The following is a 115,343-nucleotide window of genomic DNA, read 5'->3' on the forward strand; positions in this document are numbered from 1 at the left end:
TTACAATCGAAACCACAACAGTTCCGGATGGATGGCCCGACCAAACTCAAGGTCATTGCATCACTGACGGATCGCCGGGAACGCATCAAGTATGTTGACGGCTTCCTAACACAATTAGCTGAAAACACCCTATAATTGGCTGCATACCAGTGCGGAGTATTACCTTGAAAAATCTGATTTATTTGCTGCTGCTTGTCATCAGTCTGCCAAGTTTCGCAGCACGACAATTTGACATTGAAGTCATCATCTTCAAGCGCAACGTCAACCCGGACCAAACCGGCGAATCGTGGCCGGATCAACCGGCTCCGCTGGATTACGCCAGAACGGTTCAACTTGTGGGTTCGTCACAGTTAGCGAATCGCGGAATCACCATGATGCCTGCGAGCCGTTTCGCGCTGAACAGCCAGTACCAGCGCCTGAAAGCTCACGCCGGATTTACGCCACTGGCGCATTTTGGCTGGCGTCAGGGCGATCTGAGCAAAGCGCAGGCCCCGACTTTCCGTCTGACGGCTGGCCGTAATTTTTCCGGCCAGTATCTGCCTGATGGGACCTCCATAGAGGAAGCGGCCCGTCGTGAACGTGACGGCCAGCCCATGACGACACCGCCCAGCTTTGAACTGGCTGCAGAAACGCAAGAAACAATGCCTGCACAGCCGGATCAGCCGCTGTACGAGCTGGAAGGTAAGATTCAGGTCTATGTGAATCATTATCTGTTTACCAATACACAGCTGGACTTGCGTGAGCCGGGCCGCCGGGAAGTCGTCGTCGGCACTGAACTGCCGGAAGGTGGCACCACCGCTTTGAGTGACACGGTTCAATTTGGCCAGCTTCAGGAAGTGAAGAAAAAAATTGAAGTGGAAGAGTTCCTGAAAACATTCCGCTTTGATCAGCAACGCAAAATGCGCAGCGGCGAGACCCATTATCTCGATCACCCGCTGATGGGCATGGTCGTACAAATCCGACGTCTGGATTCATAATTGCAACCACGGGGTCAGCACTGGCCCCGTTTTTGATTCAGTGAATGCCGCAGGAACTCAGATGAAACTGGATATCGAACTCACCTCGCCTCGCCTCTACCTGCGCCCCTATAAACTGGCCGATCTGGAAGCCCATCTGTCTGCCGTGCTGGAGTCCTACAAAGATTTATCTCCCTGGGTCGAATGGTGTCATGCCAATTACAATCAGCAAGATGCTCATGCCTGGATTTCTGCCTCCCAGATGAACTGGAAACTGGATAATGGCTATGAGCTGGCCATTTTCACGCGTCATCATGACCACTTTATCGGCACAGTTTGCCTCAATAATCTCTCTCAGCTGACCAACGCGGCAGAGCTGGGTTACTGGATCCGCAGCAGCAGCCACCAGCAGGGATTTGCTCAGGAAGCGATTCATTCCCTGGCCCGTTTTGCGTTTGATACCCTTGCCCTGACCCGGCTTGAGATTGTGATGCATCCGGGGAATCTGGCGAGCCAGCGGACCGCAGCACGATGTGGTGCCCACTATGAATCATTGAGCCGTAATCGGATTTACAGCCGCGGACAAGCCAGAGACGGCCTTGTTTATGCGCTGATCCCAGAGGATTTATCCAAGCCCAGACCTTAAAAACACGCTCGAAAAACACTTCAAAAACAATCATGAGAGATCAACAAAGCCGTGTATTTCAGCTAGAATTGGCCTCAGTCAATCCGTCATCAGGTAGGAAATTCTGTGTCAAAAATCATTATTGCGATCATCATTATCGGCTTGGGTATTTTTTTCTTCCAGCGCAGCCAGAATAATAAACAAGCCGCGCAGCAAAATATTGAAGAAGGGAAAGCCTTCCTGGACGCCAACAAACAGCAGGAAAGCGTCCAGACCACAGCATCCGGCCTGCAGTATCTGGTCCTTCAGGAAGGCACCGGGACGGTACATCCGAAAGCATCAGATAAAGTGACGGTTCACTACCATGGCACGCTGATCGACGGGACCGTATTCGACAGTTCGGTTGAGCGGGGTGAGCCCATCGCCTTTGGTCTGAATCAGGTCATCAAGGGCTGGACAGAAGGGTTGCAGCTGATGGTTGAGGGCGAAAAAGTCCGCCTGTTTATTCCGGCAGAACTGGCTTATGGCAACCGCGGTGTGGGTAAAATCGGACCGGGTTCGGTGCTGATCTTTGATGTGGAACTGCTGAAAATCAACTAAGCTTTCTGTCTGCAAGACAATCAGTTTCAAACTGAAAGCCATAAAAAAACCGCCGAGCCCGGCGGTTTTTTTTGTTTCTGACACTGAAGGCAATCAGTGCAGTTTCAGATTCGGCCTCAGCACCCGGTTAATCCGTCCAACCAGCATCATCAGGCTGGTTTTGAAGAATCCGTGCAGCGCGATATGGTGCATCCGGTACAGGGAGATATACATCACCCGGGCAATCCGGCCTTCAATCATCATTGAGCCTTTGGTCAGGTTCCCCATCAGGCTGCCGACGGTCGAAAAACGGCTCAGAGAAACCAGAGAACCATGATCCACAAACACATAAGGCTTTTGCTGTCTGTCGGTCAGTTTGGCCACGATGTTCGAGAAGCAGCGGCTCGCCATCTGGTGCGCGGATTGCGCACGCGGTGGAACCAGTGTGCCGTCTTTCTGGGTACAGGCTGCCAGATCACCAATGACATAAATGTCTTCATCACGTGTGGTTTGCAGCGTGTCCTTCACAACCAACTGGTTAATCCGGTTCGTTTCTAGTCCCGCAATCTCTTTCATGAAATCCGGCGCTTTGATCCCCGCAGCCCAGACCATCAGCTGTGCCGGAATATGCTCGCCGTCTTTGGTGGTCAGGCCGTTTTCATCCGCTTTGGTGACCATGGTTGCTGTGTGAACCGTGACACCCAGTTTGGTCAGCTCGCTGTGCGCAGCAGAAGAAATACGCGGAGGTAAAGCAGGCAGAATCCGCTCACCCGCTTCAATCAGATTGACATTCAGACGGGAGCTGTCCAGATCGCCAAACCCATACAGACGCAGCTCCTTCACAGCATTGTGCAGTTCAGCAGACAGTTCCACACCGGTCGCACCTGCCCCCACAATGGCAATATCTACTGTTTTCTGCGCTTTATTGGCATGAAGTTTCAGGAACTGGTTGTTCATTTCAGTTCTGAATCTGTGCGCCTGCTCAGGGCTGTCGAGGAAAATACAGTGTTCGCGGACACCCGGGGTATTGAAGTCATTACATTTCGAGCCAATCGCCAGCACCAGAATATCGTATGCCAGTTCACGCTCCGGGATCAGCAATTCCCCATCTTCGTCATACAAAGGATGCAGCGTAATCACTTTGCGTTCGCGGTCGATGTCTTTCAACATGCCCAGCTGAAAATCAAAATGATGGTTTTTCGCGTGGGCACGGTAGCTCAACGCATCAACGCCCTCATCCAGGGATCCCGTCGCCACTTCGTGCAACAATGGCTTCCAGAGATGGCTGCTGTTTTTATCGACCAGTGTGACGTTCGCTTTGCCCTTTCGACCCAGCGTTCGCCCCAATTTAGTGACCAACTCCAGGCCACCTGCACCGCCTCCAACTACGATGATTCTCGTCACAGTCTTTTCCTCTAGTTTTTATAAATTTTGTACAAACCAGCAGAGCAGCGCTCTGCCAGCTATGAATCTGACTGACGTAGAGTGGTTCAGGTGATAACTGTCATTCACCTGCAGAGGGAGAGGCATATACGCAATTCGTTGCTTTAAACTGCTTTATTCTTTGTAAGTGCTGGGAGATTTTTTTGAATTTATGCGTTTGAGTCTCGTCCCAGATCACCTGGTAATATGCGTCCAATGTTCTGTTTGTTGATAGATTATCTAACACTTCATCTTCGGTTGAAAGTATACAGAGACACTTCCCTGCATTTTTTTCCCGAAAATCAGCGACACATTTGGTTGCAATATCCGCGTACTCTTCCGGACGATCAATTTTACCCTGCATCATTGCTTCAGGATGTAAATTCGGGTTAAAGATCACTTGCTTAATCCCACAGAGAAAACCGATTCGTTCTGCCCAGTAGCCCCCTAACCCGACACCACAGATGAGCGGAGACGGATCCTCGCTGGCAGAAATCAGCTTATCCACTTCCTTTAATAGATGTTGCATATCGTGCTTGGGATGGAATGTACTGTAAGTGACTGCCCGAACATCCGGATCGATGAACTGAAGTTGCAGTACTTTTTCATGGTTGCCCGGGCTGGTCGAATCGAATCCATGCAAATAGATAATCACAGTGATCTCCTCAGATAACTGAAAAAACTTGGAACCATGACTATACGAAAACGCCCCCATTAACCACAACAAAAATATGGTTATAGACATTCATTACTGCTGGATCAGCACAGCAATGTCTTTTCGGATTTCAGTGAGCTTATCGATGAAATGCTGACGCTGCCTGGCAGACAGACTTTGGTTCAGGCGGGTCAGTAATTCAAATCTGCGCTGAAGGTAGCGATCAAACTGAAACTGAACCGGCGCATACCGGAATGCAACCATATCCTGCAGTAGTTTTTCCAGTTTCCCCTGAAACTCCGGTCGGTGACGCTCTGTCATCAACTGCTGCCATTGCTGATACAGGCCCTGACGAACCGAGAAAAATACAGGTTCGATCTCCAACTGATACTGCGCCAGTTCCGCAATCATGGCCGACTGTTCGTCGGTCAGTGAACCAATCCATTCCCGGCTGATTTTCTCAAACCGGGTCCGGTAACGCTTGAGTTTCTCTTCCTGAGTCAGTTTTTCACGCTTCGTCCGTAACTCATCCAGATCCTGGTTCACCTTGGTATTGATTTGCTCGACCTGAATGTTGCTGAGATACCGCAGCAGGTTGCTCACAGGCGGCGTAAACACCGTAATGCTGTCCTCTCCCAGCCCCGTGAAACTGTGATGATAGCCTTCAATCTGAGCCGTCGTCATTGGCTGCGCTAAGTCACGCTGTAACGCTGTGATCTCTTGGTGGACTCTGGGCAGTTCTTGCCGGCGGTGGATCGCTTGTGCTTGCCGGAACTCTTGAATAAACCTGGACTCCTGAGCGGATGTCAGGCTGACATAATCGTCCAGATACCACGGAATCCAATAATCCATGGTGTTATAGGCAAGCCGGGCGACGCAGGCAGATATCAGGAAAACAGACAAGGAAAGGATCAGCAGTCTTTGCCATACAGAACGGAACTCAGGCACGCAAACCTCCTTCAGCAGGCAGATGAAACTGAAAAGGCGGGCTGACAAGTCAGGCGATAAGCTTGGCCAGATACGTGTGAGCTTCAAGACGATAAGACTCATCTTGCCAGAGATGTGCGCCAGCATAATACCAAAGCATAGCCAAGAAATCGCACCAGGGAAGCCATTGCTGCACGGCATTTGAGACAGTCACTTCATCGTATCCGGCAAGCTGCGCATAGATAATGGCAGCAGCTTTTGCATCCAGCTCGTTGGCCTGAATCGTCAGCGCCAGATCCAGCATAGGATCCCCGGCTGCAGCATACTCCCAGTCGATCACAGCGAGCTGACTGTCCGGACGCCGGATCAGATTATAAAATCCCAGATCATGATGGCAGCAGGTTTGCGGAAATAAACGATCCGGAATCTGCTGAAAAAATCGCTGGCAAACTGAGTTGAGCGGGGCGCTTTTATCCGACGGCTGAATCGAAGCCAGATAATGTCCGGCCTTTTGTCTGACATCCAGTGCCCACTGAGGGGCCGAAAGACAATGAACCCGATACAGCAATTGCATGAGTTCTTCAGTCGCTGGTGGTTGCGTGAGTACCTGCCCTTCGATCCATTCCACCAGAATGCCGTGCCGGTTTTCAGCCAGTGCAGCCGGTGCAATGCCGCTGGAGTGAATAGCTGCCAGTAGCTGAAATTCATGATGCCGGTGAACCCCAAAAGCACGACTGATCGGACTGTCTGGACGCCAGACGGCTTCCACTAGCGTCGTTTCAGGCGCATCCAAATGGGGGGAAGTGTTTAATGTGAGGTGCCAGCATCGGTTACTGAGCCCGCCACTCAATGGGCGGGCGCAGCGTACTTCATAGCCAGCAAGACGGGAGAATGGAAACGCTCCCGCAGAAGAATGGCCGGAAGACACTTACCAGCCCAGCAGGCGCTTGGCTTCCTGCTTCCGGATTTCTGTTTCGTCAGCCCACTCAATCAGACCGCTTTCCAGATCCATCAGACGCATGGTCATTTTGTAGTACACATCTTTGTCACTACCCGCCTGTTTCACAATGCTCGACAGATTGCCGTACAGCATGTACTGCGCGCCGACCATCTTACCAAACTGAATCGCCGTGCTCTGGTTCACCAGCTCATCGTTATTCTGGAAGTTCAGTTGCTTGCGCACTGACTCAACCCGCGTCATATCCACAAAACGGAATTTGCCCGAGTTCAGGAGCTTGGTACTGATCGAATCGGTCACCGATTCCGTATCAATGTGCTCGCTGGTTTTATTTTTAATGCTTTCGACAAAAATAATCGGACGCTTGCCCGCGGTAATCGCACCCACCGAGCCGGAAGACAGCATGCTGTCGGTCATATCTTCGGCAATTTTCTGCAGATCACTGGAGCCGAATTCAACCGTAGTCGTCTCGATGGACTGAGCATCACCGTAAGTGACCTGTTTTGCACAGCCACCCATGAGAGCAGCTACACCCATTAAAGCAATGACGCGTTTATTCATTTCTGACCCTTAATCGGTTTTCTTTTCATTTTGGATGTTGAGGATGGACCAAACCTATCAGCCCAGCCTGATTCTGTTACCAGGTCGTGGTGGCTTCACGAATATAGATCCGGTAGTTTTCCGCATCAGGCGTCTTTGCCATGGCTTTGATTGTCATGGTGTCTTTGCCATGCAGCACAAACTGACGCCACGGACTGTCGCTGCCATTCACTTCCAAACCTTTGCCATCATACCAGTAAAAGCGGTATTGCAGCTTAATGTCTCCGTCAACCTTACTGACCACAGGAACACCCGCCATCAGCAGACCATTTTCACGGGAGACCGCAGCCTGCTCGATCCCAATCTGGCTGGCCAGATGCGGGTTGGCAATCACAACATGCTGATTGCTGCTATCGATACTGATTCCCGACGTTGTCGTACGTGCACAAGCTGTCATCAGCAGCGCAACACAAATTGCTATCACATATTTCATCAGTTTCCTCCTAGTAGCACTGACCAGCCATTCATGGTTTGCCCCTGACGAGACACCCAAACGAAAGTCGTTCGACCTTGTTTGATCTCCGCTTCCACGGATTGCCCCTGCCATTGAATAAGATGGCTGCCAGGCATTAAATCTTCCTGATACAAAGCCACTTGTGCAGGCAAGCTCTGCCAGCTTCGTGTATCAGGCTGTTCTGTAAGCGTATTGAATATGTTCGCGAGCGCATTGCCAAGTTCATCACCGTTCTGTGCTGCGGCCTGACGGAATTGATCTTTTGCAATCACCCGCAAAGCTTGACGTAAGACTCTGGCCGGCATGGCTTCATTCAGACTTTGCCGGGCCATTTGCGTCACATTGGCCAGTGGCGTCGCCTTCAGCGGACGCCCATCCATCACCATCGGCCCCGGCAAAACCATGGGTCGCGGTGGGTAATGCGGCAATGCCATGTTATAGAGCACATTTTGGCCGTTACTCTGATAAACCCAGAGAGGTGCCCGCCAGCCTTCAGGCGCCTGCACGACACCCTGCTCATCTAAAATAATCAGGCGACCAGTTGTACTCGGGGGTGATTGCCAAGGGCCATATTTTCGGGTCAGCAGCTGTAAATCATCTTTCATATCGAGCCGGACAGCCAGTCGCTGAACGGCTTGCGCAACATAGTCGTTATCGGGCGCAACTGCCAGTGCACGCTTATAATCGATATAAGCATCACTCAGGCTGCCATCGGCTTCATAAAGCATGCCTGACAGATAAAACAGATACCCATTCTGAACAGCAGATAATGTCTTCCCTGCCCCCGGATAACGGGATAACACGGCGCCGATATTGTCGGAAAGCCCTTCGCTGTCCATGCGTTCTTCTGCGGCCGCAAGCTCTGATTCCCGCCGCTTTTTCGCCGCTTCCTGGACCCGATTCGCCCGGCGGACTTCGACCAGTGCAGCATTGAGATCATGTTTCTGAATGTAGTTCAGCGACAAGTATAAATGCAAAAAACCCAGTTCGTAATCAGAGGCTTGGTAGGTGATCATGTTGTCGTTGGTAAACAGAGAACCGGCCTGATTCAACCCTTCTGAGATTTGAATTTCAGCCGCATCTTCCTGCACTCTGACGGCAAGATCGGATTGCTGAAAAGCCGACAGGCTCTCGGGATAATCCCGCAACAAAAAATTCAGCCGGCCTTTTTCCATGCCATCCAGAATTGGCCCTGCAATATCATCCGGCAGCACATCCAGCGCCTGCTGATACTGGCCCTGACCCAGAGCTGCACGACTTTCCGAAGTACTGGCACTGTAATGACTGAACAGGCCGCGACCCGATAAATTGGCACAGCCCGAAAGCATATAAACGCAAAAGAAGACACATGTTGTCCGCAGGAAAAGTTTGTTCATTCGATCCTGTCTGTTGAATAGCAGCCGTCATACGCTTTGACAGACGACTGCCCAGTCCATTTTTTTAAACTTTAACCAACCAGCATTGGCCCCAGCGGACGTCCACCCAATAAATGCATATGGACGTGGTACACTTCCTGACCACCGTGAGGATTACAATTGACGATCAGGCGGTAGCCGTTCTCGGCAATGCCTTCTGCTTCTGCCAGTTTGCGTGCAACCGTAAATAAACGCCCCATCATTGCTTCGTCATCCGCTTCCACATGATTGACCGTTGGGATCAGCTTATTCGGAATGATCAGGATATGGCTGGGTGCACGCGGATTAATATCCCGAAACGCAGTCACCAGATCGTCCTGATAAACAACATCGGCCGGGATTTCTTTCCGTATAATTTTGCTGAAGATTGTTTCTTCTGCCATGGCGAGCTCCATATTCAACGATTTACCAGAGGTGAGTATGCTTGAGGAACGCCAACAGAGCAATATTGAACACCGTTTTAAACAGGATCACAGCCATTTATTTTTTACCGGGTTTTGACTTTTGTTATCTCTGGCAAAGTATGTACAGATTGTTTTTCTTTAGTCTCATTGCAAACCAATATGTGATTTTGATGACATCGTCACGGCTTTTACATCACTTATTTTACGTCGTGAAGTAAACGTTGTATCACTGATCATGACAATAACAAATGAAAGACAAAGCAAAACAGAGCCGCAAGGTATACAGACGGTTCATGCTGTACATGTTTTTAGGGACGAGAACGCAATGAGAAAACACACCTCTGTAATCAGGCGCATGTATGCAGGATTTGCAATCATGATTGGCCTGTTCGTCATGACCAGCACCCTGACCTTAATGGAAACAAAAAACATTTTCAGCCAGCTCGAAAATGTCAATACAGAGTCCCTGCCTCTGGTCACAGTTTCCAGTCAGGCCAATGTCGAGCTTCTGACCGCAGACAAAATCTTCAAGGATTTTCTGACCACCAATGACCCTGCGCAAATGGTGCGTTACGAAGCACAATTTACCGAAGCTTATGAGACCTTTCGGCAAACGCTGAAATTGCTGGTGGACACAGCAAAAGATTTTCCGGCACTCAGCAGCCAGTTAGACGCTTTACAGGCACTCGAAAGCCGCTATTTTTCTGAAGCTCAGGTCGCAATGACGAATTATCGCGATCAACTGGCCGCTAACGATGCCCGTCAGCAATCCATTCGCCGATTCCAGCAATTACACCGCGATCTGAATGTAAGAATGAAAGATGTGATAGCAGAGCGGAGTCGTGTTTCAGAGCTGATGATGGCAAAAAGCTATTTCGACAAACTCAGTCAGACCGAAGCCATTACCTCAGATGCGCTGGCTTCATCGGATGTTGAAACCATCAATGAAGCCATCAAGAACAACAAACGCCTGGTCAATCATCTGAAAAATGCTTATCGCGCTTTAACGTCGATGAATTCGGATCTCAAGCGCACCTTTGATACGCCAATCGAGCAGTATAATCAGGATATCGGGCAACCCGGCGGTGTACTGGATGTTCATTTCACTTACATTCAGGCTCAGGAGCGGCTCTATGCCAGCATCACGCAGCTCACGCTTGAAATCAATCAGGCCAATACGCTGCTGGAAAGTTTTCGCAGTCAGGCCAGAACCGATATGGACAGCGCCATCGCGCAAGCCGGTGAGTTTTATCAGTCCAGCGTGACGCACACAGTTTTGTTAGGGTGCCTGGCGTCTGCTCTGGCGCTGGTGATTGGCTGGTTTCTGGCAAGAAATGTCCGTCAGCCGCTCGCAGCAACCTTACGGATACTGGAAGCACTGACCGACGGCGACATGACCAAACGGATTACCGAGAACAAATTTGTCGAGTTCGAGCAGCTCAGCCACCATATCAATACATTAGCCAACCACTTGCAGCAGCTGTTGGGCCAGCTCAGTGATGCCTCCACCGAACTCACCCAGGTCGCGACACAGAACCAGTCCACAACCACGGAAACAACCAGCCGTCTCAATGAACAACGGCAACAGACAGCATCCGTGGCAACCGCGATGACAGAAATGGAGCACTCTGTTTCTCAGGTGACCCAAAGTGCGCAGCACACTCTGGATAAGGTCAAGCATGTCGCCTCGGCTGCCTCAACCGGTCGTGACGTCATGGGGCGCAATATTTCAACCACGCATCAGTTATCGTCCCAGTTGGATGACTCAGTTCAGGCCGTCAACCACCTGCAACAAATGAGCCGCAATATCGGCAGTATTCTTGATGTGATCCGGAACATCGCTGATCAAACCAACCTGCTTGCGTTGAACGCAGCGATTGAAGCTGCACGCGCTGGCGATCAGGGACGAGGTTTTGCCGTTGTTGCCGATGAAGTGCGCATTCTGGCGCAGCGGACGACGGATTCAACAGGAGAGATTGAATCCATGATTCAGGAACTTCAAACCTCATCCAGCCAGGCGGTCCGGGTCATCGAAAGGTGTGTTCAGGAAATGGAAAACAGCGTCAGTCAGACGTCTGAAGCAAGCAGTGCCATGGAGGAGATTGAGGCCATCATTATTGAGATCAATGAGATGAGCAGCCAAATCGTTCAGGCGACTGAAGAACAGCGAAGCACAACGGCGAGTATTGCCCGCAGTCTGGAGGACATCAGCGAGATTGCCGATGCTAACCTTGCGGCCATGGAAAGTGTCACCGGCGCAAGCCTGAAGCTCGATCATCAGGCGAAGGAACAAAATGCCTTAGTCCGGCGGTTTAAGCTGTAAGCCGAAAAACAATGCACTGACGGTTCCGGACACACCGATTGTTCTGTCCGGAACCACACGACATCGCACCTCTGCTTCGGTCACCCTGCTTTGTGCAGCCAACTCAGGATGTTGTCGTGCTGGATTCGCCATTGCGCGTCCTTGTGCTCCAGATGATACGTTTCTCTTGAGGTCGAAAACGGACCCGGGTTCTGCTGAATGATTTCAATCGTACCCGCCTCGACACTCACATCAGACACAATCGCAACATGCCCGTACGGGTTCAGCCAGCTTGCATCATACACCAAAATATCATTCACTTGCGGCCGTTGCCCCTGCCCGTTCCGGTACTGAATCAAGTTTCTCTGGGTATTCAGCGTGCCTGACGCCAGCGTTGGATTGAAGAAGTCTTTGGCATGTCCGTAGCTGTCGGGCATCCGGTGGTTCAAGTGTTCAAAGTAGTATCGTTTGATAAATTCTACACACTGATATTTCAGACCAATGTTGTACCCGTCTTCAGAGACATTTCTCTCGGAAACATGGTTCACCCCGCCATTGAAATAAACCGCCACTCCGTTGAGGGAATCAATCACCTCTCCGACCTGACGGTCAGTATTCAGGTTTAATTTTGTCAGGCCGAAGTACCCCCCGACGCTCACGGCGCCGACGAGACAAACCGTTGCCAGAACAAATTTGATTTTCATGAACCTATTCCTGTCTTAACAGCGATCACTGTATCGCGCGATATGTATTCAGGAAACGACCATCAAATTACGCAAGGTAAGTTTTATTTTGCTGCATGAGTCGTTTCAATCAGGACCGAATAGGGAATGCTGTACACCACTTTGTCTAAAAGAAAACCCGACATTGATACAATCACTTTCTCCGCAACCACCTGACCGCCCAAGCGCTCCGGAATCTTCCGGCTGGCAATGTTCACTTTGGAGACCGGGTAAATGGCCGCGTCAAAATCAACATGCTGAATGGCCCACGCGCACAGCACTTGAATCGCTTCAAAACCATACCGATGCCCATGCGCTGCTTCTTTCAGCCAGATCCCTAATTCAGGTGTGCGGTATTGACCACGACCATGAAATCCGCAGCAGCCTAAAAACGCGCCGGTTTCCTGATGACTGATCACCAGAACCAGTTCCTGTTTTGCCAGCATCGCGGCCACAGACTGCGAAATAAACTGTAATGTATCTTCAATGCACTCGGCAGGCTTTGGCATCATATAACGCGTCACGCTCGCATTAAAATGCTGAAAAATATCCTCGGCATTCGCTTCACAAATCGATGTCAGTACAATACGCGGCCCCTGAATGGTTAAATCGGTTAGGGGTAAATCTTTTCCGTCCTGAAATTGAAATCTTTCCATCGTGGTCATTCTCATTGTTGGCTGAACAGCATCTTCTCACCGGAAAAGTCAGAAACATGGCACAAGCCCGGTTGAAATACTTCACCTTGTCTGAATCAGAAAACCAGTGTTTCAAACATCACCAGCGCCTCACATCGCTGTGGGTCTGCCACCATAACAAATATGCCGGATGTGCGTACACTTCTGAAACAAATCAATCCGGAGCAGGTGCGCGAATCACACCTGCTCAGGATGCTCAAAAAACAAACGGATTAATGAGCCTGAATTTGCTGCGTTGCAGACTGCGCTGACCCCGGATGAAGCTTGGGAGACAAACCAATCACGGCCAATCCTGTCAACGCCACTGCGGCGCCGACCCAAAGCGTTGTGTTCAAGGGCAACCCCATATCCAGGGTCAGGCCTGCCACAAAGCTGCCGAACATAATCCCGCCGTTAATCACTGAGGCATGCAAGGTATTGATCAAGGCGCGTTGTCCCTGAGGTAATTGCATCAACCGGCTCACCAACGCCGGATTCAGGCTGACACCACAAAACCCCATCAGAAGCAGACACATGACAGCCACCCAGACGATCTTCGCAAACAGTGCAAACACCACAAAGACCAGCAGCATCAGCACCAGCCCGCCCACGAGGGTCGCTTTGGCATGCTTCCCGGCCAAAAGCGCGACCAGATGGTTGCCAGCCAGCATACACAGCCCGTAAACGAAGAGTAATGCTGTGACTGTGCCTTCAGGCAGCGCGGTCAGCTCAGTCAGAATCGGTACAATGTAACTGAAGGGGGCATAAACAGCCCCAATCACGCAGAAACTGGTCGCAAACACCCACCAGAGTTTGATATCCAGTGTCGCTTTCAGTTCTTGCTTCAGCGGCTGAGCGGCTTCCGCTGGCAGTTCCGGGATTGCTTTCAGGGTCACTGCCGCACTCAACACAGCCAGCACGACGACAACAAAAAAACTCTCACGCCAGCCCCAGTATGCTGCGATCAGTTTTGCCATCGGCAAGCCGATAATGGTGCCGAGCATAATGCCAGCGAGTACCAGCGCCACGGCACGCAAGGTGTCTTTTGGGCCGGTCATTCTGGAACACAGCCCTATCGCAACCCCAAAGAAAGCACCGGATACCATTCCGGTGACAGCACGGGCCAGCATCAATTGCGCATAACTTTGCGCAAAGGCGCCCAGTAACTCACCCAAAATGAAAATCACATACAAGCAGGCAAGAATCATCCGGGGCGGATAACGAGACAGCACAAGCATCAGAACAGGCCCACCAACGGCCATGCTGGCAGCAAAGGCTGAGACCAGATAGCCCACATCAGCAATGGCGATCCCGAGATCGGCCGCCAAAGCAGGCATAAAGCCCAGAACCTGAAGCTCACAGGAGATCATGACAAAGATACCGAGACTTAAAAGGTAAATTCCGGAAGGTAAAGGAGATCGCATCAATCGTTTCCTAATGACATTAAAGATGCATCGAGTATCATTTATGAATTAGAATCGATAAACACTTAGAATTCATTTCACTAATGATTTAAATCATGGATGCTGATCTCAATGCCATCCGGCAATTTGTGAAAGTTGCCGACAATCTCAGTTTCACGCTCGCTGCAGCTCAGCTGGGGCTGACGCAGTCAGGACTTTCCCGAGCCGTCAGCCGGCTGGAAGCCCAGTTAGGCGTCAAGCTCCTGCACCGCAACACACGCAGCCTGAGCCTGACTGCTGACGGTGAATTGTTTCTGTCCCGGATTCGTCCCTTAATCTCCGGCCTTTCCGACGCACAACATGAAATTCAGCATCATGGCCTGATCCCCAAAGGAACGCTGAAAGTCAGTGCCCCCTCCGCATTTGGTCGGGCGATTCTGATGCCTATTGTGAATGCGTTGCTGGAACAACATGAACAGTTGGATATCGAACTGGTGCTGACCGACAGAAACGTCGATATCATTGATGAAGGGTTTGATGCCGTGATTCGCAGCGGCCCGATTGCGGATGCCCGGGTCATCGCCAGACCATTAGCATCGGCCGATTGGGTGACCGTTGCCTCAGCCCGATATCTCGCCCGACGGGGCGTCCCCCAATCAATCGCAGATCTGGCGCAGCATAATTGCCTGCGAGTCCGCTTGTCATCAAACGGACTCATTAACCCGTGGCGTTTTACGGTACAGGGACAGGCCACCAGCCTTGATGTCACAGGCAATCTGATTCTTGATCATGGTGATCCCCTGGTTGAAGCGGCCGTGGCAGGTACAGGCATTGCGCAATTACTGACTTTTTTTGTCCGCCCGTATCTTGCCGACGGACGCTTACAGGAAGTCCTGAGCCAAAACGCACCACCTCCCCAGCATCTGACACTGCTTTACCCGCCCTCACGTCAGTCTTCTGCGAAGCTGACAGTGTTTCGCGAGGCATTGTTATCGCACTGGGGGGATCGGAATTTTGCCCCCTGAATGCAGTACATTTCACAGACTCAGGGAATATAAAACAGCTACCCGTGGAAAGAATCAGCGTGTCGTCATCCCCTCTCAATCTTCCTCAAATAATGCATCCAGCATCGGTTGGGGATGATTCAAAAAAGCTTTGGTGATGGTGTAATGTTCCGTGTCTTCGTATTTGATCGGGTGAATGCCATTCGAACCAATCTGATAAATCAGTGCGCCGGGATAAGCCATCAGCATGGGGGAATGTGTCGCGATAATAAATTGCGATTGGTCCTGCACCAGCTGATGCATCCGGCTCAGGACCGACATTTGGCGCATAGGAGATAAAGCCGCTTCCGGTTCGTCGAGAATATACAAACCTTTGCCGCCGAAGCGCTCCACCATTAAGCTCAGAAAAGATTCACCATGGGACTGATGATGCAGTGACACGCCGCCGTAGGAATCAATAATCGGCGGGCCAAAACTGGGCGCTTCATCCAGCTCATCAATATGGGTCGAGACGTTATAAAAACTTTCGGCCCGCAGGAAAAATCCGTCCTGATACCGCCGGAAGGATTTACTGAACCGCAGATATTTGTACAAGCTGGAATGCGTGCTTCGGGTCGAGAAATGGAAATTTTTCGAGCCGCCTTCGGCATTGAATCCCATCCCCACCGCAATCGCTTCCAGCAGCGTAGATTTACCACTGCCGTTTTCGCCGACAAAGATTGTCACTTCAGCGCTGAAGTCAATTTGATCCAGACCTTTCACGGCAGGAATCGAAAACGGATAAGTGCTGAATGAATCAATCTGATCGCGTTTCAGACTGACCTCTCGAAGATAAGGTAAAGGTTCCATTGCGCCGGAAAATCCAGAAAATAAACCGAATTGAGCCGGAGAAAAGTGAGAATTTCAAGCAAAATCACACCCGCGAATCAGAAGCACTCGATTGGTTGAAATCAACAGGGGTATAATCCGGTTTCCTGTCAAAAATGGGCCCTGTTTTGAATATTCTGATCATTGAAGATGAACCTGCCATTGCGGATACTTTAATCCATGTCCTCGAGATGGACGGTTATCAGGTCCGCTGGTTTCCGACCGCCGGTGAAGGACTGGCTGATCTGAAGGCTCATCCGCCCGGTTTAGTGGTGCTGGATATCGGACTGCCGGATGCGAACGGATTCGAGCTGTGCAAAACCATCCGGGAATTTTCTGATGTCCCGATCATCTTCCTGACAGCGAGAAACGATGAAATTGACCGTGTCGTCGGGTTGGAAATTGGCGCGGACGATTATGTCACCAAGCCGTTCAGTCCCCGGGAGATGCTGGCCCGGATTAAGCTTCGCATCAAGAAACAGGCGCCGGCAAAGTCCACGACAGAACAAGCATCGGCTCAGGCGCTGATGATCGATGCGGTGAGCCATGAACTGATTGCAGACAACTTTGATTACCATGCTCAGAATCAGCCACTGGGTCTGACCGCCGTCGAGTTCAAAATTCTGGATAAACTGATTCAGGTTTCTCCCCGAGTACTCAGCAGAGAGCAGTTGATGATCGCTGCGGACATGGCCCCGGAAGCCGTTTACGAACGAAATATTGACTCCCATATCAAAGCAATTCGCCACAAAATGAAAGCCGTTGGCCAGCCCGAGCGAATTCAGACCAAACGAGGCTTTGGCTACTATTTTTCAGACAAGGACACCGCATGAGTCGCTGGCCCCGGATCCCTCTTGGCATCCGTCTGTTTATCCTGTTTTTTATTCTGGTTGCTTTCACGGCTTATGTCGTCAGTCAAACCATGGTTCAGGAGCTCAAGCCCAGTATGCGTCAGGCGACTGAAGAAACCTTAGTCGACATGGCTCACCTTCTGGCGGTGCTTGCCGAAGCGGATCTAGCCAGCGGCAACATGACACAAAGTAAGCTGACCCAACTGATCACAACCTACGGCAAGCGAGAGCCCAATGCCCTGATTTGGGAGGTCGGTAAACATGCCATCAACCACAGAATTTACATCACGGATCGGCAGGGCATCGTTGTGGCAGATTCGTGGCAACAGGATATCGGCAAAGATTTCTCGCAATGGAACGATGTTTACCTGACCTTGCGGGGACAGTATGGTGCCCGCAGCACCCCGCTGGATCCGGCGGACCCGGCTTCTTCCATCATGCATATTGCGGCCCCTGTGTATCACAACGGGCAAATCATCGGCAGCGTCACCGTCGCGAAAGCCAACCGTTCCATTCAGCCTTTTATCGATCAGACCAAGCGCAATCTGGCGTTCTGGATGCTGCTGATGACCGGGCTGGTCCTGATTGTGGGTGGATTGCTGGCCTGGCGGATCAACTCGGCCTTGTCCAAACTGGCCGGGTATGCAGAAAAGATGGGCGCGGGCGAAAAAGTCGCCAAACCCAGATTCCGGATTTTTTATGAGTTTGCCGGTTTGAGTGATGCACTGGAAAAACTTCGCAGCCAGCTCGACGGCAAACAATATGTGGAAGACTATGTCCAGACCCTCACCCACGAGCTGAAAAGTCCGCTGTCGGCCATCAAAGGGGCCAGCGAAATTCTGCAGATGCCCTTGCCCGAGGCCAAGGTCACCCATTTTGCCGGGAATATCGAACGGGAAAGCAATCGCATGCAGCAACTGATTGAGCAATTGCTGGAATTGGCCAAGCTGGAAAAAATGCCGCAACTGGAACAGGTTTCCCGCATTTCCTTTGAAACCCTGATCAACCCTGTGATGCAGTCGGCAGATGCCAGACTCAGCGTGAACAAGAGTTCATGCCATCTGATTGTGGACAACCCTTGCACGATCCATGGTGATCAGTTCCTGCTGCAGCAAGCCTTGTTTAATCTGATGGAGAACGCTCTGGATTTCGTCCGCCCCGGTGGAAGGATTGAATGGCGCATCTCACAATCTGATGGTCTGATGGCGATCCGTCTTTTCAATGAAGGGCCTCACATTCCGGACTATGCCCTCCCCCGGCTGACCGAGCGATTCTATTCGCTGCCGCGTGAAAATGGCGCGAAGAGTACGGGGCTTGGGCTGAATTTCGTGGAACAGGTCACCAAATTACATCAGGGTGAATTAGCGATTCAAAACACAGCAGACGGTGTCAGCGTTACCCTGACCTTTCCGTCTCCATAGAATCTCCATCTTCTCTCCATCTGCACACCATGTTGGACAGCTAGAGTCTCTGCAAACCAAGGAGACTCATCATGAAAAAAATTTTCCAGAGCGAAATCGGCATGAAATTCGGCTTCGTGCTGTTTTTACTGCTGCTGTTACAAATTCCGACCGCCATGATTCAAAACCTCATCAGTGAGCGTTCCGACCTGCAAGACAGTGTCCGCCGGGACATCGCGCGCAGCAGCAGCGATCGGCAATCCATTTTAGGCCCGTTGCTGATTGCGAAATACCGTCAGACTGTGGCCGGAAAAGAAGGCCCTTACGAAGTGACCCTGGCCAAATATATTCTGCCTGAACAATTCCAGATGAATGCGCAGCTCAAGAGCTTTGAAAAGTATCGCGGCATTTATACCGCTCGGCTTTATCATGCCGATACCAACCTGAAAGGCAGCTATGCACTGACCGGACTCAAGGACATTCCGGCAGAACAGATTGAATCCGTCGAGCTGGTTGTAGCGGTTTCAGACAGCCGGGGGATCAATCACATCGGACAGGCTAAACTCAATGGACAGGATTTTCGTATTCAACCCGGGACGGGCCTGAAACAGTGGTCTCAGGGTTTTCATATCCCGCTCGATCCGAACGCGCTGGATCTGGCACAGCCCCTTCAGTTTGATCTGTCGATGGTTTTGCAGGGGATGGATTCGCTCAGCGTTTCACCTGTGGGAAAACAAACGGAAGTCGCGCTGAGCTCTGCCTGGCCGCACCCAAGCTTTACCGGAGACTATCTGCCGGTTGAATCGAATATTTCTGAACAAGGATTCAACGCGGTTTGGATGACCAATCATCTGTCGAGCAATATTGATGAATTACTGAACCAGTGTTTGTCCGGCAACAGATGTGACTCACTGAACAGCCGCCAGATGGGCGTGAGTTTAATTGAACCGGTTGATCACTATCTGAAATCCTATCGTGCCATCAACTACTCTCTGCTGGTAATCACCCTGGTTTTCGCTGCCTTTTTCCTGCTGGAAATCTTTCAGGCCAAACCCATTCACCCGGTTCAGTATGGCTTTGTCGGACTGGCGCTGGCGGTGTTTTACCTGCTGCTGATTTCTTTCAGTGAGCACATTGGGTTCAACGGGTCGTATCTGGTCTCAGCCTTCGCTTCCAGTGCGGTGTTAGGTGTTTATGTTGCCGGTATCCTGAGACACACCCGGCATGGGGCTGTCTTCGCAGGATGTATGCTGATGCTGTATGCGCTGCTGTTCGGACTGCTGCAGGCAGAAAGCTACGCTTTACTGATGGGAACCCTGCTCTGCTTTGTTATTTTGAGCTTTGTCATGGTTCTGACCCGTCATATCAACTGGTATGACCGTTCGGCTCAGATTCCGTCGCCTCAAAACAACCAACCCGACCACGAAAACCAATCAAAGTAAGTCAGTGACTTCATGCAACTGACACCATAACACTCAAGGCCGTGTTCGGCGGCTCTGAAGCGACTTCAACCTGAAACCAACACAGAATGCAGGCCCTTATGATTCGATTCTCATTGCACCGCTGTCTGGTCAGTCTGACTTTACTGGCGATCCTTGTTTTTATTGCGCTGTACGTCAAAGACAGTTTCATCCGACCCTTTATCGGCGATGTGCTGGTGGTGATCTGGATTTACACTTGTGTGACCACAGTGGTTCAATGCAAACCGCTGGTTACCAGCCTGGGCGTGCTGCTCTTCGCTTACAGTATTGAATGGGCACAATATGTGCAGGTGCTGACGTGGCTGGGCTTGGCGGATCACACCGCCCTGCGGATCATCTTTGGTGCGACCTTCGACTGGCTGGATCTGCTGGCTTATACCATCGGCTGCGGGATCTGTCTGCTGGATGAGCATCGTCCGCCGCTGTCCCCTTCACGCTGAAGCGACACCAGGCCCTGAATCAAAAAGCCTCAGACTGTGGCCTGAGGCTTTTTTTCAGCAAACTTCACCCAAATTACAGGCTGGCTTCGAGGTGATATTCACCCACCATTTCCCCCGTTCGTTCAGGAAACGATCATACAGGAAGGGGCTGATATCCACGCTGGTTGATTCGCCGCGGACCAGTTCATTCAGCAACTTACCTGTGATTGCAGAGGTCAGCATGCCCGTCCGGAAATGCCCGCACGCATTCATGTACCCTTCAACACCCGGCATCGGACCAAGAATCGGCAGCTCGTCCGGCGAACCGGGACGTAATCCGGCCCAGCAACGCTTGATATTCATATCCCGCAATTGAGGGATGGACTTCGTTGCGCCTTGTGCCAGTTGCTTGAGCAGGGTCAGATCGGTACTGGTGTCATAACCACGCTCTTCGGTTGTCGAGCCAATCAGAATCTCGCCGTTATCCTTCTGAGCAATGTAACAATCACTGGTGGTGATACAGCCATTGAGGATTTTCGGCAGCTTTTCTGAAACCAGCACCTGACCTTTCACCGGGAAAACCGGCATTTGCATGCCTGTTGCCCACAGGCTGATTTGTTCAGCCCAGGCGCCACCGGCATTGATGATCATGCCGCAGTTCAGTTTACCGCGAGAAGTCTGCACGGCGGTCACCCGGTTCCCCTGACGCTCAATCCCCGTGATTTTGGTATTGAGGTACAGGTCGACACCGTTCTGACGGGCCGCTTCCACGTATGCGTCATTCAGCCGGTACGGATTGATCTGATGGTCGGTATCAAACTCCATGGCACCAATGGCTTCCCGGGAAATATTCGGCTCCTCACTGAGCAGGGTATCCCGATCTAACCAGCGGATATGCTGCTGCCGGTCTGGCACAGCGGCGGCGATATGTTCGGCGTAAATCCGGTCGTACTGATCAAACAGCACAAACTTCAGTCCGGTTTTTTCAAATCTCATATCAACGCCGTGCTTTTCCAGCAATTCCTGATTGAGTGCCGGATACATGGCGTTCGACATCATTGCCAGATCAAAAAACGGTTTTGGCATGATGTGCGGCTTCATGCCCTCGGCCTGAGAGACATCGGCCCCTTCCTGAAGCTGTTTCGACAAGGTTTTAAACAAAATCACACCGCAGCCAAGACCGGTAGACTCGCCCATGGCCCATAAACCACCCGCAGACGCCCGCGAGGCATTCCCCGGATTTTTATAATCGACCAGTGCGATCTTCAGATCCTGATTTCTGCTGAGAGCGTAGGCAACCGAACCGCCAATCACACCGCCGCCGCAAATCACCACATCATATTGACTCATGCTTCGTCCTCCATGGCTGAAAAAGGAATCGGATCGAGCGGGAACCGGGTTCTGAAGTGCCCCTGCTCGTTGTGGAAGCCCTCCTGGGCCAGCCGGTCGTAACAGTAATGACCGCAGGTTTTCCCCTGACAGTCACCCATGGTGACGCGGGTGCGCATTTTCAGGCTCACGGTATCCCGGCATCCTTCATGAATCGCTTGATCAATCGCGGAACGTTTCACCTGCTCGCAACGGCAAATCACGGTGTCAGGCTCAGGCAATTGCAGCAATCCTTTCTTGCGCTGGTTGGCCCGGTCAAACGCTCCCCGGAAGCGATAATAGCGTCGCAGCGTTTTCTGCAGTTCTGTCAGTTGCGCCTGTATGTCTGTTGCTTTTTCCGGCTTCAATTCAGCCACCAGTGACAGAGCTGCGATCTGCCCTTCGACAATCGCGACATCGGCACCGGCAAAACGCGCGGAGTCACCGGCACAGAAAATATTCTCACGGCTGCTCCGTTGCTGGGCATCCGTGACCGGAATCAAACCACTGAACTCATCCACCCGAACATTGAGATCCATCAGCTGCGCCAATTGTGAGCGGGATGCAAAACCGTAGCCAACCCCCAGCAAATCAGCATCAATCCATTCAAGATGCTGTTTGTCCGCTTCCCAGTTTCGGTTATAGGGCGCGACGGCAACACGTTCAAGGGTGTCGCCACCTTCGGCTTTCACGATCCCCCAGCCATATTTCACCGGAATGCGATGACGCTTGAGATAGGCCATCAGCGACATCCCTTCCAGGGTCACTTGCGGACGGTTCAGCAAAGCCAGTACCTCTTTGCTGATCTCCATAAACGGCGTGGCATCAAAGACACCTTGAACGGCGACACCGGCACGATGAAGCTGACAGGCCACCAGAATCAGCAAGGGGCCGGTGCCCGTTAGAACGGCCTGATGGCCAGGACGCACCAGCCCGCTTTTCAGCTGTAACTGAATCCCCCCGGTCAGCATCACACCCGGTAACTGCCATCCGGGAAACGGAATGCTTCGCTCCTGACAACCTGTTGCTAAAAACAGATAGTCAAAATCCAACTGAGACAGTTTGTCATGGTGTGACAACAGCAACTGGTTATTCGCCAGCGGCCCCAGGACCCGGGTTTCTGTCTGCAATTGAATGTTGGCCTGATGCTTCACCACCAATTCTTGTTGTAACCGGATTTTTTTTTGCAGATTTTCATCCAGATGGGGCATGGTTTGCGTCGTCCGCCACGGTCCCCGGTAGATCACGCCACCAGCTTTTGGCGACTCATCCACCACCGTGGTGCGTATGCCGTGTTCAGACAATGTTGTCGCGATCGACATCCCGGCAGGGCCTGCGCCCACAACTACAATCGACTCAGACATTCTGATCAGCTCCTTCTACAACACGGTTACGACAAGTGCTAACTTCCATACCAGGCTGAACGATGGTCTGGCAGGCACGTTTTTTATGGCGTCCATTGATGCTGACCATGCAGCAATGACACACCCCCATGCCACAGAAGGCACCGGATGACTGCCCGTAATCATTTTTCATGATGCGTCTGAACTCGTTCGCCAGTAATGTACTCAGAACACTTTCTCCGGGTACAGCATCGACTTCAGTCTCATCCACCCGTATCCGAAAGGTTTCATCAAGGATTGGTGTAATATCCTGCTTTCTTGTTATATGTGTCATTTATTATCTATCTCATGTGCATAAGGTAAGAAAAAACCACTAACAAAACACACAGTAAGTGACACTGCATGCATATTGCGAACGCTATCACGTCATTCTGTTTATCAATTGTTTTCGATCAACTTTTCACGTGTCTGTTAAGATTTTTAACGAAATATTCACATTCGGCATGAGCCACCGATGCAAACGATTGCCCGTTTTGAGAGCTTGAGGAGGAATTCGGCTTTACTTCGCCAGACCATACTTTTAGAATCGGTCGAATTTTTTTGGAGGGAGCTACTATGACGTCGATCACTATTACTCGTCCGGATGACTGGCACGTTCACCTGCGCGATGGCGATGTGCTGAATGACACAGTCCGGGACATCAGCCGATATATGGGCAGAGCAATTGTGATGCCAAACCTGATTCCTCCCGTGACTGATACAGAAGCCGCCCTGGCCTACCGTGAACGCATTCTGGCTGCTCAGCCAAGTGAAAATTTCTCTCCTCTGATGGTGCTTTACCTCACCGATAACACAACCCCCGACGAAATCCGCAAAGCCAAAGCCACTGGCCATGTTTACGCCGCAAAACTCTATCCGGCCGGTGCAACCACCAACTCAGACTCTGGTGTGACCGATATCAACAAGCTGCTGCCAACCATGGAAGCCATGCAGGAAGTGGGAATGCCGCTGTTGATTCATGGCGAAGTGACCCAACACGATGTCGATATTTTCGACCGTGAAAAAGTTTTCCTGGAAACGGTTCTGGCCCCTATCGTGGCCAAGATGCCGGATCTGAAAATCGTTCTGGAACACATCACCACCAAGGACGCAGTGGCGTTTGTGAACAGTGCAGGTCCGAATGTCGGCGCAACGATTACGGCTCATCACCTGATGTATAACCGGAATCACATGCTGGCAGGGGGTATTCGTCCGCATTTTTACTGCCTGCCTATCCTGAAGCGCAACACCCATCAGGAAGCGTTGATCGCAGCAGCCACCAGCGGTAGCAAAAAATTCTTCCTGGGTACCGACTCTGCGCCGCATGCCAAAGGTAAAAAAGAAGCGGCCTGTGGTTGTGCGGGGTCTTATACCGCCCATGCAGCCATTGAGCTGTATGCTGAAGTCTTCGAACTGGCTGGAGCGCTCAACAAACTGGAAGCCTTTGCCAGCCACAACGGCCCGGATTTCTACGGCCTGCCACGCAACAGCGACACCATTACGCTGACCAAAGAAAGCTGGGAAGTACCTCAGTCGATGGCATTCGGTGCAGATATCGTGATACCGATCCGTGCCGGTGAGCAAATCAGCTGGAAAGTAAACGGCTGATTCAGATTCGACACTGACTCTTTATTCAGGCTCCCGGACAGGAGCCTGATTTTTTTGAACGGCAGACAAGATAAACTGCTTGCTTCACACTCTCACTGGCTTACAGTATAAAAAACAATCACTTTCTGGAGAGATTGCTGTGACTGGTTATGAGTCGATTCCCTCACTCGTCATCTTTGCTGTACTGGGCTGGATTGCGCTGAACGCGATATTTTTCTTCTCCCACCGCTGGCGGCTGTTTTCGGATATCACCTGGATTCTTTTCTTTGGATTGATCTACGGTGCACTGTCCGCCATGCCGGATTCGCAACTGCCAGATCTGGTGCTGGAGCCTCATATGGTGCTCTACGTGTTTGTGCCTTTGCTGGTGTTTGCATCGACACAATGTATGTGTCTGTTTCACTTCAAACAGGTGTTAGTACCGGCAACACTGGCAGGCACGCTGGGTATCGTCATTAGTATGCTGGTGATTGCGGCAGCTGTTCACTGGCTGCTGGGTGTGCCCGTCCTGCCTGCCCTACTGTTTGGTGTCATCATTTCGGCGACAGATCCGCTTGCGATCAGCGCCCTGTTCAAAGGCAATCAGCAAGTCACCGAAGATCAGAAGCTTTTAATTGAAGGCGAATCCATTTTGAATGATGGCTTTGTCGTCACGGTTGCGGGTATTTTGTCTCTGGTTGTGTTCACCGACGCAGAACTGAACCTGACCGACAGCATCCTCAGTTTTGTCAGTCACGTGATCGGTGCCCTGACGGTTGGGATTGTATTAGGCAGAGGCGCACGCTGGTTGCTGACCCTACTGCATGAAAGACATTACACCCTGACCACCAACATCACTTTGGCATTGGCTTATGGCAGTTTTGTATTGGCCGAAGAAATGCATTTTTCCGGTATTCTCGCCGTCTTTGCCGCTGCACTGGCTTATGGTTATAAACCCTACCAGGACGATGCAAACCATCAGGCCCATCAGGAGATCTGGGAATATCTGGACTATGTAGCCAATGCGCTGCTGTTCTTCCTGCTGGGCGCCAGTGTGTTTACCCTGCTTTCCGTCGAAAATCTGTCTCTGGTTGTCATCGGGATTTCAATTGTGCTCTTGTTCTCCGCCCGTTTTATCTCGCTCTGGCTAATGCGACCTGTGCTCCATATCAATCATCGCAAACTGACCCGGCTGGATTTCTGGCTGCTGAATTTCTCTGGGGCGCGAGGGGCGGTCTCGATCGCCTTGTTGCTGATGCTACCGGCAGATTTCGCCTATAAGCCACTCTTTCTGACCATGGCAATCAGTATGATTCTGTTCTCGCTGATTGTTTATCCGGTCATTACGAAAACTTTGCTGGCAAGAACCGCTGCATCGTCCCCGATGAACGGTTAACGGGCACACAAAAATAACCCGGCATAGCCGGGTTATTCATGTCACTCACTGAGGCTCTGAGGCGATTTGCCGGGAAGGCAAAGGGACGCTGTGGAACAATCGGTACAAGACCGGCACCACAATCAGCGTCAACACAGTCGCAAAGCCCAAACCAAACATAATGGTGACGGCCATCGGCTTAAAGAACACATCCGGCAACAATGGCAGCATCCCCAGAATCGTCGTAATTGCGGCCATACAAACCGGACGCACCCGGCTGACGGCTGCATCAACCACCGCCTGATACTTGTCTTTCCCGCTGCTGATTTCAATTTCAATCTGATCCAGCAGTACGATGCCGTTTTTAATCAGCATCCCCGACAGGCTCAGGAAACCCAGCAATGCCATGAAACCGAATGGGGTATTCAGCAGGAGCAGGCCAGACGCCACCCCAATCACGGCCAGCGGCACGGTCGCCCAGACAATCAATGCTTCCTTCACCTTATTAAACAGGAAGATGGTGATCAGGAACATCATCAGATAACCCATCGGCATGGAGCTGAACAGCGAGGCTTTCGCGTCTCCGGACGACTCATACTCCCCGCCCCACTCCAGCGCGTAGCCAGATGGCAGTTCAATCGCTTCAATGGTGGACTGAATCCGTTTCTGCACTGTCGCTGCCGTTTCCTCACCCAGTGGATCCGGATCGGCCATGACAGTCAGGACACGCTTCCGGTCTTTCCGGGCGATCAGCGGATCTTCCCAGCGGACATTGACGGCAGTCACCACCTGCTGCAATGGAACATATCCCTGCACAGCCGGACTCCAGATCTTCATCCCTTCAATCGTACTGACATCCACCCTTTCCTGATCCGGTAAGCGGGCGACAATCGGCATCAGCGTGGTGCCATCCCGATAAATCCCAACCGACAATCCCGAAAAAGCCATCTGCAGGAAATCATCCACATCTTTTTTCGTGATCCCGTAACGGCGGGCCTGACTTTCATGAAACACAGGCTCCAGAACTTTGGTTCGCTCCCGCCAGTCATGACGGATATTGGCTGTACCCGGATCGGCGCGCATGATATCGACCACATCTTTGGCCAGACCACGCAGCACCGTTGGATCCGGACCGATCAGCCGGGCTTCAATCTTCGCCCCGGAAGAGGGACCCAACATGATTTGCTTCAGCTTGTATTCCAGTTCAGGAAAGCCTTTGCGGATCGTTGACTGCACCTGAGACATCACAGGCAGCACATCCTCAAAGTTTTTCACCCGGATAATCAGCTCGCCATATGCGGCATAACTTTTCTCCGGAGAATACGTCAGCATAAACCGCTGTGAGCCCTTACCAGCGCTGGTACTGAGAAACTCAACCCGGTCGTCCTGTTCAATCTGCTGCTGCAGACGGTGCAGTGTGTCATTGGTGGCCCGGATATCCGTGCCTTCCGGCAACCAGATATCCACCATGAACATCGGGGACGTCGAGGCTGGGAAAAACGACTGTTTGATCTGAGTGAATCCATACAGACTGGCTGCCAGCATCACAACCAGCGAAATGATGGTCAGCCAGGCGCGGCGCATACAGAATTCCAGAAACTTTCGGTACAGCACGAAAACCAGCCCTTTATAGGGGTCACTGGCTTCTTCGCTGTTCTCAGTTTTCTGCGATTTAAAGAAGAGATCGGCAAAAAACGGCGTCAGCGAAATCGCGGTAAACCAACTCAGCATCAGGGAAATCAAGAGCACGGTAAACAGCGTGCGGGTGTACTCGCCCGTCGAGTCCTGCGACAAACCAATCGGTGCGAAGGCCATGACAGCAATCACCGTTGCGCCCAGCAATGGCCACTTGGTCTGTGTGACAATATCAGAGGCCGCCTGCAAACGCGTCCGGCCTTTCTGCATCCCGATCAGGATCCCTTCCACCACCACGATGGCATTATCTACCAGCATCCCGAGCGCGATGACCAGTGCCCCCAGCGAGATGCGCTGCAGATCAATGGCCATCCATTTCATGAAGACAAAGGTGGCAAGTACTGTGAGCAGCAGAATCAGGCCAATCAAAATGCCGGAGCGCAGTCCCATAAAAAACAGCAGCACAACAATCACGATGATGACCGCCTGGCCCAGACTCACCACGAAACCACTAACAGATTTATCAACCTCAGACGGCTGGCTGTACACCACGCCGATATCCATGCCAACCGGCTGCTGTTCTTTCAGCTCCGCCAGACGTGACATCACCCGCTTGCCGCCCTCAACCACATTGATGCCGGAGACAAAGGAGATCCCAAGGTTCAGTGCTTGCTGGCCATTGTAGCTCACCAGATTGTCGGGAATTTCTTTAAAACCACGCTTAATCGTCGCGACATCCCGAAGATAAATGAGCCCCTGAGAGCCGGCATCTTTGATGATCAGATCGCCCATCGCTTCGACGCTTTCAAACTCCCCGGTGGTCTGCACACGAATATATTCATCACCGACACGAATGCCGCCGGCACTGGTGACCAGATTCTGTTCCTGTAATGTGCCGTAAATCGTCTGCGGGGAAATACCCAGATTACTCAGACGCTGCATCGAAATTTCAATGAACACCTGCTCTTGCTGTGTCCCGGAGACCTGCACTTTACCAACACCGTTCACCAGCTCCAGTTCACGGCGCAGATAATCAACGTAATCATTCAGTTCACGATAGCTGTACCCTTCGCCTGTCACCGCCAGCAAGATGCCGTACACATCGCCGAAGTCATCCACCACTTTGGGTGTGCCCACACCCGGCGGCAAATTCGGCTTGAGATCGTTCACTTTCCGGCGAAGTTCATCCCAGATCTGCGGTAAATCATCCGGGCCATAGTTGTTTTTCATGGTCACTGTGATCTGAGATAAATTCCGGCTGGAGATGGAATTGACCTCATCCACGTAGGGCAGTTGCCCAATCGCTTTCTCGATGGGATAAGTGACTTCTTCTTCGACCTGTTGCGCTGTCGCGCCCGGATAGGATGTCACCACCATGGCGTCTTTGATCGTAAACTCAGGATCTTCCAGACGACCTAAATCGAGAAATGACACGGTGCCGCCAATCAGGAAGATCAGCGTCAACATCCAGCTGATCACTTTGTTTTTAATGAAATAAGTTGCGATATCCTGTTTCATGAACCGGATGCCTCCTGCTCGACAATTTTCACTGACTGCCCTTCACGGAGGCGGTTCACACCTGCAATCACAATCAATTCACCTTCTTTGACACCCGAGACCAGACGAACCCCGCTGGGCACGACCTTGTCCGTGACCACCTGACGCTTGGTTACCGTGTTGTCCGACTGAACCACCCAGACAAACTTACTGGCCGGATCGATTTCATCACCGTCTTCGTTAAACACGGCTTCGAGCGGAATCACAACTTCATCGGCGCGATAGACCTGAACTTTCTGAGCATCCACTTTCACTTCAACCGCTGTCCCGTCCAGAATGAACTCATCCTCCGGCATCGGCATTGTCAGAGTGACCTTGAATGATCCCAGTTCCGGGTCCGGCTCTGTGGTGTACTCTTTCAGATAAGCTGTATATTCCTGCCCATCATTCAGGATGATGCGAGTCCCCGGATGCTTATCCTGAACCTGTCTGGCGGTACTTCTGGAATAAATCATGTCCGGTGCCTGAATCAGAATATCAACGGCCTTGGCACTGTGAATATTCATCACCGTTTCCCCAACCTGAACATTCTCAAACTGCTCGACGGAAACCCGGGAAATCACACCACTAAAAGGGGCATGAAGCTGAGTAAAGGACAAACGTAACTTGGCCAGATTCAGCCTGGCCAGTGCGATCTGGCGTTGTGCGGCTAATTCATCGAACTGAGACTGCGCAAGAAATCCCTGTTCAACCAGCTTTGCAGAACGGCGGTACTGACTGTCTGCGACATTAAATTTGGCCTGAGCATCATTCACTTCCAGCTGATAATCCGTTGGATCCAGCTGTGCCAGTAATTGCCCTTCCTTCACAAACTCACCTGGTTTGACACGCACATTCACCACTTCACCGGCAAGGCGAAAAGAAAGTTCAGATTTATCTGCCGCTGCGGCAACTGCCGGAAAAGACAGAATGGGCGAACTTTCAGCCATCGCAACCTGAAAAACGGCAACCGGTAAGGGGGTTTTCGCTTCATGTTGCGCTTCCTGACTGCATCCCGCCAGAAGCACGGCCAATGCACAGGCAGAACAACGAAAAAGAGTCTTTTTCATCTTACAGTCCCCGCTCCTTCACCCATTCCCGAACAACCTGACCTTCTTTCAGTTCAGTCACACCAGAAGTGGCAATCATTGCGCCATCTTCCAGCCCGCGAATCACACGGAAACTGTCATTCAGTTCAACTTCAACCTTGCTAACAGCGCCATTTTCTGCAACTTGCCACACATAGGTTTTCCCGGCTTCACGCATCACAGCCCGTTCCGGCAGTGCTCCTGCGCCTGTGTGTGGCAGTGCGATTCTGACCTGAGCCGCCATACCCGGCAGCAAATTCTGGCCAATGGGTTTTTCCATGGTCAGCGTGACCTGAAAACTGGAAGTTTTGGTGTCCGCTTCGGTATCGATTTCTTTCAGACGCGCTTCGAACTCTTCATCCGGCAGTGTGTCAAAAATAACCCGCGCCATTCTGTCGTCCCCCGCACGCAGACGTGACAAGAGCTGTTGAGGCAACTGAAAAGTCACACTGAGCAAACCTTCACTTTGAATGTGCATCACAGGCTGCTTGGCCGAAACGTACTCGAAGTTGTTCACCATCGAAATAGACACTGTGCCATTGTAGGGCGCAAGCAACGTGGCATATCTCAGATTGGCTTCCTGCTTGTCCAGTTCTGCTTTGGCCTGATTGCGTGCAGCCTTGGACTGGTCGAAATCCAGCTCAGACACAACATTCGTTTTCAGCAGTTCACGATTGCGTTGATACTGGACATTCGCCAGCCGATAATTGGCTTTTGCCTGTTCAACCAGCAACTTGAATTCATCGGTTTTCAACTGCGCAAGATGCTGTCCTTTTTTGACTTCCTGACCATCCAGGACTGCCACACTTTCCAGCATGCCCGAAACCCGAAACGCCAGCACAGCTTTGTCGCCCGCTTGCACCTGTGCAGGAAATGTCCGATAACTCTGACTTTCCCCGACTTCAACGGCCATCAGCTTCACCGGCCTTGAGGCAGGTTCTGGCACGGTCTTCGTTTTCTCTCCGCAGCCCGTCAGCATGACAGCCGACAAACACAGAGCCAACACAGTGAACCTCATGGATTGTCTCTCCATCTGGTGATGACGTTTTTCTTCATTATGTACTTCACGACACGTTGTATAGCAAAAAAATGCCATTTTATTGGCTATAACCTTAATCAAAGATGAAATCAGCGTGAAAAAAAGGAGCCAGCCAGCTCCTTTGTATTTCAAAATGTTTCAAGTTGATAGAATGGTCACCAATCAGGCATCCATTTCAGCAATTTTGACTTTCCAGATATCCGGACCCGTCTGATGCGCATTCACGCCATCTGAATCTACGGCGACCGTCACAGGCATATCCTGAACTTCGAATTCGTAGATTGCTTCCATGCCCAGATCTTCAAATGCCACAACGCGTGATTTCTTGATCGCTTTCGCCACCAGATACGCCGCACCACCCACAGCCATCAGGTAAACTGCTTTATGGTTTTTGATCGATTCGATTGCAACCGGACCACGCTCAGCTTTACCAATCATGCCAATCAGGCCGGTGTCTGCCAGCATCATATCGGTGAATTTATCCATCCGCGTGGAGGTTGTCGGGCCAGCAGGTCCAACGACTTCCTCACCCACAGCATCCACCGGGCCGACGTAGTAAATAAAGCGATTGGTAAAGTCGACCCCTTCCGGCAGACCTTGACCGTTTTTCAGCATTTCCTGAATTCGTTTGTGCGCCGCATCACGGCCAGTCAGAATCTTACCGGACAGCAGTACTGTCTCACCGGATTTCCATTCCTGAATTTCTGCTTTGGTGATGTTATCCAGGTTCACGCGACGTGTATTCTGGCCCACTTCCCAGGTCACTTCCGGCCAGTCTTCCAGCTTCGGCGGCGTCAGCTCAGCCGGGCCGTTTCCATCCAGTGTGAAATGCACGTGGCGGGTTGCCGCACAGTTCGGGATCAGACACACAGGTTTTGAGGCTGCATGGGTCGGTGCCGTTTTAATTTTGACATCCAACACTGTGGTCAGGCCGCCCAGGCCCTGCGCCCCAATACCCAGCTTGTTGACACGATTAAAAATATCCAGACGCAGTTCTTCTTCCGCATTCTGCGGACCACGCGCCTGAAGCTCCTGAATATCAACCGGCTCCATCAGCGACTCTTTTGCCAGTACCGCAGCTTTTTCAGCCGTACCACCAATGCCGATACCCAGCATACCCGGCGGACACCAGCCAGCACCCATCAGCGGCACTGTCTTCTCTACCCATTCAGCAATATCGTCCGATGGATTGAGCATGACCATTTTGGTTTTGTTTTCAGAACCGCCACCCTTGGCCGCCAACTGAATTTCCACCTGATTGCCCGGCACCATATCAATATGAACCACAGCAGGTGCGTTATCTTTCGTGTTGATGCGTTTACCGGCAGGATCTGCCACCACAGAAGCACGCAGTGGGTTGACCGGGTTGTTATAGGCCTGACGCACGCCCTCATCGATCATTTCCTGAACAGTCAGGTCGCTGTCCCACTGGACATTCATCCCGATTTTCACGAAACAGGTCACGATGCCGGTGTCCTGACAAATCGGACGATGACCTTCCGCAGACATACGGGAGTTAATCAGAATCTGCGCCATAGCATCTTTCGCAGCCTGGCTCTGCTCTTTGTGGTAAGCCTTTTCCAGCGCCTGTACAAAATCCAGCGGGTGGTAGTAGGAAATGTATTGCAGCGCATCGGCCACACTGCTAATCACATCTTCTTTACGGATGACGGTCATAATTGCCTCGTTGCTTATTGTCGTTGTATACGCGCCTGATCGATGAAGAGCCTGACCCGGACAAAGTTCGGTAGGGTGTCAGAAGCAGACCAGTTTCTTGAGCAGAATCGTCAGTGATACGAATCAAAGTCGTTTGACAGGCGTCGTATTCATTTCTGGGTTTATGATACTCTTGCCCGCAATCTCGCGCTATGCGCCAATCGAACACCTGTCACAAAAAAGAAAATGAAATATTCTGCTGCCTCTCAACTTCAGGTTGAACAACTGGACTATCGCAAGGATGCTCTCCTGAGCTGGTTCGAACCCTTATCTGCTCAGCCATGGGCCATGCTGCTGCGTTCTGCTGCTGAAGGACATCCGGACAATCGCTACGACATTTTAGTCGCAGACCCGATTGCAACCTTGGAATCCCGGGGGCAGATGAACACGATCACTGACCGTGATGGCAATCAGGACACCCGGCAGCAAGACCCTTTTGCACTGCTGAACGAACTGCAGCATACCTTACTGCCTGAGACTGACACCGTTGCCGATTTACCTTTTGTGGGGGGCGCGCTGGGCTATTTTGCTTACGATCTGGGACGGCAGGTAGAGAAAATGCCTTCATTGGCGATGCAGGATATTCAGGCCCCTGAGATGGCCGTTGGCCTTTATAACTGGGCGCTGATTGCAGATCATCACCTGCAACGGCTGACACTGGTTGCCCCGGACACAGCAGAGCGACTGTGCTGGCTGAATCAGCAACGCGCCCCTGCTCAGGCTTCACCGGCGTTCGCGTTAACATCGGAATGGCAGGCGAACATGACGGTGGACAGCTACACCTCGAAATTTAATCAGGTGCAAGCCTATCTCAAAGCTGGGGACTGTTATCAGATCAATCTGGCCCAACGCTTTCAGGCCCGATACCAAGGGAATGAGTGGCAAGCCTATCAGAAACTCGAACAATCCAATGGTGCGCCTTTTTCTGCCTTTATCCGCTTGCGGGAAAACGCCGTTCTGTCCGTCTCGCCGGAGCGTTTTCTGAAACTGAACCAACGCCAGATTGAAACCAAACCGATCAAAGGCACCCGGCCACGATCAGCCGATCCGGTTCAGGATCAGGCGAATGCAGAAGCTTTGTCTCTGGCAGAAAAAGATCGGGCGGAAAACCTGATGATCGTCGACCTGCTGCGCAACGACATTGGTCGGGTGGCCATCCCAGGTTCAGTCCGTGTACCAAGCCTGTTTGCGATTGAAAGCTTTCCGGCCGTGCATCATCTGGTCAGCACAGTTACCGCTGAACTCGACCCGGCGAAACACAGTGCCGCGGATCTGCTGAAAGCCTGCTTCCCCGGTGGTTCCATCACAGGCGCACCGAAAGTAAGGGCGATGGAAATTATTGAAGCGCTGGAACCCCATCGTCGCAGCGTCTATTGCGGCAGTATTGGTTACATCAGCCGGTGTGGCCGGATGGACACCAGCATTACTATCCGCACCCTGATCACTGAGCAAAACCAGATCTTTGCCTGGGCAGGTGGCGGCGTGGTGGCAGACAGCGATGCAGCCAGTGAATATCAGGAAACACTGGACAAGCTGAGTAAGATTCTGCCAATCTTGTAACAACCCCTCAACAAAACGCCGGGAGGGGGGCGCATTCAGGTTACCGTCTATGCTTGCACAGCATCATCTGCTCAGTCGTTTTTTGCTGGCCCAACCGGGTCAGTATGATCGAAGCCACCACCGACGTATTAAACAACTGTTACCCGACAGCAGTCGTTTCAAACCCGCAGCAGTGATGATCCCGCTTGTGGCACGTCATGACGGCTATCATGTCATTCTGACCCAGCGCGCACGCCATCTGAAACACCATCCCGGACAGGTTGCTTTCCCGGGCGGCCGTTACGAAACACAAGATGGTGAGCTCATGTACACCGCCATTCGGGAAACTCAGGAAGAAACCGGTATTCTGTGCGAAAGAAAAGACGTCCTCGGTCAGTTACCGACCCTGCCGACCTTAAGTGGTTATCTGGTCACGCCTTTCTTAGCAACAGTCACACCGGCATACAGGCCTGTGATTGACCCCAACGAAGTCGACAGTCTCTTTGAAGTGCCGCTCGCTTTCCTGCTCGATCCCCGCAACATGCGGACACAACAGTTCATTTTCCGTGGTAAATCGCACACGATCTATGCTATCCCATATCGGGATTACTCCATCTGGGGGGCCACGGCACAGATCGTCAAAGCTTTGTCACATCAAATATGGATTGAAGGGTCTCAATAATTCTCATTCTTCCGCGAAACTGCTGTTTGTTTCACCACCCAGAAACAAACTGAAAAAAGTTTTGGTGATCAACATCTCATTTTCTTGCAACAAATGTTAAATAGTGCGCTTGTTTTTTCACAGATCATTTTTTCGTGCTCCAAATCAGGGGAAAATACGCCCGTTCCTGTTCCCTATTCAATTTGGATTATATTATGCAAACAAAAACTGCATCTGTTGCAGCGGCTCCCAAAAGCCGCTGGACGAAGCAGGATACCACCTGGGTGCTCTCGCTGTTTGGTACAGCGGTTGGTGCCGGTATCCTGTTCCTGCCCATTAACGCAGGTATGAGTGGTTTCTGGCCCCTGCTGGCCATGACTATTCTGGTTGGCCCAATGACCTATTTTGCACACCGTGGCCTGTCCCGCTTCGTCCTGTCTTCCAACAAGCCAGGCAGTGATATTACCGAAGTGGTTGAAGAACATTTTGGCCGCGGCGCCGGTACATTAATCACCCTGCTCTACTTTTTTGCAATTTACCCGATCGTGCTGATTTACGGCGTTGGCATTACCAACACGGTTGACTCTTTCATGGTGAACCAACTGGGTATGGCATCTATGCCACGCTGGCTGCTGTCTATCATCCTGATTCTGGGCATGATGTCTGTGATGATCGCAGGCGAAAAACTGATGCTGAAAGTCACTCAGTTCCTGGTTTACCCGCTGGTTGCGATTCTGCTGTTCATGTCGGTGTACCTGATCCCTGAATGGAACCTGGCTTCCGTCAGCCTGGAGACAGTCCCTTCACTGGGAGACTTTGCCATCACGCTGTGGATCACCATTCCGGTACTGGTGTTCTCGTTCAACCACAGCCCGATTATTTCTGCATTCTCTCAGGCACAAGCACGTGACCATGGTGAAAACGCAGAAGAAAAAGCGTCCCGTATTCTGGCACGCTCAGCGATGATGCTGCTGGGTTTCGTGATGTTCTTCGTCTTCTCTTGTGTGCTCAGCCTGACCCCACAGGATCTGGCTGAAGCGAAAGCACAAAATCTGGCAATTCTGTCTTATCTGGCGAACAAGCATGAAAGTCCGTTCATTTCTTATCTGGGCCCAATCGTTGCTTTTGTTGCCATCGTGTCTTCCTTCTTCGGTCATTACCTGGGCGCTCGTGAAGGTTTGAATGGCTTGGTTTCTAAACAATTAAAGTCGTTTGGTAAGCAAGTTAACGAAAAGAAGATTGACAAATTTACTGTTGTCTTCATGATTGCAACTATCTGGTTGGTCGCGGCGATTAATCCTAGCATCCTGGGAATGATTGAAACTTTAGGCGGCCCGATTATTGCGACCATCTTGTTCCTGATGCCAATGTATGCAGTCCATAAAGTGCCTGCAATGCAGAAGTACAAAGGCGCAGTAAGCAACGTATTTGTCACACTCATGGGTCTGATTGCGATTTCAGCCATTCTGTACGGCTTGTTCTTCTAAACATTCGCCTGTACAGCCTTACTGACAAAATACGTAAAAGAACCGATACTTAAGAGCAGGGGAGCTTTCAGCACCTGCTCTTTTGTTTTGACTATACTCGCCAAGGAAGGGGCGGGAGTTCATAAAAGATAACAGTCATGGGCCGAAGCAAGATCGCTTCCCCGACTGAGGTACTACGCATGATCAGTATTTTTGATATCTTCAAAATTGGTGTGGGTCCTTCCAGTTCACACACCGTAGGTCCGATGAAAGCAGGTAAAGAGTTTGTCGACGACCTGCGTGAGATGGGCAAAATCAACGACGTGACGAAAATCACGGTTGATGTGTATGGTTCATTGTCTCTGACTGGCAAAGGTCACCATACCGACATTGCAATCATCATGGGACTGGCAGGCAATAGCCCTGAGACTGTGGATATCGACAGCATTCCCGGCTTTATCGCCAGCGTTGGCGAAACCGAGCGTCTTCCTATTGCTGGCAACATTCACACTGTTGATTTCCCTCGCGACGGCGGGATGAATTTTCATAACACCAACCTGTCACTGCATGAAAATGGCATGAGCATTCACGCCTGGACAGGCGACGAGACAGTTTACAGCAAAACTTATTATTCTATCGGCGGTGGTTTCATCGTTGATGAAGAAAACTTCGGCAAAGATGAAGAATCTGAAGTCAAAGTTCCTTACTACTTCACCTCAGCACAAGAGCTGGTTCAGCACTGTAAAGAACAAGGCCGTTCGATCAGTTCTGTAGTGATGGCAAACCAGCGTGCAATGCACTCTGAAGAAGAGATTAAAGATTACTTCTCCCGTATCTGGAAAACCATGCAGGATTGTATGGACCGTGGGATGAACGAAGAAGGCATTCTGCCTGGCCCACTGCGCGTGCCACGCCGTGCGGCTGCACTGCGCCAGCAACTGATCACTTCAGAGCGGACGAACAACGATCCGATGACTGTGGTTGACTGGGTCAACATGTACGCTTTTGCAGTGAATGAAGAAAACGCAGCCGGTGGCCGTGTGGTAACCGCACCAACGAACGGTGCCTGCGGCATCATTCCTGCTGTTCTGGCTTACTATGACAAGTTCATCCAGCCCGTTGGCGAGAAAGAATATCTGCGCTACTTCGCAGCTTCCGGTGCTATCGGTGGCCTGTACAAGCGCAATGCTTCGATTTCTGGCGCTGAAGTGGGTTGTCAGGGTGAAGTCGGTGTTGCCTGTTCTATGGCAGCAGCTGGCCTGGCGGAGCTGATGGGCGCGAGCCCGGAGCAGGTCTGTATGGCAGCTGAAATCGCGATGGAGCACAACCTGGGTCTGACGTGTGACCCTGTTGCAGGTCAGGTACAGGTGCCTTGTATCGAGCGAAACGGTATTGCGGCAGTGAAATCGATCAACGCATCCCGAATGGCTCTACGTCGTGCTTCTGAGCCACGTGTGTCTCTGGACAAAGTGATTGAGACCATGCTGGAAACCGGTAAAGACATGAACGCCAAATACCGTGAAACGTCTCAGGGTGGTCTGGCGATTAAAGTGATCTGCTAAATCAGCATATCCAGACAGACAAAAGGAGGCCATGCCTCCTTTTTTCATGCTGAATGTTACGAACGATTAGGCTTTGGTCCAGATACGGGTATTCAGCGCCAAATCTTCGACGATCCCAGTCATAAAATCCAAGTCCTGATAAATATCTTTTACAGCATCAAAATTAACCGCTGACTGAAACATTTTGGGTTCAAAGTACGCTTTTCGCGCAGGAATCCCGATATGCAAGCTATCGCCCACAAAAGATAACGCTACACTTGTATTGGCTTGTTGCCGAAAAGCAACCAAACGCTGCATCAGAGATGTTGAGATCAGATAACGCGCTTCAACCTGATCATCGCTGTACACCTCAAAATGGCGCTCAAATTCAGGGTCCTCCATCGCAACACGGTCACCAAAAACACTTCCCCCCAACAGGTTAGTCAATGATTTTCCAACCGCAGACCAGAAGCCTTCATTGTCAGGGGTAATATAAGTTTTACCCTGAAAATGTTTATTGGCATCAGCAATAAAGAACACCCCTTTGAAGATGGTGTGCCAGGTCGTGCGCGTCCGGCCTTTAGAGTCTCTGCTCGTCGTTTTATACTGCGTATGAAGCTCCGAAAACTCAATTGCAGTTTTTCCTACCACGCCCCGAACATAATCTTCTCCATGATAGCGGTGATAATGATGTCGATATAAGCCACTGGCTTTGTACTTTTCTGGGGAGATACGCTCACTTGGAGAATATTCAAAGCTGTCGTTAAAGGTTTTCAGCAGTTTTCCGACCACCTGTGTTTTATAAGCGTCCCGGTAAGCTTTCCATTTCAGGGAAACATAGTAATACATCACGAGTGACACAAGCCCGGGAAAACAGAAGATCAACCACGCTTCACTTCTTCCGGTAAACGTCAAGAACAAGGCGACCAATAAGCTCATACAAACAGGTACAATTGAATGGTAGCAACGTTTCACTGCTTCTTTACGGATCTCGTCTAAGTCCTGAAGCTGATCTTTCAGTTTAGTGTCAAAGAGTATTTTGAGTTTATCCAGATTATCGCTGGATTCGATTGCAGCTTCCATGACGCTCCCGATTATTTGTGGAACAGTTGGCCAACATTGACGTTTTGTCTTTCCTGCGCCGGAATGTCGAACAACTCACGCTGTTTCAAGTTCATTCGGCTGGCAAATAGACTGGAAGGAAACATTTCAATCGCGTTATTCAAATCAGTGACCGAAGCATTGTAAGCGCGACGCGCGGCTGAAATTTGCTCTTCTGCTTCATTGATGGCGCGCTGTAACATCACAAAGTTTTCACTGGCTTTCAGTTCCGGATAATTTTCAACCGCAATATTGAAACGGGACATGGCCGTGTGCATTTGCTTATCCAGTGAAATTTTCTTTTCGCCGGCCAAACCGTCGTGTTGTACCTGAGTCCGGAGCGCTGTTAATTCCTGAAGTAATGAAGATTCATGCGCCATATAAGCTTTCACGCTCTCCACCATATTCGGGATGAGATCAAAACGCTTTTTCAGCATCACATCAATTGATGCTTCAGCATTTTCTACCTGATTTTTCTTACCAATAAGGCCGTTGTAAACAGCAATCGCTGCGATAACAGCGACAAGCACAAGGCCCAGTACGATCCAGATTCCCAATTGAAGTTCTCCTGTCAGTTCAGATTCTTCAGTATGCTGCCCAAACAGCATCCCTGTCTTTATTCTCAGACAGATCATCATAGCGACCATGGCAATGATTTCCTGAACACAACTCGATTATTCAAGATTTCATCGCTGATTTTCGTCACCAGAGCGGAAATCTGAGCACTTTGGGATAGGTGAAATTTCAGTCTGCGCTTGCAAATCAAACGGCCGAAAATGAGCATCAACGCACATATAACTTTCAGACATCTGATCACTTGTTCTTATGGCAATGAACACTAATAAGTGGCTCGCAAAACCATCTTTCCCCCAACCCCGTGCGCATTTCCGCCTGCCATAAACCAAGAATAGATATTCCATACCCATCGACAAACGAGAGGAAACAACAATGCCTATTCAAACAAGTTGGTTAAAGTCTGAAAAATTCATATTCGCGCTCGCTGGAATGCTATTGTTTTTCACTGCATGGCCTAGTGCGGCCAGTAACGAACCCGATGCGAGCTTCACCTGTTCTGGCACCGGAACACAAACATATGATCCCGGTCTCCTTTTACTTGCCCGTCCAACAGTGATTAACAATACGGCGACTTTTAACCAATGTATCGGCTCCCCCGTCAAGTCGGGTCAGTTCAGTTTTGGTCCATTTCAAACAATCGCAGACTGCTTACTCTCATCTCCATCTGGCAATGATGAAATTGACTACGTTTGGGACGATGGAAGCACCAGTCATTTTTCCGGGACTTTTGTCGTGACCCGCCCACTTGGTCAGTTAATTGTCTCCAGTGCAGGTACATTCACTTCAGGTCGATTTGAAGGACACGCAGTACAATCAGTGATAACTTACGTTGCCCCGAATCCACTGGCCTGCCTCGCAGATCCCGGTGTCACAGCTTTGAGCGGTCCAATTACTGTCACCGTCTTGCCAATTCTCTGATCGCAGATATAAAAAAGCCCCGCATCAAAGTGCGGGGCAATATCGCAGTGATTCAACGATATCAAGAATTATGCAGCCGCTTTTAACGGCTCTACGTCAGCGACTTTACGCTCGCCAATCGGCAGTACAGTACGGCCAAACTCATGATTCAGCACTTGAGCCATGGCGAAGTAAATTGCACTTGCACCACAGATGATGCCTTCAAAACCAGCAATCGTGCCAATCAGTTCACTCCCCGTAAAGTCACGTGCAGCCAGCAGGAAGAACAGCACTGTCAGTGAAGCAAAAACAAACTGTTTCGCGCGTGGGTAGTTCAGAGAGCCAATAAACAGGAAAGCTGTAAATACCCCCCACAGCAGCAGATACCAGGCCATAAATTTCGCCGGGGAAGCAGGCAGCCCCATTTCAGGCATCACAATCAGCCCCACCAGCGTCAGCCAGAACAGACCGTAAGACGTGAAAGACGTCGTACCAAATGTGTCGCCGCGCTTAAAGCACATCAAGCCCACCAGAACCTGTGCCAGACCCCCGTAAAAGATACCCATCGCCAGGATCATAGAATCCAGCGGAAAAAAGCCTGCGTTGTGAATATTCAGCAGGATTGTGGTCATCCCGAAGCCCATCAGTCCCAGCGGCGCCGGATTTGCAAAATTCGTAGACATTTTATTCCCTCACAGGAAAATTTAAATAAAAATAATATGAATTAAAAATTTTACGCAATGTAGTGCGGCGCGAATTCTAATCCATGTCTATGGTGAACACAACGCCAGAACTGTTCATAGAATGAGCTATCGAGCAAAAAAGAAGAAAAAACCAAGAAAATGTAAAGAATTAAAACATCTGAAATCCGCAATAAGTGTTTCCAAATGAAACAGCACCAGATTTCATGGTGAAAAAACACGAATACACTGAGACCAAAGACAGTAAATCATGCCGGATTTTCAGGCATTCCCAGCACCAAACGCCTCCTGGACGAATGACCCATATAAAAAAACCGCTGCCTTCCGGCAGCGGCTTTTATCCGCATCGATCAACAGCGATTACTGAATCAGAGAAGATGCCTCTGCAGATTCATTTCCGGAGGAATCATCAGTGGCCGACTTCAGCTCCGATGATGACACGTTCAATGACGGAACGGTCTGTTGGCGTTCCTCCAATTGCGATTGCATCTGGCTGATCTGACGCTGCTGTTTCATGACCAGCGCATTCAGCTCACGGATGTATTTTTCTTTATCTGCCAGCATTTCATCCCCTGATTTGTGATTCGTCAGGGCAGCTTTCGCAGATGCCACATGCTCGGTGATTAACCGGGCTTGCTCCGGTATCGGCTGATCCCGCCAGTCTTCATCTTTCAGTGCCTTTGAGATACGCAACAGTTTGTTCTCAAACGCCAGAATATAAGATTCATATTCATCTTTACTTAAGTCACGTAATCGCTGGACTTCTAAAGAAATATGCTGCGCATGGGCAAGATCAAAGCGAATCTCGCGCGTGGATTGCTGAATCGCGTCAAAATCCCGGGGCGTTCTGTCAATCAGTGCTTTACCAGCTTCAATCCGCTGCTCAATCTGCGCGTAACTCTTCGGCGCGTACTCCTTCACATCCAGGCGTCGCAGCTCAATCATCATCGCCTCCAGCGGCGCGATATAGATTTTCTTGATCGTTTTCACTTCAAGACTCAGGCTGCGAGACAGGAACTCATCCTGATCTTCACGTGCATCATTCATATCGCCATTTTCGACCTGCTTGAACAAGCTTTCGTAAAGGCGATACAACCGGGTATATTCACTCCGGTAATACTGCTTGGCTTCCAGAGAATCCAGATACTTCATTTGAGTGATTGCTGGCGACAACACGGTGTCGGCAACTTTCTGGATATCCTTCAACTCGGTGAACGATTGTTCAACCTGCGCCAGCTCCAGATGCAGCTGTTCCAGATAAGTTGTTGAAGAAAACAATGAATAGCTTTTATAAGCCATCACCGGTGCTGTGGTAATTTCCTGATAGATCCGGCTGGCATTGTCCCAGCTTGCGGTCAGGGTCTGATATTGATCTGGAGAGTAAATCGACAAAGCCTTCGCCTGTACGATCTCTTGTTGCCAGTGCCGGTAAGCAGATACTGCGCGCTGATAATCCCCCTGCTCTGAAATCACAGAGGCTTCTGCATCTTTCAATTCAGGTGTGCTCGAACAAGCACTCAGGAATACTGCGGAGAATAGCATCAGGGCTGAAAGGCCCGTTCTTTTCATAAATACTTCCGTAATGCCTGATTTGCCTGTTCATGAATCAGGCAAATAAATAGTTATTTCAATAAGGCGACACACATTGAATCCATATGAAATGGCAGACTCAAAATTTGCAACGGTGACAACATCTCTCCACTTCTCCTTCATGAGAAGCAGAAAGACGTCACTCATCCAATTTGAAGCCAAAAAATGAGCGAATGCTCAAATAGTTTAACTGATGCTTACTTCGTACTAAAGCCTTTACTTGCAAGGAATTCCTTCATGAAAGGTCTGGCTTCCTTCGATAAGGTTGCTGAAATTTGCTCAGACCAGCTCATTTCTTTTGTTCCACCAGTCCGGGTCTGATAATAATGGCGAACGGCTTCGTCATAATTTTGCAGTGTGTCTCGGTCCAGATCATGCTGGTAAACATCCTGATGTACAATCAGAGACTGCGGCAGGCGCGGCTTTTGTTCCGGGTTTTGATCCGGGTAACCCAGACATAAACCAAACAGCGGAATCACATAATTTGGCAGTGCCAGAACCGTAGAAACATCCGCAGGGTGATTGCGAATCCCGCCAATGTACACACCACCGAGCCCAAGCGACTCCGCTGCGGTCAGGCAATTTTGCGCCATCAACGCGGCATCAATCGCACCAATGAGCGTTTGCTCAGTAAAGCCCAGTTGTGCTTCCGGATGAATCTGTTGGTGGCGGTGAAAATCTGCACAAAAGACCAGAAATTCAGCAGCCGATGCCACGTAAGGCTGATCGCCGGCCAGATGCGCGAGCTGCGCCCGCTTCTCCGTGTCGGCAACCCGAATCACGCTGACACACTGAATAAAACTCGATGAAGAAGCAGCGATGCCACAATCCAGAATGGTCGATAGCATTTCAGCCGGGATCGGCGTTGCCGAAAATCGACGAATCGAACGGTGTGATAACAGAGTTTCAATGGTTTGGTTCATAAGATCCCCATTTCTAATGATTCTTTTGTTCATGAAGTATTCACAGAACGTTCAAATAGGTCATACATTCTACGTGACGATAGGACAAATACCCATTCAGCCTGAATCAAACAATAAACCTTTCCTATCAAGCCATCTATCCTCTTGATTTGCAAGAAGACACTGTCATCAAAGTGACTTTTGAAAAACATTTTTTTGTCATATTCCCCTTCTATCCTGCCCCCCATCAAAACAGCAATGATGCACTTTTTACCGACTAGGGGAATCACAATGAAAAAAACAGTTTTAGCATCGGCACTCATCACAGCCTTCGTTTCAGGCTCTGCCGCTGCCGCAAATGTCTATGATCAGGATGGCGCAAAGGTTGATCTGTACGGTCGTGCGGTAGGTATGTACTACAGCTCTGATGACAACAGTGAGAAAGGCGACCAGAGCTACTTCCGTTTTGGGGCCAAAGCAAAATCTGAAATCAACAACGACCTCTATGGCGTTGGCGTTTATGAAACTGAAGTCAATGCATCTTCTAAAGATGAAGGTCTGGAAACCCGTAAAGCTTATGCAGGTCTGGGCGGTAATTTCGGTGAAGCAACTTATGGCCGTCAGTATGGCGCTTACACCCTGATTTCGGATTACACCGATACCCTGGAAGAGTTTGGTGCCGATGCAAGTGGTACCGGGACAGACCGTTTCGGTACAGGTAAATCAAGCTCCGTGCTGAAATATGCAGGTGAATTCAGTGGTCTGACCGTTGAAGCAAGCTACCAGCTGGACAACAACGCAGTGTCTCAGGTTGATGGTGACACCTCTTCTTCCTTTGGTGTGGCTGCCTCTTACGCACTGCCGGTTGGCGTAAAATTCGGTGCAGGTTACAACTCAGGTGATGGTGTTGACGGTACCGATGATGCAGAAGTTACTGCTCTGTCTGTTGCTTACGACGCCAACAACATTTACGCAGCCCTGCTGTACAGCATGGGTGAAAACTGGCAAGACAAATCCGGTGCAGAAACTGGCACAGACTACGACGGTTACGAAGTGGTTCTGGGATACGACTTCGGCAATGGCTTCTCCGCACAGGCCGTCTATAACTATCTGGAAGCAGATATGTCCGGTACGACTGCAGACGCGGAAGACTATTTTGTTGCTGCTGCTTACTACAAGTTCAACAAAAATCTGCGCACCTATGCAGAGTACAAAGCGGATCAAATCGACGGGAATGAAGACATTCTGGCGATGGCTATCCGCTACGATTTCTGATTTCATTGCTCTACCACTGCCAACACAAGCCAGGCCGTCCAGCCTGGCTTTTTTCCTCTGTCTCAATTTCCCAGGATTCAACCACACTCCGCTACGCGCCTGAATCATCGAATTTTTCTATTGATGCAACAGATAATTCCGACTTTCACCCTCGACGTAGTCACGTTATAGTAGCTTCACAAGACAAAGGAGAGACACTATGTTCGTAGTTATTTTTGGTCGTCCAGGCTGCCCATTCTGTGTTCGTGCAAAAGATCTGGCCGACAAACTGAAAGAAGAACGTGACGACTTCAACTATCGTTATGTGGATATTCACGCAGAAGGCATTTCTAAAGCAGATCTGGAAAAGACCGTTGGCAAGCCAGTTGAGACTGTGCCACAAATCTTTATCGATCAAGAGCATATTGGTGGCTGCACCGATTTCGAAGCTTACGCAAAAGAAAATCTGGGCCTGTTCCAGTAATTTTGGACACTCAGTCAAATATCAAGCCCTGACCCCCAGGTTTGATGACAATTTGTGAAGTCCAGACAAAAAGGCTGTTTAATCAGCCTTTTTTTGTGTCCGCTCTCCCATAAATCTGTATCGCAGGGCAGTTCTTTGCGTTAAAATTTTCGCATACCTCTAGTCGAAAGCGCTGACTCCGGAAATAAATTGTTGTGAACATCGACGTCGCTGACCTGCTTCGCCAGAATGATATTCTGCTTCTCTTCGTTGTACTTGCTGTTGGCCTCACGGTTGGCAAACTCCGCATTGCTCAGTTACAAATCGGTAATTCCATTGGCGTGCTCATTACCGCGCTCATTTTTGGAAATGCTGGCTTCATTTTTGATGCAGAAGCCTTAAATATTGGCTTTATGCTCTTTATCTTTTGTGTCGGTATTCAGGCGGGTCCGAACTTTTTCGGCATATTCTTCCGCGATGGCAAGCACTATCTGCTGCTGGCTTTGATCGTCTTGCTGTCTGCAATCACGATCACCTTGACGATGTCACATTACCTGAATCTGGATTTAGGCCTGGCCACCGGGCTGATGGCCGGTTCGCTGACGGCAACCCCGGTGTTAGTCGGTGCTAAGGATGCCCTGAGCGGCGGATTATCCAGCCTGTCTGATCCGCTGGTTGTGCAGGAAATGATTGACAGCCTGAGCGTTGGCTACGCGATGTCCTATCTGATTGGTTTGATCAGCCTGATTTTACTGGCCAAGCTGATGCCAAAACTGCAAAAGCACGACCTTGCGGAATCCTCTCAGCAAATTGCCAAAGAACGTGGGATTGGCGAGGTCGCACAACGCAAAGTGTACTTGCCCATCATCCGTGCCTATCGTGTGGGACCCGAACTGATCGACTGGATTGATGGCCGTAATCTGCGTGAACTGGGCATTTACCGCCAGACAGGCTGCTATATCGAAAGAGTCCGTCGCCACGGCATTCTGGCTAATCCGGATGGTGATGCCATTTTGCAGGAAGGGGATGAAATCGCGCTGGTGGGTTATCCGGACAGCCATGCCCGGCTCGATCCCAGCTTCCGAAATGGCAAAGAAGTGTTTGACCGCGACCTGCTTGACTTACGGATTGCGGAAGAAGAAATCGTGGTCAAAAACGATAACATTGCAGGTAAACGCCTGTCTGAACTGAATCTGGCTGAGTACGGTTGTTTTCTGAACCGGGTCGTCCGTGCCCAGATCGAAATGCCAATGGATCACAGTACCCTGCTGAGCAAGGGTGACATTCTGCAAGTCAGCGGTGAAAAAAGCCGGGTCCTCGGACTTGCTGAGCGCATCGGTTTTATCTCCATTCACAGCCAGATTGCCGACCTGCTGGCCTTTTGCTGCTTCTTTATTATGGGGCTGCTATTTGGTTCGATTACCATGACCTTCGGTCAGATCACTTTTGGCCTGGGTAATGCCGCAGGCCTGTTGCTGGCCGGTATTTCCCTTGGCTTTCTCCGGGCCAACCACCCGACCTTCGGCTATGTGCCGCAAGGCGCCCTGAATATGGCGAAAGATCTGGGCTTAATGGTCTTTATGGTCGGCATTGGTCTGAGTGCCGGTGGGAACCTCTTTGAATCCATAACACAGATTGGCCCGAGTGTCTTTCTGGTCAGTATGATGGTCAGTGTCATTCCCGTCATGGTGGCTTATGCTTTCGGTGCTTATGTTCTGAATATGAACCGTGCCCTGCTCTTTGGCGCCATTATCGGAGCGCGCACCTGTGCACCCGCGATGGATATGATCAACGAACATGCCCGCAGTACCATTCCGGCATTGGGCTACGCGGGAACTTATGCCATTGCCAACGTCCTGCTGACCGTGGCCGGAACCTTGATCATCATCCTCAGCTAGCCCCGACAGCCAATTGATTTCGCTGGCTCTGTCCGCAGACAGAGTCAGCAAAGATTCAGTCGTTCAGTGATATGATTTCGCATAACTGACCCGTTCAATTTGTACCCCTCGGCACCCTTTGTTATAAACGGGCTTTTCCGGTACAAACTGCACTTTTATTTTGTCTCAGGTAACTGAATTATGATGCGCATCCTGATAGTCGAAGACGATCCGATTTTATGTCATCACCTGAAAACTCAGCTCAGCGAGCTGGGGAATCAGGTGCAATGTGCCAACACTGCCGAAGAAGGCCTCTTTTTCGCAGAGAACTACCCCAACGACGTTGCTATTGTTGATATTGGCCTGCCGGATCGCGATGGCATCTCACTGATTCGTGAAATCAGAGACCGAGGCCTGCGCTTACCGATCCTGATTCTAACGGCCCGTTCAAACTGGCAGGACAAAGTCACGGGTCTGGAAGCTGGTGCAGATGACTATCTGGTGAAGCCATTCCAGAAAGAAGAACTCGTGGCGCGTCTGAGCGCATTGGTTCGCCGAAGCGCAGGATTCATCAAACCCGAAATGATTGCAGGTGAAATCCGTGTGGATTTACTGGCAAAACAAGTGTTTGTGTCTGAAAACCTGCTTGAGCTGACCGCATTTGAATATGAACTGCTGGAGTACCTGATGCGTCACAGCCGCCAAGTGGTTTCCAAACAACGTCTGCTCGATGTGCTTTATGAAGATCAGGAAGGCGACCCGAACACGATTGAAGTCATGATTAGTCGCCTGCGTAAAAAAATCAGCCAGACCGGTCAGGACAATCCAATTTCGACCATTCGTGGTCAGGGATACATTTTTGAGCTTGCCGCACAATGAGGCTAGCCATCCTGCCCCGTCTGCGCCACCGGGTGATGATCACCTCCATCGCGATCATCGCCCTGATCACTTCTGCATTGGCCTGGGTGATTAACGAGTTATACAGTCAGAGCTATATGGCGGCCTATTCTACCGACCTGGTGGCTCAGATGCCGCTGGTCGTGGCACAGCTCAACCGGGCTGGCCTGATTAAAGATGTTGATAAATGGATCGACTCTTTAGACCCGTCTGCAACAGACTACATGTCTGTCCTTTGCGACCGCAACGACAACACCATGTGGTTGTCTGACGAAGCCAAATTAGCTGGCCTCAATGCAATCTGCAGCAGCCTGCCAGACGCAATGCAAACCCCGACGCTGGTCAAAGCCAATAACAATCAAAGTTATATTGCCTATGATATCAGCCGCGATCGCGAAAACGGCAATGCGTATCAGCTCATTGTGCTTCGCTCCGGAACGGCTTATGAACAATCTCTGACCCGGCTTCACAACCGGACAGCACTCTATCTGGGCCTTTTCGTCCTGATTGCCATTGCCTTCTTAATTGCAGCTTTCCACTGGAGCTTCCAGCCGCTCCGGAAGCTGGCAAAACAGCTGAATCAGGTCACCGATGCCAGACGGGATCAGCTCGATGATGATTACCCGACAGAACTGCATGACGTGACACAGTCACTCAACCGCCTGATCCGCATCAGTAACGATAAAACATCCCGTTACCGCCATGCCATGGATGATCTGGCACACAGCCTGAAAACCCGGCTGGCAGCAGCAAACGCATTGCTGGACGATCACAGCCTGCCCCGCTGCGATTTGAACTATCGCATGCTGGAGCAGATCAGCCAGATGGATGATCTGGTGCAATACCAGCTCAAACGTGCCCTGATGGGCCAGCAAGGTCTGCAAAAAGATAAAACCCTGCTCAACCCTGTCGTCGAAAGCTTCGAAGGCATGCTGAAGAAAATCTACAGCACCAAGCAGGTCACGCTGAAACGCCAGTTCAGCTCTGCCCTCTGCCTGCCGGTGAACCGAACTGACCTGATGGAACTGTTGGGGAACCTGCTGGAAAACGCCTTCCGTTTTTGTATCAGCGAAATTCGCTTCAGCGTCAGTCATCATCAGGGCAAGCTGATGATCCGGATTGAGGATGATGGCCCTGGCGTCAGTGACGATATGCGGGAAGCGATTTTTCAGCGCGGCATTCGTGCAGATCAGCGAAATCCCGGGCAAGGCATCGGTTTGTCTGTCTGCCACGACATTGTGACTTGTTATGGCGGCCGAATTTATGTCGAAAAAGCCAGTATTGAAGGGGCTGCTTTCGTGATTGAACTGCCGGAAGACAATCAAAGCTAGCTCTTTAACGCTTTCGTCACTCCGATTCAGGGATAAAAAAACCGCCTCTTGCAGGCGGTTTATGATCGCTATTGCCAGATTCGGAATTACACGTCCTGAACGTCGAACTCGACAACCGGGTTCACATCAGCATCGTAATCCACACCGTTCAGGCCAAAGCCGAACAGTTTCATAAACTCGTCTTTGTACAGCTGATAATCTGTCAATTCGAACAGATTGTCGTTGGTTACCTGTGGCCACAGCTGCGTACAATGAGCCTGAATATCTTCACGCAGTTCCCAGTCATCCAGACGCAGACGGTTTTCGCTGTCCAACTCGGTTGCAGAACCGTCCGCCTTGTACAGACGCTGAGAGAACATGCGGAAAATTTGTTCCATACAACCTTCATGGACACCTTCTTCACGCATTTTCTTGAAGACCATCGCAATGTACAAAGGCATCACAGGAATCGCAGCACTCGCCTGAGTCACAACACTCTTCAGCACGGCCACATTTGCAGAGCCGTTGAGTGAAGACAACTTGTTGCTCAGTTCGGTTGCTGCGCGATCCAGGTCCATTTTTGCTTTGCCCAGTGCGCCATGCCAGTAAATCGGCCAGGTGATTTCTGTACCGATGTAGCTGTAAGCCACTGTTTTGCAGCCTTCAGCCAGAACACCAGCATCGGCCAGAGCATTGATCCACAGCTCCCAGTCCTGACCGCCCATGACTTTCACTGTATCTTCCACTTCCTGCTCAGTCGCAGGTTCAATGCTGGCTTCAATCAGGACGTCTTTGTTGGTATCAACTGCGGTTGCCGTGTAGGTTTCACCCATCGGCTTCAGACTGGAGCGGATCAGTTCACCTGAATCCGGCATTTTACGCACTGGAGACGCCAGTGAGTAAACCACCATGTCAATCTGACCCAGATCCGCTTTGATCAGGTCAATCACTTTCTGCTTCATTTCATGAGAGAAAGCATCACCATTCAGGCTCTTGGAATACAGGCCTTCTTCTTTTGCGAACTTGTCGAATGCCGCTGAGTTATACCAGCCCGCAGAGCCAGGTTTTTTCTCGGTGCCCTGCTTTTCCAGGAACACACCAACGGTTGCAGCGCCGGAGCCGAAAGCAGCAGCGATGCGGGAAGCCAGACCGTAGCCAGTGGAAGAGCCGACCACCAGAACACGCTTAGGACCGTTTTCCAGTTTAGGCTGAGCCTTGGTGTAGTCGATTTGCTCTTTGACGTTTGCTTCACAACCCACAGGGTGAGTTGTTGTACAAATGAATCCACGAATTTTTGGTTTGATGATCATTTCGTTTTCTTCCTTTGTTCTGTTGCCCGTAGGATAAAAGGTTAGTCACTCATTCGCATCAGTTTTATGTTCGAAATCGCTAAAAATACTCAGTGGTTGGAGGTGTTAAGCCAGATTCTTTGATATTGAGCCATGCGTTGTCGAAGAAAGCAGCGCCCTGAGCGAGTATAACTAAACCAGTGAGCATTGCGGTCCGGTGACGAATATGTGCAGATCAGATCGCCGAGATGATAAGTCGGACTGCCATCTTCGGATAAAAAAATACCGCGCAAATGCGCGGTATATTCAACCACCAGGTTTATTCTTCAGTTAAGCAATCAGATTGCTTATCAGGCGGCTTTCCCTGGCTGTAAGACGCCCTTTTTAAATGCTTCTTGTGCGAAGTGATCCACTTGAATCGCTTGTGACCTTAACTGGTCAGCATGATGCACTTTTTCAACTTCCGCGTCTGTGATGACGCCCGCATCAAGGGCAATTTTCAGCTTCTCAGCTAAAGGCGCCTTGCGTGGTACGGTACCCGCCTTCACGGCTTTCGCCAGTTTGCGCTCGATATCACGTACACCATGCATCGCAGCAAAAGCACGCTCCATAATAGCAACCGGATCATTCTCCTTCTCACCGATGTAGCAGTTAGTCGTCAGACGATCACGAGCGACTCCCGGTGTCATCAGGACTTTAGAAATCGCCAGTTTGAGATCATCTTTTGGTGCCTGATAGTGAATTCCCAGCGGGAATGTCAGTGTACGCAACAGGCGACCAACACCTTTACGCGGGAAGTTATCAAACACTTCATCGAATGCCACACCGCATCGATTCAGGCAGTGCTGCAATGCATAGTGCACCATCGGTAAATCTTCCTGCTGGCGCCCTTCGGTTTCATAACGCTTAAGCACAGCAGAAGCCAGATACAGATGGCTCAGTACATCCCCCAGTCGCGCAGACACCATTTCACGGCGCTTCAGTTCACCGCCCAGGGTCAGCATGGAGAAATCAGCAGCGACTGCCAGTGCACGGCTCATTCGGGTCAGGTGGCGATAGTAATATTCCGTTTCACCCGATACCGGAGATTGATTCAGCTTCGAGCCGGTGAAGGCATTCACCAGAGATTTGGTGACGTTTCCGACCGCAAACCCGATATGCTTAAACAGCAACCGATCAAAATCTTTCGCAGCCTGATCAGCATCCGGATTCGCCGCCGCTTCCATTTCCTGCAACACATATGGATGACAACGTGTGGCCCCCTGACCAAAGATCATCAGATTTCGGGTCAGGATATTCGCGCCCTCAACCGTAATGGCCACCGGCATCCCGATATACTGGTTCGCCAGATAGTTCATTGGACCAGCCTGAATCCCACGGCCTGCATGTATATCCATCGCATCATTCAAAATGGTGCGGGCCATTTCAGTCATGTGATATTTCGCAATCGCGGTGACAATGCCAGGCTTCTCTTTCATGTCCAGAGAAGTGGTGGTCAGGGTACGGGCCGCTTCCAGCATGTAGGTCATGCCTCCAATGCGACCCAACGCTTCGGCCACGCCTTCAAAATGACCAATCGACATTCCGAACTGCTTCCGCACATAGGCATAAGCCCCCGTGGTGCGTGAAGTCAGATGCCCGACTGCTGTACCCAGTGCAGGCAGAGAGATACCGCGACCTGCCGACAGACATTCCACCAGCATCCGCCAGCCACGACCGACATAAGACTGGCCGCCGATGACCCAATCCATCGGAATGAAAACATCCTCACCCCAAGTCGGGCCATTCATGAATGCGCCACCCAACGGGTCGTGACGCGCACCGATTTCAACGCCCGGATGACTGGCCGGAATCAGCGCACAGGTAATTCCGATATCTTTGTTGTCACCAATCAAACCATCCGGATCTTGCAGCTTGAACGCCAGACCCAAGACCGTCGCCACCGGCGCCAGCGTAATATAACGCTTATTCCAGCTAACCCGGATGCCCAGCACTTCTTCGCCTTCATGTTCGCCATAGCAAACAACGCCCATGTCCGGAATGCCACCGGCATCAGAGCCTGCCTCTGGCCCGGTCAGGGCAAAACAAGGAATATCCGTACCATCCGCCAGCCGTGGCAGCCAGTAGTCTTTCTGTGCTTGCGTGCCATAATGCGTCAGCAACTCACCCGGGCCCAGAGAGTTCGGGACCATGACAGAAACCGCAGCGCTTTGACTGCGCGTTGCAATTCGGGTCACGATAGTGGAGTTTGCGTGTGCAGAAAATTCGCGGCCACCGTATGCTTTCCCGATAATGAGGGAGAAGAACTTTTCCTTCCGCAGGTAATCCCATACTTCTGGCGGTAAATCGCGGTCTTCCCGGACGATTTGGTGATCATCCAGCATCGCCAGCAGAGTTTTTAATTCATGATCAATAAAGTGTTGCTCTTCGTCACTCAGCTTTGGTGTTGGATAACTGAGTAAGGTATTCCAGTCTGGTTTACCGGCAAACAGCTGACCGTCCCACCAAACACTACCGGCTTCCATGGCTTCCCGCTCTGTATCTGACAGCGGCGGAAGTACTTTTTTAAATACTTTGAAAGCCGGATCACTGATGTAGCGTTGTCTCAAGCTTTTGTTACTCATGGTCACGTCCTTTTGTCTCTGCCTTTGTGTTGGCGGATGATTCACTATTCTTGTTTTTGCAGGGTTCAGTAAGTATTTTCGATGGCTGAATTCTCGGGTGAAGCCATTTCAATCGGCGCGGCCACACCCGCGGCCAGATAAGGCACCATGCGATCAATCAAGTCAGCCGTTGACACCACACACTGGAAATCATTCTCTGCAATTTCACGCAGGGCCGTACTGGAGGCCATCGTAAATACAGAGGCACCCAGTGTGAAATGAAGGCGCCAGAACAGGGTTTCCGGATCTAACGAAGGGTTGGCCCGGCACACCGCTTTTGTGAACAGATTCAGAACCTGACTGTAGCGGGTCACAATAAACCAGCGTAAATGGCCCTGAACATCGGTATAGCCTCGCCCGATAAGTGACATAAAGATGGTCGCGCCATTCGGACGATAATCACTCAGTTTCAGCAAAGGTTGTTTGGTACAACGGAATACATCGTCCATGCTAAAATCATCGCGGGTGAGCAACACTTCCAGTTCCTGTTTCAGTGCTGGCATGAACTCTTCCAGATAGCGGCTAATCACAGCACGGATAAGTGTTTTCTTATCCCCATAGTGATAGTTGACCGAAGCCAGGTTCACGCCTGCTTTACTCGTGATGGTCCGCAGGGACGTTTCTTTAAAGCCATGCTCAGCAAATAACAGCTCAGCGGCATCCAGAATCCGGTTTTTTGTATCAGCTTTGGCTGCCATGTTAGTCACCTGTATTAAACGTATGTTTAAACTCTACACCTTGCTAACAGATTTAACAAGCGATGAACAGAGTCGTTCTGTGGTCTGAAGAAAAAAATATAAAAAATGAGAGATGAGTTGGGAACCATGCTTCATGAGCGGAGTCTTAAATAGTGCCACTGCTTTTTCTTAGAAGATATTCTTCAAAGCCCGTTTCCATTTGGTCACGGGTTTTCTTTCGTCTGAGGTTTGAATCTCATGACAGCAATTTCAATTCCTGTAGTGAATACCGTTCAGGTGAATCACAAATAAAATGAGATTTTTAAACGCCAAAGATCAAATGCTTAGAAAAAAGTGCAGAAAAAAATCTGACCGCATGGAACTAAGGCTATCCCGTCAGGTCATAACTAGTGACATTAAGATTATCGGACTGACGGATTAACCGGCCGCCCATGAATGGTTTACTGAACAGCTTTAATCGACAATGCCACTGCTGCTAAACTCCTAATTGTGTTAAGGATTGATTCCTCCCGCTGACAACTCAGCGGGATTTTTTTATCTGTTGCAAAACAGTCCCTAACACTCCGGCGGCTCAGACAGTAAATCTGTATGCAACCAGCGCAACCCCAGCGCCTGAGCCGTCTGTTCGGCGTTGATCCATTTTCCTGTTTCTCCCCCGGCCTGAAATTCGGGCAGAGGTAATTCTGCCATCCTTGCCATCTCTCGGTAGTATTGCGCACGACTTGGATGTTGTGGGGCAGACAAATGCAACGTGGTCTTCGCAGGCCATTTCACCAGAATTTTCTGCACAGCCGCGATCACATCATCCAGATGGACCAGATTCACCGGCGCATCACCGTTTGAAATCGCTTCACGGCCCGCCAGAAACTTCACCGGATGTCTTCCCGGTCCAATCAACCCAGCTAACCGCAACACGACTAAAGCGTCTCCCCACACCTGCCGCAGCTGCTGCTCGATGTACAGATGGGCTTTACCGGATTCAGTGGTTGGTTCTGGTATTGTGGTTTCTAACACTTCACCTTCGATCTCACCGTAGACCGAGGTTGTGCTGATAAAAATCACACGTTGGCACCCCGAGCGTTTTGCTGCACGGGACAAACTCATGATGGCTTCAACAAAATCTGCTGCGTTCATCTGCCGTCGGCCCGGTGGCACATTGATCAGCAAAACTTCTGCCGCAAGAAAAGAAGAAAGCTCAGCGTCTGCCTGGGCTTGCAAAGGCAGCTGCAAAACCACGGCCGGAATTCCGATTTCTCTAAGCTGGCCCGCACCTTCGCGGCTTTGCTTGGATCCCATGACCGAAAATCCTGCCCGTTGCAACGATTTTGCCAGCGGTAATCCCAACCAGCCACACCCGCAAACACTGACTTGCACTGAAGATTTCATCGCATCTTTCCCTTTATTTCTGCCCTGTTTCTGGCGCGCTGTATTTTTGTTGTACATTTAATTCAATCTGTAAATTAATTCCGGAGCATGAAATTAAATAACAGAAAATCACGAGAACTTGGATCATTTTTCGATGTTTATACACGAATTCCTTTTCAAAACTGAAAGGGAAAGTAGATCATGATCAAACTATAATAAAAAGGAAAACTGATTTTCAGAGATTTACTAGGAGGCATGAAACGAAAAGTAGTATAGTTTCATCATATTCGATATCGAAACACAGATATCGACCATTTTGAAATTCAGTAACGAATCGCGGTTATCGCCATGAATACCCTAGAAAAAATACAGAACAACCTGGAAAATTTCAGTAAATCTGAACGCAAAGTTGCTGAAGTGATCATTGCTTCCCCGCAAACCGCCATTCATTCAAGCATTGCCACGCTGGCAAAGATGGCAGATGTCAGTGAACCAACGGTCAACCGTTTTTGCCGCCGTCTGGATACTAAAGGCTTTCCGGACTTCAAACTGCATTTAGCGCAAAGTCTGGCGAACGGCACGCCTTACGTAAACCGGAATGTTGAAGAAGACGACAGTGCTGAAGCCTACACAGCAAAGATCTTCGAATCAACCATGGCTTGTCTGGATGTCGCGAAAAGCAGTCTCGATCCGATGCAGGTGAATCGTGCAGTTGATCTGCTGACGCAAGCCAAGCGAATTTCGTTCTTTGGTCTGGGTGCATCCGCTTCTGTGGCGCATGATGCCATGAATAAATTCTTCCGTTTTAATATTCCGATTGTCTGCTTTGACGATGTCGTGATGCAACGGATGAGCGTCATCAACTGTACAGACAATGACGTTGTGGTGCTGATTTCTCATACCGGCCGAACCAAAAACCTGGTTGAGATTGCTACCATGGCTCGTGAGAACGGTGCGACAGTAATCGGGATTACTGCAAAAGATTCCCCGCTGGATCGAGAATGCTCGCTTTCCATTTGTCTGGATGTACCGGAAGACACAGACATCTATATGCCCATGGCCAGCCGCGTCGTTCAGATGACGGTGATTGATGTGCTGGCCACCGGTTTTACACTGCGCCGTGGGCCGGGTTTCCGGGAGAATCTGAAACGGGTGAAAGAAACCATCAAAGATTCCCGGATTGCCAAAGAAGGCCTGTTTTAAACGATGACTCGCGTATTCAAGATACGCAAGTGGGGTAACAAACCTGAAAAGCATGGCTTTATTGCCATGCTTTTCTTTTTTATACTCTGACGGCTTCAAACAAAAAAGACATAAACAGACGTGACATCAGGGATCAGATGTCGGACATTCATTGTGAAATTCATCAATTCATTGTCCTATGTCGCCTTTTTATCACATACATCTGTAATAATATTACGGAACGTGCAAACACATCGTACCCTTTCGACTATATGGAGAGCTTCATGTCTCAAAGGCTAAGACGTACCAAGATTGTAACCACCCTCGGCCCTGCGACCGATCGCGACAATAACCTCGAAGCTATCATTGCTGCCGGCGCCAACGTGGTCCGCATGAACTTTTCTCACGGCAGCCCGGAAGACCATATTCAGCGTACAAAAAAAGTACGTGAAATTGCCGCAAAGCTTGGACGCCACGTTGCAATTCTCGGTGACCTGCAAGGCCCGAAAATCCGAATTTCAACCTTCCGCGACGGAAAAATCCGTCTGGCGATTGGTGATGCCTTCACGCTCGACAGCGACTTACCCAAAGGTGAAGGCACGCAACAGGCTGTTGGTCTGGACTATAAAGAACTGCCAAAAGATGTCGGCCCTGGCGATCTGCTGCTCCTTGATGATGGCCGGGTTCAGCTTGAAGTCACTCAGGTAGAAGGCAATAAAGTACATACCAAAGTGACCGTTGGCGGTCCGTTATCAAACAACAAGGGCATCAATAAGAAAGGCGGCGGCCTATCGGCTGAAGCGCTGACCGAGAAAGACAAAGCAGACATCATTACAGCTGCGGCAATGAACGTAGACTACCTGGCGGTCTCTTTCCCGCGTAATGGCGAAGACATGCACTATGCGCGCCGCCTGGCAACCGACGCTGGCCTGAATGCCCGCCTTGTTGCCAAAGTTGAACGTGCTGAAGCCGTCGCAACGCTGGAAGCGATGGATGACATCATCATGGCTTCAGATGCAGTGATGGTTGCTCGTGGAGATCTGGGTGTTGAAATCGGTGACCCGGAGCTGATTGGTGTGCAGAAGAAGCTGATCCGCCGCGCCCGCAGCCTGAACCGGACCGTGATCACCGCAACGCAGATGATGGAATCGATGATCACCAACCCGATGCCAACCCGTGCAGAAGTGATGGACGTTGCGAACGCAGTTCTGGATGGAACGGATGCGGTCATGCTGTCGGCTGAAACGGCTGCCGGTGATTATCCGGTTGAGACCGTGAAAGCCATGGCCAGCGTATGTCTGGGTGCTGAAAAAGAGCACAGCATCAATGTGTCTTCGCACCGGATGGACCGGACATTTGAAACTCCGGAAGAAACCATTGCGATGTCGACCATGTATGCCGCAAACCACATGATTGGTGTGACCGCGATGATCACGCTGACGGAGTCTGGTCGGACGCCTCTGATGATGTCCCGGATTTCTTCCGGACTGCCTATCTTCGCGCTGTCGCGCAACGAGCAGACCCTGAACCGTGCAGCGCTGTATCGTGGTGTCACGCCCGTGTATTTCGACCGTGAAGGTGATGCGGGTCTGGATGTGGCCAAACACGCCATCAATGACCTGAAAGAACTGAATTTGCTGAAAACCGGCGATCTGGTGATCATCACCCAAGGCGATATCATGGATACAGTCGGCAGTACCAACAACATGCGTATCCTGACCGTGGACTAATCTCCGCAGTCATTCGCCGCTAAGCTCCCATCAGCACAGATGGTTGCCTAGCGCTCCAAACAAAAAAGCTTGCGATCACCGCAAGCTTTTCTTTTTTATATACTTGTTAAGAGGCGTCTGGCTGCATCCAGTTTGGGTTCACCCTGGCGGTCAGAATATGATCTTCCCATCGGCCATTAATCAGCAGATATTCCCGGGCAACCCCTTCCTGTTCAAAGCCTGCCGCTTTTAACACCGCCGCACTGCGCTGATTCCGGGGAATATAAGCAGCCATCACCCGATGAAAATGCTGCTCTTCAAACAACCACCGAATCGCTGCATTCAACGCCCGTCGCATCATACCTTTCCCCTGCTGTTTTTCATCCAGCGAATAACCAACATGGCAAGCATAGAAAGGATGACGCACCAGATTACTGAAGTTGATGACCCCGCAGATTTCATTCGACCCTTCACAAAAAATCACAAAATAGTAAGCCAGATTGTGTTTGTGTAATTCACTTAACTGCGCAAGTCGTCGTTCCCAGCCAGCCACGGTAAAAAAAGCAGGATCACGCAGCGGCTCCCAGGGTTGAAGAAAGGCCTTGTTGCGCTGATAGTAAGCCGCGATCTGGTAAGCATCCTTTTGAGTCACCAGCCGGATTGTCAGCTCATCGACTTTGAGGGACGAGGAGCGATGGATGATCGAATGAAACAAGCTGACCTCTGCGTTGTACATCTATACTTTCAAATTGACACAGCCGAATTCTTTCTCTGTTTCTGGCCATCAGGCCACTTGATTCGGCGTGCGATAATCAACAGTTCACCAGTTATGGCAACTATGTATTACGATCTGATTCAAACAGAACTTGGTGTTATCTACCTGCAAGCGGATCATCAGGGACTGAAACTGCTGTCCTTTGCCAGCGATGGTTATCAACCACCGCCTTGCTGGAACTACCATCCTGAGAAAATGCACGAATATAGCCTTCAGGTCAAAGAATACCTGTGCGGTCAACGTCAGCAATTCTCCCTGTCACTGGCACCGGAAGGAACGCCTTTCCAACAGAGTGTCTGGCAAGCGATACAACACATTCCCTACGGTAAAACAGCCACTTATCATAGCCTAGCCGTTCAGTTAGGTAACAAAAAAGCCCAGCAGGCGATTGCGCTGGCAAAAAATGTCAATCCGATTCCTTTAGTGATTCCCTGTCATCGGGTGATTTGTGATCACCCCAGATTAAGCTGCCGCTTCGGTCTGGACTTAATCAACCGATTACGCCATCTGGAATCAGGTCAGATTCAGCCGGAACTCTTACCGCTCTGAAGCCAATCAGCCTCAGAGCAGCAATACCCGTCAGGGTTTATTGATTCCGTACTCCCGCAGCTTATTTGCCACAGCGGTATGAGAGACCCCCAGACGCTTCGCAAGCTTACGCGTCGACGGATAACTCTTATACAGATTCGTTAAGATACCAGACTCATAGCGCTTCATGATATCGTCCAGTGACCCATCCAGCGTTTCCTCACTGATCACACTGGCAGATTCATTCTCCGGCAATTGAATGTCATCGACTGTCATTTCTGCCTTTTCAAGCTGAGTCATGGCCCGGAACAGGACATTTCTCAACTGGCGGATATTCCCCGGCCAGGCATACTGGCTTAAAGTCTGAGCCAGTTTCTCCGACATTGCCGGTTTCGGCTGCTGGAGCTCCTGCGCAAACTGAGACACAAACAGCTCTGCCAGCGGCACAATATCGGCTGACCGCTCTCGCAGAGGCGGCACCACCAGTGACAACACATTCAGGCGGTAATAGAGATCTTCGCGGAACTGACCCGCTGCAACTAAATCCGGCAAACGTTTCTGAGTCGAGCAAATCACCCGGACATCCACTCTCACCTCTTTCTCTTCCCCGACACGGCGGAAAGTGCCGTCCTGAAGGAAGCGCAGCAGTTTGACCTGCAAGTGAGACGACATTTCACCGATTTCATACAAAAACACAGTGCCGCCGTTCGCTTGTTCGAATATCCCTTTTTTGCCTGCTTCACCGCCAACGCCTGCCACACCGAACAATTCAGTCTCGGCGGCATTATCCGGCATGGAAACACAGTTCACGAGCAGGAAAGGCTGGTCCCGGCGTAATGAACGCTGATGACAGGCTCGCGCCAGCATTTCTTTCCCGGTGCCGGTTTCTCCCTGAATCAGCAACGGCGCATCCAGCAGGGACAGCTTTTTCGCCTGACCAATCAAGTGCCTGAACCGGGAAGAGTGACCGACCAGATGTTCAAAACCATTGTCCCCACTAATCTTACGCATGGCCAGTGGCATTTTGGCTTCAGACAAAGAGCGCAGCAAAATCACAGCACTTGCCAGTACTTCGTTATTGGCATCATCGGTGACATAAACAGGCAGCACTTCCATCAGGTAGTCCAGCCCGGACAGCACCACCATTTCGCTGTACTGCTTGGCACCGTCCTTTTCAAGCCAGCGATAGAAATTAAATCCCAGTACGCTGTGAATGGTTTCTCCCAGTACCGCTTCCCGGGATTTACCCAACACTTGCTCGGCTGGCTGATTCGCCAGATCGATTTTTCCCTGCAAGTTCACCGAGAAAAACGGATCCGGCAGCGCTTCAAGTAATGCTTTCAGTTCTTTATGTTCACGCTCACTGGGCATGAACTGGATTTTCCGGACGTCTGTCACGCCCTCCAACTGACGGATTTGCGACATCAGCTGGCGAAATTCTTCAAATTCGATTTCCGGACAATTCAGGTAGATGATCCCGCTACGGTCGATTTCGATTCCGCGCAGGTCCAGCTCACGACTGGCTAAAATATCCAGCAGTTCCCGGGTCATCCCCAGCCGGTCGACACAAAAGACTTGTAGCCTCATAGTGGTTGCCTTTTTACTCCAGACAAAACTGTCAACAATTCGTGACACGTGAGCAGTGTGCGCGGAAGTTACCTGATCGTCAAGACAGGAAATTCAGAAGGTGAGAACTGTATCGTGATGAAATGGTGGCAAAAACAACATTTTGCAGAGTCATGCCATCAGGTGAATAAAAATCGACCAGCCCCAATGGTGAAGCTGGTCGAAAAACATCAGGTACTCTGCCCCGCCGTCTCGGACTTGTCCGCCCCCAGTCGGCCAAGCAGATCACGCCGGATATCACTCAGGGCCGGCGCCTGATCCGGCTGCCAGGGCAGCGGTCGCATCAGATTGATTGCTTTCAGGCCGAGCCGGCCGGTCAGCAGACCCACGCCTAAGCCCTGCGCAGCCCGGGCTGATAAACGACCGGTCAGGTGGACTGACAATAAATCCATGCTGCTGTCGGTGATCAGTTCACTGGCACCGGCAATAGCCATATTTTTCAGCACCAGTTTGAACAGCTGAATCCGGGACCAGTAGCCCAGTTCAATGCCGTACACTGCGGCAATCTGATCAATCAGACGGAAGTTTCGCCAGGCGACCAGTAGGACATCAGCGATCGCCAGCGGGCTGACGGCAACCATCAGCGCGGCTTCACGCGCGTACTTCACCACCAGCTTTTTCGCGGCTTTATCCTGCTGGCTCACCACGAGTTGATCATACATGGCCAGCACTTCAGCATCGTTATGGGTCGCTGCCAAAGATTCCTGCCAGCGGCTGTAGCCTGCGTGTTCAGCGGAGATCCCGCCCTGTTTCGCCAGCCGGATACAGAAAGCTTTCCCTTGCCCGATACCATCTTCGGCAAGGAGCATTTCAGCCTGTTCCCGTTCAGTCTGCCGGTCTTTCAGTCGGCGCAGCCGGAGCCATTCACGGCCGAGGACGACAATCCCTGTGGCTGCCACGGAGGCCACCAGCACACTCCAGCCCAGGGACAGCCAGTCCCCGCTCTGATAGGCCGAATACACATAATCGACGCTTTGCCAGACGGTCAGACCCACCCCACCCAACAACAGGGTTTTCAGCCAGCGACCTTTGGACTTCCGCTTTCCCAGCGTTTGCGCTAACTGTGCTTCTGCTTGTGTTTCTGAGGCATCTTCGGGACCAGACGGCAAGAAACTCTCTTCCTGCGCAAATTCCAGTCTTGTTTTGAGATCTGGCGCAGACTGCGCCTGTTCGGTTTCGTCGAATACAATCTTGCTCTGAAACGATTTGGTCATCGCAATTTATCTCCCAGCAAAAACGACAGGGTTTTATCCATCCGGATATGCGGCAGCGGTTCATCACTTTGCTGCGGCAAGGGCCGGAAACTGACAAAATCAAAACCCTGAGATGCCCAGAATTGATCATCCGGCAGACGTCTCGGGACTTCTCCCGGAAAGATAGTCTGGGCCTGACCGGACAAAGTATGGCCGCGCAAGGCTGGCACCTGCTTGCCCTGGTGCTCCACAAATCCGGGCTCCGTCGCCTGTATAGCAGCCAGACTGGTGCAGCTCATATTGATGCCTTCAAACGATGCCGTCTGCCAGGCTTCATTGACCATCTGCTGCAGCAGGCTGACCAGATTCGGATGCTGCTCCGGGGTAATATGATCCGCTTTGGTGGCCGCAAACAGCACTTTATCGATTCTGGGCGAGAACAAACGGCGCAGTAATGAACTCCGGCCATAATGAAAGCTCTGCATCAGTTGATTCAGGGCATGCCGCATGTCATTGAAAGATTCACGCCCCGCATTCAGCGGTTGCAGGCAATCAACCAGAATAATCTGGCGGTCGAATTTCGAGAAATGGTCCCGGTAAAAGCCTTTCACCACATGTTGCTGATAATATTTATAACGGCTACGCAGCATCCCGAAGTTTGTATTTTCTTTCGCTTCATTCAACTGGCTTTCGCTGTATTTATCCAGCCACACTAACGGAAAAAACTGAAGGACAGGCGCACCCGACAACTCACCGGGCAATACGAATCGTCCCGGTTGCACCCAATGTAATCCCGCCTCAGCCTTACATTGATGTAAATAGGCGGTGAACTGTTCTGCCAGCCGGGCCAGCAGGTTTTCATCCGCTTCTGCGAATGGATCCAGTGCCTCACCTGCCGCCAGCCAGTCTTGCGCCAGGGCCTGACGACGCCCCGTCATCAGCCGGTGCTGCTGTTTCGACCAGGCCAGATAATCCATGTCGAGCAAAGGTAAATCGAGCAGCCATTCTCCGGGATAATCAATAATATCCAGATAGAGGGTGGCCGTATCCTGCAAGAGTTTCAGCGGGCCTTTCTGCGGCTGAAAACGCAGGGCCATGCGAATCTGGCTGACATCACGGGTCGGCTCGGGCCAGTGAGGCGGTGTGGCCAGCAGAGACTGCATCCCTTCTTCATATCCGAAAGCAGGCACATGCATTTCAACCTGAGGAACCCGCCGGGCGCCCATCAGGTGCCCGTCACTGACCGCCGGAAACAGCGGTAATCGTGGATTGGTACTGACATGCTGTAACTGGTTCACCAAGGAAGTGATAAAAGCGGTTTTCCCGGCACGGGATAAACCGGTCACTGCCAGCCTGACATGCCTGTCCAGCCCCCGGTTCACTAATTTGTTCAGCTCTTGCCCTAAATGAATCATATCCTGCCCTTCTCATTTTTCTTCGTACAGCAGAAAAGCAGGCGGTTGCCTGCTTTCCTTTTTAGGCCAGTGTTGCGTTTAAAGCTGTTTGAACGCTTTTTCCACATCGTAGGCAGAGGAGGTCACATAAGCTTCCATCTCTTGGAGCTTGGTTTCCATGCCATCCATTTCGCTCTCCAGGTTATGCAAAACCTGAGACGGTGACTGCCCGGACTGCCAGGGTTTCTGTTTCACCGTGTGCTCTTTATAAGCATGCTGCTGTGTCTGACGTTCTTCCGGCATCTTATCCAGAAACAGACAGGCTGCGATATAAGCCAGCGTGACGAAAAAACCGATACCCAGCAAAAACGCAGAAACCGTCAGGATACGAACTACCCAGGTTTCAACCCCGAAGTATTCGGCAATCCCGGCACAGACCCCTCCCAGTTTCCCGTTCTTCGGATCGCGGTATAAGGTTTTCGTCATGACTTCTGCCTCCATTGCGGCGCTTCAGCATCCAGTATCTTTTCCAGTGTGACAATACGTTGCTGCATCTGTTCTGCGCGGGTCAGCAACGCCTGCAGTTTATCCGCTTCATCACCGGAAAGTCCCTGTGCGGTGTGGCGCTTGCTTCGGTAATGCAAAATCAGCCACAACGGAGCGACAAATACCAGAAAGACAATCAGCGGCCCGACTATAAATCCCATCGACATGCAATCTCTCCTCTCAAGGCCTTCACTATTATTCTTTGTCTTTCATGCCTGCTTTCAGACGTGCCAGTTCCTGTTCGATTGCGTCTTGTGCCTGCAAATCCGCAAATTCCTGATCCAGACTCTTACCGCGACCTAAATTATAGCTGTCGGCTTCTGCCTCCATTTCGTCAATACGGCGCTCGTATTGCTCGAACTTGGATAATGCTTCGTCGACTTTGCCGGTATCCAGCTGACGACGAACTTCACGACGATTATCCGCAGCCTGATGACGCATCACCAGCGCTTGCTGACGCGCGCGGGTTTCCTGCAGCTTGCGCTCCAGTTCAGCAACTTCCTTGGCCAGCTTTTCAATGGTTTCTTCCACCAGCTTATACTCTTCCTGCAGCGTCAGAACCACATCACTGAGCTTTTGTTTTTCAATCAGCGCAGCACGGGCCAGGTCTTCACGGTTTTTCTGCAGTGCCAGCGTCGCTTTTTGCTGCCAGTCTTCAGATTGTGATTGCAGGCTGTTGATCCGACGCTGTAATTCCTTCTTGTCCGCCATGGCTTTGGCGGAAGAGGTCCGGACCTCAACCAGCGTGTCTTCCATCTCCTGAATAATCAGGCGGATCATTTTTTGCGGATCTTCTGCTTTATCCAGCAATGAATTCACGTTGGCGTTTACAATATCCGCAAAGCGAGAAAAAATACCCATAATTGTCTCTCCTTCATCGTCGTCATACCGACGCTCGGCTGACTGACGTTGTGATTCAGATGTCGCCGGAAAACCAGCGGACTCATGTGTGATAGCCCTATATTACAAAAGGCGTGCCAACTTTATTATTCATTCGATATCAGTAAGTTAGCTTTACATCTGCTTCTGCCTGCTGCTATCTTATAAATGTTTATGCCAAGAGTTGGCGAAATTGACCAACACTTTTTCTGTTGAATCACGCGGAGCTCTCCCTATGCAAAAAACGGACAACCTGATCGGTGAATCAGAAGCCTTTCTCGCCGCTTTAGATCATGCCTCGCGGCTGGCTCCGCTCGAACGCCCTATTCTGATTCTGGGTGAGCGCGGGACAGGTAAGGAACTGATTGCCCAGCGGATTCACTATTTGTCCAGACGCTGGGATCAGCCTTTGGTTTCCCTCAATTGTGCAGCCCTGAGTGAAGGGGTCATTGACTCTGAATTGTTCGGCCACGAGGCCGGTTCTTTTACCGGCGCGAAAGGCCGCCATATGGGCCGGTTCGAGAGAGCCGAAGGCGGTACGCTGTTTCTCGATGAGCTCGCAACATCACCGCTGGGCGTGCAGGAAAAGTTATTACGCGTGATCGAATATGGTGAATATGAACGGGTTGGCGGTACGAAAACCTGTCAGGCCAATGTCCGGCTGATCTGTGCCACCAATGCCGATCTCCCGGCGCTGGCAAATGAAGGCAGTTTCCGGGCAGATTTATTAGATCGGCTGGCCTTCGACATTATCCATTTACCACCGCTGCGAGAGCGTCAGGAAGATATCCTGCCGCTGGCAGAATACTATGCTGTCCGGATGTGCCGTGAGATGGGATTTGGCTATTTTTCAGGGTTCAGTCCCGCAGCAAGAAAAGCGCTCACCACCCATTATTGGCCCGGAAATGTCCGTGAACTGAAGAACACGGTGGAACGTTCTGTCTTTCGTCACAATCACGAGGATTTACCCATTGAATCAATTATCCTCGATCCATTCACTCCCCCTTGGGCCAGCCAACCCAACGGGACGGCCCAAGATGCGGATCCTGCGCTTGAATCCGCCCCGAAGCTTCCAATCGATCTGCGAAATTATCAGGCATCACAGGAAGTTAGTCTGATCAATCAGGCACTGGTGCAATCGAAGTATAATCAGCGAAAAGCCGCACAACTGCTTGGATTAAGCTACCATCAACTCAGAGGCTTACTGCGCAAGCATGATATGGTGGGCAGTCCTCAGGAAAATGACAGCCATGAATAACAAACTGCGTCATTTAATAGCATCGCGCTGGTTAATGAAGGAGATACCTTGGTGGTTCGCGCAGAAAGTGATAAATTTAGCCCCTTGTTTTTCCTCAACACCTGATAGATAAGAGCGTTGTTATGAACGCCTGTTTCCGATTGCTGCTTGCCTGTGCTGGATTGCTGGGTTTGACGGCCTGCTCTGATCCCCAGCAAGAAAATACCATTCGCCAGTGGGGGTTTATTTATTGTGGCCAGGACACCCCCTGGACCTTTAATCCTCAATTGACGGATGGTGGTCATACGGCCGACAGTCTGGCAGCCCAGATCTTTGATCGGCTGCTGCAACTGGATCCGATCAGCCATCTGCCGCAACCTGCGCTTGCCAGCAGCTGGACCGTCAGTGAAGATGGCCTGGAATATACGTTCACGCTGCGGCAGGATGTCCGGTTTCAGCGTACGCCAGACTTTTCTCCGACCCGACGGTTCAATGCTGAGGATGTGCTGTTCAGCTTTCAGCGGGTCATTGACCCCAAACATCCGTATCACGCCGTTTCCGGTGGTCATTACCCGTGGTTTGAAAGCCAGTCATTCCATCGTTTGATTGAACGCATTAAAATCATTGATGCGCATCACATCAAATTTATCCTGACCCGGCCAGACAACGCTTTCCTTTCGACCATTGCCAGCTCTTATGCTGCCATTCACTCGGCTGAATACGCAGATCAGCTGTTACGGCAAGGTCATCCGGATCAGATTGATACCCGGCCGGTCGGGACCGGTCCATTTTATATGGATGAATACCAGCCCCATGATCTGATTCGCCTGAAACGCCACTCCTATTACTGGCGTGGGGCCCCCTTTATGGGCCAGGTTGTGTTCGACATCTCATCCCGCGGGACAGGAACACTGGCCAAGTTGCTGAATCACGAATGTGATGTGCTTTCTTCTCCGGTTGCCAGCCAGCTTCCGGTGATCAAGAACGATCCTGAATTTGATCTGATCGCGCAAAATGCCATGAACGTAGCTTTTCTCGCCATCAATAACAGTATTCCGGCCTTGCAGGACGGACGCGTGCGTCAGGCAATCAATCTGGCGATCAACCGCGAGAATTTGCTGAATTCCGTTTACTACGGTACGGGCACCAAAGCCAAAACCTTGCTGCCCCCGATGTCTTGGGCACATGATAAAAACCTGCCCGATGTCAGATACGATCCGGTCAAAGCACAGCAGTTCCTGAAAGAAGCAGGTTATGACCGTAATCTGCACCTGATTCTGGCGGTGCCCATGGAGCCACGGCCTTACAATCCCAGTCCGCGTAAAACAGCAGAGCTGATACAGGCTGATCTGCGCGCGGTTGGTATTGAAGTCACTTTGCTGTTGCAAGACAGGCCCTTACGACCGGGCTCAAAAGCACAACAAAGCATTGATCTGACGCTGACTGGCTGGGTGGCCGACAATGGCGATCCGGATAATTTCCTGCGCCCGCTGCTCTCGTGCAGCGCCAAACAGGCCGGATTGAACGTTGCCAACTGGTGTAATCTGCAATTTGATAACCTGCTGGAACTGGCTTCTCGCACGACCCAACTGGAGCAGCGTCTGGATTATTATCAGTACGCGCAGGAAATTTTGCAGGATGAAGTCCCGGTGATCCCGCTGGCCCATGGGGTTCACTATCAGATTCACCATCAATCCTTACAGGGCCTCCACCTGAGTCCTTTTGGCACCCGCTCGTTCTCTAATGTGTATCGGAGCGAATAACTGATGTTCATCTACACCATTCGCCGTCTGAACCTGTTTCTGATCACCCTGTTCATCCTGACGATGATCGGTTACAGCATTTTGCGTATCGAGCCTTCCAGTTACTGGAACCTGCATGATTTCTGGTCGGGCTGGCTGCTCTATCTGGAAAACCTGATGGTTGGAAACCTGGGCCTCAATGAAGCTGGAAAACCCATCTTAGGGGAAATCCTGACCGTCTTCCCGGCCACATTGGAGCTGTGTTTCTTTGCTTTTATTCTCTCCCTGCTGCTGGGGATTCCGTTAGGCACCCTAGCCGGTGTGAAGCGCGGACGCTGGATAGATACCTGCATTTCTTCTCTGACCCTGGTCGGCTATTCCCTGCCCTTGTTCTGGCTGGCGATGTTGTTGATCATGCTGTTTTCTATCCAGTTAGGCTGGTTGCCGGTTTCCGGTCGCTACAACTTGCTGTATCAGATTGAACCCGTCACCGGCTTCGCGTTGTTTGATGTCTTCTTGTCTGAAAAATCCTACCGTTCCGCAGCCATGCTGGATGTGGTCCGCCACCTGATCCTGCCGACACTGGTACTGGCCATTGCGCCGACAACCGAAGTAATCCGGCTGACCCGGGCTTCAGTGGCCGATGTCATGCAACAGAACTTCATCAAAGTCGCGCAGACCAAGGGACTGTCAATGGGTGAAATCATCATGCGTCACGTCATGAAAAATGCGATTCCGCCCATTATTCCAAAACTGGGGATGCAATTTTCAACCATGATGACCTTTGCCATGCTCACCGAGTCAATTTTCAACTGGCCGGGTATCGGACGGTGGCTGCTCGATGCCATTGCCACCCAGAATTATGTCGCCATTCAGGCTGGCGTGATCACTGTGGGTGGATTTATTTTGCTGGCCAATATTCTGTCTGATCTGGCGGGTGCCTTGGTCAATCCACTGGCCCGGAAGGAATGGTATGCCATCAAATAACATCTACCAGGAACATAAAATTCCGACACAATGGGAACGGGCGTGGCAAAACTATCAGGCTAACTCGCTGGCAGTTTTCGGACTCTGGTGTCTGGGTTTTCTGCTGCTCATCACCCTTTTTGCGCCATTACTGGTCTCTTACGGGCCCAGTGAGCAGGTGGGCGAATTTCTGATGCCCCCCTCTTGGGATGCCAGCGGACACGTTGAATTTTTCTTCGGCACCGACGATCTGGGGCGGGACTTATTTACCCGTATTCTGCTGGGCAGCCAGCTGACCTTTGGGACGGCTTTACTGGTTGCGTTTGCGTCTGCCATCCTCGGGATTGTGATTGGCATTCTGGCGGGCATGACCCGTGGCCTGAAATCCAGCTTCCTGAATCATGTGCTGGACACAGTTTTGTCGATTCCTTCCCTGCTGCTGGCCATCATTATCATTGCTTATATGGGCACCGGGATGACCAGTATCCTGCTGGCCATCTGGCTTGCATTGATCCCAAGGTTTATTCGAGCGATCTACTCTGCCGTACATGATGAAATGGAAAAAGAGTATGTCACTGCGGCAAGACTTGATGGTGCCAACAGTTTCTACCTGCTGTACCACTCGATTTTACCCAATATCCAGCCTGTGGTGATCAGTGAGTTGACCCGGGCCATTTCCATCGCCATGATTGATATCGCAGCACTTGGTTTTCTCGGCTTGGGCGCTCAATCACCGTCCCCGGAATGGGGGGCAATGCTGGGTGATTCGATTGAACTGATTTATCTGGCTCCCTGGACAGTCACCCTACCCGGACTCGCCATCACCTTCAGTATCTTGGTGGTAAACTTAGTAGGAGAAGGACTCCGACAAGCAATCAATGCAGGAGTAGACTGATGCCATTGCTCGATATCCGAAATCTCACCATCGAAATCGAAACCCCGCAGGGCATGGTTAAAGCGGTAGAACGCATGAGCCTGACTCTGAACGAAGGTGAAATCCGCGGGCTGGTCGGAGAATCCGGCTCGGGTAAAAGTCTGGTGGCCAAAGCCATTGCCGGGGTGACCAAAGATAACTGGCGTGTCAGTGCCGACCGGCTGCGTCTGGGTGATATTGACTTACAGTCTCTGTCTCCCCGTGAACGTCGGAAAGTGGTGGGTCGCGAGATTGCGATGATCTTTCAGGAGCCCTCTTCTTGCCTGGATCCTTCAGAGCAGGTTGGGCAGCAGCTTGAGGAAGCCATTCCCCGCAGTTCATTCAGTGGCAGCTTCTGGCAACGTTTCCACTGGCGCCAGAAACAGGCGATTGCGCTGCTTCACAAAGTCGGGATTAAAGATCATCAGCGCGTGATGCACAGTTATCCCTATGAACTGACGGATGGTGAGTGTCAGAAGATTATGATCGCGATGGCTATCGCCAACCGGCCACGACTCTTGATTGCGGATGAACCCACCAACGATCTGGATCCGATCACACAGGCGCAAATTTTCCGTTTGCTGAGCCGGATGAATCAGCTGAATAACACCACGATCCTGCTGGTCAGCCATGATCTGACCACAGTCACGCAATGGGCAGACCGGATCACCGTGATGTATTGCGGACAAGCTGTTGAGTCGGGCAGCCGCAAACAGCTCCTGACCACGCCACATCATCCTTACACCGTGGCGTTATTGCAGGCGATGCCGGATTTCAGTCAGGATATTCCGCACAAAAGTAAACTGACAACCCTGCCCGGCTCCATTCCGCCCCTGCAGCATTTGCCGATTGGCTGTCGTCTCGGCCCGCGTTGCCCGCATGCGCAGCGGAAATGTGTCGAAGTCCCGAAACGCAAAAAAGTGAAAAACCATAAGTACAGCTGCCACTTTCCTTTAAATATGCCGGAGCCGAAATCATGAGCGCCCTTCTGGAAGTCGACAACCTGAGAAAGGAATACCATCATCGCTCCGGTTTGTTCCGACGCCGCAGCACCGAAGCGGTAAAGCCTGTGTCTTTCAAACTGGAAGTTGGGCAGACGCTGGCCCTGATTGGTGAAAATGGTTCCGGTAAATCCACACTGGCGAAAATGCTGGCGGGCGTTGTTGAGCCCTCCGGGGGCGTGATCCGGGTCAATGATGAACCGTTGGCCTATGAAGACTACCGGACACGTTGCAAACTGATCCGGATGATCTTTCAGGATCCCAATACTTCACTGAATCCGAGAATTCAGATTGGTCAGATCCTGGAAGGACCGCTGAAGCGAAACACCAATATGACCCCACAAGAGCGGGAAAATCGGATTAAAGCAACGCTGTTGCGTGTTGGTCTGCTGCCAGAACATGCGTATTTCTACCCGCAAATGCTGGCAACCGGCCAGAAACAGCGGGTTTCCCTGGCCAGAGCACTGATCCTGCAACCTTGTATTATTGTGGCCGATGAAGCCCTGAACGGATTGGACATGTCGGTTCGGTCGCAAATCATTAACCTGCTGCTCGATTTGCAGCAGGAGATGGGCCTGTCGTATATCTATGTGTCTCAGCACATGGGCGTGATTAAACATTTCAGCGATCAGCTCATGGTGATGCAACAAGGAGAAGTGGTTGAGCAAGGCGCAACGGTGGATATCTTTCAGTCACCTCGACATCCGCTGACGCAAAAGCTCATCGACAGCCATTTCACGGCACCGTCGCACGATCGCAGTACACGGATCAGCAGCCGCACGGCGAAAATCCACATCTAACGCCATTGCAGCCAGAACCATCCTCCCACTGCGCGCAGAGAAATGAAGCGCGTAAGAAAGGACCGGGGAGGATATCAGAAATATTGCCCCCGGCAGAGCGGGAGCAATATAAAAAAGAGAAGATTAAGCCTGAAGGGTGCGATTGATGTCAGCCAGAACTGCCGCCGGATCATCAGCTTGGGTGATCGGGCGACCGATGACCAGATAGTCAGATCCCGCTTTGACTGCATCAACTGGCGTCATCACACGGCGCTGGTCGCCCGCGGCACTGCCAGCCGGGCGGATTCCCGGTGTCACCAGCTTGAAGTCAGCACCCAGATTTGATTTCAGCAGCGTTGCTTCCTGCGCTGAACAGACCACACCATCCAGCCCGCTGTTTTTCGTCAGCGTTGCCAGGCTCAGCACATGCGCCTGAGGTTCACGGGTAATCCCGACACCAGCCAAATCCTGGGCTTCCATACTGGTCAGCACGGTGACGCCAATCAGTAATGGGCGATCTTTCCCGTATGGTTCCAGAATTTCACGGGAAGCAGTCATCATACGCTCTCCACCACTGGCATGTACATTCACCATCCAGACACCCAGCTCAGCTGCGGCTCGCACTGCACGCGAACAAGTATTCGGGATATCGTGAAATTTCAAATCCAGAAAGACAGAATGACCTTTGTCGTGCAGGTTTCGAACAAAATCTGGCCCAAACAGCGTAAACATTTCTTTGCCTACTTTCAGGCGGCAACTACCCGGCTCAATGCGATCCACAAACGCCAGCGCTTCATCCTGCGTCGGATAATCCAATGCCACAATCACTTTTGGGTCTAACATGCTCTCTCCTAGACTTCACTTACTCAGATTACATTCAAAAGAAAGGGCCATCACCCGCGGTGATCAGCCCTTTGAGAATGCTTCAACAATTCATTTTTATTCCCCATCCAGTCCGCGAATGGGTTTTACTGCCCCCAGCCTTTACAGGATGGGCATTGCCAGTATAAAGAGTGGCTTTCAAAACCACATTTACCGCAGCGGTAATGAGGCTTCATCTTCAGTTGCTCCCCTACCAAGCCACGCAAGGTCGACAAGCTTTCTTTCGCCCGACCCTCTTCAGCTTCATCCAGATGATAATCCATCAGTTGATAAAAGCCTTTCATGGTTGGATTCTTGACCAACTGACGGGTCATAAAGGTTTGCGCCATCACAGCGCCTTCATGGCGGGCGATCTCATCAGCCAGCATCAGTTCGGCAGTTGCCCCTGCATGGCTGTCGACACAATGACGGAGATACTTCACCCAACCGGCTTCATTCTGCGTTGCTTCATAGCACTCCAGCAACATGGGCAAGGTTTCACTGATGTAATCCACATCCTGCTCTGCCACCCGCTCCAACTGTTGTGCCGCAGATTTATAATTTTTTTCGGCCATCAGCACCCGTGCCATGCTGATCGAAGCCCGGACACAGTGTTTATCGGCTGACAATGCTTTTTTCAGGAACTGTTTGGCTTTCTCCGGGTTCTGCGCGCTTAATTCCAGCATGGCCTGCTCACACCAGAAGTGAGCGATATCATGACGCAGCTTATGCTTACCCATTTTGACGAGTTGCGTTGCCATGTCGATGGCCCGATCCCACTCGCGTGTCTGCTGATAAATCGTTAACAATTGCTGAAGTGCGCCTTCACGGTGATCCGGCTCATCCAGCAACTGCTCAAAAATTTTTTCTGCCCGGTCGAAGAAACCTGCAACCATGTAGTCTTTTGCAAGCTGCTGTAAAGCCAGATTCCGCTGGTCAATGGTCAGGTTCGGTCGGGCAATTAAGTTCTGGTGAATGCGAATCGCACGATCAACTTCGCCCCGGCTTCGGAACAAGTTCCCCAGGGCAAGGTGTGTATCTATCGTTTCACTATCGACCTGTAATAACTCAATAAACAGATCGACAGCTTTATCAGACTGATCGGACAGCAGCAGGTTCAGACCGGTCACATATTGGCGTGACATATGGTGCGATTTTTCCTGCCGCTTGTTACTCGCGCTTCTGTTCCCCATATACCAGCCGTAAGCAGCGGCAATTGGCAGCAACAGAAACAACAGCTCTAGCATGAAATAATTATTCCTTGGCGGTCTCTGCAGAACGCAGCTGCTCTAATTCTTTTTCCTGCTTGGCGATGCGTTTCGTTAAGCTTTTTTTCGAAAGACGCGCTTTCAGGTACATCGAACCACAAACCAGCCACCCAATGGCAAAACCTGTCCCGAAGGTCACCCCTAAAAGCGTTGAAAGCTGAAATTGTCCCTTCGCAATCAGAAAATCGAAGTCAACCATTACCTGATTCTGAGCACCTAATGCCAGTGTGATCAAAAAACACACTATCAAGATAAGAATGCCTACTATTTTCATCGTGAATCCTCTCACTAGATCAAAAACTTGATGAATAGATTATGCAGTAAAACGACTCATCAGACCATGATCAACAGGCATAAAAAAACGGCATACTCAGAGCATGCCGTTTTCTTGTGCAACTAACGATTAACCTGCATTCAGTGAATTCACGCGATCACGTAATTCTTTGCCCGGCTTAAAGTGAGGAACGTACTTGCCGTCCAATTCCACTTTATCGCCGGTTTTCGGATTACGGCCAACGCGCGGCGCACGGTAATGCAGAGAGAAACTACCAAAGCCACGGATCTCAATGCGGTCCCCTTCAGCTAGGGTTGTGGCCATATGCTCAAGGATTTCCTTGATCGCATCTTCTACTTGTTTCGCAGAAAGATGAGTTTGTTGGCTGCACAGCCTTTCGATCAATTCAGACTTTGTCATAATCACCCCGTTTTTTTAGTATGTTTCTCAGTAGTATAACCGTTAAGGGGGAAAATACTTCCCCCTTGGGGCAAATTATTCGCCTTTAGCTGCTTTGAAAGCGTCAGCCATAGCATTACCGAATGCAGATTCGTCCTGCTGGTTCAGGCTAGCCATTGCTTCTTGCTCTTCGTCTTCGTCTTTCGCACGTACAGACAGGTTGATCACGCGGTTCTTACGGTCAACACCGGTGAACTTCGCTTCAACTGCGTCACCTTCAGACAGGATCAGCGTTGCGTCTTCTACGCGGTCACGAGAAGCTTCAGAAGCACGCAGGTAACCTTCTACGCCTTCAGCCAGTTCAATGGTTGCGCCTTTCGCGTCAACGGCAACAACTTTACCGTTTACCAGAGAACCTTTCTTGTTCAGAGCTACAAAGCTGTTGAACGGATCTTCTTCGATCTGCTTGATACCCAGAGAGATGCGCTCACGCTCAGCGTCAACAGCCAGAACAACTGCAGAGATTTCGTCGCCTTTCTTGAAGTCACGAACTGCGTCTTCGCCTGCAACATTCCAAGAAATGTCAGACAGGTGAACCAGACCGTCGATACCGCCGTCCAGACCGATGAAGATACCGAAGTCAGTGATAGACTTGATCTTACCAGTTACACGGTCGCCTTTCGCTTGTGCTTCAGCGAACTGCTGCCAAGGGTTAGCTTTACATTGCTTCAGACCCAGGCTGATGCGACGACGCTCTTCGTCGATGTCCAGAACCATAACTTCAACTTCGTCACCCACGTTAACCACTTTAGATGGGTGGATGTTCTTGTTGGTCCAGTCCATTTCAGACACGTGTACCAGACCTTCAACGCCTTCTTCGATTTCAACGAAGCAGCCGTAGTCAGTCAGGTTCGTGACGCGGCCAGACAGCTTAGTGCCTTCTGGGTAACGCTTAGCGATTGCAACCCATGGATCTTCACCCAGTTGCTTCAGACCCAGAGATACGCGAGTACGCTCACGGTCGAACTTCAGAACTTTAACGTTGATTTCGTCACCAACATTAACGATTTCTGATGGATGCTTCACGCGCTTCCAAGCCATGTCAGTGATGTGCAGCAGGCCGTCAACACCGCCCAGATCTACGAATGCACCGTAGTCGGTCAGGTTCTTAACGATACCTTTCACTTCCATGCCTTCTTGCAGAGAAGCCAGCAGCTCATCACGCTCAACGCTGTTTTCAGATTCGATAACAGCACGACGAGAAACAACAACGTTGTTGCGCTTCTGGTCCAGCTTGATAACTTTGAACTCTAGCTCTTTGCCTTCCAGGTGAGCAGTGTCACGTACTGGACGAACGTCAACCAGAGAACCTGGCAGGAACGCGCGGATGCCGTTCAGCTCAACAGTGAAGCCACCTTTCACTTTACCGTTGATGATACCCATAACGGTTTCAGCATCTTCGTAAGCTTTTTCCAGCTGGATCCAAGCTTCGTGACGTTTCGCTTTCTCACGAGAAAGTTGAGTTTCACCGAAACCGTCTTCGATCGCGTCCAGAGCTACGTCAACTTCACCGCCAACTTCGATTTCCAGCTCGCCAGCAGCGTTTTTGAACTGCTCAGCAGGAATAGCGGATTCAGATTTCAGGCCAGCGTCAACCAGAACGAAACCGTTCTCAATTGCAACTACAGTACCTTTAACGATCGCACCAGGGCGTGTTTCGATTTCTTTCAGAGACTCTTCAAAGAGTTGAGCAAAAGATTCAGTCATTTAAATAATCTTCAGTAGATAAACAACCATGGGTATCCTACCGCATGGGGTTGATAAAAAAGTCAGTTATCATTCCTTGACACCGACATACCATCACACAGATTTCTGTGCCGATAATTTCTCTTCAATGTGAGTCAGGGCCTGTTCGGTTACCTGCTCAATCGACAGATGCGTAGAGTCTAGCACTAATGCATCTGCTGCGGGACGTAATGGCGCAACAGCTCGGTTGCGGTCACGCTCATCACGTTCCTGAATTTCGCTTAAAAGACTATCAAAGTTAACACTTAAGCCTTTTTGTTGCAACTGGTTCATGCGACGTTTCGCACGCTCCTCAGCGCTGGCGTCCAGAAAGATTTTCACTTCTGCATTCGGGAAAACCACGGTACCCATATCACGACCATCGGCAACCAGGCCCGGTTCACCATTAAAGGCGCGCTGACGACGCAGCAGGGCCTCACGAACACGCGGCAATGCTGCAATCTTGGAGGCGGCATTGCCCACTTCTTCTGTACGCAGGGTCGAAGACACGTCCTCTCCCTCGAGAATCACTTTGACCAGATCACCTTCAGCAAGAAACTGCACATCCAGATGAGCGGCCAGCGGAACCAATGCTTCTTCAGAATCCTGTTCTACACCATGATGAATTGCTGCCAGTGCCAACACGCGATAGATGGCACCAGAATCCAGTAAATTCCAGCCCAGTTTTTCTGCCAACAGCATGCAAAGTGTTCCTTTCCCGGCTCCACTTGGCCCATCAACAGTGATCACTGGTGCGTTTGTAGACATAGAATTCTCCGAAATTGTTTAACCTTCAGCAAGGTTGCTGATTCAACGCGGGCCGTATTATACGGCAAATTTGACTCAGAGGCACTTCAAGAGGGGGAAAAAATTCACCCGACATTCAGCCGGGTGACAGGTATATCACACAGGGGTCCGTGATGAATGGCTCAGCGAAGCCAGCTTTTCAAAATAATCCGGGAAAGTTTTCGAGGTACATTTCGGATCATTAATTGTCACGGGTGTTTCTTCACTCAGGGCAACCAGCGAGAAACACATCGCCATCCGGTGATCGTCATAAGTGTCAATCGCGGCATGAATCAGCTGCGCCGGAGGTGTGATCACAATGTAATCCTCCCCCTCTTCAACCGTTGCACCAACTTTTCGTAATTCCGTCGCCATCGCAGACAGGCGGTCGGTTTCTTTCACACGCCAGTTATACACGTTGCGAATGGCTGTTGTGCCTTCCGCAAACAGCGCCGTTGTTGCAATCGTCATGGCTGCATCCGGAATATGGTTAAAATCCATATCCACACCACGCAGGACACCACGACGGGCAATCACGTAGTCTTCGCCCCATTCAATCTCTGCACCCATAGCCGCCAGCGCTTCAGCAAACTGGGTATCGCCCTGAATACTGGATTTGCCAATGCCGGTGACTTTCACTTCACCGCCTTTGATCGCAGCCGCAGCAAGGAAGTAAGATGCAGAGGATGCGTCGCCTTCCACCAGAAAATCGCCCGGTGACTGATATTGCTGACCGCCTTTCACAATAAAGCGCTGATACTGGTCGTTTTCCACCTGAACACCAAACTGCGCCATGATGTGCAGTGTGATATCAATGTACGGCTTCGACACCAGCTCACCTTTAATCTGAATCACTGTATCCTCAGCGGCCAGTGGTGCACTCATCAGAAACGCAGTCAGGAACTGACTGGAGATTGAGCCGTCAATCTCGACCAGACCACCTTTCAGGCCAGTGCCTTTGATCGATAAAGGCGGAAAACCCGGATTTTCAAGGTAACTGATTTCAGCCCCGGCACTTTGCAGTGCATCGACCAGGTGACCAATCGGACGCTCTTTCATCCGTGGCTCACCGGTCAGTACATACTCACCTTCACCCAGACACAATGCAGCAGCCAATGGTCGCATGGCTGTACCAGCATTCCCTAAAAACAGCTCAAGCGTCTGTGTGGTGCGAAAAGCCTGGCCTAGCCCCTGGACTTCACAAACCGTTTTATCTTCTGAAAGCTGGTAAGAAACACCCAGTTGCGTCAGAGCATTCAGCATGTGACGAATATCGTCACTGTGGAGCAGGTTCGTCAGACGTGTTGTGCCCTTCGCCAGTGCGGCCAGCAATAAAGCACGGTTGGAAACACTTTTCGATCCCGGCAGATTCACTTCGCCGTCAATACGCTGGATTGGCTGTAAGGTTAAACTCTCCATTCGATGTTTTTTCTGTCCTGTTGTCTTTGCGTTTTTGCAGAGTAACGAATAATTCAAACTGATACTAGGGTCTGTTGACTGAAAACGCATCATCCCCCGTCAGGCGACGCCTGACGGGGGATGTTCAACTACAAATGAGGTGTTTTACCCGCATTATTCTGGCTTAATCGTCCAGATGACATTGGCTCAGATGTAAGCCATCCAGCCGACATTCCACGTCAACCCACTGACCTTCGTAAACGCTCAGGGAAGCATCTGCTGCACGATATCCCCAGATGTGATTATCCGTGACCAGACCTTCCAGACTGACTTCTGATTCCTGAATTTCAGGCTCGATTTCCCGAACCAAAAACAGGCCCTCGACTTCACTGCCTTCAAGTTCGAACCACTGTCCGTCCAGAGCAGTCAGCGTGAGGCCATCCTCCAGACGTACATTCGGGCTCAGCGTCAGCACAATGCCATTGATCGACAGTGTTTCATCCACATATTGGGCCTGGCCTTCAATGCTGAATTGCTTCCCCTGAACCGCTTCGGCAGCGGATTCAAACTCAACTTCCTCAGCAAACAACTGTGCGTTCTGGCTGAAGACATCAACGTCAACAATACGGCCTGTCGTCAGATCAGCCTGAGTCCCATCTTCGTAACGGGTATTCCGGGTGAGTGTGATGAGTGTGCGACTGTTCAATTCAAGCGTTGTTTTTTCCTGATTGACGAAGGTAATCACGCCTTCAAGCGATTTGCCGTCAAAATCAGTCTCATCTTCAACATCAACCTCTGACGCCTGAAAAACACCATTGATGAAAGCCCCCGTCACTTCCACCCAGATCCCGTGTTGCAAAGGCTCATCGTCCAGAACAGCCCCACTGAAGTCTACCGTTGTCCCATTGATCACCAGTGTTTTGGCTGCTGTGTCCAACTGACTGATGCGACCTTCAACTTCACTGATGGCGGTCGTATCAACCGATTGAATCGCGGTCAGACGAAGACTGCCATCTGCCTGCGGTTGACCAAAAATAAGCACAAAGTCCCCAACCTGTGCCGTGGTTGTCACTTCATTCAACGGGAAGGTCTGGCCGTTTACAGACAGCGACGTGCCATCAACTGTGGCGACTTCCCCACTCAGCATCGGCTCGAGTTCTATCTCGCTCACGCGACCCTTCTCGCTGTCAATCTCCACCAGCATACCAGCCATCACATCCGTCAGTTGCAATGGCTGGTCTTGGTAACTGACTTGCGCTCTGGTGGTATCCAGCTCGCGTCCCTGAATATGGATTGTCTGCCTGTCTGCCTGAACACGCTCCACCTGACCCACGACAGTGCCTGAATATGCCTGTGCTGTGTCTGCAGTATCATTTCCATCGCTGCCACAGGCACTCAAAAGTCCGGCCAGCACGGCCATCGTCATGATTCTTTTCATTGTTTCGAAACCTTCTGTTCGCATTCGTTGTGAATACCGCATAAGGTATGCAATACAATGTGAAGCGTTCGTGAAGAAGTCTCAACGGGGGCACAATGCAAGTTCTGATTGTTGAAGATAACCATAAAATTTCAGAAACGATTGCGGATTATCTTGAGCTGGAAGGGATGGAATCCGACTTTGCTTTTCACGGTGAGGCTGCGCTGGCACTCGTCGCTGAAAACCATTATGACGTCATTATCATGGACATTATGATGCCAAGAGCCGATGGCATTACAACGGTGCACAAACTGCGCCAGGAGCTGTTTTGCAATACGCCAATCCTTTTTTTAACTGCGAAAGATGGTCTCGACAGTAAAGTCGCTGCGTTCAACGCTGGCGGGGACGACTACCTGCTTAAGCCTTTCGCAATGGAAGAATTGACGCTGAGGCTTCGCGCGCTCGCCAGTCGCGGCCCCAGACAAGACATCGGGACGCTGAATTATGCAGACATCACGTTAAATCCCCAGACTGAAGAAGTGACCCGGGCCGGACAACCCATCAAACTGAGCCGGATTCAGTTCAAAATCTTGCAGTTACTCTTGCGTCACGCGCCTGCGATTGTCAGCCGGCAAGAGGTCATAGAGAGCGTCTGGGGCGACGATGTCCCACCAAGTGATGCCTTACGCAGTCACGTTTATGGCTTACGGAGCGCACTCGACAAAGATTTCGACACCAGCAGATTAGAGACGATTCATGGTAAAGGCTACCGGCTCAAAGGTTAAGCAGACCTTCCCCAGTATTTATCGAAAACTCAGGCTGAGTTTTGTACTCCTCACGCTGGCCATGTTCGGGCTGTTCTGGTCGGTGATTTATATTGCCGAAAACCAGCTGGAAATCATCAGTCTGCATCACTGGCTGGATACAGAAGCCAATCGATATGCCAGCGACTATCCTCAACTGGGGATCGCAACGCCACTGCCCAATCCGACCGAATTTTCCAGTTACTGGAGTGAGGCGGATCTGCCCGACTGGCTGGCGTCCTATACGGAACCCGGATTTTACGAGCATTTACTCGGTATAGAAGACAAACACTTCACTGTGATCCACCACCCGTCCGGGCAAGGTCTGTTCTATATCGTCTTTCAGGATGATGCCGACGATTATCTGGATGGCTATGAGGCCAATCTGCATCACATCACCTTGATTCTGGGAGCCGCTATGACGCTGGCCATGATTCTGTATGGGGTGTATCTGGTCCGGACCTTATCGCAGCCTTTGGCAAGGATTCAGCAAAAAATCAGCCGTATGCCGCCGGATCAGCCCTTATTTGAAGTTGACACCGCGTTTCAGGAAACCCGTGCGATTGAGCAAAGCCTGCGTGACAGTAAATTGAATATTGCGCGATATTTTCAGCGTGAGCAGGATTTCAGCCGCTTCGCCTCCCATGAGCTGCGGACGCCGATTATGGTGATCAAAGGCTCCGCCGATATTCTGCAAAAAGTACCTGATCAGCCGCGCATCGCTGTCAAAGCCATCTGTCGGTTGCAACAGGCCAGCCAGGAAATGACACTGCTGACAGAAACCTTCCTGCTGTTGGGCCGGGAACACATCGATCGCAGCTTTTACGCTGCATGCCCTCTCGCAGATATTCTTCAGCACCAACTGGAAGAACTGTCGCCACTTTTTGCCCGTCAGGACACCAGCTATCATCTGACGCTGTCACACCCCGGAACAATCAAGGCTCCGGAGAGCTTTGTGAGCATTATCATCAATAACCTGATCAAGAATGCATTCAGCTACAGTATTGATGCGATTCAAATCAGTCTGAACGCGAACCATTTAATGATTGCCAACCGTCATGACGGCAAAGAGACCGACAATGCCGGGTATGGCTGCGGTCTGGTGATCGTGGAACGGATCTGTGAACGAATGAACTGGCGTTATACGGTACATGATGACGGGCAGACGTTTACCACCTCACTGGTGTTCAGCTAAAAGCCGTCGATTCGACGGCTTTTGAAGAAGGTTACAGTGAATCAACTCAGGCGTTTTCACGCTCGAATGTGGTCATAAAATCAACCAGCGCCTGTACACCTTCAATTGGCATCGCATTATAAATGGAGGCACGCATACCGCCGACCGCACGGTGGCCTGCCAGCGCTTTCAAACCCGCTGCATCAGCCTGCTGCAGGAATGCTTTATCCAGTTCTGCGTTCTTCAGTTGAAATGGCACATTCATCAGGGAACGGTTGTCCGGATGAACATCATTGCGATAGAAGTCTGACTGGTCAATAAAGTCATACAGCACTTTCGCTTTCGCTTCGTTACGCGCCTGCATCGCTTCCACACCACCAATCCCCTTGAGCCATTTGAAGACTTCGCCGGATAAATACCAGGCAAAAGTCGGCGGGGTGTTGAACATTGATTCTTTCTCTGCCAGCACCTGATAATCCAAAATACTTGGCACTCGCTGTTGCGCCCGACCAAGCAGATCGTCACGCACAATCACAAGCGTCAAACCGGCCGGACCAATGTTCTTCTGAGCACCGGCGTAAATCAGACCATACTGCGACACATCGATTGTGCGGGACAGAATCGTCGAAGACATGTCGGCGATGATTGGTTTGTCTGTTTGTGGCAGATCACGAATCTCAATGCCATCAATGGTTTCATTCGGGCAGAAATGCACATAGGCTGCATCCTCGGACAGTGACCACTCACTGGCAGGCAGGACTGCTTTTTTACCGTCACGTTCGCATGTCACAGACACCACATTCGGCTGGCAATACTTCTGAGCTTCTTCGATTGCGCTGTGCGCCCAATAACCGCCATCAATGTAATCCGCTGTGGCAGCATCGCCCAGTAAATTCATCGGTATGGCCGCAAATTGTGCCCGTGCACCACCATGGCAAAACAGCACATGATAATTATCTGGGATCCCAAGCAGATCACGCAGATCACGTTCAGATTGTTCCGCTACCGCAATAAAGTCTTTACTTCGATGACTGATCTCCATCACTGAAGTACCCAGACCATTCCAGTTCACCAGTTCCTGTTGTACCTTTTCCAGCACTTCTGTCGGCATCATCGCCGGGCCAGCACAAAAGTTATAGACTTTATCCATGATGAGAAACATGCTCCTGCTTTGCAAAAATGACATTGTTGGAAGACTAGCGCAGTCAACCCAACGACCTTCGTCCTGTTTTTTTACACCTTTCGCTATCTGCTGAAAACCTTTTTCGTCAGGTAAACCCTAAAAAAGATGACAGTCGCTGCATCAGACTGCGAAACGCCGGATTTTGCTCAAAAAATGCGAAAAAAAACGCAGCTCTCAGGCTGCGTTTTAAGGAGGGTTGCAAAGATTAATCTTCGCTGCTTTCTTCTGCGTCGTTATCCGCAGCAGGTGGGGTTTCACCAGTTTCAGTCGTGTCTGACCCTTCGGCGGCAACTTCACCTTCCAGAGGTAAATCTTCCTCTTCAGGCTCTTCGATGCGCTGAAGGCCAACAACCTGCTCATCTTCAGCCGTTCGAATCAACGTCACACCCTGAGTGTTTCGGCCAACACGGCTGACTTCAGCAACCCGGGTCCGAACCAGGGTACCCGCATTGGTGATCATCATGAACTCATCACCGTCCTGTACCTGAACAGCACCGACAACAGCGCCATTTCGTTCAGAAACCTTGATCGACACAACACCCTGAGTCGCACGGCTCTTCGCCGGGTACTCTTCCAGGCTGGTGCGCTTCCCGTAACCGTTCTCGGTGACGGTCAGAACATCGCCCTCATTGTGCGGTACGATCAGAGAGACGACTTTGTCATCTTCTGCCAGCTTGATCCCGCGGACACCCGCAGCAGTACGGCCCATACCACGGACCTGTCCTTCAGAGAAGCGAACCACTTTACCTGCTGCAGAGAACAGCATGATGTCGTTATCGTTGTCTGTGATGTCCACACCAATCAGCGAATCACCTTCACGCAGATTCACGGCAATAATACCGGCGCTGCGCGGACGGCTGAAATCAGTCAACGGAGTTTTCTTCACCGTACCGTCAGCTGTTGCCATGAAGATGAACTTATCTGCTTCGTATTCTTTCACAGGCAGAATCGCGGTAATCCGCTCATTCTCTTCCAGTGGCAGAATGTTGACGATTGGTTTACCACGCGCAGTGCGGCTGGCTTGCGGCAACTGGTACACTTTCAGCCAGTACATCCGGCCGCGGCTTGAGAAGCACAGAATTGTATCGTGCGTATTGGCGACCAGCAGACGCTCAATGAAGTCTTCATCCTTCATCCGGGTTGCTGCACGGCCTTTACCGCCACGACGCTGAGCTTCGTACTCAGTCAGCAGCTGATATTTCACGTAACCGTGATGCGACAGCGTCACCACAACATCTTCCTGGCTGATCAGATCTTCCAGATCGATGTCATGACTGGCTGCAGTAATTTCAGTCCGGCGCACATCATTGAACTGCTCTTTCACCAGCTCCAGTTCTTCGCGAATGACTTCCATCAGACGCTCAGCACTGCTCAGGATCAGCATCAGTTCTTCAATCTGCGCCAACAGACCTTTGTACTCATCCAGAATCTTCTCGTGTTCCAGACCCGTCAGTTTGTGCAAACGCAGATCCAGGATGGCCTGAGCCTGCTGTTCCGTCAGGTAATACTGACCATCGCGCACACCCAGCTCTTCACCCAGCCATTCCGGACGCGCTGCATCCACACCGGCACGTTCCAGCATTGCGGCAACGTTCCCCAGTGCCCATGGACGAGCCAGCAGGCCTTCGCGGGCAATCTGAGGCGTTGCAGCCTGACGGATCAGGTCAATGATCTCGTCAATATTTGCCAGGGCAATCGCCAGACCTTCCAGAATATGCGCACGCTCACGGGCTTTACGCAATTCATAGATCGTCCGGCGGGTAACCACTTCACGACGGTGGTTGATGAAGCTTTCCAGCATCTCTTTCAGGTTAAACAGTTTCGGCTGACCATTTTTGTCCAGCGCGACCATGTTAATCCCGAAAGTGGTTTGCAGTTGCGTTTGCGCATACAGGTTGTTCAGAACAACTTCGCCCACTGCGTCACGGCGGCATTCAATGACAATGCGCATGCCGTCTTTGTCAGACTCATCACGCAGGGCACTGATGCCTTCAACTTTCTTCTCTTTTACCAGCTCAGCAATCTTTTCGATCAAACGCGCTTTGTTGACCTGGTAAGGAATCTCAGTCACGACAATGGTTTCTTTACCATTCTTGTCGGTTTCGATGTCCGCTTTCGAGCGCATGTAAACTTTACCGCGACCCGTTTTATAAGCGTCCACAATCCCTTTACGGCCACTGATCAGTGCTGCCGTCGGGAAATCCGGGCCCGGAATATAATCCAGCAATTGATCAATCGTAATTTGATCGTTGTCCATATATGCCAGACAGCCGTCAATCACTTCGCCCAGGTTATGAGGCGGAATATTGGTTGCCATACCCACCGCAATACCAGACGCGCCGTTCACCAGCAGGTTTGGAATCTTGGTTGGCAACACCGCTGGAATACGTTCGGTACCGTCGTAGTTGTCAACATAGTCGACTGTTTCTTTGTCCAGGTCGGCCAGCAGCTCGTGGGCAATCTTAGACATCCGAACTTCGGTATAACGCATTGCCGCCGCGGAGTCGCCGTCAATCGAACCAAAGTTACCCTGGCCGTCGACCAGCATATAACGAAGGGAGAAAGGCTGCGCCATACGCACAATGGTGTCGTATACCGCACTATCACCATGCGGGTGATATTTACCGATCACGTCGCCCACTACACGGGCAGATTTTTTGTATGGTTTGTTCCAGTCATTGCCCAGTACATTCATCGCGAATAGTACGCGGCGATGCACCGGCTTCAGGCCATCACGCACATCAGGAAGAGCACGACCTACGATGACGGACATCGCGTAGTCGAGATATGAGCCTTTCAGCTCCTCTTCAATGTTTACCGGCGTGATCTCTTTTGCAAGATCGCTCATGGAGCCACTATCCCTCAGGTAATTTCTGTCGTATTTTTATACGTGCAAGGTGCGGGAATATAGCATATTTCCCACTTAATAGGCACACCTTTCAGTGCCTTTCTTGTGAGTAATTTTGCGAATTGAACACAATTCCACCCCATAACCATTTGTCTGGCGGTGATTTCCTGAACGATATCTGCTGTGTTTTCACTCAAATTTATTCCGGTAGCAACAGCCTTTCCCCAGCCAGGCTTTCGAATTTCTGTCAGAGATCAAGGATTAGATTTCAACTCAGGCTGCTTTCGCTATAATGCCCCCTTCGATATCAATGGAAATGGCAAGTAATAATGACCAAGCAGTTCAATGTCGATCCGGCAGAAATCAGTAAATTTGAAGAAATGGCATCACGTTGGTGGGATCTGGACGGCGAGTTCAAGCCGCTGCATCAGATCAACCCGCTCCGTCTGAACTATGTGATTGACCATGCCGGTGGCCTGTTTGGCAAAAAAGTGCTCGATGTCGGCTGTGGCGGCGGCATTCTGGCCGAGAGCATGGCACAAGAAGGCGCACTGGTCACTGGTTTGGATATGGGGAAAGAACCGCTGACCGTCGCCCGCTTACATGCACTGGAGACCGGAACCAAACTGGATTACATTCAGGAAACCGTCGAAGCTCACGCTGAACAACATCCGCAGAGCTATGATGTCGTGACCTGTATGGAAATGCTGGAGCACGTCCCAGACCCGGCTTCTGTGATTGCCTCCTGCGCCAAACTGGTGAAGCCCGGCGGCCATGTTTTCTTCTCGACACTCAACCGCAATATGAAGTCGTATCTGTTCGCGATTGTCGGTGCTGAACAAGTCATGAAGCTGGTGCCAAAAGGCACACACGATCACAAAAAGTTTATTCGTCCATCAGAGCTCATGGCGATGGTCGATCTCACTGATTTGCAGGACCGCCATATCACGGGCCTTCATTACAACCCGCTGACGGACACTTACACACTCGGTCAGAATGTCGATGTGAATTACATTCTGCACACCGTCATGCCTGAGTAAGCCCCTCTCTCAGCCAGACAGGGTAACCTGTCTGGCTTTCTCACCGCAGCCACAACAGCCCGCATTTTTCCTGATATGCTTAATGCAATTGACGCGACTTCCGCGAAGATTCGTGCAAAGGATATTGCTCTATGCTGAAACATCAACTCAACGCTGTCTTATTCGATCTGGATGGTACTTTGCTTGATACCGCACCGGATATGGCACGCGCAGCAAACCGGGTACTGGCTGATCATCAGATTCCCCCGCTCACCCCCGCACAGATTCAGGCCAATACCAGCTACGGCGCGAATGGGTTGCTGGCCGCTGGATTTGGCACCATTCCCGACCACCTGGACCCCCGAGCACTCCGCCTGCAATTTCTTGAATATTACTTGAGTGACATTTGTTTAGAAACAGTTACTTACCATGGTATCGATTCACTTTTACGCTACCTGAAAGAGAATTCGATCCCTTGGGGGATAATGACAAACAAACCTGGTTTTCTGACCCAGCAACTCCTTCCATTTTTTCCGGAACTGAATGAAGCGGAAGTCATTGTCTGCGGCGATACACTCGCCAAAGCCAAACCTCACCCCGATCCACTCTGGCATGCCTGCGAACTGTTGAAGGTTGCCCCACAACACTGCCTTTATGTCGGAGATATCGAAAAAGATATGATTGCAGCACGATCAGCCGGAATGCCGGGCGCTGTCGCAGGCTGGGGATACATTGGCATGGAACACACACCACACCTTTGGCAGGCCGACATTATCCTTGCAGAACCCGCCGCATTAATCCAGTTGCTAGAACAACAAAATCGTAACGGACGCCCCTTTTTTAATCAATCATGCTACAGCTGAAAATGGAGCTGAAAATCAGGAAAAATCAAGGAAAAAAAAATTTTTCCGCCCGGAAATTTTCACTGATTTTATTTGCAATTTTCTATGATACTGGCAAGTCTGATGAAATAGGTTAGTACATACTAACTATCCATTTTGCATCCCCACGTTATCCACAAGCGGTCAAAAAATACCAGCTTGCAAAATACCATGCTCAACACTATCTTGTTTGCCACATGGCTTAACACCCCAATATATAGTGTTTTGGTCTATTCTTTTAAGTGTAACGAAGATCACAATATTCGTTTACTTTTTTAATAAAATTGTAAAAAGACACTATTGATCAGGGAAAACCGGGAAAACGATTAAAAATGAATCAACAGCTAACTGTTACCAAGCGTGATGGGCGCAAAGAACGCATCGATCTGGACAAGATCCACCGTGTCATTACCTGGGCTGCTGAAGGCCTGGAGAATGTTTCCGTGTCGCAGGTTGAGCTGAAGTCACACATCCAGTTCTACGACGGCATTCAAACGGAAGATATTCACGAGACCATCATCAAAGCAGCAGCTGACCTGATCTCTGAAGAGTCGCCTGATTACCAGTACTTGGCTGCCCGTCTGGCTATCTTCCATCTGCGCAAAAAAGCTTATGGCCAGTTTGAGCCACCGACGTTGCTTGACCATGTGAAGACCATGGTCGACAAAGGCAAATACGACAAGCATCTGCTGGAAGATTATTCCCCTGAAGAATTTGCCGTGATGGATAACTTTATCGATCACTGGCGTGATATGAACTTCTCTTATGCAGCCGTGAAGCAGCTGGAAGGCAAGTATCTGGTTCAGAACCGTGTCAGCGGCGAAATCTACGAAAGTGCGCAGTTCCTTTATGTGATGATCGCAGCGTGCCTGTTCAGCAAGTATCCGGCTGAAACGCGACTGGACTATATCAAGCGTTTCTATGACGCAGTCTCAACATTTAAGGTCTCGCTGCCAACGCCAATTATGTCTGGTGTGCGGACCCCGACCCGTCAGTTCAGTTCTTGTGTGCTGATTGAATGTGACGACAGCCTGGATTCTATCAACGCAACAGCCAGCGCCATTGTTCGTTATGTCTCTCAGCGTGCCGGTATCGGAATTAACGCAGGCCGCATTCGTGCACTGGGTTCTGAAATCCGTGGCGGTGAAGCATTCCACACTGGTTGTATCCCATTCTACAAATACTTCCAGACGGCTGTAAAATGCTGTTCTCAGGGCGGTGTTCGTGGCGGTGCAGCGACGCTGTTCTACCCAATCTGGCACCGCGAAGTTGAGTCGCTGCTGGTTCTGAAAAACAACCGGGGTGTTGAAGAGAACCGTGTTCGTCATATGGACTACGGCGTTCAGATCAACAAGCTGATGTACACCCGTCTGATCAAAGGTGAAAACATCAGTCTGTTTTCTCCGTCTGACGTACCTGGACTGTATGATGCCTTCTTTGCCGACCAGGATGAGTTCGAGCGCCTGTATGTGAAATACGAGCAAGACGAAAGCATTAAGAAGCAAACCGTGAAAGCAATCGATCTGTTCTCGCTGCTGATGCAAGAACGTGCATCCACGGGCCGTATCTACATCCAGAACGTCGATCACTGTAATACGCACAGCCCGTTTGACCCGTCTGTTGCACCGATCCGCCAGTCTAACCTGTGTCTGGAAATCGCGCTGCCAACAAAACCACTGAATAATGTGGAAGACGAGAGCGGTGAAATTGCGCTGTGTACGTTGTCTGCATTTAACCTGGGTGCGATTGAACATCTGGACGAGCTGGAAGAACTGGCTGAACTGACCGTTCGTGCACTGGATGCTCTGCTGGATTATCAGGATTACCCATTACCTGCTGCGCGTCGTGCAACCATGAACCGTCGTACACTGGGTGTTGGCGTGATCAACTTTGCTTACTATCTGGCGAAGCACGGTGTACGTTATTCTGACGGCAGCGCAAACAACCTGACACATCAGGCTTTCGAAGCCATTCAGTACTACCTGCTGAAAGCGTCTGTTAGTCTGGCGAAAGAGCGCGGCGCATGTCCGGCGTTCAACGAAACGACGTATTCTCAGGGTGTGCTGCCAATCGACACCTATAAGAAAGATCTGGATAAGATCTGTGCTCAGGAACTGCGTTACGACTGGGAAGCGTTGCGCGGAGAAATCGTCGAGCACGGTCTGCGTAACTCTACTCTGTCTGCGCTGATGCCATCTGAGACTTCATCTCAGATCTCGAATGCGACCAACGGCATTGAGCCACCACGTGGTTTCGTGTCCATCAAAGCATCCAAAGACGGCATCCTGAAACAAGTTGTGCCTGAGTACAACAAATACAAAGACAACTATGAGTTGCTTTGGAACATTGGCAGCAATGACGGCTACCTGCAACTGGTCGGTATCATGCAGAAATTCGTTGACCAGGCGATCTCTGCGAATACTAATTACGATCCGAGCATTCAGCCAGGCGGCAAAGTGCCAATGAAACTCTTGCTGAAGGACCTGCTGACAGCGTATAAACTCGGCGTCAAAACCCTGTACTATCACAACACCCGTGATGGCGCATCCGATGCGCAGGGCGATGTTGCTGCAGACGACTGCACCAGCTGCAAGATTTAACAATTACAAACCAAATGGGAGCTTCGGCTCCCCTTTGATGTTGAGGACACCATGGCATACAGCACTTTCTGTAAAACCAACAACAACCCGCTGAAAGAACCCATGTTCTTTGGTCAGCCTGTCAACGTTGCCCGTTACGACCAGCAGAAATTCGAAATCTTTGAAAAGCTGATCGAGAAGCAATTATCTTTCTTCTGGCGTCCGGAAGAAGTGGACGTGTCCAGCGACCGGATTAATTTCAATAATCTGCCTGAACATGAACGCCACATTTTCATCAGCAACCTGAAGTATCAAACCCTGCTGGATTCTATTCAGGGACGCAGCCCGAACGTGGCACTGCTGCCGCTGGTCTCGATTCCTGAGCTGGAAACCTGGATTGAAACCTGGTCGTTTTCTGAAACGATTCACTCACGTTCTTACACGCACATTATTCGCAATATCGTGAACGACCCAGGTGTGGTATTTGACGATATTGTTACCAATGAGCACATCATCAAGCGTGCCGGTGACATCTCTTATTACTACGATCAGCTGATCCAGGGCACCAACGATTACCACCGCCTGGGTGAAGGTGTGCATACCATCAATGGCGAAACCGTTGAAATCAGCCTGCACGAACTGAAGAAAAAGCTGTATCTGTGCATGATGTCAGTGAACGCGCTGGAAGCGATTCGCTTCTACGTGAGTTTTGCCTGTTCGTTTGCATTTGCTGAACGCGAGCTGATGGAAGGGAACGCCAAAATCATCAAACTGATTGCGCGTGATGAAGCCCTGCACCTGACGGGCACACAGCACATTTTGAACCTGATGCGTACCGGTCAGGATGATCCGGAAATGGCTGACATTGCGCATGAGCTGGAAGAACAAAGCTTCGAGATTTTCAGACAAGCCGCAGAGCAGGAAAAAGAATGGGCCGAGTATCTGTTCAAAGACGGGTCTATGATTGGTCTGAACAAAGACATCCTGTGCCAGTACGTAGAATACATCACCAACCTGCGCATGACCGCCGTTGGCCTGAAGCCAGCTTATCCGGGGGCAACACAGAATCCGATTCCTTGGATTAATGCGTGGTTGTCTTCCGACAACGTTCAGGTTGCGCCTCAGGAAGCGGAAATCAGTTCTTATCTGGTCGGTCAGATTGACAATGATGTCAGCGCTGACGATCTGGGTGATTTTGAACTATGACAAAACTGACCATTACGGTGAATGGGCAAGCGGTTTCGGGAAATAACCTCGAACCGCTGCTCCTTCAACTGGAACAGGCTGGCCTACAGCCTGAATTCCAGTGCCGCAATGGAATGTGTGGTGCCTGCCGGTGCAAACTGAAATCAGGCCATGTGACGCAGTATGACGCTATGGCGTTTATCGCGCCGGGAGAAATTCTGGCCTGTCGCGCGGTCCCGACGTCCGATCTGACGCTGGAGTTTGAATATCATCTCCAGCTTCCACCGCTCCAAACCGCAGTCAATGAATAAAAAAAGCCAGCCTGAACCATCACAGGCTGACTTTTTCTGATCCTGCCCGATTTACATCGGTTCAACCGGTAAGAACAGCTCACTCAGTGTTTCGAAAGATTCATACTGGCCGACAACCGTCTCGCCTGACTGCCAGCGTCTCAACATATCCAGCATCAACGTCGCAACCATCTTCCGGTGTGCTTTATTGCCATAGTCACGCTTCGTGCGAACATGCTGTGCCCAGTCGCCTTTGGGCGTGGAAAGCGCAATTGAAATCGCCCCCTCATGCAACGAGCCACAAACCAGCGCTAAATCGGACCCGGTTTGCTGGCGGGCAGCCGCCGCCATCGCTAAAGCTGCGCCCATCGGTTCAGCATCACTGATAGAAGGATCCACGTGCGTGGTTAGCAACCAAGCCTGACTCAGTGCCGACTGCGTCGCAGGATTATCCTGCAGCCAGTTCAGCACATCACCACCGGTAAACTGTTCGGCCACCGTGAGCGTCAACGGTGACTGAGAAAAGTGACTGCCGATGGTATCCAGCATAGTCAAACCCACCCCGACGATATTTTCACCAAGGTGTTTACGGATCTCGTTCATCACAACGGGAACCTGAGCGTCCCCTTTCGGCGTAAACAGTTTCACCTCAATAAATGGCATTGATGAGCGATAACCCAGCTGGAACAAAGGTGGCAGATTCAACGTCGACAAAGTGTCGTTGATACCGGATTCAGACAGACCAAAACAATAAAGGCGATGACATTCCAGGGTCGAGACTTCCGGATGAAGTGCTTTCATCCGAGGCAGAATTTCCTGCTCAACCATGACTTGAAACTCACTGGGTACACCTGGCGTGAAAAACAAATGGGCCCGGTTCAGCTTCATCTGGAATCCGCAGGCTGTCCCGACCGGGTTATCCAGTATTTCAGCCCCTTCCGGTAACATTGCCTGCTTCAGGTTACCCTGCGGCATTTCCCGGCCAAAGGCCCTGTATTTTTCCAGCATCTGCTCAACCCAGAATTCGGATTGTTCCAAACCGACACCCGCGGCCACCGCAGCGGCCTGCGCTGTGAGATCATCCGTTGTCGGGCCCAAACCACCATTCACAATCACAAGATCTGCCGTCAGGCTGCATTGTTCGATTTCTGAGGCCAGGATTTCAAGATGATCCCCGACCGTAGTCCGGCGGGATAAGGCAAAACCATGCTGGAAAAACAACCGGGATAGCCATGCCGCATTGGTATCGACAATATCTCCATGGAGGACTTCTTCACCGGTACTGATCATGACCACTTGCAACATGCTATTCCTCATCCTTATTGGTTTGTCTCTCACTGTAACACTTCACCATCAGCGAGAAAATCTTCCTCATCGTTAATTGAAATCCCCTAGACAAACAAGAGAACATCAAAACGAACAAAAAAACAAAGTCGTAAAGATAAAATTACACCCATTAAACATAAGTTGACAGTCATTTTTTCTGCGATTAAAGTACACCGCATCGGATTACAACTGATAATCTGATTAACTAATAGACAAAAACACCAAATGTTGCGCAGATGTTATGAGTAAACACGTCATGAAAACCTATTATCGTTGGCCACAATGGCCGACAGCGTTGTAAAGAAAGTTGAACATATCAATTCCTTCCAACCCGCTCCGCTATTGTGGCTATATTTTTTCTTCGGAGAGAATCAGCCTGACAGCCCCCCTCTCCCATCAAATAATTCAATAAAAAATACAGGGAGTTATGACTCAATGAGCATGAATAAAACTTTCGGCAGTACGCTCATTATTGCCGGCACAACCATTGGCGCAGGAATGCTGGCGCTGCCACTGGCTTCGGCTGGTCTGGGTTTCACCACCGCAACGTTAACCATGTTCGGAATCTGGGCACTGATGGTGTACACCGCTTTACTGATGCTGGAAGTGCATCAACACGCCGATCAGTCCGCCACGCTGCATACCCTCGCAAAAGAATTGCTCGGGAAAAAAGGCCAGCTTGTGGCCAACTTTGCCATGATGTTTCTTTTCTATGCTTTATGTTCTGCGTACATCGCAGGGGGCGGTTCACAGCTTCAGGATAAGCTTGCCAATTGGTTGGGTCTGGATGTATTACCTCAGGTTGGCACGATTGTGTTCACCCTGCTGATCGCTGCAGTCGTTTCCATTGGCACCCATTCTGTCGATATGGTGAACCGAGTGCTTTTCACTTTGAAAGTGATTGCGCTGATTGTCATGCTCAGTCTGCTGCTGCCCCATATCCAGGGCCAGCATTTGGTGGATATGCCCGTCGAAAAAGGTTTGCTGATTTCAGCATTGCCCGTTGTGTTCACCTCTTTTGGATTTCATGGCAGCATCCCCTCAATCGTGCGTTACGTCGGGATTGATATGAAAGCCTTACGGAAGGTCATGATCATTGGTGCATCCGTACCGCTTGCAATTTACCTGCTCTGGCAAATCGCCAGTCAGGGTATCCTGAGTCAATCAGAACTGATCGCAAATTCAAGCCTGGGGAATTTCATCGCTGCGCTCAGCCAGTTGCTGCACAATCCGATGGTCAGTAATTCTGTCTCTGTTTTTGCGGATTTAGCACTGGCAACCTCATTCTTGGGTGTCAGTCTGGGACTGTTTGATTTTCTTTCCGATACGCTAAAGCGTAAGAATTCAAGCACTGGCCGGATTCAGACCGCTTTGTTTACCTTTGTCCCGCCGCTTTGCTTTGCCCTCTTCTACCCGCAAGGCTTTATCATGGCGCTTGGATACGCGGCGATTGCACTGGTGATACTGGCGATCTTCCTGCCAGTGGCCATGGTTCATGTACAGCGCCGTCAGCGTAAGGATGGTTATCAGGTGATGGGCGGCCAACCGGCACTGATTCTGGCAGCTTCCGCTGGGATTCTGATTATCACAGCTCAGTTCCTGCAGATGGCAGGCGTGATCCCGGCTGTCGGCTAAGCCTTCTTTATCACACTGCACGTCAGGCCGAGCCTGTTCGGCTGACGTGCAGTTTTTCATCAGAACGTCACAAGACGGCTGTTCCCAAAGAGAAATTCAGCGGAAGGTGATTATTTGATGAATCACTTATCTATCAGAACATTAAATAGACAAAATCATCAATATACGCATAGTTATGTGTTACCTTTCAAATATTTACACAAAAAAGACAGCCACTTTCTGAATCAAGATCACGCTTTATGTCCTCGTGCGTATATACGTGACTTATTTTAGGCTATCGTTGAGACATTCACTCTTTTAAGCCATCCCTTTATCTGGTATGAGCCAATCCTTTACGACCTTTGAATATCTGCAATCCCCTGTGTGGGTTTTCGATATCGAAAGAAAAGCCATTGTCTGGGCTAATTCTGCTGCTTTGCCACTTTGGGAAGCAGAGAACCTTGACGAGCTGACCGCACGAGATCTCGGCCGCGATATGTCCGATGCCGTTGAGGCAACTCTGAATGATTACCTTCAGATGTTCAATCGGGGTGAAGCGCTCAAACTCTGGTGGAGTTACAGCCCGAAGAGCAAAGTGAAAAATGCACTTTGCCACTTCTCCGGGATCCCGCTGGCAGATGGCAGACTGGCCATGCTGGTGCACGTGATTGCGGAAGAAGCCAGCCTGCGCCGGGAACTGGCGTTTTCAGACGGCTCTAATCTCGCACTCTTATTCTCATCAGAAGGGATGCTCCTGAGTGCAAACCGGGCTTTCATTCATGCCTTCGGGGAGCAACTCGACAGCCTGGCCACTTTTGTCGGCGATATCAATCTGGCCCACAAATGGCTGGAAGACGCCAGCAAGAACGGCATCGTGAATCGCCGCAAGTTGTGCTGGACCGGACGTAATTACGACTGGTTCAACATTGATGGCAAATGGCTGGCCGATAAACAGCAACTGCTATTAAGTCTGGTGAACATCAGCCAGGAGAAAGAGCAGCTCAAACAAGCCAAATATCAGTCTGAACACGATTATCTGACCGGATTGCTCAACCGCCGGGGCATGATTAATGCAATTCACGCCTCACAACACACATCGCAGCCTTATACCCTGCTGTTTCTGGATATTGACGGCTTCAAACTCATCAACGACACCTATGGTCATGCTATTGGCGATAAAATGTTACGTGCTATCGCCATTCGTTTGAGTGAAATTGTCAAATTCAACGGTTTACTCGCCCGTTTCGGGGGTGATGAATTCATTATTCAGCTGGATCAACGCCAGATTGATGACCCGGCACGTTTTGCCCGGGCGCTGATCGCGAACCTCAACAAACCATTCCACCTGAAAGAAGTGGGTGAATTGTCGATCGGTTGCAGTATCGGGATGGCCAACTTCCCGACGGATGCAAAGAAAATTGAAACCCTGATCACGCAGGCGGATATGGCGATGCATCGCGCCAAACTGCGGGGACGGAATCGTTGCCATCATTTCTCGCCAGAAATGGCAGAAGATCTGTACCGGAAAATGACGCTGCGTCACCACCTCACGCTTGCAATGGATGCCGAAGCTTTCGAGCTTTATTATCAGCCGATTGTTGATCTGAAAAACAATCGACTGGGCGGTTTCGAAGCACTGATTCGCTGGTACGATGAAGATCTCGGTCAGGTTGCCCCATCCGAGTTTATTCCGCTGGCAGAAGAAACCGGACAAATCGTCCCGCTGGGCAAATGGACACTGAAACAAGCCTGTATGCAGCTGTCGAGCTGGAATAAAACCTACGGCAAGCGGTTTACCGTGAGTGTCAATTTATCCCGGGCGCAACTGCATGCCAGCCTTGCCGCTTACATCGGCACTTTACTGGAACAATACGACATCTCCCCGTCTCAGCTCGCGCTGGAGCTGACCGAATCGGCCATGCTGCAGGAATATGATGAAGCGAAACAATGCCTGGTGGATCTGGCAGAATTAGGGATCGAACTGCACCTGGATGATTTCGGGACCGGTTATTCTTCCCTGTCTCAGCTCCAGAACCTGCCCATTACCATGGTAAAACTGGATCAAAGCTTTGTTCAGGCGAACACGCAAAGCAGCCGGGCGATTGTCGAAGCCACTTGCGCCATCTGCGATAAACTAAGTCTCAAACTGGTTGCAGAGGGTGTGGAAACACTCGAGCAGTTGGAGTTTATTCAAAGCTGCCAATTTGATTACTGCCAGGGTTACTACCTCGGTAAACCCATGCCAGCTCATGAACTGGAACAACGTCAGTTCAACCTGTTCAATGTGATTCCCAAAGCCAGCTGATTCTCAGAAAGTTTACCGCCACCCATCTGGCTGCGGTAAACTTTCTGGCTGATAAATGATCAGGTCCACATTGGGCTGAGTCCCTGCCACAGCGCGGCCATCCCAGCAAAAGTACATAGAATCAGTAACGCGTATCTGAGCCATTCCGTTTTAATGAAACGCTGAACCCGGTATGCGAGCAAAGTAGTCAGTACGGGAGCAGGTAAAATCAGGAGCGCTTGCTGAAAATGCCAGACACTGAAATGTCCGGTAGAAGATAAGGCAATCAGAGACAAGATACAGCTAAATACAAAATAAACCGCCAGATTTGCTCTGAGTTTTCCTGCTTCTGCATGCTGCAGAACCAAAGCCATCGGTGGGCCGCCTATACTGGTCGTCGTCCCCATTAACCCTGACGTGAAACCCGCAAAAAACAAAGCTTTCGGCGTTGGCTTAAACCGTACTTTCATCAGACTGATCAACACAGCCAGCAATACACCTGCACCGACTACCAGCGCCAGGTGCTCAGCACTGATGTACAACATAATCCATCCGGCAACCATGGTGCCGGGTACCCGCCCGATGAATGCAGCACTCATCCCTTGAAACGAAATCATGCGACGATATTGCCACATGTTGATCAGCGCCAGCACCAGACCCACGAACGTGACCACACCCGGCACAAACCGGGGTTCAAAGAAATAAATAATGGGCGCGGCGACAATCGCCATACCGAAGCCAACGGTACTTTGCACAAAACATCCCGCCGATAAAGCCAGCGCACAATAAATCAGGGTACTGGTGTCCATTATTTCTCCAATTGAGCGTGAATCAGAATATTCCTAGGGGTGATTGGCTTATCACAAAAAGTCCCGACTGAGACCTGATATCCGGCCTGCGCCATCAACATGGCCCGATCGTAAACCAGCCAGAGTTCCAGCGGACGCCGGAACACCTGCCGGATCAGCTCCATCCGTTCAACCCGATGAAATCGGTGTTCGCCTGCCTGCTGCCAGTGGCGGTAGTCAATACCATTCGGCAGCTGAATCCCTTTTTTCTCTGCTGCCCACTGGCAGAACGCTTCAAAGCCTTCCTGCAGCAAGGCTTTCTGAACATTTGGCACAGGCAGATATTCGTCGGTGTGTTGCAAAGACTGTTGAAGTGCATCAAATCCAAGCCGGAAGCTGACTTCAACAAAACGCTGTTTTCTGACCCGTTGCCCCGCCGTGACCGTTTCCTGAAGCGGCATACGCAGATCATGTTTCGTCAGGACAAGCTGACTTGCTTTTGCCGGTTCCGATAAAGGCTCATACTGCGCTGCCCGGATCAGGTGATAGCAACACGGAGAAATACTGACAGCCTTTGCCTGCCGCGCTACCACCTGCTGCAACAGGGTCACATGCAAATCGCCACAGGCGTGCAGGGCAACCGCATGTTGCGCGGGCTGAACGAGAGCAGCACTCTCCGGTGAGAACGCATCCCCCTGCTGAAAAGTCATCGGTAAAGACAGACGTTTTGCCATCGCCTGACCTTCAGTGCATAAAGTGTGCTGCCATTCCAGGCTGACCACCGGCTGATGGTCGGCTGCTGCAAGTACCCGCCCGAGATACCCCTTCCCGGCACACCATTCAAGCCACGGGAGTCCATTGACAGGAATCGCCGCATGAAAAGCCAGAATCTGATGCCATTTCCGGCCCGGAATCCCCGCATCCAGATTTCTTGGCCACGATTGCTGCGACCTTGTCCGGGCAGGCAACTCAGGTAAAGCAGTCAGCTGGGCCAGGTTCTCTATCTCGGGCAAATATGGGCTCAAAGCCAGAGTCAGTGCTTTCGGATCGGCCAGCAAACGGGCAATCTCCGCTTCCGGCAAGTCATCCAGCCACTCGGCTAACGCAGGCAGAGAATCCCGCCAGGGATAATCCGGACAGGCGAACGGCATGAATTGCCAGTAAGGCCGCAGTTTGGTGAGCCAGTGATCCAGTTGGCAGAAAACTTCAGAACAGGCAGACATCAATTCACTCAGAGCACATCAGATGGAAAGCCGGTATTTTATCTTATATTTGCACCAAGCAGCAGCGCATCTGCAAAAGAGAAACTCAAGAATTACGTCATGTTGGTGATTTTCAACCACCTGAAACAACAGAAGCTGCCAACAGGCAGCTTCTGAAAGAAAAGAGATGTTTCAACGTCAGGCTGGCAACGTTTACCTGACAGGCAATTTGATATTTGCAAACATTGCTTCGATTTCTTCATTACTCTTCAGTGCCAGAGCCTGATCAACAACATTGCGAGTCAGATGAGGCGCGAAGCGTTCCATGAAGTCGTACATATAGGTACGCAGGAAGGTCCCTTTTTTAAAGCCGATTGTTGTGGTGCTGGCATCAAAAATATGGCTGGCATCAATGGCAACCAAATCATGATCTGTTGCGGGGTCAATCGCCATACTGGCCATCACGCCAACGCCGATTCCCAGACGAACATAGGTTTTAATGACATCCGCATCTGTTGCCGTAAAGACGATCCGGGGGGTCAGTCCTGAACGATTAAATGCATTATCCAACTCAGAACGTCCCGTAAAGCCAAAGACGTATGTCACCAACGGAAACGCAGCCAAATCATGAATGGTGATTTCTTTTTTCTGGGCCAACGGGTGATCGGCACGCACCACAATCGAACGATTCCAGTGATAACAAGGGAGCATCACCATATCCTGATAAAGGTGCAGCGCTTCCGTTGCAATGGCAAACACAGTCGTCCCTTTCGAGACGGCATCCGCGATTTGCGAAGGCGTGCCCTGATGCATGTGCAGCGACACTTTCGGGTAACGTTCAATAAATCCTTGAATCACCTGCGGCAAAGCATAGCGAGCCTGCGTATGGGTTGTTGCAATATGTAAGGTCCCCATCTCCGGATGGGTATATTCTCCGGCAACCGATTTAATGCTTTCAACACGGGAAAGAATATCACGGGAGATGCGAACAATATTTTCACCGGCCGGGGTCACTTTGGTCAGATGCTTACCGCTTCGTTCAAAAATCTGAACGCCCAGCTCGTCCTCCAGTAATCTGACCTGCTTACTGATACCAGGCTGAGAGGTATATAAGCTTTCCGCAGTCGAGGAAACATTAAGGTTATGATTCACCACCTCAACGATGTAACGTAATTGTTGTAGTTTCATTGTGCCGCCTCAAATATAGTCCGTTACATTCTAACAAAGCGTCGTTCTATTTCACTATGTTATATACACTATCATAGTCACTGAACAGTAGATGTGCAGTATGATGACGGATTGCATGCTTTGGCCCATGATAATTGGACAACTGTCGGAAATCTATATGGGATTTACCCGAACAGCCCGCGACTTTCGCTGAACGCGACGCAGTCAGCCAATATACAGCGTACGAATGTGAGGCTATGAGCAAAAATCCCCCCAATGCTATGACCTCTCAGCCAGATCGTGTATCTTATTGCTTCGTTTCTCTTTAGATTATCTGATCGAGTGTATGAGTATTCCTTTAGTTGTCGGTCTGATCGGCCTGTTGTTAGTTCTGGTAGTCGGTTACAACGTCATCATTCAGTATCGCCAGCAGCTGGAAAGCCAGAAACAGCAGGAGTTGGCGAAACACATTGCTATTATTGACTCCAGCGAAGACATGATCGGCCATGCGCATCATCTTCCTTATAGTAAGGAATTACTGGTTTGTCTGAATCAGCGCATTCTTTCTGCCCTGGAAAGCATGTTCGAAATCGATCAGTCAGATCGCTCGATGCCACAACGGATTCAAAATGTTCGCGAGCAGATCACTCAACTCCAGCAAAACTATACGCCCAATGAAATGTCAGGTTTCAAAGTGCCGACAACCGACCGTCAGGCGATTGCGATGCTGCAACTTGTCAAACGACTCAAGCAAGTCGTCAAAAGTGAACACAGTAAAGGCCGGTTAGGGACGCAGACTTTTGTGGCCGAGAATGCCCGTCTCGAAGGGCTGCAATTACGCATCAACATCGAAAATGTCATTAAACGTGCCAATGAAGCCCGTATGAAACGACAAATCGGTACCGCGAAGCAGCTGCTAAGAAAAGGCCTGGATGCACTGTCGACGAAAAATCACAATTATGCCAATCAGGCGCGCGAAAAATTACAGGCGCTGCTGGATGAAATCGACAGTTCTCAGAATCAAACCCACGCCAAACAGCGGCAGGAAATGATCGAAAAAGAGCAGGACGAACTGGATGTTCTGTTCCAGCCAAAGAAAAAATGGTAATTCAGTTCTGATCCTTCAGCACAAGAACAGGCCGCATCTGATGCGGCCTGTTTGATTTCCAACCTGATCCCAGTCACGACCACGACTCTTTAGCCTTCAGATACCCCGATGCGATGTTCACTCAGCACCTTGGCCAGAATGCTTCGGGACAGACACCCACGTAATCTGCCCTCGCTATCCAGCACAGGTAAAGGCCAGTTCGAATTCAATGTGGCTGGCAGGACATCTTCCAATAACTGATGGGCACGAATGGCAGGCACAGACTCCAGCAAGCCAACAAGACCTGCATTGAAGAGATGATGAGGCTGCGAACAGAGTTTGTCCTGCGTCAGCACACCAAGATACCCCTGCTGTTCATCCCAGATGTAAAGATACGACTGCTGGTTTGCTTTCAGAGCAAGTGCTGCTTCCTCTGGCGTCACAAGACCCAGCTGGTGAATCTCACGGCTCATGGCACTGCCAACCGTCAGCGCCCGGGCGCGATTCACATCTCTGACAAAAGCTTCGACATAATCATCGGCAGGCCGGAGCAAAATATCGACCGGCCTGCCCTGCTGAACCAGGACCCCATCACGGAGAATGGCAATCCGATCACCCAGCCGGAGCGCTTCATCCAGATCGTGTGTGATGAAAATAATGGTTTTACCAAGCTCAGACTGAAGTGACATCAGTTGCGACTGCATCTCGCTGCGAATAAGTGGATCCAGCGCTGAAAAGGCTTCATCCATCAGTAATATATCTGCATCGGTACACAGTGCCCGGGCCAGTCCGACCCGTTGCTGCTGGCCGCCAGACAGGCTGGACGGATAATGATCGCCATACCCGCTCAGTCCTACGGTATCCAGCCAGTACTGCGCTTTCTTCAGCCACACTGGCCGACTAAGCTTCTGTATCTGCAAACCATAACCAATATTCTGCAAGACCGTCCGGTGCGGGAAGAGTGCAAAGCGCTGAAAAACCATCGCCATACGCTGACGCCGGAAAGTTTGTAATGCAGCGCGACTCAAGGTGGTCACCTGAACATCGTCAATGTCCACTTGTCCCGCTGTCGGTTCAATCAATCGGTTAAACAGGCGAATCAGTGTCGACTTCCCGGAACCAGACAGCCCCATAACGACAAAGATCTCACCGGGATACACCGACAGGTTGATGTCATTGAGCCCAACCGTGTGACCAGTCTCTGCCAGAATCGTTTCTTTGCTTGTTCCGGCAAGCACTTGTGACATTACCTGCTTGGCTCTCGGGCCGAAGACCTTATATAAACCCCGCACCTGAATCAGCGGTTTGCGGTCATCGTGACGCATGGAAGGATCAGTCATGCCGGCTCCCGGAAAGATGCTGCTGCGCCCGACGGGCATAGCTCTGAGAGATACGGTCAAACATGATCGCCAACGCGACAATGGCCAAACCATTCAGCAACCCCAGCGTGAAATACTGATTCGTGATGGATTTCAGTACAGGCTGGCCCAGCCCTTTCACACCAATCATCGAAGCAATCACAACCATGGCCAGCGCCATCATAATGGTCTGATTGATGCCGGCCATTATCGTTGGCATTGCCAGCGGCAGCTGTACCCCGGTCAGGCGCTGCCAGCGACTGGCCCCGTAAGCTTCCGCAGCCTCCAGAACTTCTTTGTCTACCAGACGGATACCAAGATTGGTCAACCGGATCACCGGTGGAATGGCGTAAATCACCACAGCAATCAGGCCGGGAATTTTGCCGATTCCCAGCAGCATCACAACCGGAATCAGATAGACAAATGCTGGCATGGTCTGCATCACATCCAGCAGGGGCGTGACCCAACTCTGCGCCCGGTCCGAGCGTGCCATCCAAATCCCAACAGGAAGACCAATCAACACCGCCAGCAGTGTCGACGCAATAATAATGCTCATCGTCCGCATGGTGTCTTCCCACATTCCAAACAGACCAATAAACACAAAAGCCACAACAACCCCAACCACCAGCTTCCAGGAGCGGCTGGCATAAAATGCCAGTGCAGCCAGCAAGGCAATCATCAGCCACCAGGGCGTCGCCAGCAGCAATTTTTCAAACCCAATCAGGAAAGACAGCAGAGGATCAAAAAACGATTCAATCCTGTCGCCGTATTCACGGGAAAAAGTCCGGTACGCGCCATCCAGTGTCTGACGGATGGCCAGAAGTTGTTGCCGATCCAGTTGGGGAAATTCAGTGAGCCAGGAAGTATCAGACATCATTTCAACAGCCGTCAGTATTCATCAAATCAGCCCGGTTTCACTACCGGGCAAGAACATTCACTGCGCTTTCAACGCTTCCATCAAGCGCTTTTCCGCCTCAGGGCTGACCCATTGCGTCCATAATTTTGGGTGCTCTCTGAAAAAATAGTCTGCCGCAATCTCACCATCCGCCTGATTTTCTTCCATCCAGGCCAGCATCCGATTCATTTGCGGATTGGTAAAAGAACGCTTCGACAGATACGCCAGCGCTTGCGGTGCGCGCTGGGCAAACTTTTCTGTCACTACGGTATCAACCGGTGATGGCGGGTACATGGTGGGTTTCGGATTCAAACAGTCCGCCTGAGTAATACAGGATTGATAATGCGCCACATCCACACCGGTTCCGAAGTCAACTTTCACCATCTCATATTTCCCAAGGATGGCTGTCGGTGCCCAGTAATAGCCAAACCAGGGTTCCTTGCGCTCATACGCTTTTGCTATCGACGCTGCCAGTCCGGCACCTGAACCCGGATCCAACAGTTCAAAGCCACTGTCTGCCAGCTTGAGGGCATCAAAGAGATGTTCGGTTGTGATCTGGCAGGTCCACCCGGCCGGACATCCCATCATCGCAGCACGATCCGGGTCTTCCGGATGTCGGAAGAGTTTGGCTTTCGCCCGAATACCTGCCAGTGTTTTCAGTTCCGGGTATTGTTTCACCAGATAGGCTGGTACCCAGAACCCTTCTTCACCGCCATCCGATAACGTGACCCCGGCATAGCGCAAGCGACCTTCATTCACCCCGATATCCAGGGCTTCACGCATCGTATTACTCCACATTTCCGGGGCAATATCGGGCTCACTTTTTTCGATCATGGACGTGGTTGTCGGGATACTGTCTCCCGGCACCAGTTCGGCATCACAGCCGTAACCCTGCTGAAGAATGAACTGATCAACGTGGGCGATAAAAGTGGCAGAATTCCAGTTCATATCCGCAATGGTGACATGACCACAATCATTGGCAGCAGAGGCAAACCAGCTGACCGGCAGGGCCGCCGATGCCAGCAGACCAGAGAACAACAGAGAAAAACGCATAACACATCCTTATGGTGATGATTCCTTGAACCAAACCCGAATTTGACATTGTGACGGGTGAATGTCTTTTCAGTATATGCAGACGAAAATGGAATTGTGATGTAAGAAGCTCATTTTTTGAGGCTAAGTTGTTCATTTCTGACTTGTTTGACCGAAGTCTGTCGGGTCATGATGAGCTTTGTTATAATCCGCCGACGATTTTCCCCTTCGACGGGAATCCCAGTTCAATTCAGTATTAAGACCACCTATGACAGACACACATCACCAGATCAACGAACTGCTGACTCCGGTTCGCCAATTTCTGCATTGCGACACACCAGACAGCTGGATTGATGAAGCCCGCCGACCGGAAAACTTAAACGAGCTGCTGGTTGATCACTGTAACTGTGAGCTGAAAGCAAGCCAGACGGCCATATACCTGATCCGAAAATATGCCGTGGATGAAGCCAGCGGACAGGCACTGCTGGAATGGGCAAAGCCCTATGAAGACTTCGTGTATGGCAAATTGCGTCAGAAAGATGCGTTTCATGGCAAGAAAAACGGCCTGAGCGCACCGCTGACAGCGAAAGCGGATTGTCCGTACGGACAGGATCTGATCGACAAAATGGTTCGCCTGATCAAAGAAGAATTTCATCATTTTGAGCAGGTGCTTGAGATCATGGACAGCCGGGGCATCGCCTATTCCAGCCTGACTGCGGGGCGCTATGCCCGCGGCCTGATGAAAGTCGTCCGCACGCATGAACCGGCCACTCTGGTGGATAAGCTGATTGTCGGTGCCTACATCGAAGCGCGTTCCTGCGAACGCTTCGCCAAACTGGCCCCCTTCCTGGATGAAGAACTGAAAAAGTTCTATCTCTCCCTGCTGCGGTCAGAAGCCCGTCATTATCAGGATTACCTGAAACTGGCCGAACAGATTGCCGGAGAAGCGATCACCGATCGCATTCAGATCATTGGCCAACGTGAAGCTGAGCTGATCAACAGCCCGGATGATCGCTTCCGTTTTCACAGTGGGATTCCGGTGGCCGCGCTGGTGAACTGAACACCACGCGACTGAAATCGATCCAGCCATTCGCCAGCAGCGACACCCCGTTCAGATGGGGCCTGATACCCAGCTGCTGGCGGTTTTGCCATAACGGACGATAGAGTCCGCTTTCAACCAGCCAGCGCTCCACCGCCCCGAATGATTCCAGCCGCTCCGCCTCGCTCTCAAACTGAAAAACCGTTTCCAGCTTTTGATACAACACCTTCTGATGCCGGGTGCTCAGACAAACATTCAGCGCCGTACTTGCTTTGAGCCATTCCATCCAGCTCAGGACTGAATCTTCCCCGAACACCTCGCCGGAGATAATGATATCCGCCTCTGCCAGCCGCTCGGCACGGTTAAAGTCCGGAAAGGTATCGATACAGCAGGTTGCAGCAATCCCGGCAGCATTCAGTGCCGCGGTCAATGACTCAGCCAGTGCGATATGATCACGCAATTGATAAGTCAGAACACACAATGGCCGCTCCGGTGCAGGCAGTCCGACGAAATCCACCGGCAGGCACTCTGATTGTTCAGGGGTTTCTGACTTCAGCATGCCCTTCGCAACCCGATAATCTGACAGGGCCATGCTCTCAGGCAGCGGCAATTGACGGAGAAACGCAGAGAGGCGCAACCTGTGTTTCTGGACCCGCATCCATGCCGTACGGTTTTCATTCAGTAAAACGTATTCACACCCCAGCTCCCAGGCTTCAAGCTGAGAAAACGGCGCAGTTTTCTCTGGCACCAGCCAAGGGTGGACAACATCACTGCTGAGATCAAAATCCATGGCCCGATCACCAATGTTCCAGATTTCCACCGCATCCAGCCAGGGACGATACCCGTGATAGTGTTCAAAAGCAGTCAGTCGGGTCAGCCATTCTGTGCATTCATCCAGACGAAATGCGCCTGCGCCCAGGACTTGCCCATCGGGAGTCACTTTCGAAATACCGGCCGCTTTTTGTGTCAGCAGCGCTGGCACAAAATCCGGGGTTGCCTGAGTCACCAGTTTGAGACACAGCGGCGATAGCACATCGACCCGCTCAATACAGTCAAACAGCCGGGCGTTGGTACAGTCTGATGCCTTTAACCGTTCAAAGTGAGCCTTCACTTCTGTTGCAGTCAGAGACGAACCGTCATGAAACATCAGCCCTTTGCGTAATGTGATCAGCCAGTCATCGCCACGTCGTTCCCAGTGCGCTGCCAGGTCACCTTCAATGCAGCCGGATCTCACATCCCGTTGAAGCAATCCGGCATATATAGAGCTGCCAAGATGAATTTCCGTTCGCCGCGATAACTGCACCGCGTCCAGATCATGAATGCCGCGATAAAACGGGATCCGCAGAACATCCTGATGGTGCTGCGCAGGCGTTGGGAGCGCCACATGCCCGGAGCGATGCTGTGCCAGATATTCAGCCAGCAGTCCCTGCCTTTCCTGAGCAGGCAGCAGGGCAGTGGCACGTTCGATCTGGTTCTGTGCCAATAAAGATAAAGCCGCCTGCCTGATCGTCGAATCGACCGGCTTCAGCAGACAAATCGTCGGCAGATTGCCCCGCCCGACCCCAGGTTGCCAGCGGATCCAACCTTCCTCTACCAGTTTTTTAATCACGATCTGAGCGTTGCGTCGGGTACAGGATAGAACCCCGGCCAGATGGTCAAGGGACAGCCGCTGACGTTCTCCCACAGTCAACTCATCTCTCAGAAAAGTCAAAGCTCGCCAATAACGCATAAAAGGTGAAATTCCTTATTGTCCTTTACACTTTTTCTTCTTCTTTTATCACGGATAATCACAAACCTCTGTGATGTAAAAGGAATTTATGATGACAACCACCACTCAATCCCACCCAGGTATCTGGAAAGACCCCCGGTTTCTGATGCTCTTTTCCAGTGCCTTCTTTGCCGCTTTCGGGGCCAAAATTTACAGCCTGGCCCTCCCCTTGCTGGTTTTTGATTTAACGTCTTCCGCAGAGTGGATGGGCTGGATGCGCGCAGTGGAGTACTTACCCAATCTGCTGCTGGCCCTGTTTATTGGCGTGTGGGTGGACAGAGTGAATCGCAAACACTGGTCGCAGGTCATGCTGATTGGTCAGTGCCTCTGCCTGCTGATCGCTTATACGGCAGTGGAATGGCTCGCAGAGCCGTTGTGGGCGCTTTTTCCTGCCGCCTTTCTGATGATGGCATTCGACTACGGCTACCATAATGCCCGTCTCGGCATGATGAAGACTGCGCTGCCACAGGCATTGCAGAATACGGCCACCGCACGTTTCAGTACCCTGTACAGCTTTCTTGAAACGGTTGGCCCCGTGTTATCCGGGGCGCTGCTGCTGATGACGGCGATTCATCAGGTGTTCCTGCTGCTCATCGTGTTTTATCTGTTTGCTTTCATCCAATTGCACCGCATGTCGTTTGCCCCCGCTGAGCCGGTAGTCCATCCGCCGGTACTGACAGCACTCCGCGAAGGCTGGCAGGCGCTCACCGCCGACCGGGCAATGTGCCTGATCACTGCCGCTGTTGTGATCATCAATACCACCGGGGCTGTATTTCATGTTCAGTCGATTTATTTTGCGAAAGCAACCCTGATGATGAGCCATCTGGAAGTCAGTTATCTGATTGCGGCCTCTGGCATCGGCGGGGTGCTGGGCGGACTGGTTGCAGACAAAATCAGAAAGCGCATGGGGCTGGGCTTGCTGCTGATTCTTTCGATTGCGTTTGAATCCCTTGGATTTGTTCTGCCGGCTCTGTTCCCGAGTGCGCCCGTCTTAGCACTGTCTTTCTTCGTCATCAGCAGTATTGGTCTGATGAGCTCGATCTGCATCTGGAGTTACCGCCAGGAAGCATTCAGCGACGCAGTGCTGGGGCGTGTGGCTGGCATCACGGGGTCACTGTTTAAACTGGGGATGCCGTTCGGGTTAGCAGCATCCGGATATCTCGTGGCCGCGCTGGGAACTGATGTCCTGTTTTCACTGTGTTTTATCATTCAGCTCATCACAGCAATCCTGCTCTGCCTGACACGTGTGAGAAACATGGTGTAATCCGCGAAGCTCAGCGAAACAAGAACACCGCTGATTCACACAATACACAGCGATAAAAAAACCGCCTTCATGAAGGCGGTTTTTTTCTGATGTCTACATTACTTTTTCGCGTTTTTCCGCTTGTCGGTAATGATCCATTGTCCGGCATCATAAAGCGCAGTAAAACCTGTTGGCTTCCCGTCAACTTCGGAGCGCACATAATTTTCTTTGGTCTTCCGGCTGAATCGAACCACAGTTTTCACGCCATCCGGATCTTCCGTCGGTGCTTCCGTCAGATACAGGAACTTCGGCGACAACCTGTCTTTGAACCGAACCAGTTCTTCCACCAAAGGGGCACGGGTTTCACGAGATTTCGGGAAAGTGCTGGCAGCCAGGAACAAACCTGAGGCGCCATCACGCAAAACAAAATAGGCATCTTCATCCTGCGTACAAGGCAGTTCCGGCAAATGTACCGGATCTTCCTTCGGCGGTGCCACTTCACCATTTTTCAGGATTTTTCGGGTATTCTTACAACTCTCGTTGGTACAACCCATATACTTGCCGAAACGACCATTTTTCAGTTCCATGTCTGAGCCGCATTTATCGCACTCAACCACAGGGCCATCATAGCCTTTCAGCTTGAATTCACCTTTCTCAACCACAAAGCCATCACAGCCCGGGTTGTTACCACACACATGCAGTTTACGGGTCTGGTCAATCAGATAAGCATCCATGGCGGTGCCACACTTCGGACAGCGTTTCTTTGCCCGCAGTGCCGCAGTTTCAACGTCTTCTTCAAGAACGTTCACCACGCCTTCTTCATCGCCCAGATTAATCGTTGTTTTACAACGCTCCTTTGGCGGTAATGCATACCCGGAACACCCCAGAAATACCCCGGTCGATGCTGTGCGAATGCCCATTGGACGTGAACAGGTCGGGCACTCAATATCGGTCAGGACGATCTTGTTCGGCTTCATGCCGCCCTCGTCCTCATCCAGCTCTGCCTTTTCCAACTCACCGGTAAAGTCACTGAAGAACTTATCCAGCACGGCTTTCCAGTTAGCTTCACCTTCTGCAATCTTATCCAGATCGCCTTCCATACGGGCAGTGAAGTCGTAATCCATCAGATCAGCAAAGCTGTCTTCAAGGCGGTCGGAAACGATCTCACCCATCTTCTCTGCATAAAAGCGACGCTGATCCACTTTCACATAGCCCCGATCCTGAATGGTCGAGATAATCGACGCATAAGTCGACGGACGGCCAATCCCGCGCTTCTCCAGCTCTTTCACCAAGGCAGCTTCCGTAAAACGAGCCGGTGGCTTGGTAAAGTGCTGTTTAGGTTCCAGTTGCTCAAGCGACAGGATATCGCCGACCTGAACCATTGGCAGCGTCGTGTCTTCATTTTTTCCGGATGGCCGCTGAACTTTCGTCCAACCAGCAAAACGCAAGGTTCGGCCTTTGGCTTTCAGCGTAAAATCATCGGCCTGTACAGTAATGGTACTGGAATCATATTGGGCTGGCGTCATCTGACAGGCCACGAACTGACGCCAGATCAGGTCGTACAGTTTCACCGCATCCTGATCCATGCCTTCAAGATCAGCAGGCAAGGTATCCACATTCGATGGACGAATCGCTTCGTGCGCTTCCTGTGCGTTTCCTTTACTGCCATAAACAGTTGGATTGGCAGGCAGATAGCTGTCGCCATATTCTGAGGCAATATAGCCACGAACCGCTTCAACCGCTTCTTTGGACAGATTGGTCGAGTCCGTACGCATATAGGTAATATAACCCGCTTCATACAGACGCTGTGCCAGACCCATGGTTCGCTTCACACCGTAACCCAGGCGCGTACTCGCAGCCTGTTGCAGTGTCGACGTAATATAAGGTGCAGAAGGTTTACTGCTGGTTGGTTTGTCTTCGCGTTCAACCACTTTGTAGCTGGCTTTTTCCAGCAACGAGACCGCTGCATCCGTGTCTGTTTTATTCTCCGGACGGAAATTTTTGCCAGCTTGCTGCGCAACCATCAGCCGCAAAGCGTCTTTGCCGCCAGTCACAGTGTTGGCGTGAATGTCCCAAAATTCTTCCGGAACAAACGCTTTGATTTCACGTTCACGCTCAACAATCAGCTTCACCGCAACAGACTGAACACGTCCTGCAGACAGGCCACGGGCGACCTTCTTCCACAGCAGCGGCGAAACCATGAAGCCGACCACCCGATCCAGAAAACGACGGGCTTGCTGGGCATTCACACCATCCAGGTTCAGTTCACCAGGCTTTTCAAACGCCTGCTGAATTGCATTCTTGGTGATTTCGTTGAAAACGACACGTTTATAGCGTTCCTCATCGCCACCGATGAGCTCACGAAGGTGCCACGCAATGGCTTCTCCTTCGCGGTCCAAATCGGTTGCGAGGTAGACATAATCGGCATTCTCAGCCAGTTTTTGCAGCTCTTGGACGACTTTTTCTTTACCGGGCAGCACGGCGTAATGCGCTTCCCAATCTTTATATGGGTTCACACCCATTTTATTGATCAGCGCCTTCAGCTCTTTCTCTTTCTTGACTCGTGCTTTCTCATCAACGCTCAGTCCTTTCGTCGACGTTGCAGCGGCTTTTTTTCCTGTGCTGCTAGTGCCCGTCGACAAATCCCGGACATGACCAACGCTGGACTTTACGATGAAATCCTTACCAAGGTACTTATTAATCGTTTTTGCCTTGGCGGGGGACTCCACAATAACGAGAGATTTACCCATATGACTCTATTACGTCCTCGTGCTTGCGAAATTTTCAAATAAAAACATGTAGTTGCACGCTAAAAGTTACAGTGTACGCACGGCAACGCTCTTACAATATTGGGCTACTATACAAGAAGGTCAACCTGTTTTTAATAAATTCAGGCTGATTGCTCGACCCTTCTACACTTGTAAACACAGTGTTAAGTGCACCTGTTTTTTCAAATCATCCGTGACATTTCATTCAATGATGTCCGAATTCGGGCTGGCGCAGATCATTACCACCTCGTCAGCGGTTTGACTATTCTCGCCCCATTTTATTTGTACCAGCTCACATAAATTTTCAGAAATGGACAAGGCAATGGCGATTTTCGCACGATTTATGTGCATCCAGGTGAATTCCTTGAATATTCAGTCTCTATATCGTCAATGAAACGACGAGGAGACCGAAATAATCAATGACTCTGTTCTTTCAATCGAAATACGCTGAAAAATATAACCCGCACTAAGCGGGTTATATCGGGGTCCATGTTTACATGACAGGTCGCTGCCCGCGACCAATCCATTTCAGTAATAAATGATCCACCGCTTCACCGCCGGCTCCTGCCAAGCGTTCCGCCAGTTTTTTACGCTGAACAAAGCGAACTTGCAAGACTTCCCGGTCCTTACAGGCAGACATAATAAAGTCATCACTGGTGCCAATTTGGTCGACCAGACCCAGTGCAAATGCCTGCTTACCAAACCAGTGCTCACCGGTTGCCACCTTTTCCAGATCCAGTGCCGGACGGTGCTCTGCAATGAAATCTTTAAATAAACCATGGGTGGCTTCAATTTCGGTCTGAAACTTTTCACGGGCTTTGTCGGTGTTTTCACCGAACATGGTCAGCGTTCGCTTAAACTCACCCGCAGTGATTTGCTCAAACTCAATATTGTTCTTTTTCAGCAGCTTATTGAAATTGGGCAGTTGGGCAATCACCCCAATCGACCCCACGACGGCAAAAGGTGCCGAGATAATATGATCCGCCACACAGGCCATCATATATCCGCCACTGGCCGCAACTTTATCTACAGCAATGGTCAGTTTGATTCCCGCCTGTTTCAGACGATCCAACTGGGATGATGCCAAACCATAGCCATGTACCATGCCACCACCCGTTTCCAGTCGCAGCAAAACTTCATCGCCTTCAGTGGCCACCGCCAGAATTGCAGAAACTTCTTCGCGAAGCCCTGCAACTTCTTTTGCGTCGATACTGCCATGGAAATCCAGTACGAATAGTCTGGGCTCACGGGCAACCGATAATTCACCCGACTTCGCCGCAGTCTTCACTTCATGCTGGCGGGCTTTATTTTTTTCTTTTTCGCTTTTTTTCTCTGCTTTTTCGCGCGCTTTCAGCAGAGGTTTATCAAACAGATGTGATTCAAGATGATGAACCGTCTCTTTGTATTGTTCAGTCAAATCGGTGACTTCAAGGGAGCCTTTTCGTGGGCCATGACGACCGCCTGCGCTTTTTACAATGACCAGAATCGCAATGATTGCGACAACGACGGTCGCGATTTTGGCCAGAAAAAGTCCGTAATCAAACAAAAAATCCAAAAGAAGTTCCTCAATATCGGGTTTTGTTTCATTGTAATACCAATCCAATCAAGCCTCTAGGGGCGAATCGCTTTGATTGACCACAATCTCTTCGAGTGAACCGACGCTTTTTACAATCAACGCGCCCGTTGGCTTGTCACATCGGCCAGAGAGCACCTACAATAGCGGCAAAATGCCCGACCAAGAAGGATATCAAGTGAATTATCAAATTGCGGCCGACTCGTTGAAAGATCGAGTCATTCTGGTCACCGGTGCCGGTGATGGTATCGGCCGACAAGCTGCCCTCAGCTATGCTGCACATGGCGCAACAGTCATTTTACTGGGCCGCACCGTGTCCAAACTTGAAGCCGTGTATGATGAGATTGAAGCGCTGGGCGCGCCTCAGCCAGCCATTATTCCCCTGGATATGAAAGGTGCAACCAAACAAAACTATCTGGATATGGTAGATACCATCAAAGATCAGTTTGGTCGTCTGGACGGTGTGCTGCACAATGCCAGCTTGCTTGGCGTTCTGAGTCCCTTTGACCAGTTGGGTGAAGACACCTTTGATGAAGTGATGCAAGTGAATGTCAAAGCGCAGTTCCTGCTGACGCAGGCGATCATGCCGCTGCTCAAAGCATCTGAAGATGGCCGGATCATCTTCACCACGTCAACCGTTGGCCACATTGGCCGGGCGTTCTGGGGTGCCTATGCCATGTCGAAATTTGCGACCGAAGGGATGATGCAGATCGTGGCAGATGAATTGAGCAATACCCATGTCCGCGTCAACGCCATCAATCCGGGTGGTACCCGAACCGGCATGCGTGCAAAAGCCTTCCCGGCAGAAGATCCGAAAACACTGAAAACCCCCTTGGATATCATGCCGCTCTATCTGTACCTGATGGGTCCAGAGAGCAAAGATGTCAATGGTCAGTGTATTGATGCCCAGTCAAAAGACTAATCTGACCTCTTTCGCATTGAAATAAAAAAGCCGACCTGCAGGGTCGGCTTTTTCATGGTTCTTTATTATTCAGACTGCGGTCTGTTACTTGCTGCGCGTACGCGGCTTAGCAGGCTTATTCTTCAACGGATTCCGTCGATTCGCTGCGTTTCCGGACGGTTTGCGTTTGTTGCTAACTGGACGTTCAGTTGCTTCAGCCTGCTGACCACGGGTTGAGGACCGACGACGGCCACCCCGTGAATCATCCGTCACACGCTCTTCGTGACGACGAATTGCGCGGCGAATTTTCCGCACGCCCTTCTTGCGTTTCTGGCCTTCCACGGTCAGGTGCGTCCTGCTTTCAGCAGGCAATTCAACCACTTCACGCAGATAGTTCACTTCCTGCAGTTCCAGCTCCATCCAGCCACCACGCGGCAGATCCTTGGTCAGGAAAATATCGCCGTAGCGCACACGTTTCAAGCGGCTGACCGTCACACCCTGAGAATCCCACAGACGACGCACTTCGCGGTTACGACCTTCAGTAATGACCACGTAGAACGTATGGTTCATCCCTTCACCACCAGCGTAAACGACATCTTCGAAACGGGCCATGCCGTCTTCAAGTTCTACGCCGTTGACCAGATTTCTGACCATTTTCTCAGTGACTTCGCCGAATACACGAACCATGTATTCCCGCTCAACACTGCGGCTTGGATGCATCAACCGGTTTGCCAGTTCACCATCCGTTGTGAACAGCAGCAACCCTGAAGTGTTCGCATCCAGACGACCCACAGATACCCAGCGCCCTTCTTTCAGGCGAGGCAAGCGATCAAACACCGTTCTGCGGCCTTCCGGATCGTGTCGGGTACACAGTTCACCCTCAGGTTTGTTATAAGCAAGCACACGGCAAACTTCTTCAGAAGGCTTGACCAGATCAACTTTGTGACCATCAATGCGAATCAGGACATCCAGATTCTCAAGGCGATCCCCTAACTGGGCTTTACGGCCATCAATGCTGACGCGCCCTTCCTGAATCATCATCTC

100 protein-coding genes and 1 pseudogene (2 of these 101 only partly in view) are annotated in these 115,343 nt (G+C 50.8%); 44 read left to right on the plus strand and 57 right to left on the minus strand.

The genetic code is table 11. The features are described 5' to 3' along the window. From mfd to KDD30_RS08780, 4 genes are all read left to right on the plus strand, one after another. Positions 1-135, plus strand: the final stretch of a protein-coding gene (mfd, locus tag KDD30_RS08765) for a transcription-repair coupling factor (RefSeq protein WP_211645479.1). 3,321 nt of this gene lie to the left of the window's left edge; the window shows 135 of its 3,456 coding nt (coding positions 3,322-3,456); its start codon lies beyond the left edge, outside the window; its stop codon occupies positions 133-135. A gap of 29 nt (positions 136-164) precedes the next feature. Then, a complete protein-coding gene (locus KDD30_RS08770; protein ID WP_211645481.1) occupies positions 165-977 on the plus strand; it encodes a peptidoglycan binding protein CsiV in 813 nt (270 codons plus the stop codon). Positions 978-1,038: 61 nt separating this feature from the next. Further along, a complete protein-coding gene (locus tag KDD30_RS08775) occupies positions 1,039-1,602 on the plus strand; it encodes a GNAT family N-acetyltransferase (RefSeq protein WP_211645482.1) in 564 nt (187 codons plus the stop codon). A gap of 105 nt (positions 1,603-1,707) precedes the next feature. Then, a complete protein-coding gene (locus KDD30_RS08780) occupies positions 1,708-2,181 on the plus strand; it encodes an FKBP-type peptidyl-prolyl cis-trans isomerase (RefSeq protein WP_211645484.1) in 474 nt (157 codons plus the stop codon). Positions 2,182-2,274: 93 nt separating this feature from the next. Here KDD30_RS08780 and KDD30_RS08785 read toward each other — a convergent pair whose 3' ends face one another. From KDD30_RS08785 to hinT, 8 genes are all read right to left on the minus strand, one after another. Then, positions 2,275-3,564, minus strand: coding sequence for an NAD(P)/FAD-dependent oxidoreductase (locus KDD30_RS08785; protein ID WP_211645486.1), 1,290 nt, complete (start codon positions 3,562-3,564; stop codon positions 2,275-2,277). Between the two features lie 100 nt (positions 3,565-3,664). Then, the gene (gene ycfP / locus KDD30_RS08790; protein ID WP_211645488.1) at positions 3,665-4,237 is read right to left on the minus strand and encodes an alpha/beta hydrolase YcfP; all 573 of its coding nucleotides are present in this window, start codon (positions 4,235-4,237) and stop codon (positions 3,665-3,667) included. Positions 4,238-4,330: 93 nt separating this feature from the next. Continuing rightward, positions 4,331-5,185: a DUF6279 family lipoprotein gene (locus KDD30_RS08795; RefSeq protein ID WP_211645490.1), complete on the minus strand. Its 855-nt coding sequence runs from the start codon at positions 5,183-5,185 to the stop codon at positions 4,331-4,333. Between the two features lie 49 nt (positions 5,186-5,234). Beyond that, on the minus strand, positions 5,235-6,092 hold the full coding sequence (locus tag KDD30_RS08800; protein WP_211645496.1) for a phosphotransferase: 858 nt from the start codon (positions 6,090-6,092) through the stop codon (positions 5,235-5,237). Next, the gene (lpoB, locus tag KDD30_RS08805; protein ID WP_211645498.1) at positions 6,093-6,683 is read right to left on the minus strand and encodes a penicillin-binding protein activator LpoB; all 591 of its coding nucleotides are present in this window, start codon (positions 6,681-6,683) and stop codon (positions 6,093-6,095) included. Positions 6,684-6,759: 76 nt separating this feature from the next. Next, positions 6,760-7,155: a YcfL family protein gene (locus KDD30_RS08810; RefSeq protein WP_211645500.1), complete on the minus strand. Its 396-nt coding sequence runs from the start codon at positions 7,153-7,155 to the stop codon at positions 6,760-6,762. Beyond that, the gene (locus tag KDD30_RS08815; protein ID WP_211645502.1) at positions 7,155-8,552 is read right to left on the minus strand and encodes a COG3014 family protein; all 1,398 of its coding nucleotides are present in this window, start codon (positions 8,550-8,552) and stop codon (positions 7,155-7,157) included. Before KDD30_RS08815 ends, KDD30_RS08810 begins: the two co-directional genes overlap by 1 nt. A 71-nt stretch (positions 8,553-8,623) precedes the next feature. Beyond that, on the minus strand, positions 8,624-8,974 hold the full coding sequence (gene hinT / locus KDD30_RS08820; RefSeq protein WP_211645504.1) for a purine nucleoside phosphoramidase: 351 nt from the start codon (positions 8,972-8,974) through the stop codon (positions 8,624-8,626). A 397-nt stretch (positions 8,975-9,371) separates the two neighbouring features. Here hinT and KDD30_RS08825 point away from each other — a divergent pair, with 397 nt between their 5' ends. Further along, complete coding sequence (locus tag KDD30_RS08825; protein WP_249199051.1) at positions 9,372-11,318, plus strand: methyl-accepting chemotaxis protein; 1,947 nt, start codon at positions 9,372-9,374, stop codon at positions 11,316-11,318. A gap of 80 nt (positions 11,319-11,398) precedes the next feature. Here the strand turns inward: KDD30_RS08825 and KDD30_RS08830 are convergent, their stop codons facing one another. The 3 genes from KDD30_RS08830 to KDD30_RS08840 form a co-directional block, all read right to left on the minus strand. Next, the gene (locus KDD30_RS08830; RefSeq protein ID WP_211645505.1) at positions 11,399-12,001 is read right to left on the minus strand and encodes a CHAP domain-containing protein; all 603 of its coding nucleotides are present in this window, start codon (positions 11,999-12,001) and stop codon (positions 11,399-11,401) included. Between the two features lie 83 nt (positions 12,002-12,084). After that, complete coding sequence (locus KDD30_RS08835) at positions 12,085-12,675, minus strand: GNAT family N-acetyltransferase (protein WP_211645508.1); 591 nt, start codon at positions 12,673-12,675, stop codon at positions 12,085-12,087. A 251-nt stretch (positions 12,676-12,926) separates the two neighbouring features. Further along, a complete protein-coding gene (locus tag KDD30_RS08840) occupies positions 12,927-14,117 on the minus strand; it encodes an MFS transporter (RefSeq protein WP_211645510.1) in 1,191 nt (396 codons plus the stop codon). 95 nt (positions 14,118-14,212) lie between these two features. Here KDD30_RS08840 and KDD30_RS08845 point away from each other — a divergent pair, with 95 nt between their 5' ends. After that, positions 14,213-15,121: a LysR family transcriptional regulator gene (locus KDD30_RS08845; protein ID WP_211645511.1), complete on the plus strand. Its 909-nt coding sequence runs from the start codon at positions 14,213-14,215 to the stop codon at positions 15,119-15,121. 75 nt (positions 15,122-15,196) lie between these two features. Here the strand turns inward: KDD30_RS08845 and KDD30_RS08850 are convergent, their stop codons facing one another. Then, entirely contained in the window at positions 15,197-15,949 is a 753-nt protein-coding gene (locus tag KDD30_RS08850) for an AAA family ATPase (RefSeq protein WP_211645513.1), read from the minus strand. 134 nt (positions 15,950-16,083) lie between these two features. Here KDD30_RS08850 and KDD30_RS08855 point away from each other — a divergent pair, with 134 nt between their 5' ends. From KDD30_RS08855 to KDD30_RS08870, 4 genes are all read left to right on the plus strand, one after another. Then, the gene (locus tag KDD30_RS08855) at positions 16,084-16,800 is read left to right on the plus strand and encodes a response regulator (protein ID WP_211645519.1); all 717 of its coding nucleotides are present in this window, start codon (positions 16,084-16,086) and stop codon (positions 16,798-16,800) included. Continuing rightward, positions 16,797-18,239, plus strand: coding sequence for a two-component system sensor histidine kinase CreC (gene creC / locus KDD30_RS08860; RefSeq protein ID WP_211645521.1), 1,443 nt, complete (start codon positions 16,797-16,799; stop codon positions 18,237-18,239). Before KDD30_RS08855 ends, creC begins: the two co-directional genes overlap by 4 nt. A gap of 71 nt (positions 18,240-18,310) precedes the next feature. After that, complete coding sequence (creD, locus tag KDD30_RS08865) at positions 18,311-19,660, plus strand: cell envelope integrity protein CreD (RefSeq protein ID WP_211645522.1); 1,350 nt, start codon at positions 18,311-18,313, stop codon at positions 19,658-19,660. Positions 19,661-19,758: 98 nt separating this feature from the next. After that, on the plus strand, positions 19,759-20,139 hold the full coding sequence (locus tag KDD30_RS08870; protein ID WP_249199054.1) for a DUF2809 domain-containing protein: 381 nt from the start codon (positions 19,759-19,761) through the stop codon (positions 20,137-20,139). A 54-nt stretch (positions 20,140-20,193) separates the two neighbouring features. Here KDD30_RS08870 and KDD30_RS08875 read toward each other — a convergent pair whose 3' ends face one another. From KDD30_RS08875 to KDD30_RS08885, 3 genes are read right to left on the minus strand one after another with little or no spacing between them, the layout of a single operon-like run. Continuing rightward, a complete protein-coding gene (locus KDD30_RS08875) occupies positions 20,194-21,468 on the minus strand; it encodes an FAD-binding oxidoreductase (RefSeq protein ID WP_211645528.1) in 1,275 nt (424 codons plus the stop codon). Beyond that, positions 21,465-22,850, minus strand: coding sequence for an FAD/NAD(P)-binding oxidoreductase (locus KDD30_RS08880; protein ID WP_211645530.1), 1,386 nt, complete (start codon positions 22,848-22,850; stop codon positions 21,465-21,467). The genes KDD30_RS08875 and KDD30_RS08880 overlap by 4 nt, the downstream gene beginning before the upstream one ends. Next, the gene (locus KDD30_RS08885) at positions 22,843-23,163 is read right to left on the minus strand and encodes a (2Fe-2S)-binding protein (RefSeq protein WP_211645532.1); all 321 of its coding nucleotides are present in this window, start codon (positions 23,161-23,163) and stop codon (positions 22,843-22,845) included. Before KDD30_RS08885 ends, KDD30_RS08880 begins: the two co-directional genes overlap by 8 nt. A gap of 281 nt (positions 23,164-23,444) precedes the next feature. Between KDD30_RS08885 and pyrC the strand changes: the two genes are divergently transcribed. Both pyrC and KDD30_RS08895 read left to right on the plus strand, forming a co-directional pair. Further along, positions 23,445-24,476 (plus strand): dihydroorotase, encoded by a 1,032-nt coding sequence (pyrC, locus tag KDD30_RS08890; protein ID WP_211645534.1) that lies wholly within the window; start codon positions 23,445-23,447, stop codon positions 24,474-24,476. Between the two features lie 139 nt (positions 24,477-24,615). Next, positions 24,616-25,851, plus strand: coding sequence for a sodium:proton antiporter (locus KDD30_RS08895; RefSeq protein WP_211645536.1), 1,236 nt, complete (start codon positions 24,616-24,618; stop codon positions 25,849-25,851). A gap of 45 nt (positions 25,852-25,896) precedes the next feature. Here KDD30_RS08895 and KDD30_RS08900 read toward each other — a convergent pair whose 3' ends face one another. From KDD30_RS08900 to KDD30_RS08915, 4 genes are all read right to left on the minus strand, one after another. Then, a complete protein-coding gene (locus KDD30_RS08900) occupies positions 25,897-28,983 on the minus strand; it encodes an efflux RND transporter permease subunit (RefSeq protein ID WP_211645537.1) in 3,087 nt (1,028 codons plus the stop codon). Continuing rightward, the gene (locus tag KDD30_RS08905; protein WP_211645539.1) at positions 28,980-30,071 is read right to left on the minus strand and encodes an efflux RND transporter periplasmic adaptor subunit; all 1,092 of its coding nucleotides are present in this window, start codon (positions 30,069-30,071) and stop codon (positions 28,980-28,982) included. The genes KDD30_RS08900 and KDD30_RS08905 overlap by 4 nt, the downstream gene beginning before the upstream one ends. Position 30,072: 1 nt before the next feature. Beyond that, entirely contained in the window at positions 30,073-31,107 is a 1,035-nt protein-coding gene (locus KDD30_RS08910) for an efflux RND transporter periplasmic adaptor subunit (RefSeq protein ID WP_211645541.1), read from the minus strand. A gap of 183 nt (positions 31,108-31,290) precedes the next feature. Then, positions 31,291-32,805 (minus strand): fumarate hydratase, encoded by a 1,515-nt coding sequence (locus tag KDD30_RS08915; RefSeq protein WP_211645542.1) that lies wholly within the window; start codon positions 32,803-32,805, stop codon positions 31,291-31,293. A gap of 225 nt (positions 32,806-33,030) precedes the next feature. Between KDD30_RS08915 and pabB the strand changes: the two genes are divergently transcribed. The 4 genes from pabB to KDD30_RS08935 all read left to right on the plus strand — a co-directional run bounded on the left by pabB (position 33,031) and on the right by KDD30_RS08935 (position 38,072). Further along, positions 33,031-34,404, plus strand: coding sequence for an aminodeoxychorismate synthase component 1 (gene pabB / locus KDD30_RS08920; RefSeq protein WP_211645543.1), 1,374 nt, complete (start codon positions 33,031-33,033; stop codon positions 34,402-34,404). Between the two features lie 49 nt (positions 34,405-34,453). Then, positions 34,454-35,065, plus strand: coding sequence for a CoA pyrophosphatase (locus KDD30_RS08925; protein WP_211645544.1), 612 nt, complete (start codon positions 34,454-34,456; stop codon positions 35,063-35,065). Positions 35,066-35,259: 194 nt separating this feature from the next. Then, positions 35,260-36,531, plus strand: a complete 1,272-nt coding sequence (locus KDD30_RS08930) for an HAAAP family serine/threonine permease (RefSeq protein WP_211645545.1) — start codon at positions 35,260-35,262, stop codon at positions 36,529-36,531. Positions 36,532-36,710: 179 nt separating this feature from the next. Next, positions 36,711-38,072: an L-serine ammonia-lyase gene (locus KDD30_RS08935; RefSeq protein WP_211645546.1), complete on the plus strand. Its 1,362-nt coding sequence runs from the start codon at positions 36,711-36,713 to the stop codon at positions 38,070-38,072. Positions 38,073-38,138: 66 nt separating this feature from the next. On the opposite strand, the gene KDD30_RS08940 is transcribed toward KDD30_RS08935, so the two are convergent. Together KDD30_RS08940 and KDD30_RS08945 are read right to left on the minus strand one after the other, a co-directional pair. Then, positions 38,139-39,026, minus strand: a complete 888-nt coding sequence (locus KDD30_RS08940) for a DUF3137 domain-containing protein (RefSeq protein ID WP_211645547.1) — start codon at positions 39,024-39,026, stop codon at positions 38,139-38,141. Positions 39,027-39,145: 119 nt separating this feature from the next. After that, on the minus strand, positions 39,146-39,799 hold the full coding sequence (locus tag KDD30_RS08945; protein ID WP_249199056.1) for a LemA family protein: 654 nt from the start codon (positions 39,797-39,799) through the stop codon (positions 39,146-39,148). A gap of 301 nt (positions 39,800-40,100) precedes the next feature. Here KDD30_RS08945 and KDD30_RS08950 point away from each other — a divergent pair, with 301 nt between their 5' ends. Beyond that, positions 40,101-40,646, plus strand: coding sequence for a hypothetical protein (locus tag KDD30_RS08950; protein ID WP_211645548.1), 546 nt, complete (start codon positions 40,101-40,103; stop codon positions 40,644-40,646). Positions 40,647-40,714: 68 nt separating this feature from the next. On the opposite strand, the gene KDD30_RS08955 is transcribed toward KDD30_RS08950, so the two are convergent. The 4 genes from KDD30_RS08955 to KDD30_RS08970 all read right to left on the minus strand — a co-directional run bounded on the left by KDD30_RS08955 (position 40,715) and on the right by KDD30_RS08970 (position 44,141). After that, positions 40,715-41,308, minus strand: coding sequence for an acetate uptake transporter (locus KDD30_RS08955; RefSeq protein WP_211645549.1), 594 nt, complete (start codon positions 41,306-41,308; stop codon positions 40,715-40,717). A 378-nt stretch (positions 41,309-41,686) separates the two neighbouring features. Next, on the minus strand, positions 41,687-42,895 hold the full coding sequence (locus KDD30_RS08960) for a hypothetical protein (protein ID WP_211645550.1): 1,209 nt from the start codon (positions 42,893-42,895) through the stop codon (positions 41,687-41,689). 218 nt (positions 42,896-43,113) lie between these two features. Beyond that, the gene (gene nfsA / locus KDD30_RS08965; RefSeq protein WP_211645551.1) at positions 43,114-43,839 is read right to left on the minus strand and encodes an oxygen-insensitive NADPH nitroreductase; all 726 of its coding nucleotides are present in this window, start codon (positions 43,837-43,839) and stop codon (positions 43,114-43,116) included. Between the two features lie 29 nt (positions 43,840-43,868). Continuing rightward, the gene (locus tag KDD30_RS08970; RefSeq protein ID WP_211645552.1) at positions 43,869-44,141 is read right to left on the minus strand and encodes a hypothetical protein; all 273 of its coding nucleotides are present in this window, start codon (positions 44,139-44,141) and stop codon (positions 43,869-43,871) included. Here KDD30_RS08970 and KDD30_RS08975 point away from each other — a divergent pair. The 5 genes from KDD30_RS08975 (at position 44,110) to KDD30_RS08995 (ending at position 49,640) form a co-directional block, all read left to right on the plus strand. Next, positions 44,110-45,093 carry a porin gene (locus KDD30_RS08975; RefSeq protein WP_211645553.1) on the plus strand — a complete coding sequence of 328 codons (984 nt, stop codon included), beginning with the start codon at positions 44,110-44,112 and terminating at the stop codon, positions 45,091-45,093. The two genes, KDD30_RS08970 and KDD30_RS08975, sit on opposite strands and share 32 nt — an antisense overlap. A 199-nt stretch (positions 45,094-45,292) precedes the next feature. Next, the gene (locus KDD30_RS08980) at positions 45,293-45,556 is read left to right on the plus strand and encodes a GrxA family glutaredoxin (protein ID WP_211645554.1); all 264 of its coding nucleotides are present in this window, start codon (positions 45,293-45,295) and stop codon (positions 45,554-45,556) included. Positions 45,557-45,750: 194 nt separating this feature from the next. Beyond that, the gene (locus KDD30_RS08985) at positions 45,751-47,433 is read left to right on the plus strand and encodes an aspartate:alanine antiporter (protein ID WP_211645555.1); all 1,683 of its coding nucleotides are present in this window, start codon (positions 45,751-45,753) and stop codon (positions 47,431-47,433) included. A 183-nt stretch (positions 47,434-47,616) separates the two neighbouring features. After that, complete coding sequence (locus tag KDD30_RS08990) at positions 47,617-48,291, plus strand: response regulator (RefSeq protein WP_211649769.1); 675 nt, start codon at positions 47,617-47,619, stop codon at positions 48,289-48,291. Further along, positions 48,288-49,640, plus strand: coding sequence for an ATP-binding protein (locus tag KDD30_RS08995; RefSeq protein WP_211645556.1), 1,353 nt, complete (start codon positions 48,288-48,290; stop codon positions 49,638-49,640). Before KDD30_RS08990 ends, KDD30_RS08995 begins: the two co-directional genes overlap by 4 nt. A gap of 86 nt (positions 49,641-49,726) precedes the next feature. On the opposite strand, the gene fabV is transcribed toward KDD30_RS08995, so the two are convergent. The 4 genes from fabV to KDD30_RS09015 all read right to left on the minus strand — a co-directional run bounded on the left by fabV (position 49,727) and on the right by KDD30_RS09015 (position 55,655). After that, positions 49,727-50,929 (minus strand): enoyl-ACP reductase FabV, encoded by a 1,203-nt coding sequence (gene fabV, locus KDD30_RS09000; protein ID WP_211645557.1) that lies wholly within the window; start codon positions 50,927-50,929, stop codon positions 49,727-49,729. A gap of 329 nt (positions 50,930-51,258) precedes the next feature. Next, positions 51,259-53,532 (minus strand): acyl-CoA dehydrogenase, encoded by a 2,274-nt coding sequence (locus tag KDD30_RS09005; protein ID WP_211645558.1) that lies wholly within the window; start codon positions 53,530-53,532, stop codon positions 51,259-51,261. 65 nt (positions 53,533-53,597) lie between these two features. Next, positions 53,598-54,269, minus strand: coding sequence for a TetR/AcrR family transcriptional regulator (locus KDD30_RS09010; protein WP_211645559.1), 672 nt, complete (start codon positions 54,267-54,269; stop codon positions 53,598-53,600). 555 nt (positions 54,270-54,824) lie between these two features. Then, the gene (locus tag KDD30_RS09015; protein ID WP_249199058.1) at positions 54,825-55,655 is read right to left on the minus strand and encodes an NAD-dependent epimerase/dehydratase family protein; all 831 of its coding nucleotides are present in this window, start codon (positions 55,653-55,655) and stop codon (positions 54,825-54,827) included. Between the two features lie 327 nt (positions 55,656-55,982). Between KDD30_RS09015 and KDD30_RS09020 the strand changes: the two genes are divergently transcribed. Continuing rightward, positions 55,983-56,837: a MurR/RpiR family transcriptional regulator gene (locus KDD30_RS09020; protein WP_211645560.1), complete on the plus strand. Its 855-nt coding sequence runs from the start codon at positions 55,983-55,985 to the stop codon at positions 56,835-56,837. A gap of 263 nt (positions 56,838-57,100) precedes the next feature. Next, on the plus strand, positions 57,101-58,546 hold the full coding sequence (gene pyk, locus KDD30_RS09025; RefSeq protein WP_211645561.1) for a pyruvate kinase: 1,446 nt from the start codon (positions 57,101-57,103) through the stop codon (positions 58,544-58,546). 106 nt (positions 58,547-58,652) lie between these two features. Here the strand turns inward: pyk and rimJ are convergent, their stop codons facing one another. Then, positions 58,653-59,261, minus strand: a complete 609-nt coding sequence (rimJ, locus tag KDD30_RS09030) for a ribosomal protein S5-alanine N-acetyltransferase (RefSeq protein ID WP_371826036.1) — start codon at positions 59,259-59,261, stop codon at positions 58,653-58,655. A 93-nt stretch (positions 59,262-59,354) separates the two neighbouring features. Here rimJ and KDD30_RS09035 point away from each other — a divergent pair, with 93 nt between their 5' ends. After that, a complete protein-coding gene (locus KDD30_RS09035) occupies positions 59,355-59,849 on the plus strand; it encodes a methylated-DNA--[protein]-cysteine S-methyltransferase (protein WP_211645562.1) in 495 nt (164 codons plus the stop codon). Between the two features lie 30 nt (positions 59,850-59,879). Here KDD30_RS09035 and tyrR read toward each other — a convergent pair whose 3' ends face one another. The 6 genes from tyrR to pspA all read right to left on the minus strand — a co-directional run bounded on the left by tyrR (position 59,880) and on the right by pspA (position 65,448). Continuing rightward, complete coding sequence (gene tyrR, locus KDD30_RS09040; RefSeq protein ID WP_211645563.1) at positions 59,880-61,415, minus strand: transcriptional regulator TyrR; 1,536 nt, start codon at positions 61,413-61,415, stop codon at positions 59,880-59,882. A gap of 209 nt (positions 61,416-61,624) precedes the next feature. Beyond that, complete coding sequence (locus KDD30_RS09045; RefSeq protein ID WP_211645564.1) at positions 61,625-62,668, minus strand: YcjF family protein; 1,044 nt, start codon at positions 62,666-62,668, stop codon at positions 61,625-61,627. Continuing rightward, positions 62,665-64,062, minus strand: a complete 1,398-nt coding sequence (locus KDD30_RS09050; RefSeq protein WP_211645565.1) for a YcjX family protein — start codon at positions 64,060-64,062, stop codon at positions 62,665-62,667. The genes KDD30_RS09045 and KDD30_RS09050 overlap by 4 nt, the downstream gene beginning before the upstream one ends. A gap of 78 nt (positions 64,063-64,140) precedes the next feature. Further along, positions 64,141-64,527: an envelope stress response membrane protein PspC gene (gene pspC, locus KDD30_RS09055; protein ID WP_211645566.1), complete on the minus strand. Its 387-nt coding sequence runs from the start codon at positions 64,525-64,527 to the stop codon at positions 64,141-64,143. Then, positions 64,524-64,754, minus strand: coding sequence for an envelope stress response membrane protein PspB (gene pspB / locus KDD30_RS09060; protein WP_211645567.1), 231 nt, complete (start codon positions 64,752-64,754; stop codon positions 64,524-64,526). Before pspB ends, pspC begins: the two co-directional genes overlap by 4 nt. Positions 64,755-64,782: 28 nt before the next feature. Further along, positions 64,783-65,448 (minus strand): phage shock protein PspA, encoded by a 666-nt coding sequence (gene pspA, locus KDD30_RS09065; RefSeq protein WP_211645568.1) that lies wholly within the window; start codon positions 65,446-65,448, stop codon positions 64,783-64,785. Between the two features lie 253 nt (positions 65,449-65,701). Here pspA and pspF point away from each other — a divergent pair, with 253 nt between their 5' ends. The 6 genes from pspF (at position 65,702) to KDD30_RS09095 (ending at position 72,125) form a co-directional block, all read left to right on the plus strand. Beyond that, positions 65,702-66,724 (plus strand): phage shock protein operon transcriptional activator, encoded by a 1,023-nt coding sequence (gene pspF / locus KDD30_RS09070; RefSeq protein ID WP_211645569.1) that lies wholly within the window; start codon positions 65,702-65,704, stop codon positions 66,722-66,724. Positions 66,725-66,846: 122 nt separating this feature from the next. Further along, positions 66,847-68,466, plus strand: coding sequence for an ABC transporter substrate-binding protein SapA (gene sapA, locus KDD30_RS09075; RefSeq protein WP_211645570.1), 1,620 nt, complete (start codon positions 66,847-66,849; stop codon positions 68,464-68,466). Positions 68,467-68,469: 3 nt separating this feature from the next. Further along, positions 68,470-69,432, plus strand: a complete 963-nt coding sequence (locus KDD30_RS09080) for an ABC transporter permease subunit (protein WP_211645571.1) — start codon at positions 68,470-68,472, stop codon at positions 69,430-69,432. Then, positions 69,419-70,306, plus strand: coding sequence for a putrescine export ABC transporter permease SapC (gene sapC, locus KDD30_RS09085; RefSeq protein ID WP_211645572.1), 888 nt, complete (start codon positions 69,419-69,421; stop codon positions 70,304-70,306). The genes KDD30_RS09080 and sapC overlap by 14 nt, the downstream gene beginning before the upstream one ends. Continuing rightward, positions 70,306-71,304, plus strand: coding sequence for an oligopeptide/dipeptide ABC transporter ATP-binding protein (locus KDD30_RS09090; protein ID WP_211645573.1), 999 nt, complete (start codon positions 70,306-70,308; stop codon positions 71,302-71,304). The genes sapC and KDD30_RS09090 overlap by 1 nt, the downstream gene beginning before the upstream one ends. Further along, positions 71,301-72,125, plus strand: coding sequence for an ATP-binding cassette domain-containing protein (locus KDD30_RS09095; RefSeq protein WP_211645574.1), 825 nt, complete (start codon positions 71,301-71,303; stop codon positions 72,123-72,125). The genes KDD30_RS09090 and KDD30_RS09095 overlap by 4 nt, the downstream gene beginning before the upstream one ends. Before the next feature lie 123 nt (positions 72,126-72,248). On the opposite strand, the gene pyrF is transcribed toward KDD30_RS09095, so the two are convergent. The 8 genes and pseudogenes from pyrF to KDD30_RS09135 form a co-directional block, all read right to left on the minus strand. Then, the gene (gene pyrF / locus KDD30_RS09100; RefSeq protein WP_211645575.1) at positions 72,249-72,947 is read right to left on the minus strand and encodes an orotidine-5'-phosphate decarboxylase; all 699 of its coding nucleotides are present in this window, start codon (positions 72,945-72,947) and stop codon (positions 72,249-72,251) included. 96 nt (positions 72,948-73,043) lie between these two features. Further along, positions 73,044-74,212, minus strand: a pseudogene (gene lapB / locus KDD30_RS09105) (lipopolysaccharide assembly protein LapB). Between the two features lie 7 nt (positions 74,213-74,219). After that, a complete protein-coding gene (locus tag KDD30_RS09110) occupies positions 74,220-74,507 on the minus strand; it encodes a LapA family protein (RefSeq protein ID WP_211645576.1) in 288 nt (95 codons plus the stop codon). Positions 74,508-74,636: 129 nt separating this feature from the next. Next, a complete protein-coding gene (gene ihfB / locus KDD30_RS09115; protein WP_211645577.1) occupies positions 74,637-74,927 on the minus strand; it encodes an integration host factor subunit beta in 291 nt (96 codons plus the stop codon). A gap of 75 nt (positions 74,928-75,002) precedes the next feature. Beyond that, complete coding sequence (rpsA, locus tag KDD30_RS09120; protein WP_211645578.1) at positions 75,003-76,673, minus strand: 30S ribosomal protein S1; 1,671 nt, start codon at positions 76,671-76,673, stop codon at positions 75,003-75,005. Between the two features lie 93 nt (positions 76,674-76,766). Further along, positions 76,767-77,459, minus strand: a complete 693-nt coding sequence (cmk, locus tag KDD30_RS09125; RefSeq protein ID WP_211645579.1) for a (d)CMP kinase — start codon at positions 77,457-77,459, stop codon at positions 76,767-76,769. 135 nt (positions 77,460-77,594) lie between these two features. Continuing rightward, a complete protein-coding gene (gene aroA, locus KDD30_RS09130) occupies positions 77,595-78,896 on the minus strand; it encodes a 3-phosphoshikimate 1-carboxyvinyltransferase (protein WP_211645580.1) in 1,302 nt (433 codons plus the stop codon). Between the two features lie 163 nt (positions 78,897-79,059). Further along, a complete protein-coding gene (locus KDD30_RS09135) occupies positions 79,060-80,313 on the minus strand; it encodes a DUF5666 domain-containing protein (protein ID WP_211645581.1) in 1,254 nt (417 codons plus the stop codon). 95 nt (positions 80,314-80,408) lie between these two features. On the opposite strand from KDD30_RS09135, the gene KDD30_RS09140 reads away from it, so the two are divergent. Both KDD30_RS09140 and KDD30_RS09145 read left to right on the plus strand, forming a co-directional pair. Further along, positions 80,409-81,077: a response regulator transcription factor gene (locus KDD30_RS09140; RefSeq protein WP_211645582.1), complete on the plus strand. Its 669-nt coding sequence runs from the start codon at positions 80,409-80,411 to the stop codon at positions 81,075-81,077. Then, positions 81,049-82,290, plus strand: coding sequence for a HAMP domain-containing sensor histidine kinase (locus tag KDD30_RS09145; protein WP_211645583.1), 1,242 nt, complete (start codon positions 81,049-81,051; stop codon positions 82,288-82,290). Before KDD30_RS09140 ends, KDD30_RS09145 begins: the two co-directional genes overlap by 29 nt. A gap of 46 nt (positions 82,291-82,336) precedes the next feature. Here KDD30_RS09145 and serC read toward each other — a convergent pair whose 3' ends face one another. Both serC and gyrA read right to left on the minus strand, forming a co-directional pair. After that, positions 82,337-83,419, minus strand: coding sequence for a 3-phosphoserine/phosphohydroxythreonine transaminase (gene serC, locus KDD30_RS09150; RefSeq protein ID WP_211649782.1), 1,083 nt, complete (start codon positions 83,417-83,419; stop codon positions 82,337-82,339). A gap of 238 nt (positions 83,420-83,657) precedes the next feature. Continuing rightward, a complete protein-coding gene (gyrA, locus tag KDD30_RS09155) occupies positions 83,658-86,300 on the minus strand; it encodes a DNA topoisomerase (ATP-hydrolyzing) subunit A (protein WP_211645584.1) in 2,643 nt (880 codons plus the stop codon). A 329-nt stretch (positions 86,301-86,629) separates the two neighbouring features. Here gyrA and ubiG point away from each other — a divergent pair, with 329 nt between their 5' ends. From ubiG to KDD30_RS09180, 5 genes are all read left to right on the plus strand, one after another. Further along, positions 86,630-87,340: a bifunctional 2-polyprenyl-6-hydroxyphenol methylase/3-demethylubiquinol 3-O-methyltransferase UbiG gene (ubiG, locus tag KDD30_RS09160; RefSeq protein WP_211645585.1), complete on the plus strand. Its 711-nt coding sequence runs from the start codon at positions 86,630-86,632 to the stop codon at positions 87,338-87,340. A 131-nt stretch (positions 87,341-87,471) separates the two neighbouring features. Beyond that, a complete protein-coding gene (locus KDD30_RS09165; protein WP_371826037.1) occupies positions 87,472-88,182 on the plus strand; it encodes an HAD family hydrolase in 711 nt (236 codons plus the stop codon). Between the two features lie 350 nt (positions 88,183-88,532). Continuing rightward, positions 88,533-90,800 (plus strand): class 1a ribonucleoside-diphosphate reductase subunit alpha, encoded by a 2,268-nt coding sequence (nrdA, locus tag KDD30_RS09170; RefSeq protein WP_211645586.1) that lies wholly within the window; start codon positions 88,533-88,535, stop codon positions 90,798-90,800. A 51-nt stretch (positions 90,801-90,851) separates the two neighbouring features. Then, positions 90,852-91,985 (plus strand): class Ia ribonucleoside-diphosphate reductase subunit beta, encoded by a 1,134-nt coding sequence (nrdB, locus tag KDD30_RS09175; protein ID WP_211645587.1) that lies wholly within the window; start codon positions 90,852-90,854, stop codon positions 91,983-91,985. Beyond that, positions 91,982-92,275 (plus strand): 2Fe-2S iron-sulfur cluster-binding protein, encoded by a 294-nt coding sequence (locus KDD30_RS09180; protein WP_211645588.1) that lies wholly within the window; start codon positions 91,982-91,984, stop codon positions 92,273-92,275. Before nrdB ends, KDD30_RS09180 begins: the two co-directional genes overlap by 4 nt. Before the next feature lie 51 nt (positions 92,276-92,326). On the opposite strand, the gene KDD30_RS09185 is transcribed toward KDD30_RS09180, so the two are convergent. Then, positions 92,327-93,559: a CinA family nicotinamide mononucleotide deamidase-related protein gene (locus KDD30_RS09185; RefSeq protein ID WP_211645589.1), complete on the minus strand. Its 1,233-nt coding sequence runs from the start codon at positions 93,557-93,559 to the stop codon at positions 92,327-92,329. Positions 93,560-94,015: 456 nt separating this feature from the next. Here KDD30_RS09185 and tyrP point away from each other — a divergent pair, with 456 nt between their 5' ends. Together tyrP and KDD30_RS09195 are read left to right on the plus strand one after the other, a co-directional pair. Further along, positions 94,016-95,215 carry a tyrosine transporter TyrP gene (tyrP, locus tag KDD30_RS09190; protein ID WP_211645590.1) on the plus strand — a complete coding sequence of 400 codons (1,200 nt, stop codon included), beginning with the start codon at positions 94,016-94,018 and terminating at the stop codon, positions 95,213-95,215. Between the two features lie 319 nt (positions 95,216-95,534). Beyond that, on the plus strand, positions 95,535-97,499 hold the full coding sequence (locus KDD30_RS09195; RefSeq protein WP_211645591.1) for a bifunctional diguanylate cyclase/phosphodiesterase: 1,965 nt from the start codon (positions 95,535-95,537) through the stop codon (positions 97,497-97,499). Positions 97,500-97,558: 59 nt separating this feature from the next. Here the strand turns inward: KDD30_RS09195 and KDD30_RS09200 are convergent, their stop codons facing one another. The 3 genes from KDD30_RS09200 to cysB all read right to left on the minus strand — a co-directional run bounded on the left by KDD30_RS09200 (position 97,559) and on the right by cysB (position 100,656). Continuing rightward, the gene (locus KDD30_RS09200) at positions 97,559-98,287 is read right to left on the minus strand and encodes a sulfite exporter TauE/SafE family protein (protein WP_211645592.1); all 729 of its coding nucleotides are present in this window, start codon (positions 98,285-98,287) and stop codon (positions 97,559-97,561) included. After that, complete coding sequence (locus KDD30_RS09205) at positions 98,287-99,489, minus strand: SAM-dependent methyltransferase (protein ID WP_211645593.1); 1,203 nt, start codon at positions 99,487-99,489, stop codon at positions 98,287-98,289. Before KDD30_RS09205 ends, KDD30_RS09200 begins: the two co-directional genes overlap by 1 nt. A 192-nt stretch (positions 99,490-99,681) precedes the next feature. After that, on the minus strand, positions 99,682-100,656 hold the full coding sequence (gene cysB / locus KDD30_RS09210) for an HTH-type transcriptional regulator CysB (RefSeq protein ID WP_211645594.1): 975 nt from the start codon (positions 100,654-100,656) through the stop codon (positions 99,682-99,684). Positions 100,657-100,981: 325 nt separating this feature from the next. Between cysB and KDD30_RS09215 the strand changes: the two genes are divergently transcribed. Continuing rightward, on the plus strand, positions 100,982-101,743 hold the full coding sequence (locus tag KDD30_RS09215) for a DNA repair protein (protein ID WP_211645595.1): 762 nt from the start codon (positions 100,982-100,984) through the stop codon (positions 101,741-101,743). Between the two features lie 89 nt (positions 101,744-101,832). Here the strand turns inward: KDD30_RS09215 and KDD30_RS09220 are convergent, their stop codons facing one another. Genes KDD30_RS09220 through KDD30_RS09230 form a run of 3 tightly spaced genes read right to left on the minus strand, consistent with a single transcriptional unit; the run spans position 101,833 to position 105,028 of the window. Then, positions 101,833-103,062 (minus strand): glycine betaine/L-proline ABC transporter ATP-binding protein, encoded by a 1,230-nt coding sequence (locus tag KDD30_RS09220; protein ID WP_249199064.1) that lies wholly within the window; start codon positions 103,060-103,062, stop codon positions 101,833-101,835. Beyond that, positions 103,055-103,954 (minus strand): proline/glycine betaine ABC transporter permease, encoded by a 900-nt coding sequence (locus KDD30_RS09225; RefSeq protein WP_211649788.1) that lies wholly within the window; start codon positions 103,952-103,954, stop codon positions 103,055-103,057. Before KDD30_RS09225 ends, KDD30_RS09220 begins: the two co-directional genes overlap by 8 nt. A gap of 60 nt (positions 103,955-104,014) precedes the next feature. Continuing rightward, positions 104,015-105,028 carry an ABC transporter substrate-binding protein gene (locus tag KDD30_RS09230; RefSeq protein WP_211645596.1) on the minus strand — a complete coding sequence of 338 codons (1,014 nt, stop codon included), beginning with the start codon at positions 105,026-105,028 and terminating at the stop codon, positions 104,015-104,017. 247 nt (positions 105,029-105,275) lie between these two features. Here KDD30_RS09230 and KDD30_RS09235 point away from each other — a divergent pair, with 247 nt between their 5' ends. Beyond that, on the plus strand, positions 105,276-106,067 hold the full coding sequence (locus tag KDD30_RS09235; RefSeq protein WP_211645597.1) for a tRNA-(ms[2]io[6]A)-hydroxylase: 792 nt from the start codon (positions 105,276-105,278) through the stop codon (positions 106,065-106,067). On the opposite strand, the gene KDD30_RS09240 is transcribed toward KDD30_RS09235, so the two are convergent. Next, positions 106,003-107,775, minus strand: coding sequence for an SgrR family transcriptional regulator (locus KDD30_RS09240; protein WP_211645598.1), 1,773 nt, complete (start codon positions 107,773-107,775; stop codon positions 106,003-106,005). The genes KDD30_RS09235 and KDD30_RS09240 overlap by 65 nt on opposite strands. A gap of 91 nt (positions 107,776-107,866) precedes the next feature. Here KDD30_RS09240 and KDD30_RS09245 point away from each other — a divergent pair, with 91 nt between their 5' ends. Next, positions 107,867-109,078 carry an MFS transporter gene (locus KDD30_RS09245; RefSeq protein ID WP_211645599.1) on the plus strand — a complete coding sequence of 404 codons (1,212 nt, stop codon included), beginning with the start codon at positions 107,867-107,869 and terminating at the stop codon, positions 109,076-109,078. Positions 109,079-109,176: 98 nt separating this feature from the next. Here the strand turns inward: KDD30_RS09245 and topA are convergent, their stop codons facing one another. Further along, positions 109,177-111,807 carry a type I DNA topoisomerase gene (topA, locus tag KDD30_RS09250; RefSeq protein ID WP_211645600.1) on the minus strand — a complete coding sequence of 877 codons (2,631 nt, stop codon included), beginning with the start codon at positions 111,805-111,807 and terminating at the stop codon, positions 109,177-109,179. Between the two features lie 511 nt (positions 111,808-112,318). Beyond that, positions 112,319-113,380, minus strand: a complete 1,062-nt coding sequence (gene sohB / locus KDD30_RS09255; RefSeq protein ID WP_211645601.1) for a protease SohB — start codon at positions 113,378-113,380, stop codon at positions 112,319-112,321. Positions 113,381-113,576: 196 nt separating this feature from the next. On the opposite strand from sohB, the gene KDD30_RS09260 reads away from it, so the two are divergent. Further along, positions 113,577-114,320 carry a YciK family oxidoreductase gene (locus KDD30_RS09260; protein WP_211645602.1) on the plus strand — a complete coding sequence of 248 codons (744 nt, stop codon included), beginning with the start codon at positions 113,577-113,579 and terminating at the stop codon, positions 114,318-114,320. Between the two features lie 84 nt (positions 114,321-114,404). On the opposite strand, the gene rluB is transcribed toward KDD30_RS09260, so the two are convergent. Further along, positions 114,405-115,343: the 3' portion of a 23S rRNA pseudouridine(2605) synthase RluB gene (gene rluB, locus KDD30_RS09265; RefSeq protein ID WP_211645603.1), read on the minus strand. It continues 60 nt past the right edge of the window; only the last 939 of its 999 coding nucleotides appear in the window; its start codon lies beyond the right edge, outside the window — the gene reads right to left on this strand; the stop codon is at positions 114,405-114,407.

The organism is Photobacterium sp. GJ3 (assembly GCF_018199995.1).
GTDB lineage: Bacteria > Pseudomonadota > Gammaproteobacteria > Enterobacterales > Vibrionaceae > Photobacterium.

Coding starts and splice junctions, on each gene's coding strand:
- KDD30_RS08775 (WP_211645482.1), top strand. CDS start 1,039: ATGAAACTGGATATCGAACTCACCTCGCCTCGCCTCTACCTGCGCCCC.
- lpoB (WP_211645498.1), bottom strand. CDS start 6,683: ATGAATAAACGCGTCATTGCTTTAATGGGTGTAGCTGCTCTCATGGGT.
- KDD30_RS08810 (WP_211645500.1), bottom strand. CDS start 7,155: ATGAAATATGTGATAGCAATTTGTGTTGCGCTGCTGATGACAGCTTGT.
- KDD30_RS08815 (WP_211645502.1), bottom strand. CDS start 8,552: ATGAACAAACTTTTCCTGCGGACAACATGTGTCTTCTTTTGCGTTTAT.
- hinT (WP_211645504.1), bottom strand. CDS start 8,974: ATGGCAGAAGAAACAATCTTCAGCAAAATTATACGGAAAGAAATCCCG.
- KDD30_RS08825 (WP_249199051.1), top strand. CDS start 9,372: ATGATTGGCCTGTTCGTCATGACCAGCACCCTGACCTTAATGGAAACA.
- KDD30_RS08830 (WP_211645505.1), bottom strand. CDS start 12,001: ATGAAAATCAAATTTGTTCTGGCAACGGTTTGTCTCGTCGGCGCCGTG.
- KDD30_RS08835 (WP_211645508.1), bottom strand. CDS start 12,675: ATGGAAAGATTTCAATTTCAGGACGGAAAAGATTTACCCCTAACCGAT.
- KDD30_RS08840 (WP_211645510.1), bottom strand. CDS start 14,117: ATGCGATCTCCTTTACCTTCCGGAATTTACCTTTTAAGTCTCGGTATC.
- KDD30_RS08845 (WP_211645511.1), top strand. CDS start 14,213: ATGGATGCTGATCTCAATGCCATCCGGCAATTTGTGAAAGTTGCCGAC.
- KDD30_RS08850 (WP_211645513.1), bottom strand. CDS start 15,949: ATGGAACCTTTACCTTATCTTCGAGAGGTCAGTCTGAAACGCGATCAG.
- KDD30_RS08855 (WP_211645519.1), top strand. CDS start 16,084: ATGGGCCCTGTTTTGAATATTCTGATCATTGAAGATGAACCTGCCATT.
- creC (WP_211645521.1), top strand. CDS start 16,797: ATGAGTCGCTGGCCCCGGATCCCTCTTGGCATCCGTCTGTTTATCCTG.
- creD (WP_211645522.1), top strand. CDS start 18,311: ATGAAAAAAATTTTCCAGAGCGAAATCGGCATGAAATTCGGCTTCGTG.
- KDD30_RS08870 (WP_249199054.1), top strand. CDS start 19,759: ATGATTCGATTCTCATTGCACCGCTGTCTGGTCAGTCTGACTTTACTG.
- KDD30_RS08875 (WP_211645528.1), bottom strand. CDS start 21,468: ATGAGTCAATATGATGTGGTGATTTGCGGCGGCGGTGTGATTGGCGGT.
- KDD30_RS08880 (WP_211645530.1), bottom strand. CDS start 22,850: ATGTCTGAGTCGATTGTAGTTGTGGGCGCAGGCCCTGCCGGGATGTCG.
- KDD30_RS08885 (WP_211645532.1), bottom strand. CDS start 23,163: ATGACACATATAACAAGAAAGCAGGATATTACACCAATCCTTGATGAA.
- pyrC (WP_211645534.1), top strand. CDS start 23,445: ATGACGTCGATCACTATTACTCGTCCGGATGACTGGCACGTTCACCTG.
- KDD30_RS08900 (WP_211645537.1), bottom strand. CDS start 28,983: ATGAAACAGGATATCGCAACTTATTTCATTAAAAACAAAGTGATCAGC.
- KDD30_RS08905 (WP_211645539.1), bottom strand. CDS start 30,071: ATGAAAAAGACTCTTTTTCGTTGTTCTGCCTGTGCATTGGCCGTGCTT.
- KDD30_RS08910 (WP_211645541.1), bottom strand. CDS start 31,107: ATGAGGTTCACTGTGTTGGCTCTGTGTTTGTCGGCTGTCATGCTGACG.
- KDD30_RS08915 (WP_211645542.1), bottom strand. CDS start 32,805: ATGACCGTCATCCGTAAAGAAGATGTGATTAGCAGTGTGGCCGATGCG.
- pabB (WP_211645543.1), top strand. CDS start 33,031: ATGAAATATTCTGCTGCCTCTCAACTTCAGGTTGAACAACTGGACTAT.
- KDD30_RS08925 (WP_211645544.1), top strand. CDS start 34,454: ATGCTTGCACAGCATCATCTGCTCAGTCGTTTTTTGCTGGCCCAACCG.
- KDD30_RS08930 (WP_211645545.1), top strand. CDS start 35,260: ATGCAAACAAAAACTGCATCTGTTGCAGCGGCTCCCAAAAGCCGCTGG.
- KDD30_RS08935 (WP_211645546.1), top strand. CDS start 36,711: ATGATCAGTATTTTTGATATCTTCAAAATTGGTGTGGGTCCTTCCAGT.
- KDD30_RS08945 (WP_249199056.1), bottom strand. CDS start 39,799: ATGGTCGCTATGATGATCTGTCTGAGAATAAAGACAGGGATGCTGTTT.
- KDD30_RS08950 (WP_211645548.1), top strand. CDS start 40,101: ATGCCTATTCAAACAAGTTGGTTAAAGTCTGAAAAATTCATATTCGCG.
- KDD30_RS08955 (WP_211645549.1), bottom strand. CDS start 41,308: ATGTCTACGAATTTTGCAAATCCGGCGCCGCTGGGACTGATGGGCTTC.
- KDD30_RS08960 (WP_211645550.1), bottom strand. CDS start 42,895: ATGAAAAGAACGGGCCTTTCAGCCCTGATGCTATTCTCCGCAGTATTC.
- nfsA (WP_211645551.1), bottom strand. CDS start 43,839: ATGAACCAAACCATTGAAACTCTGTTATCACACCGTTCGATTCGTCGA.
- KDD30_RS08975 (WP_211645553.1), top strand. CDS start 44,110: ATGAAAAAAACAGTTTTAGCATCGGCACTCATCACAGCCTTCGTTTCA.
- KDD30_RS08970 (WP_211645552.1), bottom strand. CDS start 44,141: ATGAGTGCCGATGCTAAAACTGTTTTTTTCATTGTGATTCCCCTAGTC.
- KDD30_RS08980 (WP_211645554.1), top strand. CDS start 45,293: ATGTTCGTAGTTATTTTTGGTCGTCCAGGCTGCCCATTCTGTGTTCGT.
- KDD30_RS08990 (WP_211649769.1), top strand. CDS start 47,617: ATGCGCATCCTGATAGTCGAAGACGATCCGATTTTATGTCATCACCTG.
- KDD30_RS08995 (WP_211645556.1), top strand. CDS start 48,288: ATGAGGCTAGCCATCCTGCCCCGTCTGCGCCACCGGGTGATGATCACC.
- fabV (WP_211645557.1), bottom strand. CDS start 50,929: ATGATCATCAAACCAAAAATTCGTGGATTCATTTGTACAACAACTCAC.
- KDD30_RS09005 (WP_211645558.1), bottom strand. CDS start 53,532: ATGAGTAACAAAAGCTTGAGACAACGCTACATCAGTGATCCGGCTTTC.
- KDD30_RS09010 (WP_211645559.1), bottom strand. CDS start 54,269: ATGGCAGCCAAAGCTGATACAAAAAACCGGATTCTGGATGCCGCTGAG.
- KDD30_RS09015 (WP_249199058.1), bottom strand. CDS start 55,655: ATGAAATCTTCAGTGCAAGTCAGTGTTTGCGGGTGTGGCTGGTTGGGA.
- KDD30_RS09020 (WP_211645560.1), top strand. CDS start 55,983: ATGAATACCCTAGAAAAAATACAGAACAACCTGGAAAATTTCAGTAAA.
- pyk (WP_211645561.1), top strand. CDS start 57,101: ATGTCTCAAAGGCTAAGACGTACCAAGATTGTAACCACCCTCGGCCCT.
- rimJ (WP_371826036.1), bottom strand. CDS start 59,261: ATGTACAACGCAGAGGTCAGCTTGTTTCATTCGATCATCCATCGCTCC.
- KDD30_RS09035 (WP_211645562.1), top strand. CDS start 59,355: ATGGCAACTATGTATTACGATCTGATTCAAACAGAACTTGGTGTTATC.
- tyrR (WP_211645563.1), bottom strand. CDS start 61,415: ATGAGGCTACAAGTCTTTTGTGTCGACCGGCTGGGGATGACCCGGGAA.
- KDD30_RS09045 (WP_211645564.1), bottom strand. CDS start 62,668: ATGACCAAATCGTTTCAGAGCAAGATTGTATTCGACGAAACCGAACAG.
- KDD30_RS09050 (WP_211645565.1), bottom strand. CDS start 64,062: ATGATTCATTTAGGGCAAGAGCTGAACAAATTAGTGAACCGGGGGCTG.
- pspC (WP_211645566.1), bottom strand. CDS start 64,527: ATGACGAAAACCTTATACCGCGATCCGAAGAACGGGAAACTGGGAGGG.
- pspB (WP_211645567.1), bottom strand. CDS start 64,754: ATGTCGATGGGATTTATAGTCGGGCCGCTGATTGTCTTTCTGGTATTT.
- pspA (WP_211645568.1), bottom strand. CDS start 65,448: ATGGGTATTTTTTCTCGCTTTGCGGATATTGTAAACGCCAACGTGAAT.
- pspF (WP_211645569.1), top strand. CDS start 65,702: ATGCAAAAAACGGACAACCTGATCGGTGAATCAGAAGCCTTTCTCGCC.
- sapA (WP_211645570.1), top strand. CDS start 66,847: ATGAACGCCTGTTTCCGATTGCTGCTTGCCTGTGCTGGATTGCTGGGT.
- KDD30_RS09080 (WP_211645571.1), top strand. CDS start 68,470: ATGTTCATCTACACCATTCGCCGTCTGAACCTGTTTCTGATCACCCTG.
- sapC (WP_211645572.1), top strand. CDS start 69,419: ATGCCATCAAATAACATCTACCAGGAACATAAAATTCCGACACAATGG.
- KDD30_RS09090 (WP_211645573.1), top strand. CDS start 70,306: ATGCCATTGCTCGATATCCGAAATCTCACCATCGAAATCGAAACCCCG.
- KDD30_RS09095 (WP_211645574.1), top strand. CDS start 71,301: ATGAGCGCCCTTCTGGAAGTCGACAACCTGAGAAAGGAATACCATCAT.
- pyrF (WP_211645575.1), bottom strand. CDS start 72,947: ATGTTAGACCCAAAAGTGATTGTGGCATTGGATTATCCGACGCAGGAT.
- KDD30_RS09110 (WP_211645576.1), bottom strand. CDS start 74,507: ATGAAAATAGTAGGCATTCTTATCTTGATAGTGTGTTTTTTGATCACA.
- ihfB (WP_211645577.1), bottom strand. CDS start 74,927: ATGACAAAGTCTGAATTGATCGAAAGGCTGTGCAGCCAACAAACTCAT.
- rpsA (WP_211645578.1), bottom strand. CDS start 76,673: ATGACTGAATCTTTTGCTCAACTCTTTGAAGAGTCTCTGAAAGAAATC.
- cmk (WP_211645579.1), bottom strand. CDS start 77,459: ATGTCTACAAACGCACCAGTGATCACTGTTGATGGGCCAAGTGGAGCC.
- aroA (WP_211645580.1), bottom strand. CDS start 78,896: ATGGAGAGTTTAACCTTACAGCCAATCCAGCGTATTGACGGCGAAGTG.
- KDD30_RS09135 (WP_211645581.1), bottom strand. CDS start 80,313: ATGAAAAGAATCATGACGATGGCCGTGCTGGCCGGACTTTTGAGTGCC.
- KDD30_RS09140 (WP_211645582.1), top strand. CDS start 80,409: ATGCAAGTTCTGATTGTTGAAGATAACCATAAAATTTCAGAAACGATT.
- KDD30_RS09145 (WP_211645583.1), top strand. CDS start 81,049: ATGGTAAAGGCTACCGGCTCAAAGGTTAAGCAGACCTTCCCCAGTATT.
- serC (WP_211649782.1), bottom strand. CDS start 83,419: ATGGATAAAGTCTATAACTTTTGTGCTGGCCCGGCGATGATGCCGACA.
- gyrA (WP_211645584.1), bottom strand. CDS start 86,300: ATGAGCGATCTTGCAAAAGAGATCACGCCGGTAAACATTGAAGAGGAG.
- ubiG (WP_211645585.1), top strand. CDS start 86,630: ATGACCAAGCAGTTCAATGTCGATCCGGCAGAAATCAGTAAATTTGAA.
- KDD30_RS09165 (WP_371826037.1), top strand. CDS start 87,472: ATGCTGAAACATCAACTCAACGCTGTCTTATTCGATCTGGATGGTACT.
- nrdA (WP_211645586.1), top strand. CDS start 88,533: ATGAATCAACAGCTAACTGTTACCAAGCGTGATGGGCGCAAAGAACGC.
- nrdB (WP_211645587.1), top strand. CDS start 90,852: ATGGCATACAGCACTTTCTGTAAAACCAACAACAACCCGCTGAAAGAA.
- KDD30_RS09180 (WP_211645588.1), top strand. CDS start 91,982: ATGACAAAACTGACCATTACGGTGAATGGGCAAGCGGTTTCGGGAAAT.
- KDD30_RS09185 (WP_211645589.1), bottom strand. CDS start 93,559: ATGTTGCAAGTGGTCATGATCAGTACCGGTGAAGAAGTCCTCCATGGA.
- tyrP (WP_211645590.1), top strand. CDS start 94,016: ATGAGCATGAATAAAACTTTCGGCAGTACGCTCATTATTGCCGGCACA.
- KDD30_RS09195 (WP_211645591.1), top strand. CDS start 95,535: ATGAGCCAATCCTTTACGACCTTTGAATATCTGCAATCCCCTGTGTGG.
- KDD30_RS09200 (WP_211645592.1), bottom strand. CDS start 98,287: ATGGACACCAGTACCCTGATTTATTGTGCGCTGGCTTTATCGGCGGGA.
- KDD30_RS09205 (WP_211645593.1), bottom strand. CDS start 99,489: ATGTCTGCCTGTTCTGAAGTTTTCTGCCAACTGGATCACTGGCTCACC.
- cysB (WP_211645594.1), bottom strand. CDS start 100,656: ATGAAACTACAACAATTACGTTACATCGTTGAGGTGGTGAATCATAAC.
- KDD30_RS09215 (WP_211645595.1), top strand. CDS start 100,982: ATGAGTATTCCTTTAGTTGTCGGTCTGATCGGCCTGTTGTTAGTTCTG.
- KDD30_RS09220 (WP_249199064.1), bottom strand. CDS start 103,062: ATGACTGATCCTTCCATGCGTCACGATGACCGCAAACCGCTGATTCAG.
- KDD30_RS09225 (WP_211649788.1), bottom strand. CDS start 103,954: ATGTCTGATACTTCCTGGCTCACTGAATTTCCCCAACTGGATCGGCAA.
- KDD30_RS09230 (WP_211645596.1), bottom strand. CDS start 105,028: ATGCGTTTTTCTCTGTTGTTCTCTGGTCTGCTGGCATCGGCGGCCCTG.
- KDD30_RS09235 (WP_211645597.1), top strand. CDS start 105,276: ATGACAGACACACATCACCAGATCAACGAACTGCTGACTCCGGTTCGC.
- KDD30_RS09240 (WP_211645598.1), bottom strand. CDS start 107,775: ATGCGTTATTGGCGAGCTTTGACTTTTCTGAGAGATGAGTTGACTGTG.
- KDD30_RS09245 (WP_211645599.1), top strand. CDS start 107,867: ATGACAACCACCACTCAATCCCACCCAGGTATCTGGAAAGACCCCCGG.
- topA (WP_211645600.1), bottom strand. CDS start 111,807: ATGGGTAAATCTCTCGTTATTGTGGAGTCCCCCGCCAAGGCAAAAACG.